We start from the raw sequence: 113,250 nt of genomic DNA, 5'->3' as shown, positions 1-113,250 counted from the left end.
GGCGGAGACGATTTTGTCGATGATCCGCAACAGGTGTTTTTCGTCTTTGAACGTGATGTCCGACAGCATCAACTTGCCGTTGCGCTCGACGAAAATTTGTTGTGGGCCGTTGACCAGAATATCGTTGACCGTGTCGTCTTTCAAAAGCGTTTCAAGCGGGCCGAGGCCACGCACCTCGTCATAGAGGTCTTGGTTCAGCGTCAGGCGTTCGTCGCGGTTCAGGACCAAGCCCTGATCGGCCAAAAATTCTGCAGTGATTTCAGTTATTTCCGCCCGAAGTTCCTTTTCACCCGCGGTTTCCAAGGCGCCCAGGTTGAGGTCTTCCAACAGGCGCTTGTGCATCTCGACCTTGATGTCGCTCAGACGTTCCTTGCGGCGGCGTTCCTTGTCCTGCGGCACGACCTGTGCCGCTTGGATGGATTCGCGGCGCAGGGACTTGGAGGCCACGGCCGCTTGCGGCGCAGACACAGCGGGTGCGGAAGCGGATGGTTTGACGGCGCTCGGTTGAGCCGCCGATTTTGCAACCGGTTCGGCCTTTTGGGTCTCGGACTTTTTGTATCTCGAAAACATCTGATCGTTCCTCAAGGCCCCGGCAGGGGCATTATTTATTCCGCAGCTTCAAGCTGTTCGGTTTGATGCGCGTGAATGGACGCGGCAAGTTTTTGGATTTCTTTGCGCAGCGGGTTCTTGGTGGCTTCAATGCCCAAAGGCAGACCCTGATCACAGGAATCGCGCACCGGGCGACCGCCGTCGGGGAATTGCACATCCACCGAAATCTCAAGATTCTCGGCCATGCGTTTGGTGCGGGCTTTGGCCGACAAATCCATGCTTTTGGGCGCGCGATTGAGCAGGAAGCGCAGTTTTTCAAACGGCAATTCTTCGGCGCGCAAAGCGGTACGCAGGCGCAAAATGTTTTGGGCCGAACGTAGGTCCAACTCAAAGGGCGCAAAGTAAAAATCGGCGGCGTTGAGCACGGTTTCGGTCCAGCTCACAAGCACTGTCGGCATGTCGATCACGACATAATCAAACAGTGCTCGCGCCTTGGCCAGAAGCCGTTCCACATCCTGCGCCTCGATGAAATCGAGCGGCAGGATTTCCGGTGGCGCGGTCAGAACCGACAATTTGTCGTTGAAATTCATCAACGCGCCCTTAAAGGCATCGTCATCCATGATGTCGGTCGAAGACAACAACTCATACACGGCCTCGCGGCGCGGCAGGTCGAGGTAGGTCGAAACCGAGCCGTATTGCAGGTTGAAATCCATCAACAGCACACGCGGTTGCGGGCCTTTCTTTTCAATATTCGCCAATTCCCACGCGAGGTTCACGGCGATGGTCGAGGCCCCGGCACCCCCGGCTACGGATTGCACCGGCAGGACAATGCCATTGGCGCCTTTTGGCGCGGCGGGGGCGGGGTGTGTGGCGTCGATAAAATCGACGGCTGCGATCTTGCGCGGGGCATCAAGGCGCAGGATGGCATCGTGAAGCGCATTTTCGGGAAGCGGGTAGGGGATGAAATCTTCGGCCCCCAATTGTAGCAATTGGTGCAACGCCATCGGCGAGACTTCGTCGGCGATCAGGATGACCTTAACACCTTGAATCTTTGCAGATTTGATCAAGTCGGCGATCATGGCCAAAAGGCCTTCGTCCTCTTGATCAAGGGCGATGGCGACAAATTTCAACCCGCCGCTTTCTGGCTGGCGGAAAAACTGTCTGGCATCCTCAAAGGATAGATCGCCCCAGGATTCACCCAGTTCGCTTTCCATGTCTTCGATCAAAAGATCGAAGTTTTGCACGTCCCGGCTGACGGTACAGGCCACAAGTGGGGCCGGGTCGTTGTGCAATGCAGTTTCACTCGTCATTGCTTTTATGCGTCCTTTTATAGAACGCCAGCGTCACATGAGACGAGATCCTTTCAAATGAAAAGCCCGGCTCTGATCCTCTGGCGCGTATGCCCGACTCGCGTGTCGGACAGACTGCTCCCATTGAGGATAAGATGCCGGGCAACTGGGGCAACAATAGGGCCGAAATCGCGTAATAATTCGCTAATTCGGGACGATGTTGCCGATTGCTTACTGACCTGGGTCGATTTCACGCGCACCAAAATCGACCAGTTCGGACGGTGCAGTGGCGCTTTCGATATATTCGCGGTGAATGATCTCGGCGTAACGGCTGTCCATGACCAGTTTGGCGTTTTCCACAAAACCAGAGACTTCGGTCACGGTGCGGCGGTTCTTGCGCTCCGGGTCCTGCGTCACGATCAGCGGTTGGGTTTCGCCGTAAGACACCATCGCCTCAAGCCGCGACCGTGAAATGCCGTTGCGGGCAAGTTCCGCGACCACAGCCTTGGCGCGTCTGAGGCCAAGGGATTTGTTGTAGCTGTCAGAGCCAACAAGATCGGTGTGACCATAGACGCGGAAGCGCACTTCGGGGAATTGCGCCATATAACGCGCCTGTTTGCGGATTGCATCGCGCGCCGCCCCGTCCAAGATCGCCGAGTTGAATTCGAAATTCACGGTTGTCGGCACTTCGGCGGCAAAGCGTTCATTCAAATCAATCACGTAGCTGAGTTGCCCAGTTTGCACGAGCGTGTTGTTCATGGTCGAATTGCCAAAGGTGCCGTTGTCGACGTAGCCGCCGGCCTCTTGATACCAAGAGGAAAAGACTTTTTGATCGGTACAGGCAGCAAAGGCGAGAAGGGCAGAACCCGCGAGTGTCAGTTTTACAGTCGAGCGCATGTTCTTACTCCATCACATAGCCGTAGGACCCGGAGAAGTCCTGTTTCGCCACTTCAGCAGCGGCGCCGGATTTGGGAGCCGAGGTGCCGCCGAAGGTTTTGCCAAACAGGAACAAGTCGCTCTCGGTCGGGATTTTGACCCGATCCGTCGGAAGCGCGAGGGCCATGCTGTTGACGGGGGTGACCAGATGGGCGGTGACGATGATCACCAATTCAGACTGACGGCGCGAATAATCGGTCGAGCGGAACAGCGCGCCCAAAACCGGAATGTCGCCCAACCATGGCACCTGACCGACGAGATCTTCGAAATCGTCTTGCAACAGGCCTGCGATGGCAAAGCTTTGCCCGTCGCGCAGCTCAACCGTCGTTGAGGTTTCGCGGCGTTTGAAGGAGTTGAGGGTAAAGCCATCGACCGAATAGTTGACGGTGGAGTCCACACCCGACACGGCGGCGCGCATTTCAAGGTTGATCTGATCGCCATTGACCACCCGGGGGATGAATTCAAGTTCAACACCAAAGGGTTTGTAGTCGATGTAGATGCCGTCATTGTCCGACACCGGGATCGGATATTCGCCACCGGCCAGAAATTTGGCCTGTTGACCCGAAAGCGCGGTCAGGTTGGGCTCGGCCAAGGTGCGCACGACGCCTTTTTCTTCCATGGCTTCCAGCAGGATCGACAATTCCGTTCCACCAATTGAGCCGCCGATGGTCATCGCGCCAAGCGTGCCTTCTTTGACCATGACTGCGCCGTTCTCTGTGATCTTGGTCGGCGTGTTATCCGCACTCAGCCAAGTGCCTGTGCTGCTGCCGATGTTCGGGCCGATGGAATTGATCGAAGCGGACAGATTTTTCGACACGGAGCGCGACATTTCGGCAAAACGCACTTTCAACATCACCTGTTGGGTGCCGCCGATGTTCAACAGATTGGACACGCGGCCCGGCGCATAGCGTTCGGCCAGCTCAACCGCGCGTTCCATCATTGTCACCGAGGTGATCACGCCCGACAAAACGATGCCGTCATTGGCCGTGCGCACTTCGATCTTTTCATTCGGCATGATCTGACGCAGGCGCTCTTTGAATTCGGTGACATCGGGGGTCACCTGAATTTGCACGTTGGTGATCAGCGATCCGTCCGGGCCCAAAAGCGTCATGGTCGTCAACCCCGGAGACCGGCCCAACACATAGATCGAGCGATCCGAGAGGGTCGAGATATCCGCGATTTCGGCATTGGCCACAGAAATTTCCGCGAAAGGTTCGTCACTTTCGACCACGACCGCGCGGTTCATGGGCACGTTTAGGACGCCCGAGGGAGAGCCGGTCATGACACGAAGTTTGTCAGCAAAAGCCCCTTGGGGCATTGCTCCGATAACAGCACACCCCAAAAGGGCTGCCTTAAACATATTCAACATTTTCATGTGATCCTGCCTCTGTCGACCACGCCTCAAAATCGGACTCTTTTGGTCCACTTGCTGGAACCATGTGTCAATTTCCGTTTTTTTGCAAGAATCAATCTGTTGAACGCTGTTTGTGATGTGGATAAGTCACAAGGTTTGTGTGAAATATTGAGTGTTATCGAGCAAGGTGACGAAATAAAGACGGCTGGGTGTCCCGCCGTCTTTGGTCTTTTGCACCGGCCTGATCAGTTTGAGCAGGGGATCGGCATTTCGATGATCTCTGCGCCTTTGCGGGTGCGGACCGTGCACACCTGATCTTTCGGCTTTTCGGCGATGATCTGTTCTTCAGCAATGCCCAAAAGCGTGCGCTGGTCCACTTCGACCCCACCAACGATGGTGTCGTCGTTGCGTCCGACCAGCGAGAGGGACAAACGGCCGGAGCTTTGAGCTGTGGCCAGCCCTGCGACTTGGGTTGGAGTGGCTTCGACGGTGACGGTGCGGGCGATGGTGGAGGATTGGCGTTCCCCGTTTGCTGTCTGATCGACGGCCACCAAGGGGATTGAGGTCAGGATCAATTTGGTCGAGTCAGAGCTGGACCCCGGCAATTGACCAGTCCAATAGATGTCAACACGGTCGCCCGGACGCAGCAGGCCAGAGACGCCTGTCGACACGTCCACCTTGATCGCAAAAGCCCGCATCCCTTTCGACAGGCGCGTGGCCACGCCGGCGTCTTCGCCAGGGGCGCTCAATTTGACCGCCATCAGCGGTTCCATCGGCTCAATGGCACGCAGAGCGACGCGGGGCGTATCCGGGCCTTCGGGGAAAAGGTCTTCTTCGGTGCGAAACACACCCTCTGGCATGGCTTCGACCGGCCATCTGACCTTTTTGACCATCTCTGTCGTGATCGGGTCGCCAAAGTTGATCAAGGCAGAGGTGACAAAAATCTCTTCCGTTTGGATCATCTGGGCCCGCATCTCTTTTTCGCGGTTCAACTCGGCCTGATAGGTGGACATATATCCTCGGGTCATATGGACGGCGAACCCGGCCAATGCGATCCCAATCACGAGAACCAATCCGAAAATAATACGCATCATGTCTTTCCTTTGCTTCCGGGGTTTGAGGTCGCTTTCAGCGGCCACCCCTTATGCTCCATCCAGCCACCGTGCCGATCAAATGAGGCATTTTGGTGATCGCCGGGCGGCGAGGATGTGAATTTTTTCGTGTTTCGGGACAAAGCGGGTAAAAGGACCGGGTTGTCTTTTTACCAAAGCGCAGATTTGTACCGCGACTTTGCGCAATAGGAAAGCCGCGCCCTGTCCCAGAGCGCGGCTTTTGATTTTGTCGCCATGGCCCGAGGGCCAGAGTGTTTAGTAAGCCACAACAGAGCGTGTTGCGAGATCGCCGGAGATGGTGTTGCCGAGGGCTTTGGTGCCGCCGGACACGGAGGTCAAAACGGCGATGCCGAGGCCGACAACAGCGGCGGTCAGAACAACCCAGTCAACGGTCACAGCACCGTCTTCGTCGCGGGAGAATTTGTTTGCAAATTTGAAGAATTTCATTGGTGTTACTCCAGATACGAGATGGGATTAGTAGGTGACAACAGAGCGTGTTGCGAGATCGCCGGAAATGGTGTTGCCGAGGGCTTTGGTGCCGCCGGACACGGAGGTCAAAACGGCGATGCCGAGGCCGACAACAGCGGCGGTCAGAACAACCCAGTCAACGGTCACAGCACCGTCTTCGTCGCGGGAGAATTTGTTTGCAAGTTTGAAGAATTTCATTGGTGTTCCCTCCAAGGATACATTTCGATTTTTTCCACGTCTTAGCGTTTGGAGCGTTGGCGTTTCCCGTGCCGTGTGTCGCTCTGTCTTGCTTTCGATGAGGCTATATGGCCTTTGAACTGGGGCAGGAGTTGGGCAGCATTGGTACGTTTTTGGACCCTCGAAAATTTTAGAGGGTTTTCAATTTAACATATTGAAACTATACAATAAAAAATTTTAACTATTTTGGATAAAAATGCTTTTTTGGTGTTTTATCGGTTAAAATTCAAATTTGATTGAGTCTGATTGTCGCTAAATCACTGGCAGAACGGCATGATTTTTGCCAAACTGGGGTCAATCAAAAGCACGCGAAGCCAAAGACGTGCCAACCCCGAGCCGTAAAAGTCAGAGATATGTTCATGATCACCGCAGTCGTGCGCAGGGTTTGCGCCGTCGGGTCCAAGGCGGGTGCCGCGCTGGCGCTGGCATCTTTTCTATGTGCAGGCGCTTGGGGGACGTCCAGTCTGGCACAAGAGGCCGACCCAGAGTCCGCGCCCACGGCCTATGTTCCGCCCCCGCCATGGCCTGAGGTCAAGCCCAAGCGCATCGGCGTGCCCACGGGCGGGGCGGGCAATCTGATCACGGTGCAAATCCGACCCGGCATGAAAACCGTCAAAGCTCCACCCAAACCGACGGCTGTATCTGAGGGCCTGCCGGACGCCGCCAGCGCGGATTTGATGGCGTGGTATTGGAACGCGGTGCCGCATGATCTGTTTGGTGCAGGCCCCGAACGGTTCGGCGCGGCTTTGGCGGCGCTGGACCAGTCAGAAGCGCGGGCCGTGCCCAGACCCAGCTTTCAACAGATCACCGATCTGGCCAATCGCTATGGCACGTCGTTGCTGTTGCATTCCATCGGCACCAAGGTCAGCCCGGCTTTGGCGCTGGCGGTGATTTCGGTTGAATCTTCGGGGAAAGAAGACGCCGTGAGCGGGGCAGGGGCGCAGGGTCTGATGCAGCTCATCCCAGACACCGCCGCGCGGTTTGACGTCGATCCCACAGACCCGGATCAAAACATCAAAGGCGGCATTGCCTATCTCGATTGGCTGATCACCGAATTCAACGGCGATGTGGCGCTGGCGCTGGCCGGGTATAATGCCGGAGAGAACGCGGTTAAATCCAACAACGGTCCGCCGCCTTACGCCGAAACCCGCGCCTATGTCCCGAAAGTCTTGGCGGCGTGGCAGGTGGCCAAGGGGCTTTGCGTGACCCCGCCAGAGCTTTACTCGGATGGCTGTGTGTTTGCCACCAATGCCGTGCGGGCGCAAAACTAGCAGATATGAAAAAAGGGGCCGCGAAGGCCCCCTTTTTATTGTTTTTCTGTCGTGCTCAGATCGACATTTTCTTAAAGATGAATTCCGGGATGTGCCGGATGATCAACATGATGTAACGCCAGAAGAACGGTGTGTAGATCACGTTCTTTTTCCTGGCGACGGCGGTTAAAATATCGCCTGCCACGGCATCGGGCGAGGCGACCAAAAACATCCCCTCGATCCCCCAGGTCATCGCCGTGTCGACAAACCCCGGTTTCACCGTGACCACATGCCCGCCCGCGCGCGTCAACCGATTGCGCAGGCCGGACAGGTAGGTGGCAAAGCCCGCTTTCGCCGAGCCATAGACGTAATTGCCAATCCGCCCCCGATCACCCGCCACCGATCCGACGCCGACAACCGTGCCTTGGCCGCGTGCCTCAATGTAAGGCGCGAGCTTTTGCAGGAAAGTGGCCGGACCGATGTGGCTGTCGGTAACGACGCCTGCGATCAACTCGGGCGTGGCGTCAATCGCGTCTTGTTCCGGCATGGAGCCGACGAAGACCGCGCAGTTGATCACGCCCTCTTCCGCTGTCGCGCGCTCAATGATTGGCGCGAACGTGTCGGTGTCGCGCGCGTCGAAGAGCAACGCTTCGGCGCACACAGCGCCGCGCGCGAGACAATCGGCCGCCGTGGCCGCCAGATCGTCCATGTCGCGGCCACATAAAAACAAGGTCGCGCCCTCTTTCGCCAAGCGCCGCGCCATCGCGCGCGCCATCGACGAGGTTGCGCCCAAAATGATCCAGCTCTGTTGCATCATGCCGCTCCTGTGCCGTCGCGCAGGCCCAATCGGCGCACGAGGTCTGTCTCAAAGGCCCGTTCTGGGTCGGCTTTTGCCACCGCTTTGGCCCATGTCTCTTGGTCCGGGTACATGCCCGCGATTTGTGCGGCGCTGGCGACGCCGTCCTTGGCGAAATAAATCCGCCCACCCGCGTCATGCGCCATATCGGTGAGTTCGGAAATCAGATCTTCGGCCCCATCGCGATTGGGGAAATCGACCGCCAAAGTATAGCCCTCCATCGGGAAGGACATATAGCCGCCGCGCCCCGCACCCATCTTTTTGAGCACCGCCAAAGGTGAGGCCAGACCGGAGGTGCCGATCCGGGTCAACATCGCGCGCAGCATCTCGACCTGATCCATCGGCACGACGCATTGGAATTGGTGAAAGCCGCGTTTGCCATAGAGCCGGTTCCAGTTGTGGATCGCATCGAGCGGGAAAAATGGTTCGGTGATCGGTTTGACGGAGGTGCGGCCCTTGGCCGGAACCCGGCGGAAATACAGCTCGTTGAACACCCGCACCACGGGGGCCGACAGTGCCCAGCTTGGGGCATTAAAGGGCACGGATTTCGCTGCATCGCGGCTTTTGTTGATGCCGGAGGTGATCTCTCCTTCCTCCAAAATCCCGCGCCCCAACCGCGCGCCGGTGGCGGTCGCGTCAATCCAACCGACGGTGTAATCGGTGCGGCTCTCATCAAAGGCCACAAGGAAGTCGTCCAGCCCATCAATGCGCCGTTCGGTCAACACCATCATGTCACCTTTGCAGGGCATCAGTTGGATTTTCGCGCTGGCAATCACCCCGGTTTGACCCAAGCCACCCACTGTGGCTTTCCACAGATCAGGGGCGGATTTCGGGGTTATTTTGCGGGTTTTTGCCCCTTGGATCAGAGTGATCGCGGTCACATGCTGACCAAAGGAGCCCATCACATGATGGTTTTTGCCATGCACATCATTGGCGATACAGCCGCCGACCGTGGCAAATCCCGTGCCCGGCATCACCGGTGGAATCCAGCCTTTGTTGGCAAACGCGCGGCCCAGATCACCGATCGGCATCCCGGCTTCGACCTCGACGACCCCTGTGGCCGGATCAAAGGCAATCACCCGATCCAGCCGGGTCATGTCATAGGCGCGGCCATTGTGGTTCAGTGCGACATCGCCATATGAGCGACGCATGCCAAAAGCGGGGGCGTGGGTCTCAGTCAGATCACGGGTCAGGGTCGAGAGACGTTCGGGGCGGGCCACCAAACCAGAGGCCACGCGGGCGCGACCCCAGCCGGTGTAGGTGAGTTTATTCCAGGCCATATTGGACCTTCTTTGACAGGCGTTCAGCGAAAGGGAAAACCACAAGGCCGATGAGAATGGCGAACCAAAGCGTGGTCAGGCGAATGAGGACGGTGGCGGGCACGGACATGGCCAAAGGCACGCCTTCGAGGGACAAAAGCGCGATCATCGCGGCTTCGGCTCCGCCAAGCCCGCCGGGTGCGCCGGTCAGCCCGCCCGCCAATGTGGCAAACAAAAAGATCGCGATGGCACTGGCGGCATGAACCTCGGCGCCCATCCAATGCAGCAAGAGATAAAAGGCCATCCCTTCGGCCAACCAGCCGCAGAGAGCCAGAGTCGAACCCGCAAACAATGTGCCGCCTTTGGAGAACGGTTCAAGCGAGCGCGCCGCACGGCGGATGCGCGCGAACAGGCGCGGGGCCTTGCCCGTACTGCGATGCCCAAACTGGGCGAGGCTGGCCAAAAGCCGGGGGCGCGTGGCGATAAACGCCGCCAAAAGTGCGGCGATCACGACGGGCACTGCGCCCGAAATTTGCGACCCAGAGGCCACAAGCGCCGCGCCCATCAACACGGCCATCGCCGCCAAATCAGAGGCACGATCAACCAAGACGAGCGGTGCTGTGCGTTCAAACGCCCAGCCGGTTTCGCGTTTGATCCAGCGCATCCGCACCAATTCGCCGACCCGCCCCGGCGTGACCGTCATGGCAAACCCGCCCAAGAAATGGCGCAGGTTGGTGGCCAAGGAGAGCGGCAATCCGAGGTGGCGGGCAAACAGGTGCCAACGCAGTCCGCGAAACAGGTAATTGACCAACGAGAGCGCCAAAAGCGCAGCGCCCTGTGGGATCGACAGTTTGGTGATTTGAGCGCGGACCTCATCCCAACCCGTTGCGGTCACGGCTCCGACCAGCCCCACCGCGAGCAACGCCAAAAGGCCCAGCATGAGAGCGCTGTCGCGCAAACGTGGGGACATGTTCGATGCCTTAGGTTTGGCAGATATGGGACGCTGCTCGGCGGTCATGGACATTTTGGGCTCTGTGTGTGGCCTGATTTCCCGATGTTTTAGCGACAAATTGGGGCAAGAATATGATGCTGTTTCTTATTTTAGAACAATAAGGTCATGAAAAACGACGTGAAAAGCGCGGCCACCCGTTTGGGCCGCCGCGCTTTGTTTTGAATTTAGATATTCACAGAGGCCTTAGTCGACAATCGTCGCTTCGGTCGCGGCGCGCAGCTCGGCCTCGGTCACACCGTCTGCGCATTCGACGATTTTCAAACCGCCCTCAACCACGTCCAACACGCCTAGGTTGGTGATCACCCGGTCGACCACGCCAAGACCGGTCAGCGGCAAGGTGCATTCCTTGAGCAACTTGCTCTCACCATGTTTGTTGGTGTGGTCCATCACCACCACAACCCGGCCTACACCCGCGACCAAATCCATCGCGCCGCCCATGCCTTTGACCAGCTTGCCGGGGATCATCCAATTCGCCAAATCGCCCTTTTCATCGACCTCCATCGCGCCGAGGATCGCCATCGCGATCTTGCCGCCACGGATCATACCAAGCTGAACGAGCTGTCGAAATAGGCGGTGTTGGGCAGTTCGGTGATGGTCTGTTTTCCGGCGTTGATCAGGTCCGCGTCCTCTTCGCCCTCATAGGGGAAGGGGCCCATGCCCAACATGCCGTTTTCAGACTGAAGTGTCACGTTGACGCCTTCGGGGATGAAATTGGGGACCAGGGTCGGGATGCCGATGCCAAGGTTCACATAGGTGCCGTCTTCGAGTTCCAATGCGGCGCGCGCCGCCATTTGATTGCGATCCCACATGGCTTAGGCCTCCTCACGCTTGCGCACCGTGCGCTGTTCAATCCGCTTTTCGTGGTTGCCCTGAATCAGGCGGTGGACATAGACGCCGGGCATGTGGATGCAATCGGGGTCGAGGCTTCCCGTTGGCACGATCTCTTCGACCTCCATGATGCAGACCTTGCCACACATTGCGGCGGGTGGGTTGAAATTGCGGGCGGTTTTGCGGAAAATCGCGTTGCCAGTCTCGTCGGCTTTCCAGGCTTTCACGATGGAAATATCGGCAAAAATACCCTCTTCCAAAATATAGGTCTCGCCGTTGAAATCCTTGTGCTCTTTGCCCTCGGCGATCACCGTGCCCACACCCGTTTTGGTGTAAAATCCTGGGATTCCAGCACCTCCGGCGCGCATGCGTTCGGCCAAAGTGCCCTGCGGATTGAACTCAAGCTCCAACTCGCCAGACAGGTATTGCCGCATGAATTCGGCGTTTTCACCCACATAAGACGACATCATTTTCTTGATCTGGCGCGTCTCCAACAGCTTGCCAAGGCCAAAGCCATCGACACCCGCGTTGTTGGAGGCAATCGTCAGGTCCTTGACGCCGCTTTCCACCAGCGCGTCGATCAACAACTCAGGTATCCCACACAACCCAAACCCCCCGGCTGCGATCAACATCCCGTCATGTAAAAGCCCCTCTAAGGCCTCTGTGGCGGAGCCGTATACTTTCTTCATTACTCTCTCCCGTTTTGTTCGGCGCAATTGGAATGAATACGATGCGGGCTGTCAATGGAGGATGCCGCACTGCAACAAAATGGTGCAGCAAAAAGGGCCCGGTGAGGGGCCCTTTGGCAGATGGGGTCTGGGCTGGGTGGCGTTTTGCCCGGTTTACGCGTCTGGAGCCTTGGCCGCTGGTTTTTTGGCTGCGGGCTTTTTCGCGGCGGTTTTCTTGGCCGCCGGTTTTTTCGCGGCTGCCTTTTTCGCCGGGGCTTTCTTTTTGCCGCCCTTGGCCGCTTTTTCCGTGATCAATGCCACCGCTTGGTCCATCGTCAGGTCTTCTGGCGTGATGTCCTTTGGCAAGGTCGCGTTGACCTTTTCCCATTTCACATAGGGGCCATAACGGCCTTCCATGACGCTGATTGCGCCGCCGCCATCGGGATGTTCTCCTAATTCTTTCAACGGCTTGGCCGCAGAAGATCGACCGCGCCCCGGGTTGTTGCGCTTGTCGGTGATCAATTCAACCGCGCGGTTCATGCCGCATTCAAACACATCGTTCGGGTCTTTGAGATTGGCGTAAACCGGCTTTTCGTCGCCCGGCAGTTTGTGCATCAGATAGGGGCCAAAACGCCCGAAATTGGCGGAAATCAGGCCGCCTTCCGGATGTTCCCCGATCCGGCGCGGCAGGCTCAAAAGCGTGAGCGCCTTTTCAAGGTCCATCGCCTCCGCGTCCCAGCCTTTCGGCAAAGACGCGCGTTTGGGTTTCTTATTTTCCTCCGAAACCTCGCCGCGCTGCACATAGGGGCCATAGCGACCTGAACGCAGGGAGATTTCGTTGCCATCTTCGTCCTCGCCCAAAATCCGGTCGCCCGCTTCGGCGGCATCGCCACTGATCGGGCGGGTGTAGCGGCATTCGGGGTAGTTCGAACAGCCGACAAAGCCACCCGAGCGCGAGGTTTTCAGGTGCAAGCTGCCTTGGCCACAGAGCGGACAGACGCGCGGGTCGCTGCCGTCTGCGCGCGGCGGGTAAAGCTGTGGCGCGAGGGCGGCGTCCAATTTATCGAGCACTTCGGAAATCCGCAGCTCGGAGGTCTCGCCAATCGCCGCCGAGAAATCGCGCCAGAATTTCGCCAAAACCTCTTTGTAATCGAGATCGCCCGCCGAGATTTCGTCGAGTTCTTCTTCGAGATTGGCGGTGAATTCATAGCCGACATATTTGCGGAAGAAATTCATCAAAAAGATCGTGACGATCCGGCCTTTGTCTTCGGGGATCAGGCGGTTTTGTTCTTTGCGCACATATTCGCGATCCACAATTGTGGTCAGCACGGAGGCGTAGGTCGAGGGGCGGCCAATGCCCAGCTCTTCCATCCGTTTGACCAAAGTCGCCTCGGTGTAGCGCGGCGGTGGGTTGGTGTGGTGTTGCAGGCCCAAAATAGCGTCATCACCGGCCAAAATGGCCTCTTTGTCGGCGGCTTGCGCTTTCAGACCGCCCGCGACACGTTTTAACGCTTCGCCGTCCATGATTTGCGGCAGACGACCTTCGTCATCCTCGTCCACATCGTCGCGGCCTTCGGTGTAAACCGCCATAAATCCATCAAACACAATGACTTGACCTGTGGCGCGCAGCACGACCTCGTGGTCATCAGAGGTGATGTCCACGGTGGTCCGCTCAAGGCGCGCCGCCTCCATTTGCGAGGCAATGGTGCGTTTCCAGATCAGGTCATAAAGTTTGCGTTGATCCGCATCCGTCAGTTTCGCCTCATCGGGGGACACAAACATGTCGGTCGGGCGGATACATTCGTGCGCCTCTTGGGCATTTTTGGCTTTGTTTTTATAAATCCGCGGATTGGCGGGCACATAGCGGTCGCCATAGCGGGCTTTGATCGCGTCGCGCGCCTGCGTCACCGCTTCGGGGGCCATGTCGATGCCGTCGGTCCGCATATAGGTGATGAGGCCTGCCTCATAGAGGCGTTGCGCGGCGTTCATGGCTTGGCGCGCGCCCATGCCGAATTTGCGCGACGCTTCCTGTTGCAGGGTCGAGGTCATGAACGGCGCAGAGGGGTTGCGCGAGCCGGGTTTGGCCTCGACCGAGGCGACTTTGAGCGCGCGCGAGCTGACCGCTTGCACGGCCATCTCGGCGGTGAGGCGGTCTTTGAGGTCGAATTTGTCGAGTTTCTTGCCCGAAAGCTGGGTCAGCCGCGCTTCAAACGTCTGTCCGCGCGGGGTCTCCAAGAGGGCCTTGACGGTCCAGTACTCTTGCGGATTGAAGGCCTCGATCTCGATTTCACGCTCGACGATCAGGCGCAGACACACCGACTGCACCCGGCCTGCCGAGCGCGCGCCGGGCAGTTTGCGCCAGAGCACCGGGGACAGGTTGAAGCCGACAAGGTAATCCAACGCGCGGCGCGCCAGATAGGCATCGACCAGCGGCACATCGACTTGGCGCGGGTGTTTCATCGCTTCCAGGATGGCGGTTTTGGTGATGGCGTTGAAGGTCACGCGCGACACGGCGGTGGATTTTTTGATCGCCTTGCGTTTGGTCAGCGCCTCTTGCAGGTGCCACGAAATCGCTTCGCCTTCGCGATCAGGGTCGGTTGCGAGGATCAGTTCGTCGTCGTTTTTGAGCGCATCGGCGATGGCTTTGACATGTTTGCGACTGTCCGCGCCGATCTCCCAGGTCATGTCGAAATCATTGTCGGTGTCGACAGATCCGTCTTTGGCGGGGAGGTCGCGGACGTGGCCGTAAGAGGCGAGGACGGTGTAATTGCTGCCGAGATATTTGTTGATTGTTTTCGCCTTGGCCGGGGATTCAACAACAACAACTGGCATGGACTGTCCTTCGGGTTATGATTTCTTGGCCTTATGGCGGCGGAAAATGGGGTCTGCAATGACTGATTGTCAATGTGGCATCTACGGTTTTTTTGCGCCAAGGCAAGCCTGTTTATCCCGTCATGCGGCATGATGTCCGCGCGATACCTAAAGGTATCGGGACAAAAACCCGTGGATCAACGGCTTTGGGAATTTTTTGTGACAAGGCGTGTGACAGGGCAAATGGGAGCGGAATGAAAGGTCATCCCAGCGCCAAAAGTCCGCCGGGTTTGCGAAAGATGCGGCCATCGAGTTCGAGGGTGAGAATCTCGGAACTGAGTTGATCCGCCGGGATGCCGATGTCGCGGATCAGGTCGTCCTCCGGCAGGGGCGCACCAGAGAGACGGGCGAGGATTTCGTCATGCAGCATGGCGTGGCCTTTGAACCCGCGCAGGTCTGGACTGGGCGTTGGCCGGGGTGTGACGGGGATCGCGGTCGCGGGCGTGTGATGTACGGTTTGAGCCAAGGGCGAAGCGGCGGCCAGCGTGTCGATCACATCGCGCGCTCCCCGCACCAAGGTGGCGCCATCGCGGATCAACATGTTGCAGCCAGATGTGCGGGCATCAAACGGATGCCCCGGCACGGCCATGACCTCGCGCCCCTGATCCAGGGCATTGCCTGCCGTCAGAAGTGAGCCCGAGCGCGCCGCCGCCTCGATCACCACGGTGGCATGAGACAGGCCAGAGACGATGCGGTTGCGCATCGGGAAATGCCGGGCGAAGGGTTTCATGCTAAAAGGCTGTTCCGAGATCAAAAGCCCGGTCTCGGCGATTTTATGGTAAAGATCGGCGTTCTCGGCGGGGTAGATCATATCAAGGCCCCCCGCCAAAACGGCGATGGTGCCGCTCGCAAGCGCCGCCTCATGCGCCGCCGCGTCAATGCCACGGGCCAGACCGGAGGCGATGGCAAAGCCTTCCTCGCCCAATTCTCGCGCCAGAGTGCGGGCGAAACGCACGCCCAATGATGAGGCATTGCGCGCGCCGACCAGCGCCAAGGAAGGACGCTCAAACAGCGACAGGTCGCCCTTGACCCAAAGCGCGGGTGGGGCGTCATCAATCAGGGCGAGAAGGGCGGGATAGTCAGGATCGGCGCGGGTGATCAAACGCGCGCCGTGTTTACGACCGGCTTTCAATTCGGCCTCAACGACACCCCGCGGGCAGGTTTGATAATCGGATACACCGGCTTGTTTGGCGATTTCAGGGAGGGCCTCAAGGGCGGCGCGCGCATCGCCGTGTTCCTCCAGCATCCGATAAAAGGTGCTGATACCGACGCGGCGGGAGCGCAAGAGGCGGAGCCAATCGACCCGATCTTCCACGGTGTGGGGTGGGGTGAGGGGGTGGTGGGAAGGGATGAACTCCAAGATCAACTCTCTCCGTCTCTTGCCCTTTCACATTGCCGCAAATTGGTTAATGAGGCGTTACCAAAACCAAGAAACATTGCATTTTAGTGCAATGGTCTTGAATTTTTTTACCATACCGTCCGCTCTGCGCGCCGCACCTACGCAAAAGGGCGACCTCTTCGGCCGCCCTGTTCATAATGGTTAAAGCGTCACGCCTTTTACCTGAGACAGGGGAAAGGCGTGACGCTGCCAGACATATCCATGGTGTGGGCGTTCCGCCATAAACCCGTGATTCAGGTTTATGGCGGAACGCTTTAACGTGATCCGGTGCCGATCTGCGTGGGTCAGGCCGAGCCGCCGACGGTCAGCCCGCCGATCAAAAGCGTCGGCTGCCCCACGCCCACCGGCACCCATTGTCCCGATTTGCCACAATTGCCGACACCGGGGTCGAGCGCCATGTCATTGCCAATGGCGCGGATGTTGCGCATCGCGGTGGCACCATCGCCAATCAGCGTCGCCCCCTTGACCGGCGCGCCGATGCGGCCGCTTTCGACCCGATACGCCTCGGTGCAGTTAAAGACGAATTTGCCGTTGGTGATGTCAACCTGCCCGCCGGAAAAGCCCACGGCATAAATCCCGTCTTTGATCTCGGAGACGATCTCTTCGGGGGCGGCGTCGCCGCCGAGCATATAGGTGTTGGTCATCCGCGGCATTGGCGCATGGGCGTAGCTTTCGCGGCGACCATTGCCGGTGGGGGCGACATTCATGAGGCGAGCGTTTTGGCGGTCTTGCATGTAGCCCACAAGGATGCCGTCTTCGATCAGCGTGGTTTTGGACGAGGGCGTGCCTTCGTCATCGACCGAAATCGACCCGCGCCGATCCGGGATCGTGCCATCGTCCAAAACGGTGACGCCTTTGGCCGCGACCTGTTGCCCCATCAGACCGGCAAAGGCGGAGGTGCCTTTGCGGTTGAAATCGCCCTCAAGCCCGTGCCCGACCGCTTCGTGCAACAACACACCCGGCCAGCCGTTGCCAAGGGCCACATCCATGACGCCCGCAGGGGCAGGGACGGCCTCAAGGTTGACAGCGGCGATGCGCAGGGCCTCGCGGGCGACGGATTGCCAATGCTCGGGCTGCAACAGACCGTCAAAGCCATAGCGCCCGCCGCCACCCGCCGAGCCGCTTTCGCGTCGTCCGGCCTGATCGACGATGACCGAAATGTTGAGCCGTGCCATCGGGCGGATGTCGGAAACAAGCGTGCCTTCGGGGCGCAGTATGAACACCTCTTGATGCGAGGCGGCCAACGTGGCGGAGACTTGCACCACGCGCGGATCGAGGTCGCGCAGATAGGCGTCAATTTCGCCCAATGTGTCGATTTTGACCTCAAAGGCCGCACCATCGAGCGGGTTCTCATCCGTGTAGAGTTTGACATTCGTGGCGCGCGGGCCCGCCGCCATGGCGCCGCCGCCATCGCCCACCGCAAGACGGGCGGTTTCAGCGGCGCGTTTGATCGCAGCTTCGCTGATTGTGGTGGAATGGGCGTAGCCTGCGGTTTCGCCGCGCACGGCGCGCAGGCCGAATCCCTCGGAGGCATCATAGGATGCGGTGCGAATCCGTCCGTCGTCCAAAACGATGCCTTCGGAGGTGCGCCGTTCAAAGAACAGTTCGCCATCATCGGCCCCATCCACGGCTGCGCGCAGAATCGCCAGCGACGTGTCGAAGTCGAGTGTGTTTGTAAATGGGTCAAAACGTCTCGATGGCATTGATTTTTCTCCCTTGGGACTTGATCTAGATCAAAAAAACCGCTCAAAGCGGCGGGGAATTCTTGTCCCGTCGCGTCTAATATGGTTTTTGATGGGAAAGACTCAAACGAAAACGCACCCGCATGAACGGGGCGGCATCGACAGGCCCCTGCCTTCGACTGCAATAATGGGAAGAGAGAATGCGCACAAAACCCCTTTTGTCCGGCTTGGCGGCCGTTTTTTTCGCAACCCTTGGCGCGACACAAGCCTTTGCCCAAGATGCTGGTGAGCTTTTGGGTGCGCCTGTTTCCGGGAAAATGGGCTTTCAGCCCGCCGCGACCGAGTTGGCGCGCGATATTCACGGTCTGGATCATATGCTGAACTGGATTATCGGTGCGATTGTCCTTTTCGTTGCGCTTTTGATCCTTTGGGTGATCGTGCGCTATAATTCGCGCAGCAACAAAACCCCGGCGACCTTCACCCATCACACTCAAATCGAGGTGGCCTGGACGATTGTGCCGATTTTGATCCTTGTGGTGATCGGGGCTTTCTCGCTTCCGGTTCTGTTCAAGCAACAGGAAATCCCCGAGGGCGACATTTACATCAAAGTGACCGGGTATCAGTGGTACTGGGGCTACGAATATGTGGACGAAGGGTTTGCCTTTGACAGCTACATGATCGGTCAACCGGCCACGGGCGGCGAGTATATGCGCACCCCTGAGGTTGAGCAGATGTTGGCCGATGCGGGTTACACCCCCGATCAGTTCCTCTTGGCAACGGATACACAGGTTGTTGTCCCGGTTGGCAAAACCATCGTTATGGGCGTGACCGGCGCGGATGTGATCCACAGCTGGACCATCCCGGCCTTTGGCGTGAAACAGGATGCGGTTCCGGGTCGTGTGGCTGAACTTTGGTTCAAAGCCGAGAAAACCGGCACCTTCTTTGGTCAGTGTTCCGAGCTGTGTGGCAAGGATCACGCCTTCATGCCGATCACGGTGAAGGTTGTGTCCGAGGAAGACTACGCCACATGGTTGGCGGGCGCGAAAGAAGAATACGCCTCGATCGAGACCGCTCCGAGCGCGGTTAAATTGGCCTTGGCTGAGTAAGCGTCTTTCATCATTTCAGGTGAGGGCGGGTCAACCGCCCCATCTGGCACATTAAGTCCCACGCACGAAAACGCCCTGTCCGCACAGACATAGACCCCACAGGCACAGACCCAAAGGGCAGGTTTGAGAGGGCAGGGCCAAGGAATAGGTAGACGCGATGACTGACGCGACGATCAACATGGACGACAGCCGCGAGGCCGGGTTTGGCGATTATTTCGCCTTGCTCAAGCCGCGTGTGATGTCTCTCGTCGTGTTCACCGCCTTCGCGGGCATGATCGTCGCGCCCGGTGGCATTCACCCGTTTATCGGCTTTTTCGCCATTCTGTGCATCGCCATTGGCGGCGGCGCGTCCGGCGCGCTGAACATGTGGTATGATGCCGATATTGATCAGGTGATGAAACGCACGAAATCGCGTCCGATCCCGTCGGGCAAAGTCGCCCCCGAAGAGGCATTGGCCATTGGCCTGACGCTTTCGGCTTTCTCTGTCGTCATGCTTGGCCTTGCGACCAATTGGGTCGCTGCCGGGCTTTTGGCCTTTACAATTTTCTTTTACGCCGTGGTCTATACCATGTGGCTCAAACGCTCGACGCCGCAGAACATCGTGATCGGTGGCGCCGCCGGTGCCTTTCCTCCGATGATCGGTTGGGCCGCTGTGACGGGTGACATCACCCTGCCGTCCGTGTTGATGTTCATGCTGGTGTTCATGTGGACGCCGCCGCATTTCTGGGCTTTGGCACTGTTCATGAACGCGGATTACGACAAGGCGAAAGTGCCGATGTTGACCGTGACCCATGGCAAACGCGTCACCCGCAATCATATCCTGGCCTACACCGTGCTTTTGGCGCTGACCGCAGGTGCAATGTTCCTCACACCCTTGGCAGGCTGGGCCTATCTGGTGGCTTTTGTCGTGCTCAATGGCTTGTTCCTCAAGGGTGCGATTGTGATTTGGCGCCGCAATGAAGAGCAGGCCGAGGCCGACAATTACAAGGCAGAGCGGGCGTTTTTCAAACTGTCACTGGCCTATACTTTCCTGCACTTCACGGCGCTGATGCTGGACAAAGGGCTTATGGCCGCGGGCCTTGGAGGGCCGTTTTAAGATGGCAATCACCAAACTTCACGAAATTCATACCCGGCGGCGCTCGCGCAATGTTGGGCTTGGACTGGCCTTGGGCGTGTTTGTCATTTTGATGCTGGGGCTGACCGTGGCGAAAGTCACCGTGATCGACCCGGCGATCATGCAACGGGAGATTGCGAAGTAATGGCACTTCAGGGACCGCAAAAAACAGTTCTGCAACTTGTGGGGGTCGTTGCTCTCATGGGCGGGCTGGCTTGGGCGTCCGTGCCGTTTTATAGCTGGTTTTGCGCGGTGACCGGCTTTGGCGGCACCACGGCTGAGGCCTCGACAGGCTCCGATGTGATTCTGGATAAGACGATCAAAATCCGGTTTGACGCCAACACCGACCCGGATATGCCATGGGAATTCAAACCGGTTGAGCACACGATGGAACTGCGAATTGGCGAAACCGGGCTGGCCTTTTACGAGGCCTACAATCCGACCAATCGCACCATCGGAGGCACCGCGTCCTACAACGTTGCCCCGTTTGAAGCGGGCGGGTTTTTTACCAAAATCGACTGTTTCTGTTTCACCGAACAGGTGCTCAAACCGGGCGAGCGTGTGCTGATGCCCGTGACCTTTTATGTCGATCCTGAAATCACCACAGACCGGGATGCGAAGTTCGTACAACGCATCACCCTGTCTTATACCTTTCACGAAACCGACCTGCCCGACGACTACGCCGCTCTTGAGAGCGACGCAGCCCCGGTTTCAGGTCTGAACTAAGCTCGCATACGGGCAACCACCTCAAGGGAGAGGGACGCACATTATGGCGCATGAAAAGAACCACGATTACCACATCCTGCCGCCGTCGCCGTGGCCGCTCATGGGCGCTGCCTCAGCTTTTGTCATGCTGTTTGGCGCTGTTCAATGGATGGCCAACGACAACCCGTTCATTTTCCTGATCGGTTTTATCGGCGTTTTGTATGTGATGTGGAGCTGGTGGTCGGACACGATCAAAGAAAACCAGGCGGGCGACCACACGGCAGTGGTGCGCATCGGCCTACGCTATGGCTTTATCATGTTCATCATGTCCGAAATCATGTTCTTTGCCGCATGGTTCTGGGCGTTTTTCAAACACACGCTCTACCCGATGTCCGAATATCCGGGCGCGACCTATGTGCCGCCAGAAATCATCCCGATCGACGCGTTTCACCTGCCGCTGATCAACACGCTGATCCTGCTGTGCTCTGGGGCCGCTGTGACTTGGGCGCACCATGCTTTGGTGCATGGCAACGTGCGCAAAGACATCATCGCCGGTCTGGCCATCGGTGTTGGTCTTGGCGGTCTGTTCACCGTGTTCCAAGCCTATGAATATTATGAGCTTTTCGTACATGAAGGCTATACATTTGGCGGCGACTTCTTCTTTGGCTCCTTCTTCATGGCGACCGGGTTCCACGGTTTCCACGTCATCATCGGCACGATCTTTCTGACCATCTGTCTGGTGCGGTCGATGAAGGGGCATTTCACCCCTGACGATCACATCGGGTTTGAGGCTGCGGCGTGGTACTGGCACTTTGTGGACGTCGTTTGGCTGTTCCTCTTCGTGGCGGTTTACATCTGGGGCCAATAAATTTGGCACGGATCGGATGAGTATTTTGCTCACGGTAAAGACTTGATAGAAGGGCGCGATATTCGCGCCCTTTTGCGTGGGACCAGTTTTGGAGACGGCATGCTCAAACGAATGATCTTCCCCACCCTGATCGGTGTGATCGGCTGTGGCATCCTGATCTGGCTTGGGACATGGCAATTGGCGCGGATGGACTGGAAGGCGGGTATTTTGGCCGAGATCACCGCCGAGATCATCGCCGATCCGGTGCCCCTGCCTGCCGTGGTGGACCCGTCGATGAAATACCTTCCGGTGATGGCCGAAGGGGTGATTGGCGAGGGTGAGTTGCATGTTCTGGTCTCGCGCAAACAGATCGGTGCGGGCTATTTGATCGTAGCACCTTTGACGCTTTCGGATGGGCGTCGGGTGTTGTTGGATCGTGGCTTTGTGGAAGAAATGGCCAAGGATGCGCCGCGCCCAGAAGGGGCTGTGTCTGTGGTCGGCAATCTGCATTGGCCCGATGATATGAACAGTTCGACACCCGCGCCGGATCTGGGCCGCAACATCTGGTTTGGTCGCGATATTCCTGCGATGGCGGCGGCTTTGGGCACCGAGCCGATCCTGATTGTCGCGCGCGACAGCACGGGGGAGGGGATCGAGCCGATCCCGGTGGGCATCGAAGGCATCCCCAATGACCATCTGCAATACGCGATCACATGGTTTTCGCTGTGTCTTGTCTGGTTTGGGATGACTCTCTTCCTCTTGTGGCGTATCAGAACCCGAAAAGTTTAAAGCGGCGGACACAATGCGTTATATCTCGACCCGCGGCCAAGCGCCGGTGCTCTCATTCGAACAAGCGATGCTGACGGGGCTGGCCTCCGATGGCGGGCTTTATGTGCCTGAAACGATCCCGACACTCAGCGCGGATGAGATCGCTGGTCTGGCTGGAAAGTCCTATGAAGAGGCGGCGTTTATTGTCATGCGGCCCTTCATCGGCGACACGTTCACCGACGCCGAATTCAAAGAGATCATCGCCAAGGCCTACGCCGGGTTCAAACACGACGCCCGCGCGCCCTTGGTGCAACTTGGCCCAAACCATTTCTTGTTGGAATTGTTCCACGGGCCAACCTTGGCGTTCAAAGATTTCGCCATGCAACTGATCGGCCAATTGTTCCAAGCCGCCCTGTCGCGCTCCGGCAAACGTGTGACCATCGTTGGGGCGACCTCTGGTGATACCGGCTCGGCGGCGATTGAGGCGTTCAAAGGCCTGTCCAACGTCGATGTGTTCATCCTCTTCCCGCATGGCCGCGTCTCCGACGTGCAGCGCCGGCAAATGACCACACCGCCCGAGGCCAATGTGCATGCGCTGGCGGTTGAGGGCGATTTTGACGATTGCCAAGCTGCTCTCAAAGACATGTTCGCCGATATCGAGTTCCGAGATCACGTCAAGCTGGCCGCCGTGAATTCAATCAACTGGGCTCGGGTTTTGGCGCAGGTGGTATATTATTTCACCTCCGCCGTCTCGCTGGGCGCGCCGCATCGCGAGGTGTCGTTTACTGTCCCGACCGGAAACTTCGGTGACATTTTCGCGGGCTACATTGCCAAGCGTATGGGCCTTCCGATCAAGGATCTGGTGATCGCCACCAACCAAAACGACATCCTGCACCGCACCATGGTGACAGGCGCTTATACCAAAGAGGGCGTGACCCCCTCGATCAGCCCGTCGATGGACATCCAAGTCAGCTCCAATTTTGAGCGTGCTTTGTTTGACGTCTATGACCGCGAAGGCGCGGCGATTGCGCAATTGATGACGGAATTGAAATCGGGCGAATTCAAAATCTCTCAAGGCGCGATGGATCGCCTGCGCGACACGTTCACCTCTGGACGCGCGTCCGAGGACGAAACCTCCGCCACCATCTCCGCCATGCAGGCCCGCACGGGTGAGGTTCTGTGCCCACACACAGCCGTTGCGGTCAAAGTCGCGGAAGAGCATCTTTCGGATGTGCCGATGGTGTCGCTGGCGACCGCGCATCCGGCGAAATTCCCTGCCGCAGTCGAGGCCGCCTGTGGCATCCACCCGGCCTTGCCTGTGCATATGGCCGACCTGTTTGAGCGCGACGAGCGCTTTACAGTGGTCGCCAATGACCTGGATGGCTTGAAATCTCTCATTAAGGAGCGTCTCGCTTGAGCCCACGCATTCATACACTGCCCAACGGGTTCCGCATTGTGACGGAACTTCAACCCTCGATGCAGAGCGCCTCGATCGGCGTCTGGGTCTTGGCCGGTGGGCGGCACGAACGCGTTGAGCAAAACGGCATCGCGCATTTCCTTGAACATATGGCCTTCAAAGGCACCGAGCGACGCACGCCGTTGCAGATCGCCGAAGTGTTGGAAAACGTCGGGGGCTATTTGAACGCCTATACGTCACGCGAGGTCACGGCCTATTACGCGCGGGTGCTCAAAGACGATGTGTCTTTGGCGCTTGATGTGATCGGCGACATTGTTCTCAACCCGATCTTCGATCCGCGCGAACTCGAAGTCGAACGTGGCGTGATCTTGTCTGAGATCGGTCAGGCGCTTGATACGCCCGACGATGTGATTTTCGACTGGCTGCAAGAAGCGACCTTTCCGAAACAGGCGCTTGGCCGCACCATTTTAGGCCCTGCCGAACGGGTCCGCAGCTTTAGCCGCGATGATTTGGCGGGTTTTGTCGAAGAGCATTACAGCCCCGAGCGGATGGTGCTCTCGGCGGCGGGCAATATTGATCACGACCGGATCGTCGCAGAGGCTGCCGAGATTTTCGGCGGGCTCAAATCCCATGGCCGCGACCACGCCGATCCGGCGCGCTTTGAAGGCGGCGAATTCCGCAAGGTCAAGAAACTCGAACAGGCGCATTTTACCCTCGCCTTCGAGGGGCCGGGCTATCGCGACGAAGACATCTACATCGCTCAAACCGCGACCACCGCCTTGGGCGGCGGCATGTCCTCGCGGCTGTTCCAGGAACTGCGTGAAAAACGCGGGCTGTGTTATACGATCTATGCGCAATCGGGGGCCTATGCTGACACCGGCATGACCACGATTTACGCGGGCACGTCGGGCGATCAGGTGGGCGAATTGGCCGAGCTGACGATTGATGAAATGAAACGTGCCGCCGATGAGATGACCTTGGTTGAGGTCGACCGCGCCCGTGCTCAGATCAAAGCGGGTTTGCTCATGGGGATGGAAAGCCCGTCCTCGCGTGCCGAACGCAATGCGCGGATGATTGGCATCTGGGGCCGGGTGCCTGCGGTGGAAGAAACCGTCAGGCGCATTGATGCGGTGACTCTGGACGGGGTGCGCGATTTCTTGGCCAAGATCGGCACAAGCCGCGCCTCCATGGCGCTCTACGGTCCGGTCAAAGGTGCGCCCGATTTGGCAGACCTGCGTGAAAGGTTCGCCGCCTGATGTTCCAACGCCGACCGAAGGTGAGGATTGACACGGAGCGCCTTGTGCTCCGTTTGCCTTTGCATTCGGATTACCGTGCGTGGGCAGCGCTCAGGGGGGAAAGTGCCAGTTTTTTGCAACCTTGGGAGCCGACCTGGGCCGAGGATCATTTGGCGCGCAAAGCCTTCACCAACAGGGTGTTTTGGGCCGAGCGGTCGTATAAATCGGATGCGGCCTTGGCGTTGTTTTTGATCCGTCGTGAGGATCAAGCGCTTTTGGGGGCGCTCACACTTGACAACATCCGCCGTGGCCCGTCGCAAGCGGGCACCATCGGCTATTGGATCGGCGCGCGCTATGCCCGCCAAGGGTATATGAAAGAGGCCATCGCCGGCATGGTCCATCACGCTTTTTCACGGATGGACCTCAGCCGGATCGAGGCGGCATGTTTGCCCGAAAACGTGGCCTCGCGCGGGGCTTTGGAAAAGGCCGGGTTCAAATACGAAGGCGTGGCGCAATCCTATCTTCAGATCAACGGGCGCTGGCGCAATCACGTTCTTTATTCGGCACTGCGCCATGATCGGCGTGGTCCAACCACTGTGGGCTTGGCTTGAGCGTAGCCCAAACGGCGCTTGATTGGCGCAGAGGAGCTTGATCCATGACCCAGCCCGCCACAGCCGCGTTTTTGGACCGCCTTGCGGCGGCTTTGCCCTCCGGCACCCTGCGCGCGCGTCGTCCCGGTGAATTGGAGGACCCGCGTGGGCGTTACCATGGCCAAGCGGCGGTGATCGCCTGTCCGGGCCGCGTCGAAGAGGTCTCGACCGTGGTGCGAATGTGCCATGAGGCGGGCGTGGGCGTTGTGCCTTTGGGTGGGGGTACGGGGCTGGTTTTGGGGCAGGTGGCCTATGACGGCCCCGCGCCGGTGATCTTGTCTTTGGAACGCATGACGGCGATCCGCGCAGTTTATGCGTCGGAAAACGTGATCATTGCCGAAGCGGGTGCGATTTTGGCGGATGTCCAAGCCGCGGCCGCGGAGGCCAATCGCCTGTTTCCGCTGTCTTTGGCGTCTGAAGGCTCGTGTCGCATTGGGGGCAATCTTGCGACCAACGCGGGTGGGTTGAATGTGCTGCGCTATGGCAATGCGCGCGACCTGTGTTTGGGGCTTGAGGCGGTGATGCCGGACGGCTCGATTTGGCACGGTCTCAAACGCCTGCGCAAAGACAACACGGGCTATGATCTCAGGAACCTGTTGATCGGTGCCGAGGGCACATTGGGCGTGATCACCGCGGCCAGTTTGCGCCTTTTCCCGCGCCCGGATCACGCGGCCGCGGCGGTGTTTGTGGTGTCCTCGCCACAGGCGGCATTGGAGCTTTTGGCCATGGCGCAAGCGATGATCGGCGATGGCATTTCTGCCTTTGAACTGATGTCCGGCATGGGGTTCGCGTTTCTGTCGGAGACGATGCCCGATCTGCGCCAGCCGTTTCAGTCTCCTCCAGAGTGGTGCGTGTTGATTGATCTGGGGCTGTCTGGGGTGAGTGACCCTGAAGAGCGGCTTTCCGCCCTGTTTGAAGCGGGCAGCGCGGCTGGGCTGGTGAGCGATGGTGTTTTGTCGCAAAACGAGGCCCAGCGTCAGGCCTTTTGGGCGTTACGCGAAAACATCCCCGAGGCCAATCGGCGCATTGGCTCGATCTCGTCGCACGACATTTCCATCCCGCTGTCTCGTATCCCGGAGTTTATCCCTGAAGGGATTGAGCGACTTGGAAAAATCGCTGACATCCGGGTCAATTGCTTTGGCCATTTGGGCGATGGCAACCTGCATTATAATGCCTTCCCGGCCAAGGGGCGCAGCCGCGCCGAGTATGAAAATGTCCGGGGCGCGGTAAAGGCCTGTGTGCATGATCTGGTGGCCGAATATGATGCTCGATCAGCGCCGAACACGGGGTCGGGCGGTTGAAAATGGAAGACTTGGAGCGCTATGGCGATCCGGTCAAATTGGCCACGATGCGCGCGATCAAAGCGGCACTTGATCCGAAAGGCATCATGAATCCCGGCGCTGTTTTGCGCCAGATCGACGATCAGTTTGAGTAAAAACTACGCCCTGACCGGGGGGCGGTCAGGCGCGTGTGATCACTCACATGTGGTGCAAACAGCGTCCCGGCTCCTCGGGACAGGGCAATGATTAGGCTTGAGTCCTTACCAAACCGTTCACGTTCCCTCAAATTGGCACAGGGCATGAATGTCATAGCTTAGGTTTTCCAAAACGGCGCGCCCGCCCAGCTCCGGCAGATCGACGATAAAGGCACAGCCAACGATTTCGCCGCCCAAACGTTCGATCAATTTGATCCCCGCCGCCGCCGTGCCGCCCGTCGCCAAGAGATCATCAACCACAAGGATTTTCTCGCCCGGTTGGATCGCGTCGTCATGGATTTCGACAATCGCCTCGCCGTATTCGAGTTTGTATTCCTCGGAAATTACCGTACCCGGCAGTTTGCCTTTCTTGCGGATCGGGACAAAGCCGATGGAGAGTTGGTGGGCAATCGCGCCGCCCAAAATAAACCCGCGCGCCTCAAGGCCGACGACCTTGTCAATCTGCATCCCGACATAGGGATCAAGCATCTGGTCAATCGCCAAACGCATCCCGCGGGGGTCGGCAAAGAGCGTGGTGACATCGCGAAACATGATCCCTTCGCGTGGAAAATCGACGATGGTACGGATGTAATCTTTGACGGTTTTCATAAAAATTCCTCTTGCTTACGCCCGTTTGAGCGTGGCGGTCAGCGCGCCCATGCCGATCAGGGCTACGCCGCCGGTCCGGGTCAAATTGCGCAACACGCGCGGGCGTTGGATGCGTTGGCGCATCTTGTTGGCCAAAAGCGCATAGGCCAGCGCATTGAGTGCGGCCAGCCCCACGAAGGTGGCGATCAGGGCGGCGAATTGCGGCGCAAGGGCCGCCTCGGGCCGGATGAATTGCGGCACGAAGGCGATGAAAAAGCCGATGGATTTGGGATTGAGCGCGGTGACCAGGGCGGCATGACCAAACACATGTGTGGCGCTGACGTGATCCATCTGGGTCACATCGCCAAGACTGGCTTTGGGCGCGGAGCGCAGCATTTTAACGCCGAGATAGAGCAGATAGACCGCACCAACCCATTTGAGCGCAACAAAGGCCGTGGCCGAGGCGGCCACCAGCGCGCCAAGTCCCAAAAGCGAGGCGCTCATGGCGATCAAATCGCCCAAGGCGACGCCCAAAGCGGTGGCAACGGCGACCCGTTTGCCTTGGGTCAGCGCATAGGACAACACCAAAAGGATGGTCGGGCCGGGGATGATCAGCAAGACGAAAGACGCGGCGGCGAAGGCCAGCCAAAGATCAAAACTCATGTCTTATCCTTTCAAAACGCGACCGGCGACGGTCGAGAGTTTTTCGATGACGGCCGGATCGCGTCTGTCCGGCGCGGTCATGATGGCAAACTCAAGCGCCCGGTCACAGCCGTGTTCGCAGGGCGCGTAGGCCTCGGACAGCAGCGCGGGCAGGGCCGCGACAAGTGCTTTGGCGTGGTGCGTGTTGGCCTTGAGCGTGGCAAAAATCGCGGTGATGTCGACCGCGCCGTGATCCGGGTGCCAACTGTCATAATCGGTGACCATGGCGACGGAGGCGTAGCAGATTTCGGCCTCTCGGGCGAGTTTCGCCTCGGGCATATTGGTCATGCCAATCACGTCACAGCCCCACTCGCGGTACAGTTTGCTTTCGGCCATCGAAGAAAACTGCGGGCCTTCCATAGCGAGGTAAGTGCCGCCTTTATGGACCGCCACGCCGGTGGCGCGCGCCGCCTCATAGGCCAAGCCAGACAGGCGTTCACAGACCGGATGGGCGACCGACACATGGGCAACGCAGCCGGTGCCAAAGAATGATTTTTCGCGCGCGAATGTCCGGTCAATGAATTGATCGACAATGACAAAATCGCCCGGTGCCATCTCTTCGCGAAAACTCCCCACGGCGGAGACGGACACAAGATCGGTGACGCCGAGTTGTTTCATCGCATCAATATTGGCGCGATAATTCACGGTGCTGGGCGATTGCACATGGCCGCGTCCATGACGGGGCAGAAAGGCCATTTTGACGCCCTCCAACGTGCCGGTCAAAACCGCATCGGAGGGCGCCCCCCAAGGGGTGTCGATCTCTTGCCATGTGGCTTGTTCCAACCCGTCGATCTCATAGACCCCCGAGCCGCCCATCACACCAATCATTCGCTGCATTGCTGTCTCCTTGCATGGCCAGTTGATGCAAGTTTGCGGCGCAGAAAAAGGGCGCGCAAGGGGCAATTACGCCCGCCGGATGCGGGACCCGCCGCGAACCGTTTCAAGTGGGCGTCTCGACCTGCTGTACCCAGACCGATTGATACCACAATTCTGCGGGCGCTTGTGATTCCATAAAGGCGATGTCGTAGGCGTCACGACCGACCGAGATGATCGCCATGTCATCGGCGTGGCACATGCCGGTGGCGTCGACCAAATGCCATGCGCCACTCAGCCAAACTTCAGCAACGGCGTGGAAATCTTGTGGCGTGACGCAGGGGCTATAGGTGGCGACCATGCGGGCGGGGATTTGGGCGGCTCGGACCATCGAACACATCAGATGGGCGTAATCGCGGCACACACCTTGGCGTCCGGCGAAGGTTTCCAACACATTGGTGTCGGTATCGGAGCTTCCGGGGACATAGGACAGGTTGGTTTCGATCCAATCGCGGATCGCGGCCACCTTTTGCCCACCGGAAAGCCCGCCAAAGCGTTTGCTCACAAAACTGACGAATTTATCCGACTGGCAATAGCGCGAGGGCCGCAGGTAGGGCACGACCTCGCTCGGCAACATATGCCAGGGTGCGGCCACAAGCCCATCAAGGGCGACGCGCGGGCGGGTGATGTCCAACAGCGCACTGTAATTGAGCAACATCTCATAGCCGTGCACGCGGGCAAAGACGCGCTGACCCACATCCGAATCCCCATTGATGCGGCTGATCTCGGCATCGCCAATCAACAGGCTTTCATAGACGATCTCCTGGCCCGGCGCATGAGCCGCCTCAAGCGCCAAAAACACCGTGTTCGGGTTTGGAAAGCGGTAGGTCATCGCGACGTCGATTTGAATGCGCATTCCGTATCCTATGGGTGTGGCTGAATAAGTACAAAGCCGACAGGGGTGGGGAGAAGCTGCCCTCTCTCTTTCTGCCGTATCTGGTCTTGGATCAGCTTTCAACGGGAGTCAGAGGTCCGTGGCCTCGTCCCGTTGGAAGGCGCGTCGTTTTCACAAAACGGTTGCGTTGAGGATGCCGCATGACCGTTTGATAGGCTAACCCGGCAGCGTCACAATCAGCGCGCCCTTGCTGGTCGCCACGACCGTGTGTTCGTATTGGACGACGGGGGCGCTTGGGGTGCTGTAAAGGGTCCAGCCATCCTCGCCTTGGTCGGCCCAAAGCCCACCTGTGGACAGAAAAGGTTCGACGGTGAGCACAAGCCCTTTGCGGATGCGGCGTTTGTCACCCCGCGTTGGCCACGTGGCAATTTCCTCAGGGTCTTCGTGCAACGCTCGACCCACGCCATGGCTGGCGAGATTGCGGATCAGCGTGTATCCGCGCGCCTGTGCGAAGCGGCCAATGGCATTGCCGATGCCCGCCAAGGGTTTGTCTGCGCCGACCTGTGCGATCCCGATCTGCATGGCGCGTTTGCCATCGCGGCACAGGCGGTCCAGTTTCTGCGGTCCAGATTTGGACGACAGGGTAGAGACCCGATGGGTCGCACCAGTGTCGGCAAAATAGCCATTTTTGGACGCCGACACATCAATATTGACCAGATCGCCGGGAGAGATCACCCGATCTCCTGGGATGCCATGGGCGATTTCTTCGTTCACACTGATGCAGGTGGTGCCCGGAAACCCATAGGTGGCGCGCGGCGCAGACACGGCACCGACGCGTTCAAGACAGGCGCTGCCGATGTCATCAAGTTCGCGTGTCGTCATGCCGGGTTCCATCGCTTTCGACATGACCTGCAACGTGTTGGCGACAATCCGGCCGATGTCTTTCAACCCGTCCAACTCGTCCTGCTGGGTGATCGTCATGCGGGGCATGTCCTTCTATCGAGGCGGCGTGCGTAGGTGAGGCGCGTCTGTTTTGCATGCGCGCGCCTCGCTGTCATGCCCTCAATCATTCGGGCGAGTCAATTCAAACACCTCGGTCACCTCGGCATAATCGCGGTAGCCGAGGCGCGACAACATCCGGGCTTTGACCGCGTCAAACCGTCCGTCCACCACGCAGTCCGGGCGGATGTGGATGGCGACGACTGTGCCAAAGACCACATGGTTGTCCTTGCCTTCGAGTTGCACAATCTGGGTCATTTTGCATTCGAGTGCGGCGGGCGCGTCTTCGACCCGCGAACAGGCGATGTCGCGACAGGGCGCGCGCAGGGCCCCGGAATGGGTGAATTCGTCCTCGTGAAAGTCCAAGGCTTCGGAGGAGGCATTCATCACAGAGATTTGCGCCGCACTCACCAGATTGACGCAAAACTCTCCGGTCTCGCGAATGTTGCGGATGCTGTCTTTGCTGCCGACCGAGGCAAACATCACCTGTGGCGGAACATAGGCAACGGCATTGAAAAACGAGTAGGGTGCGAGGTTTTCAACGCCTGTGGCCGAACGCGACGAGATCCAGCCGATTGGGCGCGGCGACACGATGGCGTTGAACGGATTATGCGGCAGGCCGTGGCCCTCGGTGGGTCGATAAAACATCTTGGCGCTGTCCTCTTCTTCGCGTTGCCCCTCATCTAGCGCCGTGTTAAAGCCTTTTCAATTCACTTGAGGCAGGGGGGGCCTTGAAAAGGCCCGCGACATCAGGCTGTTGCACGGCGTTTTACGAAAATCACCGGGGTCGATTTTCGTAAAACGCTTTCGCGGGATTTCGAGCCAAAATCCGGGCGCATTGCGGGTTCGGTCAAAGAAGGACAAGGGCAGGGGCAGGCGTGTATCAGCTCGAAGTTGAAACGGCGGATGATTACTGGGAGGTTGAGAACCTCTATGACACCTGTTTCGCGCCTGGGCGCGAACTGTTGTCCTCGTACCGATTGCGGGATGGCGTTGAAAAAGTGTCCGATCTTTGCCTCGTGGCGCGCGATCCAGATGGGATTTTGGCCGCCGTCATCCGGTTTTGGCCGATCCGGGTGGGCACGGGAGAAGATCGCGCTTTGTTGCTTGGCCCCGTGGCCGTTCACCCGACACGGCAAGGCGAGGGTTTGGGCGGATTGTTGATCACCGAAGCCATGGCCGAGGCGGTCAAACTGGGCTGGGAGCGGGTGCTTTTGGTCGGGGATGAGCCCTATTATGCCCGCTTTGGCTTTGAAAAACTGGACCATGTCGAAATGCCGCCACCAACCAACCCGGACCGGGTTTTGGGGGTGGCATTGCGGCCCGGTGCGTGGGATACCGTGTCCGGACTGGTGCATAAAGACGATTGAGCGCCCATCTGGGACTTGGCAAAGCCCGACAGTCCCCCCAATTATCATACATGAAACAAAAAACACCCGCCCTGACCGACGGTGACAACGCCGTGTTGCAAGCTCCGACTCCGGAGGCCATTCGCGCCCTTGCGCGTCGGCTCAAACGTGCCAACACGCCGGGGATGCAGCTTTTGAACCTCGTGGGCGGCACGGCGGACGGGCTGTTTGGCAAATTGCCAAAACCTGTGCGCGCACATCTTGAAGGGGCAACGCTTTCGGCGCTTGAACTGGCTTTTGATGGTGCGGCGCGCGGGCGGCGCACGGCCAAGGGCAACGCTTGGTTGTCGCGGGCTGTGACCTCCGGTTTGGGTGCTGCGGGCGGGGCGGGCGGATTGCCAACGGCCCTGGCCGAATTGCCGGTGACCACGACCGTGTTGCTCCACGCCATTCAAAATGTGGCGGAAGAATACGGGTTTGACCCCGAACGAGAGGACATCCGTAAGGCCTGTATCCAAGTCTTTGCCGCCGCAGGCCCTTTGGAAAGCGATGATGGTACCGATCTTGGGTTTTTGGCAACGCGCACGACCTTGACTGGCGCGACATTGAACGGGATCATCGCCCGTGTCGCGCCCCGCCTGTCGGTGGTGTTGGGGCAAAAACTCGCGGCGCAAACCGTGCCGATTTTGGGCGCTGTTGCCGGAGCTATAACCAATTACGCCTACACCGCCTATTATCAGGACATGGCCCATGTCAGCTTTGGTATGTTGCGTTTGGCCGAGGACAGCGATCAGAGTTTTGATCAGCTCAAAGAGCTGTTGCGGGCCGAAATGAAGCGTTAATTCATAAATTTAAGCAATCATGCCGTGGTTCGCCAGATAGGCGATCAAATCTGCGCGCACCGATTGCGCACCACGGGCGGCAGCCTCGTCGATCACGGCCGTCACTTCATTCAAGTCCAACCGGCGCAACACCGATTTCACCGGACCAATTGAGGCCGGGCGCATCGAGAGCGTGCGCACGCCCATGGCGGTCAGTGCGATGGCCTCGAGCGGACGCCCGGCATCTTCACCACAAAAGGACACCGGCGTCCCAAATCGGTCACAGCGGGCGACGATTTGGCGGATGAAGCTGAGGAAGGAATAATTCAGCGTGTCATAGCGCTTGCGGACCCGTTCATTTTCACGATCTGCGGCAAAAAAGAACTGTTTCAGGTCATTGCCACCGATGGAAATAAAGTCGGTTTCCTCGAAAAATCGATCCGGGGCAAAGGCCAGAGAAGGCGTTTCCAACATCGCGCCGACCTTGATTGAGGCGGGGGGAGCGTGGCCGAGTTTCGCCTCGCTGTCCAGAACTTCCATCAGGATCGCACGGGCTTGGCGGAATTCTTCGAACTGGGCCACGAAAGGGAACATAACGGTCAGCGGGCGGCCTGCGGCGGCGCGCGTCAGGGCCTGAAGCTGCATCCGCATGACGCCGCGTTTGTCCAACCCAACCCGGATCGCACGCCAGCCCATCGCCGGGTTTGGCTCGTCCTGCGGCTTCATATAGGGCAGCACCTTATCGGAGCCGATGTCGAGAGTGCGAAACACCACGGGCTTGCCGCGCGCGGCGTCCATGACTTGCGCATAGATCGTTGCCAACTCGCCCCGACGCGGGACTTTGTTGCGGATCAGGAATTGCAATTCGGTGCGAAACAGCCCGACGCCCTCCGCGCCAGAGGTGGCCAGAGACGGCAGATCGGCCATCAGCCCCGCGTTCATATGCATGGCGATGGTTTTGCCACAGGCGGTTTCGGCCGGCAGACCCACGAGACCCGCATAGCGTTTTTGTGCCTCGGCCTGCATCGCGATTTTGTCGCGAAAGGCAAGGGTGACAGTGTCGTCGGGCCGCAGGTGCGCGATGCCTTGATCACCATCAATCAGGATCGCATTGCCGTTCAACGCCTCGGTGGTGATGCCCTCGGCATGGATCACCAAAGGGATCGCCCAGGCGCGCGCCACCACGGCGGCATGGGAGCCAACGGAGCCCTGTTCCAACACGATGCCTTTGAGGTTCTTGCCATAATCCAACAACTCGCCGGGACCGATGTTGCGGGCAACGAGGATCGGGTTCTCGGGCATTTCCGCCCCGGTCTCTGACCCCTGTCCGGTCAGAATGCGCAACAGGCGATTGGACAGATCATCGAGATCATGCAGTCGCTCGCGCATATAGGGGTCGGGGGCGGTGGCCAAACGACCCCGTGCGGTGGATTGTTCTTTTTCAACGGCGGCCTCGGCGGAGAGGCCACGGTCGATGTCCTCTTCCATCCGGCGCATCCAGCCGCGCGAATTGGCGAACATCCGGTAGGCCTCAAGCACCTCGCGCTGGTCTTTTTCCGCCGGTTCCACGGTGGCGAGCATGCCGTCCACCGAGAGGCGCAGCGTGTCGATCGCGGCTTTGAGCCGGACTTTTTCGGCCTCGGGATCGTCGGCCACCGGGTTGGTCACAACGACGCGCGGTTCGTGCAGATAGACATTGCCCTCGGCCACACCCTCCTGACCTGTTGCGCCCTTGAACATCACCGGGTGTTGGTGCAGCGCGGCCATACCGCCTTCTTCGGAAATGAACGCGCCGAGTTCGGTCATTTCGGCCAGCACCATGGCGACCACTTCAAGCGCATAGATTTCATCGCCGGAAAACTCCCGCGCCTCCTTCGATTGAACCACCAAGACGCCTAGGATTTCGCCCAGACGTTGGATCGGTAGACCAAGGAAAGAGGAATAAATCTCTTCGCCCGTTTCGGGCATATAGCGAAAGCCGCGCTCAGAGGGCGCGTCAGCGGTGTTGACGATGCTGCGCGCGCGCGCGACACGGCCGACAAGCCCCTCTCCGACGCGCATCCGGGTTTTGTGGACGGCTTCGGCCTTGAGACCTTCGGTGGCGCAGAGTTCAAGCGTATCGGAATCGCGAAACAGGTAGATCGAACAGACTTCGGTATACATGCTGTCCGCGATCAGATGGGTGATGCGATCCAGACGGGTTTGGCCAGCACTGCTTTCGGCAAGCGTGTCGCGCAGCGACCAAGCAGTTTCCGGCTCTCAGATTCCAGATGTTGGGGCATGTCCCGCCGTTCCCTTCGCGCCTGTTTTTGGCGTCTCATGTTTAGAGCACTGATGTGGCGATTGCCCAGAGGAAATCAACCTTAAGAGCGGTTGTGAGCAAAGAATTGCGCGGAAAAAGTGCAGAAAATTCTGTGCCTTGATGCTGCATGCGCAGAAAGAACACCCCCCTGACCTGTGGCGACCTCAGTGACGCGCACTTCGATTTGAGTTGCGATTTTAGCTGCGGTTTTGCCGATCCGACTCAAGTGGGAGATGTCAAAACGGTCGTTGGATTTCAGGCAATATCCCAGCATCCGATCAAATCCGGCATGGCCAAGCCAAAGCAGGCCAATGAGAGCAGGCCCAATGAGAGCAGGAATGGGGTGTTGAGGGTCAGGCCAAGGAAGGCGAGAAGGAAACCGATACCGTAGAGGCGCCAGAAGCTCTAGGCCAATCGCCGAAGCGCGGTTCAAAAGAAAACCCCCGCCAGTGAGGCAGGGGTCTGGGGTCGTCTGAACGCGATGCGCGCGCTTAGGCTTTGTCGAGCTCGAATGCGTCGTGCAGGGCCTGAACCGCCAATTCTGTGTATTTGCGGTCGATCAGCACGGAGATTTTGATCTCGGAGGTGGCGATGACCTTGATGTTGATGCCTTCGTCAGAGAGCACTTTGAACATCTTGGCGGCCACACCGGATTGCGAGCGCATCCCAATGCCAACGAGTGAAATTTTCGCGACGGTTGTGTCGGAAATCAGCTCTTCAAAATTAAAGTCCCCGCGCTCTTTGGCGGCATCCAGTGCGGCTTTCGCGCGGGCCACCTGATCCACCGGACAGGAAAAGGTCATATCGGTGCGACCGTCTTCGGAGATGTTTTGGATGATCATATCGACGTTGACACCGCTTTCGGCCAAAGGCCCGAAAATGGCGGCGGCGATGCCGGGACGGTCAGCAACCGACACGAGAGTCATTTTGGCTTCTTCGCGGGAGGCGGCGACGCCGGCCACAGGTTTGTTTTCCACGATATCCTCCTCGGCACAGATCAACGTGCCAGCATTGGGGTCATATTCCTCGAACGAGGACAGCACACGCAGTTTGACGTTAAAGCGCATCGCCAATTCGACGGAGCGGGTTTGCAACACTTTCGCCCCAAGCGACGCCAGTTCAAGCATCTCTTCAAAGGCGATTTTCTCGAGCTTGCGGGCTTTGCTTTCGATCCGCGGGTCGGTGGTGTAAACACCGTCCACATCGGTGTAGATATCACACCGCTCCGCGTCAAAAGCGGCGGCAAAAGCCACGGCGGTGGTGTCTGATCCACCCCGGCCCAACGTGGTGATCCGGCCTTCATGCGAAATGCCTTGGAACCCCGCCACGACAGCCACTTTCATGCCCTCGCCGAATTTGGCCAAGATATTGTCGGTTGGGATCTCTTCGATCCGCGCGGCGCCGTGGGCGGAATTGGTCTTGAGCGGCACTTGCCAGCCCTGCCAGGAGCGCGCGGGCACGTCCATCTCTTGCAAGGTCAACGCCATCAGCCCCGCCGTCACGTTCTCGCCCGAGGACACCACGGCGTCATATTCACGCGCATCATACATCGGCGAGGTTTCATTGACGAAACCGACGAGTTTGTTGGTTTCGCCCGACATGGCAGAGACGATGACGATCACGTCATAGCCATTGGCAACCTCACGCCCGACGCGCTTTGCGGCGCGGCGGATGCGGTCAAGCGTGGCGACGGATGTTCCGCCGAATTTCATCACGAGAATTGGCATGATGTGCCCCGTTCCCCCGTTAAATTTAACCACGTCGTCCTAAGAGACCTTGGGCGAAAGCGCAAGAGCGGCACGTGTTGGTATGTGAGTATTTTTACAGCAATGAAGCAGCGGCGCGGCACTTAATAGGCGTGCGCGCGGCCGTCCCATGTTTCGAAACAGCCGGTTGTGGTCAAAGACAGGGCCGCAAACCGATCTGAGAGGCCTTTTGCGGATTGCTCCGCGCTGATCTCGGCCCCCATGCCGCCCATATCGGTTTGGACCCAGCCGGGGTGATAAATGCCGACCGCGATGCCAACAGATTTGAGATCGGTGGCAAGATTGCGGCCAAGGTTCAGTGCGGCGGCTTTGCTGGCTCGGTAGATGTAAGAACCGCCCGGCGCGCGGCTGTGCGAGGCCATTTGCGAGGAGATGATGGCGATTTTACCGCCCGCGTCGCCGCTCTGGAGGGCGGGCAGCAACGCCTGAACCGTCAGAAACACGCCGGTGACGTTGACGGCAAATTCTGTCGCCCACATCTCGCTTGGGTATCCGTCGGCAAGCGATTGACCTTTGTCCAAATACAACCCGGCGTTGCAGATCAAAAGGTCGATGGCGCGGCCAGACAAGGACTTTGCCAAGGCAGCGGGGCCGCTCGGGTCCAACAGGTCCAGCGGGAGGAATCCGTTGCCGCCTTTGGTCGAGGTGCCGATGACCTCATAACCCCGAGAGGTCAGCTCGTGCGCCAAAGCTGCGCCGATGCCGCGCGACGCGCCGGTGATGAGAGCGATTGGGGGCTTGGGGGGCATGTCAGTTCATCTTACGTTTGGGCAGGAAGGGCAGGGGCAAAATCGGCACGCCGTCTTCGAGCAATGCTTTGGTGTCCTCAAAGTTTGCTTCGCCGTAAATCGCGCGCGCCGGGGCGTCGCCAGTATGAATTTTACGGGCCTCATCGGCGAATTCGACACCGACATAATCGGAATTTTGCTCCACTTCGGCGCGCAGTTTCGCCATGGCACGTTCGATTTGCTCAGGCGTCGGGTGATCCGGCGCAAGGGGCGCGGTGTGTGAGGTGATTTGAGCTGGGGCCGGGTCTGGCTGGGCCGAGGGCGCGGCTCCGGTGGCACGTGTGGTGCTCACCCTCGGGGCCATCATCGCCTTGGTGACCTTCTCCGAGCCACAGATCGGACAGCTCACCTGAGCCTGTGCACAAAGTGTGTCAAAGGCGTCAGCCGAACGAAACCAGCTTTCGAACTGATGGTCTTGGTCGCATTTGAGCATGTAACGGATCATAGGGGGGCGATCATGGGGACAGGGCAGGGTTCAAATATATCGCCCGTGTCCGGGCTTGGCAATCATGTGGGGTATTGCGCCAAAAACTCAAGGCACTGACAGCGCGGCGATCAGAGGCGGTAGTGACGCGGATCGAAATGGCGGATGATTTGGGCCAATTCCGGGTCATCGACCATCTCCACGGCCTTTTTGAGGGTCACCCATTTGCGTTTACGCTGATCGGCTTCGGGATATTTGTCAAACACCCAGCGCGCTTTGAGTGGAAAGACGGCGACGACACAGGGCATCGGGGGGTGCCCATCGCGCGGATATTTCAGGTAGGAATACAGCCCGATGCAAATCGGCGCAGGGCGACCTTTTATGCCCGCCTCTTCCCACGCTTCGGTGGCGGCAGCTTGCACTGGGGTCTGGCCATCCATCGGCCAGCCTTTGGGAATGATCCAGCGCTTACGGCGGCGCGATTTGATCAACAAAACCTGAACTTTGTCTTTGCGATAGCGCCACACCAACGCCCCAAACTGGGTGCGCACGCTGTCTTTGGTGCTGCGCCCGAGTTTGACCGGATGCTGTCTGGCTCTGATCATCGACATAGGTCCGTGGTTCTCCTGCCCCGTGCTGAGTGCAACAGACCCTCCCAAGCCCAATCACACCCCAGCGTAGACGAGCAGTACCAAAGCCATATGACACTCGGAAAGAAAAATCGCATCTCAAAGATATGAGCCGCAAAAATCTCTTATGACAATGCTTTTAATTTGGGCACATCGGCCAAAGCGGCCCAAAATGCTTCTTGCTGGGCTGCGGCCCCACGCAAAGGCGCAAGTGCGGCATGGGCGGCCTCTGCCATGGCTGTCGCGCGGGCTGGCTCGTTCATCAAGCTCCGCATGGCCTCGGCCAAAGAGGACGCATCGGTGATTTCAAGCGCAGCCCCCGCCGTGTCCAGCGCCCGGTAAGCGGAGAGGTGGTTTGAGACAAAGGGGCCATGCAGGATGGCGGTGCCACATTGGGCCGGTTCAAACGGGGTGTGACCACCGAGATTGATCAAAGAGCCACCAATGAAACTGATGCCTGCGAGCCCGTACCACAGCGGCATTTCGCCCAAACTATCCGCCAGATAGACGGGCGCATCGCCAAGGGCATCGCCTTTGGAGCGGCGGGCAAAGGCAAACCCGGCGCGGGTCAATTCGGTTGCAATTGTGTCGGCACGGGCGGGATGACGCGGGGCCAAAATCAGCCGCGCATGCGGGTGGGTTTGGCGCAGGCTGTGAAATGCCTCAAGCACGGGGCGCTCTTCGCCCGGATGGGTCGAGGCGGCCAAAACCGTGGTGACTCGGTCAAACTGCGCCGCAATGGGGTCGGCGTTTTTCAGCGGCGCGATGTCAATGTCGACCGTACTTTTGAGGTTCATTTTCGGCAAAAGGGCGGCGGGCGGCAGGCCTAGTTGCAACAGGCGCTGTTCCGAGGCGGTGTCTTGGGCGGCAAGGCGGGTGATGGCGGCGATGGTGGGGCGGATGACGCCGCCAAAGATCGGCACCATTTTTTCCAGCGCTGGGCGGTGCGGTCCGACATGCGCGCCCCTGCCACGATCACCGGGATGGCGTTGCGCGCCAAAAGGGCAAAGCGATTGGGCCAGATTTCGTTTTCGATCGACACAAGGGCCGCGGGCTGTGTGGCGCGGATGAAGCGGCGCAACACCGGGCGCAGATCGAAAGGGGCGAGCCGGACGGTGACGCGCGGCAAGGCCCAATCGCCGACCATCTTACGCGCCGTGACAGTGTTGGTCGTAACCAGAATCTCAAGGTCAGGGGCGCGGCGCAGGGCCTCTTCGATCAGGGCGCGCGCGCCGGTGAGTTCGCCATTTGAGGCCCCATGGACCCATAGCATTGGCGCGCGGGAGGTCGGGCGCGCGGACAGGTCCGTCCCAAAGCGCTCCGCCAAATCCGACAAGCGCTCGCGACCACGCAGCAGTTGGCGCAGCATGAGCAGCGCGAAAAGCGGGCTGAGCGCGGTCAGAAGAAGGCGATAGATCAGCAAAAAGCCCCCGATGGCTATGGGTTTGGTCGATGCGATGGGTTCGCTCCGGCTTACGCGGGAGGCGCAGAGTTGGCAAGCGCGTTGCGATCGGGATCTGTCTCGCACAGGCTTGAGAATTGGCGGTCTTGAGAGCTGTCCGAGGCAAAGCGCGCCCCTAAGCAAGGTCAGGGGCGCGTGATCGTGAGAGCGCTTACTGCGCCACGCAATCGGCAAAGTAATGCGACACGCCGTCTGGGCCGATCTCATGCACCAGACCATGAATATCGGTTTCAAACCCCGGACATTCGCGCGCGAACTCGCGGTTGAATTTGAGGTAATCAACGATCTTTTTGTTGAACACCTCGCCCGGAACCAAAAGCGGAATACCCGGCGGGTAGGGCGTGACCAGACTGGTGGTGATGCGGCCTTCGAGGTCGTCAATCGGCACCCGCTGCGTGGTGCGCTGGGCGATATGGGCGAAGGCATCAGAGGGCGTCATCGCCGGGGTGTGATCGCTCAGATAGATGTCGGTTGAGAGGATCGCGACGTCATATTTGGCGTAAAGCGTGTGCACATGTTGGCACAGATCGCGCAGGCCCATTTGTTCATAGCGCGGATGCTTGGCGCAAAATTCCGGCATGGTCCGCCACAGGGGTTGGTTGCGGTCATAGTCGTCCTTGAACTGTTGGAGCGCGGCGAGAAGCGTGTTCCAACGACCTTTGGTGATGCCGATGGTGAACAGGATGAAGAAGCTGTAAAGCCCGGTTTTCTCAACAACCACCCCATGTTCGGCCAGGTATTTGGACACGATCGAGGCCGGAATCCCGGTGTCTTCAAACCGCCCATCCAAATTCAGGCCGGGGGTGATCAATGTGGCTTTGATCGGGTCGAGCATGTTGAAACCCGGCGCCATGTCGCCAAAGCCGTGCCATGCGTCTTTGCCATCCACCGGTTGAACGCCATCGGCGTCGGTCTTTTTGAGCACCCAATCCTTGGTCGCGCCCATGCCCTCGTCGCCGATCTCATCGGGGCCCCAGACCTCGAACCACCATTCGCCCTCACCAAATTCGGCATCGACCTTGCGCATGGCGCGGCGGAAATCGAGCGCCTCAAGGATGCTTTCCTCCACCAAAGCGGTGCCTCCCGGAGCTCCATCATCGCCGCCGCGACATCGCAAGACGCGATGATCGAATATTGTGGACTGGTCGAGGTGTGCATCAAATAGGCTTCGTTAAACAGGTGGCGATCCAGTTTGGTATCAAGGGAGTCCTGCACCAAGACCTGACTGGCCTGCGAAATGCCCGCCAGCAATTTGTGAATGGATTGCGTGGCATAGGTCACGGAATGCTGGTTGCGGTCACGTTTGCGGCCCATCGCGTGATAAGTGCTGTAGAACGGGTGAAAGGCGGCGTGCGGCAACCAGGCCTCATCGAAATGCAGGTTCTCGACATAGCCATCGAGCAGGTCTTTTATGGTCTCGGTGTTGTACAACACGCCATCATAGGTCGACTGGGTTAGCGTCATGATCCGCGGTTTGACCGCATCGGCATCGACGCCCGCAAGCAACGGGTTGGCGCGGATTTTGGCCTTGATCGCCTCGGGTTCGAACTCGGATTGCGGGATCGGGCCGATGATGCCGTAATGGTTGCGCGTCGGTTTCAAAAACACCGGAATGGCGCCGGTCATGATGATCGAATGCAGGATGGATTTGTGGCAATTGCGATCCACGACGACCACGTCGCCGGGGGCCACGGTATGATGCCAGACCATTTTGTTCGAGGTCGAGGTGCCGTTGGTGACGAAAAAGCAATGATCGGCGTTGAAAATGCGCGCGGCGTTGCGCTCAGACGCGCCAATCGCCCCGTTGTGATCAAGCAACTGACCGAGTTCCTCAACCGCGTTGCACACATCGGCGCGCAGCATGTTTTCGCCGTAGAACTGGTGATACATCTGGCCGATGGGTGATTTCAAAAACGCCACGCCGCCGGAATGTCCGGGGCAGTGCCATGAATAAGACCCGTCTTCGGCATAGTCCAACAGCGCCTTGAAAAACGGCGGTTGGATGCCTTCGAGGTACTGTTTGGCCTCGCGGATGATGTGGCGGGCAACGAATTCCGGCGTGTCTTCAAAGGCGTGAATGAAGCCGTGCAATTCGCGCAGGATGTCATTGGGCAGGTGGCGCGAGGTTTTGGTTTCGCCGTAAACGTAGATCGGCACATCGGCGTTTTTCCACCGCACTTCCTCGATGAAATTTCGCAGGTTCAACACCGCCGGATCAAGATCGGGACCGGGGCTGAACTCTTCGTCATCAATCGACAACAAAAACGCACTGGCGCGCGATTGTTGTTGGGCAAATTGCGACAGATCGCCGTAGCTGGTGACGCCCAAGACCTCAAATCCCTCGCTTTCAATCGCCGTCGCCAAGGCGCGGATGCCAAGGCCGGAGGTGTTTTCGGATCGAAAGTCCTCGTCGATGATGACGATGGGAAACCGGAATTTCATGACATTCTCCTATCGGGGCATTCGGTGATATTTTGATCAAACGAATAAGGGGTTTGCCCCAGATTTCTGTACGCAGTTGCGCCGGACTATGGTGTGATTTGCACGGCTATGTCCAGACGCCGTCATCAACGCAGAAGTGTTGTTGTGCGGGTGCTGGAGGGCGGGGGGTGTGTGCAAAGCCGGGCGCGCACAGACAGGTTGCAACGCGCCCAGAAGGTCCATGGAGCCCCCTGTCAGTCGCCGATCCGTTGCCAGGTGTCGCGGCCAATGACGCGACAGCCATCGGGGCTCACGCCCAACATCGCAACAGCGACATCGGGCAAGATGATTTCGATCGTATGGTCAAAACGGATCAGATCAGGACGGACTACGTCCAGCACCAATGACAAACGCGATCCGCCTCCCGCGCCCTGTGGAATTTGGTCAAAAACTTCGGGCGACACGTCGGTCTGCCAGCGGTTTTTCCCGGTTTGGGTCCACCCGGCATTCATCGTGTGCGACATTTCTAAAGTGTTGGGGTCGAAGGGTTTGGAAAAGGTCATCCGACGCGTGTCCCCCGTCATCCCCGGTAGCGCGCCGGGCGAGTTTGGGAACGCTTGCGCCACCATCGGCGGACAGCCTTCCATGCGGGTCGGACCGATGTTGGCCTGCCAAAGACCATCGCGCGGGCCGCCCCCCTCTGGGTCATCCGGGAACAGAACGACGGGCGTGTTGGGCGTGGCGGGTTCACCTTCGGGGAACAGGTCTTCGGGCAGGCCGGGCATATTTGGGCGACAGCGGGCCGGGCCGATAAAGGCGATCCGCTCGGCCCCAACCAAGACCTGTACTTCGGCGAGCGTCACCTCGGCCAGATTGATGTTGCGCGTGGTGCGGTCATTTGCGTCGATCAAAACCGCATGGCCTTCGACATACTCATCGACAATGCCCGCTACGCCGCCGCTGGCATAGACGTCCGTGGCAGGCGTTTCATAGGTCAGCGTGTCGCCGCGAAATGTCAGGATCGGCGGATTGCAACTTTGCGCCGTGGCTGGTGCGGCGGCCATCACGGCAAGACATGTCAGAAGGGCACGCATGGATCAGTTTCCTTCCAGTTGCGACAACAACGCGTCAAGCGCGGCGGGGTTGGTAATCGGTTTTGGCGCATCGACTTTGTCGGCAATGGCGTTGCGGACATCCGCCGCGCTGCCCTGCACCAAGGTGGAGGCGATCAACCCGATCTCATCGGTTGCGATGTAGGGCGTGAAGGCGCATAGCGTCCCGACGCGGGTCGCAACACAGCTGTCTCCCCCGCTCTGGTTCAGCCCGATCCGCTTGGCATTGCCCGCAGGGTCTTTGTCGGTGAACCAGGTGGAAACGGTGCCGTCTGGCCGACGGGTCATCACCTCGACGGACCAGCTTGGCGGCAGGATGCCGGCGATCTGCACATTGGGCTGTTCAAAGGGGCAGGCGGCCTTTAAAGAACAGCGCCGCAAGACCTCACCCGGCATATAGGATGACGCAGTGGGTGACGCTTCAGTGGCCAGCGTGCCCAGCACATACCCCATATCCGGCATCGCGCCGTTGCCGCCCGCCGCTGCGGCTCCCGTCAGGGCCTCCATCGCGCGCGCGGCATTGGGGTCCTCTTTGGTCATGTCTGAGATGATAGTCGCCATCGCCTCGGCCGGGCTGGGAAGGTTACGGGGCGCGGTATCACGCAACAGCAGTTTGAGCATGTCAAACGTCGCCAGGGTCTCTGCGCTGGCGGGCTCAAAGTGACAGAGTAGGCCGGGCTGGACCTCAAGGCAGGGCCCGTTCGTCTTGAGCCACTGACGTGGGTTCAGGATGACGGTGTTCTCGGGCGCATCAGGGTTGAAAAAACTCATGCGGACCAGCCCCCGATCCCTGCCTGCCACATAGGCTTCGCGGGTCGGAACATCGGTGACCCAGCCTGCGGGAATGACGCCGATGATCTGTGCCTCGGGGTCCTCGAAACTGCACTGGACCGCATCGTCACAGATAAATCCGATGTCATCTGAAAGGGGCGGTTCGATGTCGGTGGCCATATCGACGGCCCTGTCACGCGGGATCGCGAAAGAGACCGGCCCGCTGGCGTTGACGGTGATTTGGCCAAAATATGTCACCCCATCGGCCAAGCCGTTGACCCCCCAAATGCCTTCATCCAGCGCCGTGGTCCACGGCCCGGCAATGGCAGCCCCCGATGCGATGGGGGGCTCGCCCTCGCGACCGATGGGAATGAGCGTCCAGTCAATCGGTTGACCCTCCGCCCCGTCGGCGGCAATCACAACCTGCACCACACCCGATCCGGGGTGTGGCGCGTCCTCGCCCATGCCGCAGCCGGTGTCGTCATCACAGCGCCCGGCTTCGGCCGGTTGGGGCGTCGGTGTGGGTGTGTTTGTATCGGCACCTGTGGCGCGCGCGTCCTCGTCAAAACTGGGCACGGTGCCAACCGTCAAGGGCAGGCGGGTCGCAACCTGATGTGCGTCATCAAGGCCGCCAAAAATATAGACCAGCTCATATTCCCCCGGCTGTGTTGGTGCCAAAAGCGGCTTGGCAGGGCCATAGCGATTGTCAAAAAACTCGGCCAGCGGGACGGTGTTGTCCCAAGAGACGCGTTGATCGTTCAGCCGAATTTCAAGCCAATCGTCGCTGCCCATGCCGCCGGCGATGGTCACTGGAATCTCGGCCTCCGGTTCCACGGCGGGCGGGGCGGTCAGCGTTACATCAGGGCGCTCCACAAAGGTCACGACAAAGGCTTTCATCACCGCGTCTATCGGCAGCTCGGCGTTGCGACTGAAGGTCAAAAGATAATCGCCCGGTTCCGGCGGCGCACGAAACGCCCCGACATGGCCGCCAAGGGTGCTGTCTTGGCTCGCATAATCAGAACGCCGATCCGTTGTGGTGGCGGCATCCAAGGGCAACAGGGAGAGGATGAAATCACCGCCGCCAGTGGCCAAGCCTTCCTGACGCACGCGGTAGGGCAGCAATGCGTTGACCCCCACCCGAAACGCGCCTGTCGGAGCGGGCATGTCGAGTGTGGGCAAAAGGCCCTGAAACGGCACATAAACGGTGCGGCTGTCCCCGGCGGCCACGGGCACCACGATCTCGCCATGGCCCATCTCGCCCGCATCGGCGATGATCCGGTAGTCACTGGCGATCAGGTCCACGCGCAGAGCCGCCGCTTGGGTGAAATCCAAGGTGCCAAGGGCGCTCATGGCCCCGGTTGCCAGGTTTTCGGCACTGAATTGCACCCGGTCCGGACGTCCGGCACTGTCGGCGCGGATGGTGAGATTGAGCGTCGCCTGATCTGCGGGCAGGTCATCGGCCACAACGGGCGCCGTGGTGCGGATCAAGGCGTCGGCCAGTTCGGTGCCAGACTGGGTCGATAGAACAAGCCCGCCCGTGGTGTCGGCAACACAGGCGATCTGGGCCATTTCGGTCTCAGTGAGGCCAAACCCCACCACATGTGCGCGCACAGGAATGCCCATCGCGGCCAAACCGGACGCGACCGCGCAGACATTGCCGCCACAGGTTTCCAACCCGTCCGTGATCAGAACGATATCCGCCTCTTCGCTGTTGACGGGGATTTGCGACGCCGCCAGTTGCAGGGCGTCGGCCAAGGGCGTCTTGCCGCGCGGGTTCAGCGTCCGCAGCCGGGCGCCCAATCCCGCAGGGTCTTGTCGCCCGACCGGGGCCAGCACTTCGATGTCCGTACAATCGCCTTTGCGGGTGTGACCATAGGCGATGACGCCCAAAGGTTGTGCCGGATCGCGCGCCGCCAAGAAATCGCTCAACACGTCGCGCGCCACTTCGATCCGGGAGGTGCCATCGTCCAGTTGCGACCACATCGACCCTGAGGCATCCAGGATCAGCACCGAGGCCCTGTCCTGGGCCGATTCTTGGGCCGATGCCATCATCGGGAGCGACAAGAAGAGGGCGGCCATCAGCCCCTTAAACGCTGTGCGCATTTTAAAGTCCTTTGAACGATTCGTGACTTGTGACACCAAAATGTCCTTGAAACAGAGCCGCTCCGCCGCTTTATTTCAATGTATGGTTTTCCATAGGTCTCGCGATGCATGTCGAAGATATCTACCATCTGCTTGCCACAGGTGCGTGTCCCGAGGCCTGTTGGGGCGCCGCTCGGCGTTATCTTGACCATCTGGGATTCGATCGCGTTATCTACATTGCCCAGAACGGCGTGGCAGACGGGCCCAGTGTGCGCACAACGATGCCGGACGGGTTTCAGAGCTTTTATGTGGACAATGGCTACGCGCAGGACGATCCCTTCTTACAGTATTGCCTGACCTCGCCTGTTCCGGTTGACACCGGCAAAGCCCATATGAATCAATACGCGTATCTGACCGGGCGGCAAAAAGACCTGATCGCGGCGGCGGGCGATGCGGGGTTCAACGCCGGGTTTTCTGTGGCGACACGCTATCCCACGACGCGCAGACCCGAAGGCTGGAACCTTGGCTCCAGCCAGTCGATGCATGAGGTCGAGGCGATCAAGGGGGCGCATCTCGCACAGATCAAGCCTGTGCTGTTTGGGCTGAGTGGTCGGCTCGCCACAGATGGCCCGACCGTTGTTCTGAGTCCGCGCGAGACCCAATGTCTTGATCTTCTCAGCGCGGGATTGCGGATCAAGGTGATTGCAATGGAGCTTGGGATCAAACCCGTCACTGTCGACATGCACCTGTCTAATGCCCGCAAAAAAATGAACGCGCCGACGACGAAATATCTGCTCAAGACCTATTGGGACGCAAAGGCGCGACGTCATGGGCGCGAAGTTCATGGGCGCGACGTCACGGGCGCGGCTGAGTGAGAGGCGCAATTGAACGAGGCCCCTGTCGGTGCTGGGCCAGTGGCCCCCGCATGAGCGCGCTTAGATTTATTATGATGAATTAGGCTCTACCCAAGCCCTACCGCCTCGGTTAGAAAATTATCATGATGAAAAATACAGCCCCTCCGATCAGCCCGAAAGTCACCGATCCGAAAGTCACCGATGCACCGCGCGCGCTTAAGCGGTCGCGTCCTGTTCAGGTCGCTGATCAGATCAAGCGCTGGGTGGTCGAACGCGATTTGCGCAAAGGCGACAAGTTACCCAACGAGGCCGAAATGATCGCGCAATTCAAAGTGTCAAAAGGCACGGTGCGCGAAGCGATGCGCATCCTGGAAGCGCAGGGGTTGATCGTCACCAAGACCGGTCCCGGCGGGGGCAGTTCGGTGGGCGAGGTGAGCAAGGATCGCGCCATGTCTTTGCTCGGCAATTACTTTTACTTTAAGGATTTGTCCCTGTCTGACATCTACCAAATCCGCAAATTGTTGGAGCCGGAAATGGTGGCCAATCTTGCGGGCCATTTGGATGACAGCACGTTGGCGGAATTGCGCGCAATGGCGCATCAGTACCTGAGCCCGCGCGCTCGCCCGAAGAGGAAAAACAACAGCACATCTCTTCGCTGGCCTTTCATGCGCGGCTTGCGGAGGCTTCGGACAATGACTTGTTGGGCTTTGTCATCGCTTTCATGGCGCGGATTTTGGCGGATTTGACGGTTTATCGACGGTTATACGCCGCGCCCAACAAGGAGTTATGGGAGCGGGGGCGGCGTCACCAGATTGAGCTTGTCGATGCCTTGGAGCGCGGCGACGGTCCGGGCGCGCGTGCGATCATGCTGTCGCATATGGAGGGTGCTGAAACGATGATGAACGCCCAGGAAATGCGGATCACCCGCGAGTTTATGGCTGAAACACCAACATCCTGAAGTCTTTTGCGAAACGCTTCAGGGCTGTTTTCTACGTGATCGGCGCGGGCGCGACGGGGCCGACCGGCGCACGCGTGCGGTCGGTTGTGACCGGGACTTCCCCCAACCAATGCACATAGGGCGGCTGGCTGACCTTGTTGGCAAGGGCCGCGAGATCGTCCAGCGGCGTGTCGCTTTGGTCAATCCTAAGGTCGATTGGCGGGGCCTTTGGGTTGAGGATCAAGAGGGCGGCGGATTGCAATCCGCGTATGTCGCTGCCTGTGGATTCGGCTGCGCGCAGGGCGGACAAAAGCCGGGAGGCGGGCGCGCCGGTGCTGTTTCGGAACCTCTCGGCCATGGCCTCTAAGACAGCGCGTGATTGGATCATGTTCCCGGCCACAATCAGGTTTGGGGTGGCGATGACATCGGCAAAGGCAACGCTTTCAGCCCCGGTGAAACCCGCCGTGCCGCCGGAGCGGTCCAGCACAGAGAGTTGACGGTGATCGCGGCCTGTGTCCGCCGCTGTCAGCGATGCGACCACATCGGTGGCGACCGCTCCGGCATATAATTGGCGCATGGCATCGTCGCGCCAGAATGTACTGGGCGCGGTGCCCTGAGAGGCGCAAAGCCCCGATTCGATGTCACCCCGCAACACCCAGCCGCCAACGCAGAGGCTGCCTGTCGCGGCGGCCCCAGCGTAAACGCCTGTTTTTTCGTCATATGTGAGAATGGAAAATGTCATGATGCGACCTCTAACACATTTGCCTTGAATTTATCATGAGAATTTGTCCAAATGCAATTAATCATTATAAATAGAATGCAACAGAGAGGATATCCCATGACTTTCCGAGCCCTTTCCCGCCGCGCCCTGCTTGCGGCGACCGCGGCCACGGCGCTGGTGCTGTCGCAGGGCGGCGCACAGGCGCAAACGCCCGAGAATGTGCTGATCGTCGGTCAAATTGCGGAGCCGCAGGCGCTTGACCCGGCGGCGGTGACGGCGGTCAATGATTTCCGCATCCTGATGAACATGTATGACGGTCTGGTGCGCTACAAAGACGGCACGCTTGAGGTTGAACCCGCTTTGGCCACCGACTGGACGATTTCCGAGGATGGTACGGTCTACACCTTCACCCTGCGGGAGGGCGTGATGTTCCATGATGGCAGCGCCTTTGACGCAGAGGCCGTGAAGTTCAATTTTGAGCGAATGCTGGATGAGGCGCACCCCTATCACAACACCGGCCCGTTCCCGCTGGCGTTCTTCTTTTCGGCGGTCGAGAGCGTCGATGTGATTGATCCCCTGACGGTGGCCTTTACGCTCAACGCCCCCTACGCCCCATTTTTGTCCAACCTCGCCTATCCGACCGGCCTGATTGTCTCGCCCGCTGCGGTCATGGAATATGGTGCCGATTTCGGCCGGCATCCGTCGGGCACGGGGGCGTTTTCCTTTGGCGAATGGCGCAGCAACGAGGCCGTCGTGGTGCAGGCCAACCCCGAATACTGGGACGGCGCACCCAAGCTTGAAACCGTGGTGTTCCGCCCGATCACCGATGCCAACACCCGCTCGGCCGAGATGCTGGCAGGCGGGATTGATCTTATGGTCGAAGTGCCGCCCGTGGCACTGAGCGAGTTTCAAAGCGACGCCTATACCGTCTATGAACAGGCGGGGCCGCATGTCTGGTTCCTGATCCTCAATGCCAAAGAAGGCCCCTTTGCCGACAAGCGCGTGCGTCAGGCGGCGAACTATGCGATCAACAAAGAGGCGATCGTCAATGACGTGCTTGAAGGCACGGCAGAGGTCGCCGCGGGTCCAACGCCGCCCGCATTTGCCTGGGCGTATAATACCGATCTCGATCCCTATCCCTATGACCCCGCGCGGCGCGGGCCTTGCTCAAAGAGGCGGGGGCCGAAGGCGCGGAGCTGACATTTTATGTCACCGAAGGCGGTTCTGGCATGCTGGACCCTGTCGCCATGGGCACCGCGATCCAGGCCGATCTGGAGGCCGTGGGGCTCGACGTGAAAATCGAAACCTACGAGTGGAACACCTTTTTGGGCAATGTGAACCCCGGGCTTGAAGGCAAGGCGGATATGGCGGAAATGGCGTGGATGACCAATGACCCGGACACGCTGCCCTTCCTCGCGTTGCGCACCGAAGCCTGGCCAGACAAGGGCGGTTTCAACTCCGGCTATTATTCCAACCCCGAAGTGGACGCCTTGCTTGATGCGGCCCGTGTCGAGACCGATCAGGACGAACGCGCGCGGCTCTATCAGGAGATGCAGGTGATCGTGCAAGACGATGCACCTTGGGTGTTCGTGGCCAACTGGAAACAAAACGCCGTGACCTCTGATCGCGTTGAGGGCTTTTCGTTGCAGCCTTCGTTCTTCCTGCTTTTGGATGATGTGACCAAAAATTGAGGGTAGGCGGCGCGATCTCTTGCGGGGTCGCGCCACATTGAGGGGGCGATCACATGACCGGATATATTCTCAAACGGCTCGTCTCGGCGATCCCGGTGCTTTTGGGCATCAGCGTGATCGTGTTCTTGATCATGGCGATGATCCCCGGCGATCCGGCGACGGCGATCCTTGGCTCTTATGCCACGCCTGAAAACGTCGAAAAGCTGAACCGTGATCTTGGCTTGGATCAGGGCTTGGTGCCGCGTTATTTCATTTGGCTCGGCCATATGGTGCAAGGCGATTTCGGCCGCAGCTTTGCGCTCAACCGTCCGGTGTTGGACGAGGTGCTTGACCGTTTCGGGGCGACGCTGATCCTTGCGGGCACGTCCTTTGTGTTGTGTTCGCTCCTGGGCGTGGCGGCGGGCGTGGTGTCCGCCGCGCGTCAATATGGATGGGCCGACAAGGCGATCACCTTTGTCGTGCTTTTGGGCATTTCGATCCCGTCGTTTTTCCTCGGTATGATGATGATCCTGATCTTTGCGGTGCAATTGCGGTGGTTTCCGGTCTCTGGCATGTGGCCCATTTATGGCGATCGCACGGTGTGGGTGTTGCTCAATCACCTGTTCATGCCTGCCCTCGCGTTGGCGGTGGTGGCGACCGGGGTGATTGCGCGGTTGGCGCGCTCGGCCATGCTGGAAGTTCTGCGACAGGATTTCATCCGCACGGCGCGGGCCAAAGGTGTGCGCGAACGGCGCGTGATCTGGCGCCATGCGTTGCGCGCCGCGATGGTGTCGATCATTCCGGTCTTGGGCATTCAGGCCGGGTTTGTGCTGTCTGGCGCGGTCTATATCGAGATGGTGTTCCAATGGCCCGGCGTGGGCCGGATGTTGGTCGATGCGATCCTGAAGCGGGATATTTTATTGGTGCAGGGCGGGGTGGTGTTCATCGCGGCCTGTTATGTGATGTTCAACATCATGGTGGATGTGGCGCAGGCCATGCTCGACCCGAGGATCAAAACATGAGGGGCTTTGTGACATTGCTGGCGCGCAACCGATTGGCGCTTGTCGGGCTGATCGTGATCGGCTGTGTCGCGCTTTTGGCCCTGATCACGCCGCTTTTGCCATTGGCCAACCCGAATGTGATCGACACGCCCAATCGCTTTCAACCGCCGTTCAGCGCCGGGGCGGTTTTGGGCACAGACCATTTGGGTCGCGATCTTCTCAGCCGGTTGCTCTGGGGCACCCGCCTGAGTCTTGCCATGGGATTGGCCGCGGCGATGATTGCCGCGACCATCGGCTCGGCCATTGGCATCATCGCGGGCTATTACGGCGGGCGCACCGATAATGTGATCATGCGCGGTGTCGATATGCTGATGGGGTTTCCTTATATTCTTCTGGCGCTGGCGATTGTCGCCGCTCTTGGGCCGGGCCTGATGAATGCGCTGATCGCGGTGGCCGCAGTCAATGTGCCGTTTTTTGCCCGTAACATTCGCGGCATCACCGTTGGCATCGCCCATAAGGAGTTTGTCGATGCGGCGCGCCTGTCGGGGATGCGCAACCGCGAAATCATCCTCAGCGAAGTGTTGCCCAATGTCTTGCCGGTCATCGTCATCGCCATGTCGACGACCGTGGGCTGGATGATTTTGGAGACGGCGGGGCTGTCGTTCCTTGGTCTCGGCTCGCAGCCTCCGCAAGCCGATCTTGGCTCGATGCTGGGCGAGGCCCGTTCGGCGCTGATCACCCATCCACACACCTCGATTGTGCCCGGCGCGATGATTTTGGTCATTGTGATGGGGATCAATCTGTTGGGCGACGGGGTGCGCGATGCGCTTGATCCGCGGTTGAAATCCGGCGCGCTGAGCCGCCCGATGCCTGCCACCACGGTCGATCGTCACGGTCCTGTGCCAGTCGCGCAGACCGACAGTCTTTTGGATATCGCCGGGTTGCGCACGGAGTTTCGGGTGCGTGATCGCGTGTATAAAGCTGTGGGTGGCGTCGATCTGCATGTTGAGCGGGGCGAATGCCTTGGCATCATCGGCGAAAGCGGGTCGGGCAAATCGGTGACCGCCCTGAGCGTGATGGGGCTTGTCGCCTCGCCTCCGGGTGTGATCACTGGCGGTGCGGTGCATTTCGACGGCACGGATCTTATCGGTGCACCTTATGAGGTGTTGCGCGCTCTGCGTGGGCGTCGCGTGGCCTATATTTTTCAGGACCCTTTGGCGACATTGCATCCGCTTTATAGGGTGGGCGATCAGTTGATTGAAGCGATCCAGACCCATGACCCCCTGTCAAAAGAGGCGGCCCGTACCCGCGCGATTGATCTGCTCAAATCGGTGCGTATCCCCAATGCGGAGAGCCGGATCGACAGCTATCCCTATGAAATGTCTGGCGGAATGCGCCAAAGGGTTGGGATTGCCATGGCGCTGGCCAATGACCCCGACGTGATCATCGCGGATGAACCAACCACTGCGCTTGATGTCACCGTGCAGGCGCAAATCCTGTCGGTGCTCAGCGACCTGCGGCGCGCGCGTGGTCTGGCGATCATTTTCATCACCCATGATTTCGGTGTCGTCGGCCAATTGTGCGACCGTGTGGCCGTGATGTATGCAGGCCAGATCGTTGAGGAAGGTCCGACCGAGGCGGTTCTGCGCAACCCGCACCACCCCTACACCAGCCGCCTGATCGATTGTGTGCCGACCTTGGGCGGCGGGCAACGCAAACTGGCCGCGATTCCGGGGCTGCCGCCTGTTGTGGACAGATTGCCCGTGGGCTGTGCTTTTGCCGAGCGTTGTGACAAGGCCGAACCCGCCTGTCGCGCAGATGCGATAGCGCTCATGCCAACGGGGGCGGGCCGCAAGACTCGCTGTCTTTTCCCCGAAACCAAACAGGAGCGCATCGTATGAGTGAGGCCCTGAGACTGACCGATCTGTCAAAGTCCTTTGCGGTCGGCAAACGCCTGTTTGGGCCACCCAAAGCGATGGTTCATGCGGTGCAGCCGCTGAATTTGACAGTGACAACCGGAGAAACCTTGGGGATCGTGGGCGAGTCGGGCTGTGGCAAATCCACATTGGCAAAAATGCTTGTGGGTCTTTTGCCGCCCAGCACCGGCCAGATTGAAATCGAAGGCGCGGTTTTGGACAATGCCGACCCCGCGCTTTTTGGCAAGCGCATCCAATATGTGTTCCAAGATCCGATCAGCAGCCTCAATCCGCGCAAGACCATTCGGCAGATCATGGAGGTGCCCCTGCGGCGGTTGCACCAAATGGACAAAGCCACCCGTGCCGCCCGTATCCACGAGATTTTCGCCGCCGTGAACCTGCGTGAGGAGTTTCTTGATCGCTACCCGCATGAGTTTTCCGGCGGTCAGGCGCAACGGATCGGCATTGCCCGCGCCTTGGCGGCCCAAGCGCGGATTTTGATTCTGGACGAACCGGTCTCTGCGCTTGACGTATCGGTGCAGGCGCAGGTTTTGAACCTGTTGGCAGACCTCAAGGAGACGTTCGGCCTGACTTATCTGTTCATCAGCCATGATTTGGCGGTGGTCGAAGCGGTCAGCGACCGCATCGCCGTCTTGTATTTCGGGGCGATTGTCGAAGTGGGGTCCGCGCGCGAAATTTTTGCCAATGCACGCCACCCCTACACCGCGCTTCTGGCCGCAAGTGCCCCCGAGGTCGGTCGTCCCATTGTGGCGCCCGAGACCGCGGCCACCGAATTGCCCGATCCGTTGTCGCCGCCTTTGGGCTGTGCGTTCAACGAGCGCTGCGGCTTTGCAACGGATCGGTGTCGCGCCGAGAAACCGGCGCTGACCACCGATGAAACCGGGCGCGCCTTTGCCTGTTTCAATCCTTTGTCAAAAGAGCGCTGAACCAAGAGCGATTTTCCGATTGGCGAAGAATGCGCGCCCGTCCACGGGCAGGGGAGCGATCTCTGACCGGGATGGGCCGCCGTTGTTTTTAGACTTCACAGCGCCGAGGAATCCCATTAGGAAAAACCCGCTTTGGTCCGGGCGGTTCGCCGTCCGGTTAAAAGGGAATGTGGTTCGGTTCACCCAATGGGTGCCAAGTCCACAACTGCCCCCGCAACTGTAGGCGGAGAGCGAAGCCGGAAAATGCCACTGTCGCCCATTGGGTGACGGGAAGGTTCGGCCCAGCGATGACCCGTGAGTCAGGAGACCTGCCAAGGTGCTCACCCTGTTCGGACGCGTGGGGCGTGCCGGGCTGCGGACGTTCCGCATGTGGTGATTTCACCGTCTGCGGGGGGTCACTTTCCCTCGACTGACATTGTTCACATCCGCGACCATAAAGGGTCGTTTTCGAGGGTTATACATGAACCGCTTTACAGTTTTGGCCGCATCCGCTGGCCTGCTCTCACTCTCCGCGCCGGTTGCCGCACAGGAGACATTCGTTTTGGACGAGATCATCGTCACCGGCGGGTTGTCCCCGATTGCTGCCGAAAAATATGGCCGTGCCGTCAGTGTCGTCACCGCAGAAGACATCGAAGAGCGCGGCATCACCACGGTGCAGGACGCCCTGCGCGCCTTGCCCGGCGTGTCGGTCAATGGCACTGGCACAAGTGACACCCAAATCCGCATCCGCGGTGGCGAAGGCAACCACACGCTGGTCCTGATCGACGGCATCGCCGCCGCCGGGGGCGACGGGGAATATATTTTCAGCGGTCTGGAAACCGCCAATATCGAGCGCATCGAAGTGCTGCGCGGGCCGCAATCGGTCTATTACGGCTCAAACGCCTCCGCCGGGGTGATCAACATCATCACCCGCAAAGGCTCGGAGGGCACGACATTGAATGGCAGTCTTGAGGTTGGCTCCGGCACCACTGCGAGCACCTTTGTGGCGCGTAGGGACGCGCGCGGCGGTGTGTCTTTGGCGCTGTCGCACATGGATGATCCGGGCTTTGATCTGTCCGGCGATGGTGGGGAAAAGGACGGGCTGACGCGCTCCACCGCGATCCTGTCGGGCGATTATCAGGCGACAGATGCTCTGAAACTGGGCTTTACCCTGCGCCGCTCTGAGGAACGCTACGAATATGACAGCGACAACTGGATGGCGACGGATGCGGAGTCTTATATCGTGGACGATCCCACGCAGTATGCCAATCGCGATGAGCTGACTGCTGGCGTCTTTGGCGAATACAGCATGATGGAGGGGCGATTGACCCACCGTCTGGCCGTTGAAACCACCCAAAACAGGTTGAAAAACAATGGCGGAGCCACCACCAAGACCACCACAGATGCGGTGAAATACCGGCTCAGCTATGGCATTGACGGCGCGGTGGATCAGGCGGATCAGCTTCTGAATCTGCTGCTGGAACATCGCGAGGATGACAGTACTCTTGACCCGGCCTATGGCCGCGCGGCGACATCGGTGGCACTCGAATATCGCGGCAGCTTTGCTTCGGGGCTTGATGTTCAGGCCGGGGCGCGGTTCGACGACAACGATGTGTTCAAGGATGCGACAACATGGAACCTCGGCCTGTCCTACCTCTTGGACAATGGCGTGCGGCTGCATGGGTCTGCGGGCGAGGGCGTGGTCAATCCCGCTTATTTCGAACTCTATGACAGCTATGGCGGCACCGGAAACCCGGACCTGCAACCGGAGCGCAATCTCAGCTTTGATCTCGGTGTCGAGCTGCCGATCTTTGGCGACCGGGGGACAGTGGATGTGACCCTGTTCAAGGAGCGCCTGACGGATGAAATTACCGCTGTCAGCACCGATCCGGGGTACACCTATATCAACCAGACCGGGAACAGCGACCGGCGCGGTGTCGAGATCGCGGGCGCGCTTGAGGCCACCGACGCGCTGTCTCTGCGTCTTGGCTATACCTATCTTGAGGCCAAAAACCCCGACAACAGCGTCGAAATCCGCCGTCCGCGCCATGAATTGACACTTGGCGGTACGCTTGACGCCTTTGGTGGGCGCGGTGCGGTGTCCGCCGATCTGCGTCATGTGGCGGGCAATTACGACTGGGGAAGCAATCAAACGGTCAAATTGCCCAGCTTCACCACCGTCAATGTGGCGGCGCACTATGATCTGACCGACCGGGTGCAACTCACCGGGCGGGTCGAAAATCTCTTTGATGCGGAGGCCACCGAGGTCTGGGGCTATGCCACGCGGGGCCGCGCGGTTTATGTCGGGCTCAATGCACAGTTCTAGGTCCATTTTGGGTTTTGCTCTGACGGGGGTGTTGCTTTGCTGTGCCCCCGTCATGACGCGCGCGGAGGTCCCCGCGCGCGTTGTCTCGCTGAACCTGTGCACCGATCAGCTTGCGATGATGTTGGCGGCACCGGGGCAATTGAGGTCGGTGTCGTTCTTGGCCTCCGATCCGCGCTCTTCCGCGATGGCGGACGAGGCCAAAGCCTATCCCGCCAATCGCGGTCAGGCCGAAGAGATTTACCTGATGCAGCCCGATCTGGTGGTCGCCGGAGCGTATACCTCTCGCGCCACCGTCGCCTTACTGCAACGCTTGGGCGTGCGGGTCGAGATTTTCGCGCCTGTCACCGCACTGGGCGACGTGCCCGCACAGATCGCGCGGATGGGCGACGTTTTGGGCCAACAGGACAAAGCCGCAGAGGTCATCGCGACCTATGACGCGGATTTGAAAGCCTTTCGGGAGGAGGGGGGGCGCAGTCCCACTGCCGTGCTCTATGAGGCCAATGGCTATACCCCAGGGGCGCAAAGCCTGTCGGGGCAAATTTTAGCCACGGCAGGGTTCACCAACCTGGCCAACGAGGCAGCCTATGCCTGGGGCGGGAACATGCCTCTTGAGGTGTTGGTGATGAAGGCCCCCGAAGCGGTGATCACCAGCCGTCCCTATCCGGGCGGCTCGCGCGCCGAAGATATTCTGAGCCATCCTGCCCTGCGCGCCACCCAAAACAGCCGCAGAGAAGGCAGCGTGTCCGATAGCGATTGGGTCTGCGGCACGCCATATGTTTTGCGCGCGGTCGCGCAGATGGTAAGCCTGCGCCATACGCTGACAAACGGAGAAGATTGATGCGCCTCCATGTGATCCTTTTGATCCTGATGGGGACGCTGTTTGGCGTGGCCTTGATGATCGGCCCGGCAGGCATTGCGCCGCTGGACAGTCTGCGCGCGCTGATCTTTGGCGGCGATGGCCCCATCCCGTTGGTGATGCGCGAAATCCGCCTGCCACGCGCGCTTTTGGCGCTGATGATCGGGGCGGCACTTGGCATGTCGGGGGCGGCGATGCAGGGCTATCTGCGCAACCCATTGGCCGATCCGGGGCTGATCGGCGTGTCGGGTTCGGCGGCTTTGGGCGCGGTGATCGCGATCCAAACCGGCATCGCGGCCACTACCACTTTGGCGCTGCCGTTGTCGGCGCTGGCGGGCGCGTTGATTGGGGTGGTCTTGGTGCTGATACTGGCGGGGCCGCGTGGCGGGTCGCTGACGCTGATCCTCGCGGGCATCGCGATTTCGGCCCTTGCCGGGGCTTTGACCTCTTTGGTTTTGAATCTGTCCTCCAATCCTTTTGCCGCCAATGACATCGTGTTCTGGATGATGGGCTCGCTGGCGGATCGGTCGATGACCCATGTCTGGTTGCGCTGCCGTTGATTGTGGTGGGGTTGGGGATGTTGGCGCTGATGCGCCGGGGGCTTGATGCGTTGACATTGGGCGAAGATGCGGCGCAGGCGATGGGGATCAACCTTGTCCAACTGCGCCTGTTGTTGGTGTTTGGCACGGCCTGCGTGGTCGGTGCCTCCACCGCCGTGGCGGGGGCGATTGGGTTTGTCGGCCTCGTGGTGCCGCATATGTTGCGTGGCTGGGTCGGCGCCCGTCCGGGGCGGCTGCTCTGGGCTTCGGCTCTGGGGGGGGCGGTGATGCTCCTGGCGGCGGACATTGTCGTGCGGGTGATTTTGCCCATGCGCGATCTGAAACTTGGCGTGGTGACGGCACTGGTCGCGCGCCGCTGTTCCTGCATCTGATTTATCGCACACGGAGGGGGCTATGACGTTGCTTTCCGTCGAAGGACTCGCCGTTTCGCTCGGTGGCAGGGCGGTGTTGCAAGACGTCTCCCTGACTGTGGACAAGGGCGAGGTCGTTGGGTTGATCGGGCCAAATGGCGCGGGCAAGACCACGCTTATGCGGGCTATTTTGGGGATTTTGCCGCATCACGGGCGTTCGTCTTTGGCGCAATTGCCGCCGCGGGCGCGCGGCCGTGCCGCCGCGTGGATGCCGCAATCGCGCGAGATTGCTTGGCCGGTGTCGGTTGAAACACTGGTGGCGCTGGGCCGCACACCGCATCTGTCGCCGGGGCAACGCGCCAGTGCCGAGGACCGTGCGGCGGTGGACCGGGCGCTGGCGCGGATGGGGTTGACCGCGTTCCGTCAGCGCATCGTCACGGCCTTGTCAGGTGGCGAACAGGCCCGCGTTTTGATGGCACGTGCGCTGGCGCAAGACGCGCCGCTTTTGATGGCTGATGAACCGATTGCCGGGCTGGACCCGGCGCATCAAATTTCGACCATGCGCACGTTTTCAGCCCTTGCCGCCGAAGGTCAGGCGGTGATCGTGTCCCTGCATGATCTCGGTCTTGGCGTGCGCCATTGCACGCGGCTGATCGTATTGGATCAGGGCCGTATTGTCGCTGATGGTGCGCCCGCCTCGGTGCTGACGCCCACGCTTTTGCGCGATACATTCGGCATTTCAGCTTGGTTCGAGGTCACGCCTCAAGGCCCGGTTTTCCAACCGCTCGAGGTGCTGGAATGACTGTCGCGCTGAACCGGCCTTGGCTGTCTTTCGATCTCGGGCAGGAGATGCAGGTGCTCAGCTGGGCGCTGAACCGTCCGGGGTTTGTCGCCGCGCGGCGCATCCTATGGCGTGAGGTCCGCAACGCCGATCTGACCGAAACGCTGAATGCGCGCGATTGGTTGCTGGGCGAGTTGGCCGGGCTTGACGCGCAAGAGGCCGTGGCCTTTTTGACCTCGCGCGATGTGCGGCGTTTTCAACAAACCGAGGCGGTGGTGGACGGCATTTGCGCCACCTGCGTTGCCACGGTTGGCCTGTCCAATGCGGAGCGTGTGGGGATGCGCGTGCTGCGGCCTCACGATGCCTGGGGCACGATCAACATCGCGGTGCGGCTGAGCCATGGTCTGTCGCAGGCTGGGTTGATTGAGGCGCTCACGATCATCGCCGAGGCCCGCACCGCCGCCATTCTTGATGCTGCCTTGCCGCTTGAGAGCATTGGCGGCACGGCCACCGGCTTTGCCACTGGCACGGGCACCGATTGTATCGCGGTCGCCGCACCTGTCGGGGTCGACGATTATGCTGGCCTGCACACGGCGGTGGGTGAAGCGATCGGGGCCACCGTCTATCGCGCCACGCTTCAAGGCGCTCAGGACTGGCTGGTGGATCGCCAGCATTTTTCATAGGGCTTGTACAGAACGCGCATCAGGGGGGCGATTTGTGACGCGGGTGCGATTGGCAGTCATAGCATGTTGCCCCGATTTCTGAACGTCAAAGCGGGACGTTTGTGCGCGATTCCGGTCGGATGGGGTAAAGTCACCTTCGCTTGAGCATCTATTGTAATGTTATTACATTTTGTATAATCAGGTTGAGCGTTATAAAGTAACATGGAATCAGCGATGCCCCGACTCACTGTCTCGCCCACATGCCGCGCTGATCTGTCTCCGTAGGGCAATGTAATGTAATGTGATCACATACTTATACCTCCTCCCCAAAAACCACCGCGCCCTGTCAAAGCAGCGGCGCGCATGACGAAAGGTATCAAATGCAAGATGCAGTTATCATTGGCGGCAGCTTCGCGGGGCTGACCGCCACGCTTCAACTCGGGCGCGCCAGCCGATCCGTCACAGTGATCGACGCCGGGGTGCCCCGCAACCGAAACTCATCCGGCGCGCATGGTGTGGCGGGGTGGGACGGTCTCTCGCCCAGTGCAATCCTTGAACGGTTCCGAGCCGACCTGAGGGCCTATCCGAGCGTCACGCAGCGCAGCGGTACGGTTACAGCAATCCATGGTGAAGAGGGCGCGTTCTCGGTGACGCTTGCGGATGGCGAAAAAAGTGCCGCAAAACGCATCATTCTGGCTCATGGCGTGCGCGATATTTTACCGGACATTCCCGGTCTCGCACAGGCTTGGGGGCAGACCGTGCTGCACTGTCCCTATTGCCACGGCTATGAGGTCAAGGGCGCACCGCTGGCCGTTCTCGCCACACATCCGATGAGCGCGCATCAGGCCTTGATGTTGCGGGCCGATTGGAGCGCGCAGGTCACCCTGATCACCGGTGGGATGGAGGGGCTTGACCTCGACGCACTGGCCACAGCAGGGGTTCAGATTGAGACCAGAGCGCTGGAGACCGCAACCGCCGATGCCACGGGCATAGACCTCAGCCTGAGCGGCGGCGCCACCGCGCGCTTTGCGGCGCTGTTTGTCGGCCCGCGGACAAGCTTGGCGGCCAGCCCGGCAGAACAGCTTGGTTGCGCCTTGGCCGACGGGCCGACGGGGTCGTTCGTCAAGGTTGGTGCGATGGCCCAGACCAGCGTGCCGGGCGTGTTTGCTGCAGGCGATCTTTCCCGCCCGATGCCCAATATCAACTTCGCCCTTGCGGATGGCGCGCAGGCGGGCACGGGCTGCCATGCCTCGCTGCTGTTTCCCGATCTTGTCACACCCTTGGAGGTCACCCCATGACCGATACCCGCCTTCCTGTCACTGTTTTGTCCGGCTTTTTGGGCGCGGGAAAGACCACGCTTTTGAACCGCGTGTTGAACAACCGCGAGGGGCGGCGTGTGGCGGTGATCGTCAACGACATGTCAGAGATCAACATCGACGCCGATCTGGTGCGCGAGGGTGGGGCGAACCTCAGCCACACGGATGAGACCTTGGTTGAGATGTCGAATGGCTGCATCTGCTGCACCCTGCGTGATGATCTTTTGCAAGAGGTGCGGCGGCTGGCCGAGGATGGGCGGTTTGATTATCTGCTGATCGAGTCGACCGGAATTTCTGAACCTCTGCCCGTGGCCGCGACGTTTGATTTCCGCGACGAGGCGGGTGAGAGCCTATCGGATGTGTCGCGCCTCGACACAATGGTGACCGTGGTTGATGCGGTGAACCTGTTGCGGGATTATTCCAGCCATGATTTCCTGCGTGACCGGGGCGAGACATTGGGCGACGAAGACGAGCGCACGTTGGTCAATCTGTTGGTCGAACAGATCGAATTCGCCGATGTGGTGATCCTCAACAAGGTCGGTGACGCCGAGCCGCATCAGGTGGACGCGGCACGCAAGATCATCCGGAGCCTGAACGCCGATGCGCGGGTCATCGAGACCAGTCACAGCGAGGTGCCGACGGAGGCGATCCTTGATACCGGGCTGTTCGATTTTGACAAAGCGCATGAACATCCGATGTGGGCCAAGGAGCTATACGGCTTTGCCGATCATGTGCCCGAAACTGAGGAATACGGCGTCACCAGCCATGTCTACCGCGCCCGCCGTCCGTTTGAGCCAGAGAAAATCATGGCCGTGTTGAATGGTGAAATGAGTGGTGTCATCCGCGCCAAGGGGCATTTCTGGATCGCGACACAGCCCGATTGGGTGGCGGAATTCTCGCTTGCGGGGGCTCTGTCTTCGGTCAAGCCGCTGGGCACATGGTGGGCCGCAGTGCCAAAGGACCGCTGGCCGGATCATGAGGGTGCGCGCAACTATATGGCCGCGCATTGGGCAGAGCCTTGGGGCGACCGCAGGCAGGAGATCGTCTTTATCGGCTCGGGGATTGACTGGCCCGCGCTCAAGGCGCGTCTGGACGCCTGTCTTGTGCCCGAACATCTGGCCGTGGGTCCCGATGCACGGACCGATCTGCCCGATCCGTTTCCCGTCTGGCGGCGAGCGGCGGTGGCATGAGCTGTCATCCCCATTGGCCAGAGGCCCCGGAGGCGGCACGATGAGGGCGACGAACCGGGGCACCACGGGCCTCAAACCCAAACGCCGCAGCGAAGACCCGATGCGCGCCTATGACACTTTGCCCGCCCCCGTGCGTGCATGGTTGTCAGAGGCCGCATTGCCTTGGTCGCCCGCATCCTGTCGTAAAATCTTGCGGCGGGCGCAGGCGCGCGGCGAAGGCGTTGCACAGATATTGGCGCGCCTGGATCGCGCCGAACAAAAGACCCTCGCCCGCGACAAGGCCTTTCCCTTTGCCCCCAAGGCCGCCGCTCGTTTCACAGATCAGGACAGCACCACATGACACGCTTCAGCGCCTGTCGGCATCTGTCAGCGTTGCGCGTTTTATTGTGCAATGCCCAACTCTGCCCAAACGCCACATCGCGTCTGTGTTGCAGTGACCCTCAAACTTTGACTTATATGACACCGAAAGGACCCCTTATGAAACCGATCCGTTTTGCCCTTCTGGCCTCCCTCACTGCCGCGCCGCTGTGGGCGCAAGAGACCCGCGAAATGGACGCGCATGTCCATGGCGTCAGCACGCTTGAGCTTGCCGTCGAGGGGGAGATCATCGAGATGAACCTTATGTCGCCCGGCATGGATCTTGTCGGTTTCGAATACGCCGCCAGCACGGATGCGGATAAGGACAAAGTGGAGGCGGCGATCCGCACGCTGTTGCTGCCTGAAAACGTCATTGCGCTGCCAAAGGCTGCGGGGTGCCGGTTGACCGAAGTTCTGGCCCATCTTCACGCCGGTGATCACGACGACGATCACGACGACGATCAGGATGACGATCATGATCAGGACGCTGCGACCGAGGCGCATAGCCACGATGACGGCGACGATCACGCCCATACGGAGGGGGCCGCACATAGCGAATTCCACGCGCGCTACATCTTTGCCTGTGCCCAGCCGCAAGAGCTCACCACCCTTGGCTTCCCCTTCTTCGAACGCTTTGAAAACGCACATGAAATCGAGGCGCATTATGTCACCGCAACCGGCGCGGGCGCGGCGGAGATCAATCGCTCGGTTGCGAAACTGACGTTGGACTGACCATGACGATACCCGTCCTTGCTCTTGATGATGTTGCCTTTGCATGGCCGGGCCGGGGCGGGTTTTCTCTGTCCTGTCCGGCCTTTCAGATGGCGCCCGGTGAACGGGTGCTGCTGATTGGGGCCAGCGGATCGGGGAAATCCACGCTTCTGTCGTTGATCTGCGGCATCGTTCCTGCCACGCGGGGACGGGTCTCGGTCGGCGGCACCGATCTTGGCACGCTGAGCGCGGGCGGGCGCGACCGGTTCCGGGCCGAACAGATCGGCGTGATTTTTCAACAGTTCAATTTGCTGCCCTATGCGAAGGTCATCGACAATATCCTTTTGCCGCTGCGCTTTGCGCCGCATCGGCGGGCCCGCGCGGGGGGTGCCGTGACAGAAGCCGCGCGGCTTTGCGCCGGACTTGGCCTGCCGGATGAGGTTTTGAGCAGGCAGGCGGGGCGGCTGAGCGTGGGTCAGCAACAACGCGTCGCGGTGGCGCGCGCCCTGATCGGTGCGCCGCCTTTGATCGTCGCGGACGAACCCACCTCGGCGCTCGATGCCGAGACACAGGACAGTTTTCTGCGCCTGTTGTTTGATCGCACAGATGAAGTGCAGTCTGCGCTGTTGATGGTCAGCCATGACGAAAGGCTCGCCCCGCGGTTCGACCGGGTCATCCGCCTTGCGGATATTGTGAGTACCGAAAGGAGCGCAGCATGATCTTGCGTCTGGCCATCGGGTCATTATGCGCGCGCGCCCTGACGGTTGGCATGACGATTCTGGCCATCGCGCTTTCGGTCGCGCTTTTCCTGGGTGTGGAAAAAATCCGCACCGGCGCACGCGCCAGTTTTGCCGACACGATTTCAGGCACGGACCTGATTGTCGGGGCGCGTTCCGGGTCGGTGCAGCTTTTGCTCTATTCCGTTTTTCGCATCGGTAACGCCACCAACAACGTGACATGGGACAGCTATCAGGACATCAAATCCCGCCCCGAGGTGGATTGGATCGTGCCGATCTCACTGGGCGACAGCCATCGCCAGTTTCGCGTCATGGGGACGACATCGGGGTTTTTTGAACATTACAAATATCGCGGCGGGCGAGCGTTGGAGATCCCCGAAGGCCATGGGCTCGAGGACCTTTACGATGCGGTCGTCGGTGCCGATGTGGCCGCCACTTTGGGCTACGCCGTGGGCGATCCGATCGTGGTGTCGCATGGGCTTGCCTCCTTCACCGCCCATGACGATCAGCCATTTCGGATTGCGGGCATCATCGCCAAAACCGGGACGCCCGTGGACCGGACAGTGATCGTCAGCCTCGAGGCGATTGAGGCCATCCATGTCGATTGGCAAAGTGGCGCGAAGTCCGGCCAGATCACGCCGCGCGAGGTCATTCGCGACATGGACCTGACGCCCACCGCGATCACGGCGGCACTGGTCGGGGTCAAGTCGCGGTTGCAGGTTTTTGGCCTGCAACGCTGGATCAACGACTATCCCGAGGAGCCCGTGTTGGCCATTCTGCCGGGGGTGGCGCTTCAGGAGCTTTGGCAGATCGTCGGAGTGGCCGAAACCGCCTTGATCGGCGTGTCCGCGATGGTGGTGGTGACGGCGCTGATTGGCATGATGGCGATGATTTTCTCAAGCCTCAATGAGCGTAGGCGGGAGATGGCGATTTGGCGCGCGATGGGGGCGCGGCCCAGCACCATTTTGGGCCTTTTGGTGCTTGAAGCGATGCTGGTGGCGGCGGCGGGGGCTTTGCTTGGCCTCGGGTTTTTGTACCTCGGCCTCGTGATTGGACAGCCTTGGGTGGACGCCGCCTTTGGGATTTGGTTGCCGATTGAGCCGCCTTCGCCGCGCGACGCCTTGGCGCTTGGTTTCGTGATCGGCGCGGCAGCGCTCACCAGCCTTTTTCCGGCGCTCAGGGCCTATCGCTTGTCGCTCGCCGATGGCATGATGGTGCGGATATGAAAGCACAGCTTCCCCTCACACGCAGACAGTTCGGCTGTCTTGCCCTCGCAACCACAGCCCTGCCGCGCGCGGCCCTCGCCATGCCGTTTCAGGAACTCACCTGGGAGGAACTGATCCCGCCCGGCGTGCCCTATTCGGAGATCATCGGTGAAGGCGCTCTTGATGAGCAAAACGACACGTGGAAACCGATCTTTGACGAGAACGCGACCAAGTTGAACACGGCTCTGGACGGCGCGTCGGTCAAATTGCCCGGCTATATCATTCCGATGGAAATCGGAGCCGAGGGCGTGACCGGGTTTATCCTGGTGCCCTATACCGGGGCCTGTATCCATGTGCCGCCGCCGCCGCCAAATCAATTGGTCTATGTGACCACGCAGACGCCTTGGCCATCAAACAAGCTGTGGGATGCGATCTGGGTCTATGGCCGCCTGAACGCGCGGTTGCAATCGACGGAGATCGCCGAGATTGGCTATGAGATCGTGGCGAGCAAGATCGAGATCTACGTCTGGTAGCGGCCCGCCATTGCGGGCGCATCAAAAGGGTGCGCGTCAGCCTTTGCTCTCAAACCGAACGACAAGTTTGATCGGCTTTCCCGTCGGTGTCGGGGTAAACGGACCGGCGCGTTGCACTTGGGCAAGCGCGATTTTGTCGATCCCGGCATGGCCCGAGCTTTGCACAATCGCCACGTTTGAAATCGCGCCCGAGGCGGTGATGGTCAAACCCACCATCGCCTTGCCCCGTGCGCCCGCAGAGCGTTTTGGCACCCGCGCGATTTTGCGCAAAATCTGGCTTTGATAGGAGCGAACGGCCCCGTCTCCGGCGTTCGATGCCGTGGGTTTGGCGGTTTTTTGCGACCGCTGCGCTGCGTCACCCGGCGTGGTCGTTACCGCGCCCTTCTTAGCGTTTGTGTCCGCATTGCCGGATTGCGACGGCGGTTGTGTTGCCGGTTTTGGGGGTTTCTTGACCTCTGGCGGCGTGGGTTTGGGCGGTGGTGTGTGTGCCACAATGCGCTCCTGTGGGGCTTGTGCCGTCACCTGCGGGCTGTCTGGCACAAGCGCCTTGGGCGGGACGGGGGCCTCGGTCGGGATGGGCATATCCGTGGGTGGGGTTTCAGGCGTTTGAACCGCAGAAACAGGCGGCGTTTCCATCGGGACCACCGGGTGCACGGAGCCTGCAACCAAATCCTCGAACCCCAATCCGAGCGCCACCTCACCCGCCACCACACCCCCGTCCAAGACGGGCGCGGGGGCGGCGGGCATCCAGCCGGCGGCAAAGACATGCGCCCCGACTGAGACCCAAAGCGCGCCCAGGAACCACGTTTTTTTCATCGCAAGGCCCTTTCTGTCATCACCCGGACATGCGTGCCGCCCCCCGCAACGGCGATCTCGCGCGCCAATGCGACCAGCGCCTGCGCGGGCACGCGGGCGTCGGGCAAAATGCGCAAGGCATCAGTGGGCGCGGATGTGTCGGCGGTGGTTGTCGTCACAAAGGCCTCGACCGTCGTCACTTCCCCGCGCCACATCAAAGAGCCGTCCTGCATCAGCACCAAGGCATCGGGCGGCGGCACCACATTGGGATCGTCGGTGCGCACCAAAGTGACCTCAGAGGGCAAGGGGCGGGCGACCTGTGCGGCCACGAGGAAAAAGATCAGCATCAAAAACACGACATTGATCAGTGGCAATGTCGGCTCTGTGCGGGAGGTCCGGCGGTTGGAAAGGCGACGCATGGTTTACTCCAGAACGGCAAATCTTGTGTTGGGCAAGGCGCTCAACACTTGGACCACCTCGACAAACCCCTGCGCATCGGCGTTTTGTGACACTGACAACAACAGGCGGGCGTGGCCGTCGCGGCGAAACGGGTCCACGGCGGCAGCTATATCGGCCGGTGCCGATCTGTGGCCATTGATCACGACACCGTCAGCATCAAGCCGGGCAAAGACCACCGGGGTGTCATCAAAATCGGGGGACGCCGCGCCACCGGAGACCGTCAATTCCACCTCGCCAAATTTTGAAAATGTCGAGGACAGCATAAAGAACAACAGCAGCAGAAAGATCACGTCGATCAGCGAAGTGAGCGACAGCCGCCCCCGTGAGGTGCGCGGATTACCCGGCATGGACCGGCTCCAACGGGCGATCAGATGTGGTGGGGGCGTTGAACAGATTTGGCACCAATACCTCCTCAAGCGCATCGCGCAGCGCGCGCTCATGACGCTCCAGACAACCATCAAACCACGACAGCGCCATCGAAGTCGGCATCGCCACGATCAGCCCGGCCGCGGTGGTCACCAAGGCGACCCAAATCCCGCCTGCAAGCACCGCAGGATCGGCTGTGCCACCCGCCGTTTGCAAGGTTTGAAAGGCGGTGATCATGCCCATAACGGTGCCAAAAAGCCCAAGCAGGGGGGCCACTTGCGCGATGACATCCAACAGGCGCAGACCACGCCCGACCCGTTCGAAATCCCGCTCCATTCGCGCGATTGCACGGGCGCGAATATCGGCTTCGGCCCGCCCTGATCGTTTCGCCATTTGGCTCTGAACCACAATGTCACGCCCAAACCCACGCGACACCTGCGCGCCGATGCCATTGGCGTAAAACACCAGCGCCTTCCACAGGATACAGGCCAATGCCAACACGGAAAACCCGATCAAAAGGGCGACAACCGGCCCGCCCAAATCAATGAGGTCGGACAGGCGGAGCAAAGCTTGGGAAATCATTGCTGCACCTCCATCGTGTCCATGCGCGAGGTGAAGGAAATGGCATCAATACAGGCGTTGCCCGCAGCCGTGGCGCAGGTCTCGACGTTGTTGAACAGGATCATGCCCACATCGTCACAACGGGTTTGCGGCACATCGAATTGCCGCACCCGCAACCCACCCTCGGGCACCGTGCCAAAGTCGAACAGGGTAAAGCTGCGCACGCCGCCCTTTTGGTCGAACAACACCGTCTGGGTTTCAAGGGCGCTCAGACCGGTGGGGGCGGTCACGGTAAAGGTCAGTCGACAGGCGTCTTGTGCGGCTGTGGCGGTGTTCAACTCGACGACCGGCGCATCAAAAGCGGTGGCGGTGCCCGCAATCAGGCAAAAGGTGCAGGTCATTTGGATCAAACGGTTTGGCGGGAAGAACATGTCATCTCCATCAGATCAAGAGTGGGGCGCGCGGGCGGAGGCGCGGATGTGATTGGGGTGATGCGAGGCCGCTTGTGGTAAAATCCACGGCCCGCCAAAGGGCGGCGGTGTGTTGGTGCGCAGCGTACAGCCGTAACAGGCCGACAGATGCGCATCGGTGAACACCTCTTTGGGGGTGCCAACACCTTGGACCCGGCCTTGGTCCAAAAGTGTGACCCGATCCGCGAACATCGCGGTGAGGTTCAGATCATGCATGACGGCGACAACGCCGCCGCCCATTTGCGCGAAATCATGGGCGATTTGCATGACCACCAACTGATGCCCAATATCAAGCGCCGAGACAGGTTCATCGAGAAACAACCATCGCGGCATATCGTCCAAAACCGGCTCCCAGATTTGCAATAACACCCGTGCCAATTGCACCCGCTGCCGCTCGCCGCCGGACAGCTCCTGGACCGAGCGGCCTTCAAATCCGCTTAATCCCACCCGCGCGAGGGCTTGGTGAGGCAGGGTGTCTTGTCCGGAGGTCGCAGAGGTCGCGAAGCCCCGTGTCAGGCCCAGCCGCACCAGTTCCAGAACGGTAAAGGGAAAGGCGACATGGCCCGATTGTGGCAATACCGCGCGGCGCGTGGCCAAGTCAGCCGACGACATCTTTGCAATGTTTTGCCCATCCAGACGGGTCACGCCGCCTGCGTTGATCTCGCCGGTGATGGCTTTGAGCAGGGTGGTTTTCCCCGATCCGTTCGGTCCGACGATGGCAGTCATCTCACCGGCTTTGGCGGTGAAATCCACCCTGTCCAAAACCCGGCGGCTGCCGTATGTGACGGTGATACTGTGAGCCTCAAGCATGGTTACATCTCCAAAATCGCGCGGTTTTTGAGCAAGATCCACAAAAAGAACGGTCCCCCCAACACGGCAGTTACAATCCCGATGGGGAGCTCTGCGGGGGCCACAACCGTGCGGCTGATCATGTCGGCCAAAAGGACCACAATCGCGCCCAGAATGGCGGCATTGGGCAGGAGCAGACGGTGCACCGGACCTTGCACCAAACGTAGCAGATGCGGCACGACGATACCGACAAAACCAATGCCGCCGGTGATCGCGACACAGGCCCCGACCGAGGCCGCGACGCTGAGAATGGCGAGGCGTTTCATCCGTTGGACATCGACGCCAAGATGGTTGGCCACGGGTTCGCCCAAGGCCAAAGCATCCAGCGCGCGGGCCAGAAACGGCGCGCTGATCAAGGTCAGCACAATGATCGGACCGGCGGCCAGAAGTTTGGCCCAAGTGGCCCCTGCGACTGACCCCATGCCCCAAAAGGTCAGGTCGCGCAATTGATCATCACTGGCGCGATAGACGATGAATCCGGTGACCGCGCCGGTGAGCGCGCCCAAGGCAATGCCCGCCAAAAGCATCGTCGCCACGGAGGTGTGCCCGCCGCGTGTGGCGATTTTATAGAGGACAAGCGTCGAGGCCCAACCGCCCAAAAACGCCGCCAAGGGGATGAGAGCAGCCCCGGTGGCGGCTTGGACCGCTACGGGAAGGAACCCGCCCAAAACGATGGCGGCCACCGCGCCAAACCCCGCGCCTGCGCTGACACCGACAAGACCGGGATCGGCCAGAGGGTTGCGAAACAGCCCCTGCATGACCGTGCCAGACACCGCCAAGGCCGCGCCGACAAGCGCGCCGGTGACCATGCGCGGCATCCGAATGTCCCAAACGATGGCCATGTCGCGCAGGCTGGCCGTCCCGATCCCGGCTTTCGCGGCCAAGGCGCCGGGCACGTCAATGCCCGAGGCCGCGCCCCATCCGAGGCTGAACAACATCACCACGATCAAAGCCAGGACCAACGCCATGCGCAGAGCCAAAGCCCGCATCTGGCGGTCTCCGGCAAGCGCTGCGGGACGGCGTGGGGCGAGGCGCGAGGTCACGAATGCCATGGATCACTCCAGTCTTTCGGTGGAGGCCGTGCCGACCAGCGCCTCATGCAGGTCTTGCGCGAAAACTGCGGTGCGCGGGCCGAACCCCAATGCGGCGGGGTCAACCTTGACAAACCGACCCTGAGCGGCGGCGGGGCTTTGCGCCAAGGCGGGCAGGGCAAAGATTTCATTGGCGCGGCCTTCGTGGTCGGCCTCGCCCGTCATCATCACAATGACATCGGGGGCGGCTTCGATCAGGGCTTCGTCGCCCATGATCTTGTAGCCGTTGAACGCAGGGGCCATGACGTTATCTCCGCCCGCCATCTCGATGATCCCGTTTGCGCCGGTCTGTGCACCAGCGACGTTGAGCCGTCCGGCTTGGTTCGAGAGGATAAACAAGACGCGTGGCTTGTCTGTTTGCTCCGCGAGGGATGCGTCAAGTTCCGCGAATTGCGCGGCAATTTTGGCGTGCAGGGTCGCCGCCGCCTCTTCTGCGCCAATTGCGGCACCGATGGCGGTAATATTGTCCAAAACCGCCTCTTTGGTGAAACTGTCATGGATGCTGACCACCGGGATTGAGGCCGCGCGCAATTGGTCCAGCGTTTCGGGCGGTCCCGCCGTGTCGCGGGTGACGATCAGGTCGGGACCAACAGACAGCACCCCCTCCGCCGACAATTGGCGCATGTAGCCGATATCCAGCAGCGCAGTCACGGCCTCGGGGTAGAGCGAGGTGGTGTCGCGGGCGATGACCCGCGCGCCTGCGCCAAGGGCGAAAATGGTTTCGGTCACCGGCCCGCCAATGGCAACAATGGCCTGTGCGTCGGGATAGTTTTGTGCGACGGCCCCTGTGGGGAGCGCGAGCGCGAGGGCAAAAAACGCAGACCTCATACCAAGGCCTCCTCACGGGTCGGAAGATCGGCCAGAATGCCGTGCCATGTGGCAAGATCATCGGTGTCACCATCGCGCTGACCGAAACATTGGAAGATCAAATCGCCTTGGGCATCAAAGGCTTCGAGCGAAATAGCGGGGCCGCGTTTGGTCGGTTTTTCAACCACATAGGCTTCGGCCACATGATCGGCGCGCAGATGCAGGTTGAACATCGGGTCCAGCACATTGAGCCAGGGCCCCATCACTTTGATCGTCTCAAGCTTACCCCAATGGATCTGAATATTGCCGGGATTGCCCACGAACAGGATCACCTTTTGAGCCGCCTTGGACACCGCGGTCATGAAGGGTTCGACACTGTCCGGTGCAACCGGGCGTACCCACGGCTCACCAAGAGCCGCGCGATAGGCACCAAGGCGGTTCATGCCGAGTTTGGCGGTGATCCGGTTGAACTGATGCGTGTCGCTCATCTTGGCCCATTCGCTGAGCAAAACGTCCCGCTTGTCCATGTTCATCTTTGCGCCTTGGGCGCGCGCGCGGGGGCTGACGGTGAGCGTGTCGCTTTGATCTTCTAGTGCAAGATCGGAGACGAGCGGGGCCCATGCCGCATGGTTCGAGTTCTCGCGCAGATAGATTTTTTGCAACGCATCGCCCGCGTGATCGAAAAACTGAAGCGATTTGCGCGTACCGCTTTCCGTGGGCACTTCGATGGCATACCCAAACGCCCAATGTTTGGGAAAGATGCGCGTGTCGATGTCCGGGCCAAGCACCATCGAGGCATGTGGTCCGGCGCGGTAATCGAGAAATGTGCCGACCCGTTCGTGAACACAGGACGCATTCCGGGTCAGCGCCATCACTTCGCCAAGCTCTTTGACGCGGGGCAGGACCTCGTCGGGGTGATGTGCGATACGGGTGACGCGATGCGCGCCATGGGTGCCCGCGAAGGCGGCCACCAATTGGGCCTCGGAAATGCCAAGTTTTTCGGCCAGATCGCGGTCCCGGATTTTGGTGGCGTCGGTTTTGGCGCTGCGAATGGCTGAGGCGGTCAGAGGGGCGGTCAGGGGGTTGGGCAGGTGTTCGGTCATGGGGATATCCTAAATGTGCGTGTGCCGCGCGCGCAGGTCGTCAGACTGTGCACGCGCGAGGGATCAGAAGGTTTTGGTCAGGGACAGCGTGACATTGCGCCCCGGTGCTGTGCGGCTGCTCAGATAGGGGCGGTAGTCCTCATCAAAGAGGTTATCGACGGAGGCGCGGAATTCGACACCATCGGCCCAGCCGTTGTTGGGGATATAGGCGGCACTTAGACCCACGGTTGTGTAGCCGTCGCTTGGGGCTGTGGCCCCGTCTGTGCCTGTGGTGCGGGAGTTGCTCCACCCGTGCAGGATTTCAGTGGAGAGATTGAGTTGGTTGTCAAACACGCGTTTGCCCAAGGTCAATTGTGCGGTGTCCGCCGGGGCGTTGTTGAAATCCTCGCCATTGTCCCATTCGCCGCGGGTCATCGAGGCGTTGAAATCGACGTAATAGGCGGCGGTGGCATAGGAGGCCTCAAACTCCAGCCCTTTGAGATCAATCACATCGCCATAACTGCCACTGGCCATGGTGTAGGTGGTGTTGTCCCAGACATGGGTTTTGAACCCGGTCAGTTTCGCCCGCAGCCGATCACCCGCGCCAAAGACATCGGAGGCATCATAGGAGACACCGATTTCGACAGTTGTGGCCTTTTCCGAGGTGGTGATCAGGTCGGAGCGCAGATCGTCCAAAATCGGCAGGTTTTCGTTATAGGCAAGCGTGCCGAAGACTGCGAAACGGTCGGTGACGGCATAGCGGGCAGAAAACGCGCCAACCAAAGCGTCTTTTTTGAAGCTGGTGCCATCGGCCGGGCCAGGGACGCCGCGATAGGGGGCTTCGTTGTCGCGAGAGGTCAGGGTCTGATGTTCGTACCGCAATTGCGGGGTTAAGGTCAGTGCACCAAAGGTCATCTCATCCGTGGCATAAAGCGCCACATATTCGTCCGTGCCTCCGGGGGTGGACCCAGCGTTGGTGCCGGTGTCACTGATCGAGCTGCGGGTTCGTTTGCCGATCTCGATCCCGGTCAGAACCGAATGATCGACCGCGCCTGTTGCAAAGAGTGCTGTGTTTTCAACGGTAAACGCCAAGCCTTTGGTGCGGTTGTCCGCGTTGTAAATGTCCGAAGACGTTGTATCCGAGACGTTTGAAATCAACTCGTCCGAATAGGTCAATTTCGCCGTCAGGTTCACGAGGTCGGTCGAGAACGGATTGTAGCCAAGCGCCAAAAGGGCCGTGGTGTCCTCGATGTCGGCATCGACACGCACGGGAAACAGAGAGCCGATGTAATCGTAGCTGACGTCTTTGAGGCGGTTTTGCGATTTGGAAATCGAGGCGGTGAAACTCAACTCATCCGTCGCATGATACTTGAGCTTTACCATCGCGGAGGGCAGTTCAAACCCCGTATCGGCCTGCTTTGTGCCGGTGCCGTCGGTGTAATCGCCGTTCTTGCGGTAGCCGTAAAAGGCCAACACATCGAGTTTATCATCCGGTGCCCAGGCCAGAATGGTGCTGCTCAGCGCCCCGCCGCCATTGCTTTCATAGGATAGTTTCTGGCGCAGCGCGAATGTATCGCCATCGTCGAGAAAATCCGCGGCATCCTTGGTTGCGGCTTCGACTGTGCCGCCGATGGCCCCTGAGGAAAACCGAAAACTCTCGCCCGGTCCACGCACGACGCGCACCGATTTGAACAGTTCCGGTTCCATCGTCAAAAGGCTGCCTTGGCGGTAGAGCTCCTCTTGGCCCTTGGACACGCCGTCGATCACGACGGACACTTTGGTGTTGGAGCCGTAGGTGCCCGCATCGGCGCCAAGGCCACGGATGTTGATGGATGAGCCTTGCGGGCTGGCGGCGTTGGACAGGGTCACGCCGGGAATGGTGCCAAGCAATTCGGCCAAGGTGGAGGCCTGTCGCGCATCCAATTCCTCTTGCGAGATTTCGGTCTCTGTGGTGGCGGTGTCGGTCTGAATGCCGCGCAGGCTTTCGCCCAGCGTGACCGTTCCGATGAATGCGCCATAGGTTGAATCGATGGTTGAATCGGTGGGTGTGCCTGTGCCGTCTTGTGCAAAGCTCGGCAGGGCGAATGCGGGCGTGACAGCCAAAGCCGTCACAAGAGCCCGCAGGCTTGTGTGCGTGGTCATACGTATCCCCTCAAGGTGCCTGGAAATGCTGGCTGCCAGAGGGGAGCTTGCGTCTGTTGCGTTTAAGTATTTAAAGCGACTATTTTTGTCAAGATTAAGATTGGCGGCGTTGAAACCCTTGTTGGACGTCGGGCTTCAGCGCGGTGCAAAGTTGATTTGCAGGCTGAAAGAATAGGAATTCTGCGTGAGTGAGTTCGGCGCGGGTTTGAATTGGCCAATGCTTTGAACGGCAGAGAGCGCGGCCTGATCCAGCACGGCATTGCCCGAGGATCGCGCAACGGACACGCTTCTCAACGCACCGGAGCGGGCCACGGAAATCTGCAAAACCACCTTGCCTTTGGCCCCTCGCGCGGCGGAGGGATAGCGTTTTTTGCGCTCAATCGCGGCGCGGATGCCGCCGCCCCAGGCGCTGAGATCGTGTTTGATCTGACCGGCGTCCAAGGTGGCCTCCTGCGATGCGCCTTTGGTGCCCCGCGCGGTTTGCCCACCTGTTCCTGCCGCTTTTTGAGCCTCGGATTGGGTCGCACTTGGGCGTTTCACCGGCTGAGATGGTGCAGGCGTCGCAGGTGTGGATTTTGGCACATCCGGGGGAAGGGGCGCAGGCGGATCGGGCGGCTTTGGGGCCTCGGGAGGCACGACATCGAGGCTTTGCGGCTCAGGTCGGCTGAGGTTTGTTATCGCCATCGGTGGCGCCTCCAAAGCCTCTGTCGGACTCGCGGGCGGCGTGATCTCGGTCAGGCTCTCCGGTGGCGCAAAACCATCCCATTGCTCTACAAGGGTCTCAAGTGCTGCGGTTGAGGCGGCCATGCTCACAAGCTGTGTGCCGGCGTCGCCCTGTGCTTCGGCCCCGCCCATGCGCGGCGTTATCCCCATCAGGGCAACATGCGCCCCAAGCGACAGGGCAACACAAAGCAAAGCCTCAGCCGCGCGTGTCATGGCCGCTCACCTTTGGAGGGCGCAAGACCCGACGTGACCAGATTGATCTGTTCAAACCCAAGCGCACTCAGGTGTGGCAGCAGTTGCGCCACGAAATGCGCCGGGGTGTTTTTGTCAGCATGGATCAGCAACACGGTGTCGCACAGGTCACCGTCACATCCGGCGCGCCGTTCGGTGTCAATCGCGCTCAGAATGGCTTGGCGGGTCTCGAAAGAGGTGATCAGATCACGATAGGCCATTTGGCCCGATGGATCGAGGAACAGCGAAAACACCCCTTCGGCCTCCTGCGCTTCGGCAATCTCGGGCGGGGTGATGTCAAATGGCTCCGGCGGCTGCATTTCGCCCGCAATCAGGAAGAAAATCAGCAACAGAAAGACGACATTGATCATGGGCAAAAGCCCGGTCGTGACGCGTTTTCTTGGCGGGGCAGACAGGTTCACGGCTTACTCCATCACGATCAGACGGGTGATCCCGGCCTCTGAGAGGTGATCAACGGTGTCCACAAGCCGCTGCAAATCGGCGTCATGGGTGCGGATGATCACCGCCGAGTCCGGGCTGGGCATCAGGGGCTGGAGCGAACCGGACAAATGTTCGGCAAAGACCGCCTTGCCGTTGAGCCGGATGTCGCCATTGGCATAGAGATCGACCACACGCGGCGGACCCTCCCAAGACGCGGTTGCCGCACCCCCTGTGGGGGTCAGGGGCAAGACGCCTTGGGTGCCAAAGCGCGACACCAACATGAAAAACACCAAAAGCAAGAACACGACATCAATCATCGGTGTCAGATCAGGACGACGCGTGCGGCGTGGGTGGGCAAAGGCAAAGGTGTTCATGGCCGGGTCTCATCAGGGGCGATTGCCCCTTTGGGGAGCGGCACGAAGATGCGCGTTGCGATGTCTTCCAAATCATGGCGCACACCGTCAATCGCGGTGTCGAACCATGTCAGCGCGATCTGCGCCGGGATCGCCACGGCCATACCGGCGGCCGTGGTGAGCAGTGCCTCCCAAATCCCGCCCGCAAGCTGCGCCGGATCGGCGCGCGCCCCCGCGGTTTGCAGCGCCTGAAACGCGGCGATCATACCCATCACAGTGCCCAAAAGTCCCAAAAGCGGGCCGATGGTGGCGGCAAGTTCCAGACCGCGCAGCCCCGTAGCCGCCCGTTTCAACAGCCCGCGCGCGGTGCGTTCGACCTCTTCGCGTGCCAAAGCGTCGGGCAAATGCTCGGCGGCTTGGACCTGCATCGCGCGATAGGCCAGACGGGCGCGCACGCTGTGGCGATGGGCCAGGGCGGCACGGGCCTGGTCTCTGTCACCCGCTTGCCAAAGCTGCACGGCCTGTTCGGTGACATGCCCGCCGGCCCAGAGGCCAGATCGGATAAAATCCCAACATTTCCACAGGATCAAAGCGACGGTCATCACGGACACCGCAGAGATCGCCCAAATGGCGGGACCGCCCGCGATCAGAAATCCCAGTTTTTCAGCATCCATGGTGATGTCCTTTCAACAAAGAGGCCGCGCCACACAGGCGGCACGCCCGAAACGCAAGGGTCAGAATTGCATCTGCACGGCAACATAGACGTTGCGACCCGGTTCATTGACCTTTTCGACCGATGTGTCAAAGGTGTTTGAGCGACTTAGGCATGTCGCATAGGGTTTATCGGACAGATTGTCGATCACGGCCAAAACGCCACATCGTCGTTGAGCGCGAAGGTCCCGACGAGTCCAAGCGTCGCATCCCCCGCCATCTCACCCGCAACGGGGTCGGGTTTAACAGCGCGGCTCAATTGTTGCTGTGCGCAGGCGACAATCCTGAACGGCTCAAATCCGAAGCCGGCTTCGCTGCTTTGTGCGGCGTCAGTCCAGTTTCAGCATCATCAAGGAAAACGACACGGCACCGATTAAACCGAGGAGGTGACCACGCGGCAAACAATGCGCTTCAACTGTAGAGTTGAGCAGGGAGTTCGGCGCCAACCCGAAGGCGGTCGCGAAGTGGCGAAAGCGCGAGACGGTGGAAGTTCGCAAGACGGGGCCGAAGGAACCGCGCCCCTCCGTTCTCAGCGAAGACAAAGAGGCGACGGTCGTTGCTTTCCGGCGGCACATGTCGTGACCACTTGATGATTGCCTCTATGCCCTTCAGCCCATTATCCCACACCTGAGCCGGTCAGCGCTGTATCGGTGCCTTCAGCGTCATGGAATCTCATGCCTGCCTGCGATACAAGGAGATAAGCCCAAGCGGCAACGCTTCAAGCGCGATCCCATCAGTTTCTTTCACATGGGTATTGCCGAGATACGGACGGCTAAAGGCAAACCATATCTCTTTGTCGTAATCGGCCGTACCAGCAAGTTCGTAGTTACCGAACGCGTCGAAAAGGCCGACAAAACGACATGGCTTGCTACAGCAAGCTCATTGTGCAGGGCAGTGGAAATGTTCCACCTACCCCCGACTGGCGTGTAGCCCGACCAGTCGCGAGAGAAGGATCACGGTATAGAGCGTCCCGCCGATCGCCTCAAAGCTGACGAAAGACTGGGCGTAAAAGCCAACCGGAGTTATGTCACCATAACCCAGCGTGGTCAGTGTGACGTAGCTGAAATAGACCATCTGCTGCCAGTCGATTGCCGCGCCGGAGCTTGCCACGAACGACCCCGGCACGCACCATTCGATGAAGGCAAGTACGGCGGCGAAACCCGATCCGATGACAAGATAAAGCGAGGTTGCAGAGATCAGCACATCGGTCATCACGGTCTTGGCCCCGAAGGTGTAGCGTGCCAGAACAACGATCATGCCGAGATGATAGGCGATGGAGGTCAGGTAAACGGCCAGCGCTGCCTCCTTCGAAGGGGCATAGGAGTTCAAGAGGCCCGCGATAAATACGGCAAACCCTGCGCCTCCAACGAGGGCACGCAAGGTCTGGTTATCCGTGAGCGCCCATGTCGCCACCACAAAGATTGCCGCGTAGAAGCCGTAGAACAGGGCAGGCCATAGCCCACCCGCCGCCGACAGCGGATAGGTCAGGTTGTGGATCAGGATTGCCGCCAGAAAGCTGGCATTGGCGACAACCTGATTGCGGGCCGTGGGGAGCGACAGCATCTCAGGCCGCCTTCCGGTGACTGAGTGCCGCCATGGCTACCATGATCAACAGGACACCCGCGCCGAGCCACAGCCCGTTCAGGTGCAGGCTCAGGGCCAGCCAGCCCCAGCCCGCCAGCGCCGCTACGGCCAGAAGGTACAGCCCACGCAGCCGTTCCGCCGTGACGCGGTGAAAGATCGTGCACCCAAGCAGAAACAGCGACGGCCCGGCAAAGGCGATGATCGCGGTCTCGGCATGGATCGCGTCATGTGGATGAGCCACGATCATCTCAATGGCGACAGCGGTCACGATGGCACCACAGACTGCGACCCCATGTGCGTAGGCCAGACCGGCGCGGGCAAGGCTGGTATGGTCCGTCGCATGTTCGAAGCGATGCTCGCCCGGCTCCGACAGATCGACGAAGTAAATCCACCACAATGTCACGATCAGCAGGAAGCCGATCAGCGCAGCGGCACCCGTGTCCAAGTGGATCTCGTGACTGACCAGATAGCCGCCCAGCAGCAGGATGGATTCCCCAAGCGCGATGATAAAGATCAATTGGTTGCGCTCGAAGAGATGCAAGCCCTTCAATGTCCAACTCGACATCGGCGTCGCGCCTTTGCCGGGCAGCCAAAAACCGACGTAGGGCGCGGCATAGTCGATCAAAACGGCGAGAATCCAAAGCTCCAGACGCGCGGGTGCGATGAAGGCCCCCAATATCCAGAAGAGACCGGAAATCGCACTCCATGCACCGAGTTGGGTATAGTTGCGCCCCATGACCTGACCGCGAAACACAAAGGCCATATAGCCCGCCCGGATCAGGGCCATGGCCACATAGGCAAAAGCGAACAACCCAGCGCGGTCGCTGAACGCTTGTGGTGCCGCCACGGCCATCAGAAGCGCGCAGCCCATCAGCACGATCATCAGCCCGCGCCCGCTCGGGTGGTCGGGGTTGACCCAGTTGGCCGCCCATGCGGTATAATTCCACGCCCACCAGACAGCGGCAAACAGCGTCACATATTCCAGCGCCCCAAGCCAACTGGCATGTTCGAGGAGGTAATGGGAAAGCTGGATGATGGTGAAGACATAGACGAGATCGAAGAACAGCTCCATCGTCGTGACGCGGGGCGTGTCTTCGGGGCGGAGCGCCCGTAGGGCGTTCGTCGGAACAAGACGGTGGAATAGGTTGGACATGAAAGCTTCCTGTTAGATTTTCTTGACTATCCCTGAAATCCGCCTGTGTTCAAATACCGGATTTCTTTCGGGGTCAGTGCGCGCTCGAAAATCGGTTGCCTGTGGGGAAACCGACCGAAGCGGGCGATGATGTCACGATGGCGTCTGGCCCGATGAAGCCCCGAGGGCAGGTCGCGGCGATGCAGCGCGACCGATTGGTTCTGATCTTCCAACGTCTCGGAATGCGCGAAGGGCAGCAGCATGAACAGGCGCAGGTCCTGCGGCACTCGGTCGATAAAACCCTGCCGCCAGGCATGACGCGCCACCGACAGGGCCTGGGGGTCTGTGCGATACATCTCCCTGGTGCCACGGAACGCATTGCGTGGATACTGATCATGAAGGATCAACAGGGCGAGACAGCCCTCCGGCGTGTCTCGCCATGCCGCAAGTTCGCCTACCATAGCGGCCTCATGCAGGGGTGCGAAGCCTCTGCGAACGGCGGCGTCGAAGGCGGGCGATTGGGAGAACCATTCCTCGACCGCGTCTTGCCACCAGGCGATCACCTCGCCGATCCGGGGATCCGTCATGCCGACCGCCGCGCCAGAAGCCAGGCGACAAAACAAGGGACGCCGAAGACCACGGCGAAGATCGGCAATTCTTCGGCCAAGCCGTATCCCGCATGGGCCACGCCGACCCAAAGATTGATCGCGGCGGTTGCCGCCCAGAGGACGGCAAACAGGGGAAAAGCACCGCGCAGGGAAGCGCCGCGCCAGAGCGCAACGCCATAGATGACTGCCATCAGGACAAGGCCGCCAAGGATCACGAGAACAGTATGCATGTGAGACCTCCGGGCGTCAGGCAAATGGCGCGAGCATCGCGTTGATGTCCTTGTCCGCATAGGGCGGATAGACATCGACGGTCCTCTCGGCGGGCGAGATCAGAAGTGACTTAACATTGCTGAGCGCATCGAACCCGGCTTTACCGTAATACTTGCCCATCCCCGAATGACCAACTCCGCCGAAGGGCAGCGACCCGACCCAGCAATGCAGATTGGTCAGGTTCACGCAGCCGCCGCCGAAGGACAGGGATTGCAGAAAGCGCTCGATCATCGCATCGTCCCGGCTGAAGATATAGGCAGCGAGCGGCTTGTCCCGTGTCTTAAGCGTTTGGATCACGGTGCTGATGTCGTCATAGCGCAGGATCGGCAGAACCGGGCCGAACACCTCCTGCTGCATCGCTGGATCTGACCAGTCGGAGGGGTAGAGCAGCGTCGGCTCGACGTAGCGGGCGGATACGTCGGAACTGCCGCCCAGAACGACCTTGTCCGGCAGGATGTAGGACGCAACACGCTGAGTGTCCTTTTCGCTGATCATGCGCGCGAAGTCAGGGCTCTGTGACGGATCGGTCCCGTACATGCGTATGACCGCAGCTTTCAGTTTCTCGACAAAGGTATCGGCGACGCTGTCATGCACGCAGACGAACCCCGGAGCGATGCACCACTGACCCGAGATGGCGTTATGTCCCCAAGCGATGGCCTGAGCGGCGCGATCGAGGTCCGCCGTCGCGTCCACGATGGTCGGGTTCTGTCCGCCCAGTTCCAGGATCACTGGCGTCAGGTGTTCGGCCGCAGCACGCATGACCACTTTGCCCACTGCCGAACTGCCGGTGAAAAAGACGAAGTCGAACGGCAGCTCCAGCAACGCCGAGATTTCTTCTCGTCCGCCGGTAACCACAGAAACGTCTTCCGGTTCGAAGTATTGCGGCACCAGTTCTGCAAAAAGCGCCGCCGTGGCCGGCGTGGTGTTGGCCGGTTTCAGGATCACAGGATTGCCTGCCGCCAGCGCGGCGATGGCTGGATCGAGCAACAACAGGATCGGCGCGTTAAACGGTCCGATGACCAGAGTCACACCATAAGGTTCGCGCCGGATCACCCCACGCTGGCCGAGTTTGGCAAGGCCTTCGGGAATTTCGATATCTTCAAGGGCCATCAGCCGGTCCAGATTGTCCCGATAGTAGGCGATATTGCCCATCGGCACCGTGATCTCGAACTGCTGTTCAAAGGGGGGCTTGCCGAAATCCTGATGCAACGCCGCGCGCCAGCGGTCGCGATGGTCGAGCAGCATTCGCTCCATTCTGGCGAGTTGATCCAATCGCCAGCCGCGCGATTCCGTGCGGTCGCTGAGGAACGCCGCTTTCTGGCCGTCAAAGATCGTCTGAAACGCATTGCTCATATCGCCATCTCCATGTTCGGACCTGTCGCCGTCGCTCATTCGGCGTCTTCCAGCGCCTCGAGGACAAGCTCCGCCGTCAGACCGCTGCTGTACTGCTGCTGCCCGGTGATCAGGCGACCGTCGCGGATGGCGAATGGCTCATTGGCATCCCGGCACAGAAACTCCGTTCCGGGAATGTCCTTCGCTGTGGCCTCGATCGTGTAGTCGTTCAGGATCATGCCGAAGGCCGTATTGACCGCCTCTTCCTCTGCATCCGTGAAGCCGGTCCATTTCTTGCCCTCGGCCAGCAGCTTCCCGTTCGACAGGCGTGTCCAGAGTAGCAGGGAAGAACCATGACAAATGAGCGAGACGATTTTGCCCGTCTCGTAAAAATCTGCGATCAACGCATGCAGCGCGGTATCGTCCTTGAAGGTCAGCAACGGTCCGCCCCCACCGGCGACCCAGACCGCATCGTACTCATCTACCGACACCGAACTGATCGGCGGCGTATCCTCCAGCATCGCGCCAAACTGCGCATGATGGGCGAAGCCGAGACTGATCAGATCGTCCGCATAGGCGCCGTTCGGGGTGCGCGGATCACTGTGCGTGTCGAACATCACCTCGCCGCCTTTCGGCGACACGAGGTCGACGCGATGTCCCGCCTCCGTGAACATCAGGAAGGCTCGCGTCATTTCCTCGGCGAAAAAGCCCACCGGAAACCCTTTGAGTTCGGCGGTGTTCGAGACGATGGAGAGAATGCGCCGCGGTTTCCGGCGCACACCCAGGCTGGTTTTGAGGACGATGTCTGAAGCTGTCATTTGAAATCCCTTCGCTGTGCTCGCGTCTCTTTGAACCGAAAAAGGGGGCGGAGCCGATGCTCCGCCGCCGTCGTGGTTACTTGGTTGTGTAGCCGCCGTTCACGAGGATCGTCTGGCCCGTCATCCACCACCCGTCGGAGACCATGAAGGTGATCCAGGGGGCGATATCCTCGATGTCGGTCAGGCCGGTTTTCGAGAAGGGCGAGAGCGCTGCGGCGGTCTTGTGATATTCAACGGCCTCTTTTTCCTCCGCCGGGTAGAAGAACGAGGTGTCCATCGGCCCCGGCCCGATCGCGGTCACCGAGATGCCGCGCTCGCCGAGCTCCTTCGACGCCGCACGCGTGAAGTGCTCCACCGGTGCCTTCAAGCCCTCATAGGCTGCATAGAAAGGCGTATAGGCGCCCAATAGCGAGGTGACGATGGTGCAGATCTTGCCATTGTCGTTGACGTGTTTGCCGGCCTCTTTCAGGAAGAAGAAGGCGGATTTGACGTTGACCGCGCAGGACTGGTCGAAAACCTCTTCGGTCACCTCGGCCATTGGCTTCTTCACCACCATACCGACGGTGTTGATCGCGATGTCGGGACGCCCCACCGCCGCGACCGTGTCGGTGAACAGCTTTTCCATCGCCGCTGCCGAGGTCAGGTCGGCTTGGAAGGCCACCGCTTCTGCGCCTGCGGCTTTGATCGCCGCGACGGTTTCCTCCGCCGCCGCCTTAGTGGCGTCGCTGTTGTAATGGATGGCAACGGCTTTCGCGCCGGATTGGGCGAACTCGCGTGCGAGCAGCCCGCCCAGGTTCTTCGCGCCGCCGGCGATCAGAACCACTTTTCCCTCGATGCTGTTTCTCGACATGTCATTTCCTTTCCGCATTTGAGCGCGCCTTTCAGATCGATGCCTTGCGAGGAAGATAGTCTGTCACCCCATTCAGATAATCAGGCCATTCTTGACATTACCTGCCAGAAATGACGAACAATAGGCATGGATCGAATTCAACAGATGCAGGTGTTCATTCAGGTCGTGGACAGCGGGAACTTCACCCGCGCCGCGGAGGTACTCGGCCTGCCGCGCTCGACCGTGTCCAGCACGGTGCAGGCGCTGGAGGACCGCCTCGGCGTGCAGATTTTGCAGCGCACCACCCGCGTGGTGCGTCCGACACAGGAAGGGTTGCAGTTCGCGGACGCCGCCCGTGATCTGGTCGATGCGTTCGGGCAGGCCGAAGGACAGTTTCGTCTCCGTCCCGATGACATTTCGGGGCGCTTGCGGATCGACATGCCAAGCCGGATCGCACGGCGTCTTGTCATTCCGCACCTGCAGGACTTTCGCGCCCGATACCCGGCGGTGACGCTGGAGATCAGCGCCACCGACCGAATGATTGATCTGGTCTCGGAAGGGATCGACGCGGTGGTGCGTCTGGCCGTTTTGGAGGACAGCGAACTGATCTGCCGCAAGATCGGTGATGTGGCGATGCTGACCTGCGCCGGGGCGGAGTATCTCGCGGAATTCGGGGTGCCACAGACGCCTGCCGATCTTGCGAAACATCATCTGGTCAACTACGCGCTGCGCATGCCCGCCCTCTCGTCGGGCTGGGATGGGCTCAAGGACGGGCGTGAGATCACCGTTGCCATGCAAAGCCATCTCTGCGTCGACAACGCGGAGAGTTATGTTGCGGGGGGACTGCACGGGCACGGGCTGATTCAGGTTCCCGCCTATGACGTCGCCGATGACATTGCAGCCGGACGGCTCGTCGAGGTACTGTCCGAGTTTCGACCCTCTCCAGTTCCGATCTCGATCCTCTATGCGCGCAGGCGCCATCTCGCCCCTCGGCTCAGAGCGTTCATGGATTGGCTGGAGGAGGTGTTGCGGCGTGAGGGGGTGGTCAAGCCATCACAATAGGATTTGGGTCGTTGGACAATCAGAATTTCCCTTCATTTTAACCTCTGGTTCAAACTTAAGAGGGGAAAGAACGAACAGCCGCATTCGATTTTCGATACCCTATGGTAGTGGCGACACCGTCGAAATCCGGGCACGCGGGATCAGTGCGACGGGCGTTTATGGCCCCTTTACTGTGACCGTGACGATCATCGTTGTGCCACAGTCCAGCTATTCGACCACGCTAGGCGACACCACCCGCGAGAACCTCATTGCGGGCGGCTCCATGGAGAACCCCGCCACTTGGACGCTGGACGCAGGATGGGCCGTTGCAGGCGGCGTGGCGACCCATACGACGGGCGCAGCGGATGCGATCAGCCAGCCTTTGAAACCACGGCGGGCAAATACTACCGCCTCGGCTACACGGTCTCTGGCATCACTGCCGGAAGCCTGACCCCGCGCCTGACGGGCGGCTCGGATCGCCCTGGCACAGCTATCATCGCAGACGGCACCTACAGCGACCGCATTCAGGCCGTTAGCGGCAACGACATGCTCGATGACGTTGTCGCCTACCTCGAAACCTCGGGTTGTCTGACCCAAGGCACCCACTACATCTGGATAGAACCGAAAAACGCGGATGGCCTGTCTGGCCCCCTGACGGGGCCATTTGAAATCACCATCATATAGGAGCACGACACATGGCAAATGGTGTTAAGACAAGTGACCTCGACCCGACTTATTTAGCCCAGAGTGTGATTGTAAACACTGAGGATGGCACGGCGCCTCAGACGGTTGGTGATTTCGCCAAACAGATGGCGCGAACTGATCCGCTGTCGAAATCCGTCGATGGGGCGAAGTTCGAATATGAGACGCTTGACGAAATGCAGGCTACCGCCACGTCGGGCGGCCAGAATTCGGGCGGCCAGAATAAAGTACACAAAACCAAAGACGGTCGATTTAAATACAGCGAGGATCTGTCTGTGCCGTACCTGCATTTAAACGGCCTTGGGGTCTCCGCCGTGAAAGATGAAAGCGGGCGCATAGCAGCGCGATTGTTCAACTTTGGCGAAGATGCAACGACGCTTTGGCCTGAATTTATCGGTTTGTTGGAAACCCGCGAAAAGCACCTTTTCATCGATACGGATATTCATCTGCCGGGCGTCAATAGCCTCGGCCAATTGCTTTCTGGTGCTATTCAAGTCGGCACGACGATCGAATTCGCTGAGGGGTATGCTATTATTTATGACAGCGACGGCTCAACCGACCACCCCTATCTGGAGATCACCGGCGCGACATCTTTGCGACTTATCAGGCCTTTCGTCCGGTCTACTACTGCGCCGACCACAAGGCGCGCACGTCCGGGGATTAAGTTGATCGGGTGCGAAGATGCGCAGGTGTACGAACCGCATATCCTCAGCACATTCGGAGGTGGTTTGATGTTCTCAGGCTGCCAGAATTCTCGTGCTTATCATGGGGTGGCTAGAAATACTCTCGCCGACGGGTTTGGTATCTATAACGACCTGACATATGGGCCATGCGTCGATGTCTACACCATCGGTTCTCGCACGATTAATACTGGCGATGATGGCGTGTCGGTCGTCGGATACACCGCGCGCGGGGCCGCAAATGAGCGGTGCGGACATCTGGATTTTACCGTAGTTTCCAGCTTTGAACGCGGAGGTGTTTTGGTCGGGTCAATTGACAGTGCATTGCGTGGTCGCGCATTCAATTGTGCGTCGTCTGGTTTCAAGGTTGTAAAAGATTTGGGCGGCGGTCCCAACAATGCACCTGAAACGCATGGTAACATTCGGCCTCATGTTGAAGTCATCTCCTACAACTGCGCGCACAGTGCCGATCCAATTCAGCCGTCGATCGATATTGGCAACAACACTGAGAGCATTGTTGGTTCCGTAAGTTCTTACGGTGGTCCGAACCGAGGCATCCAAGTGGCGGGCGATGTGACCGGACCAACGGACGTTGACCTGCAGATATTCTCGCAAGACGCGGGTGGCCAGGGAGTTTATCTGGGGAACGTAAGCGGGATTAGAGGGAACATCACCTCAATTAGTGCCGGTGAAACAGGTTTGGTCGGTCTGAATTGCACAGGTGTCGCAATCGGGTCAGTGAATTTGCGTGATTATAATCAGGACGACAGCGCATCTCATGTCGGCATGCGGCTGAACAACGTGTCTGGCTCTATCGGTCCCGGATATGTTGGGGACAACCATGCATCGACACTGCAACCTGTAGACCTTTTGAACTGCCATGGGTTGCGATTGAGTGATGCGCTTGTGACAGAAGGTGGTTCTGAGCCGAAAAAGGTGCTCATTCAGGCAACGTGCACAGACACGCTCGCACCATCTGTACGTGCAAGCGCAACTTGGAATCCGGGCAACATCGCTGCTGGCGGATACGTCACGACGACCATCACAGTAAATGGCGCGTCTCCCGGCGACGTTTTGTCGGTCGGTTTTGACCAGATGCAGAGCGGGCTAACGCTAACCGGGTTCGTGTCTGGTGCAAACACTACCCGTCTGATGCTCAAAAATGAGACAGTCGAAGCCATACATCCAGCTGCTGGCACCGTAACGGTTCGTGCCGAGAAGTATGTGCCGTGATTTCATCCGATCAGCTCGATTCACCTGATTAAGGCCCCTCACCCAAAAACGGGTTCGCCGAAAATTTTCGTCCGAAAGGTGTAGTCACTCTGTCCGAAAGCTAAAACGCTGCTACACTCGCAATGATACCCCTAATAAGAGGAACCAGCTATGTCATTAAAAGTATTGGAGGCGAGTACCAGAATCGAACTGGTGTACACGGATTTGCAATCCGCTGCGTAACCACTCCGCCAACTCGCCGAAATGGTGAGGGGCTGTCTACAGCAAGGATAATTTCTGTGCAAGACGCCATTTGATAGGATTTTGCACAGGGGTGCGTGCGGTTGCGTCCGTTTGTATGTGCATTGACGTGTTGCTCAGGCGGGCGGCTTGTGGCAAAACACGGTCAAAGACAATGAACGAAAGAGTTCAGCTTATGCCAGACTTTGCCCAGCTCCGTACAACGATGGTCGACACACAGGTGCGTCCGTCTGATGTGACCAAATTCCCGATCATCGAAGCGATGCTCACCACGCCGCGCGAAAATTTCGTGCCTGCGTCCAAACGTGATGGTGCCTATGTTGGCGAGCATGTGGATCTCGGGGGCGGGCGCGTTGTGTTGGATCCGCGGGTTTTGGCCAAGATGCTCGATGCGCTCAACATTCAAAACGATGAGCTGGTGCTCGATCTGGGCTGCGGCTTGGGCTATTCCTCGGCCGTGATGGCGCGGATGGCACAGGCGGTCGTGGCCGTGGAAGAAGACGAAGACATGGCCAAAGAGGCGGCCAGTGCGCTGTCCGACAATGGATCGGACAATGTGATTGTCGAAACCGGGCCAATCAACGCCGGTGCGCCGCAGCACGGACCCTATGATGTGATAATCTTGCAAGGCGGTGTTGAAGAATTGCCGAGTGGCATTTTGGCCCAGTTGAAGGAAAAAGGGCGTATCTGCGCGATTTTTCTCGACGGAGCTCTTGGTATCGTCCGTATCGGATACAAATTAGAGGGTGAGGTCACATGGCGCATGGTGTTCAACGCCACGGCACCTGTACTGTCCGGATTTGAAAAACACGCAGAGTTCGCGCTTTGACGCAGAACGTTCGATAGGCCGGGTCGGCCCCGGCGTTCGTAAGATAACAAAGGGGCTGAGGCCAATGAGCAAGACCACAGGATTTAAAAAGGTACTTTTTTCTGGCGCGGCTGTGCTGAGTTTGATGGCGGTGCCTTTTGCGGCGGCCGCTGAGACGCTTGGCGATGCTTTGGCGTCTGCCTATAAAAACTCCGGTCTTCTGGAGCAAAATCGCGCCACCCTGCGTGCCGCGGACGAAGGGGTGGCCGGTGCGCTGTCCAATCTGCGTCCGACCATCGCCTACAAATATTCGGGTTCAAAGTCGTTTGGCTCCGATGGCAATGTCCTAGAAGATTGGTCCGAGACGCTCAGCTTTATTGCGTCGATGGATATCTACACGTTTGGTCGTAACAAACTGTCTGTCGATCTGCAAAAAGAGGTGGTTTTGGCGACGCGTGCGGGCCTCGTGAATGTGGAACAACAGGTTTTGGCCAATGCGGTTTCCGCCTATCAGGGTGTGCGCGAAGCTCAGGCCTTGGTGAACCTGCGCCAAAGTGCGGTGCGGTTGAACCAGCAAAACCTCAAAGCCTCGCAAGATCGGTTTGAGGTGGGTGAAATCACCCGTACACAAGTGTCGCAATATGAGGCGCAACTGGCCTCTGCCCGTGCAAGCCTTGCCGCCTCTCAGGGCAGCCTGTCCGCCGCGCGCGAGACCTATAAGGTCGCGATCGGCCATTATCCGAGCAACCTGTCAAATCCGCCCAGCATCCCGCTTCCGGCGAAAACGCTTGAGGCGGCTGTGACGGTTGCCAAGCAAACCCACCCAGGGATCATTGCGTTGCAACACCAAGCGGCGGCGCAGGATATTGCGGTGGACATCGCGGAACGCAATTTGTTTCCCACGGTCGAGGGGCAGGTCTCGCAATCCTACAAAGATGACTTGACCATCAATAACGGCGTCACGAGTTTGAGCCTTGGTGTCTCTGGCCCGATCTATTCCGGCGGGGCCGTGTCTTCGGCGATCCGTGAAAGCATCGCCAACCGCGATGCCTCTCGTGCCGAGCTGTTACAAACCGCGCGCGAAGTTGAGCAAGGCGTGCGCACCAACTGGGCGATGTTGTCGGTTTATGCCGCCTCTGAAGAAGCCTCCAACGCCTATGTTCGTGCTCAACGCGTGGCCTATGATGGCGTCAAAGAAGAGGCCGATTTGGGCGCTTCGACCACTTTGGATGTGCTGAGCGCGGAACAAGACTTGCTCGACGCGCAGGTGTCGGCCATTCAGGCGCGCATTGCCCGCGAATCGCAATCCTATGCGGTGCTGCAATCGCTTGGCATGCTCACTGTGGATCAGTTGAAACTCAACGTCCCGGTCTATGATCCCGCCGCCTATTACAATGCGGTGAAAAACGCACCGACCCGTTATGTCAGCCCGCAAGGCGACAAATTGGATCGTGTCCTCGAAGGTTTGATGCGCAAATAAACGCAGTTTTTTGACAGCCCCCGTCTGACGGTTTTGCGGCATCTTGCCCAGATCACCGTTCGGCGGGGGTTTTCTGCTTTCTGCGATCCCTTGTGTGTAACGCCGAAGCTGGCTACCATAAACTGTAGTGAGTGAGGGAGTCGGGATGTCTGATCCGATGACGAATATGGATGCGGAGGACGTGCTTGCGTCGATCCGGCGTTTGGTGGCTGAGACCCATAGTCATCATGGTGGTCCCTCTGGTGGCGCTCAACCTGCGTCGCGGGATGAGCCGCCTGTTCGCTCTCAGGCTCCGGCCGCTTTGATCCTGACCCCTGATTTCCGCGTGGCGCAAGACCCTGCTGAGCCGCAGGGCGTGGATGCTTCTGCCGATGAGGTTGCCCCTGAGATCGAGGACGTGGCCGGGACGAAGGCAGACATCCAGCCGTTGATTCTTTCGATGGATCAGGTGGTTTCGCTGCCTGAGGATGCACAAAGGCCCCCCGAGGAAGATTTGACCGAGGCGCAAGCGCCGAACGACGCACTTGAGACCTTGGTGGCGCAAGAGGTTGGTGCCGCCGACGTCGAAGGCACAGCGCAGGAGGTCGATTGGGCCGCCGGGTTCGACGACACCCCAGATGTTGAAGCTGCGGCCCATGTGTCGCGGCTGAGTTTGGAACAGCGGATTGCCGAACTTGAAACGGCCGTGGGGGCGCAGTCCTATGAGTGGGAGCCGGATGGATCTGAGGATCTTGAGGCGGAAATTCCGCGGTCTATGCCGCGTGCCTTTGCCGAACCCGGAGCCCGTGTGCTTCATTTCCGTGTCCCGCAGGAGGATGACCCCGCGATGAGCCCGTCTGACCAAGGCCGTGATCACATTGACGACGCCGAAGTGATCGAGGAAACCCCCGCCGCGTCCACGGACCCCGCGATTGATGATTTTCCACCAGCGCAAGAGGCAGAGGTCGAAGACATGGCTGCGGCTGAAGAGGTGGCGGCCGATCCCGATCCGAGACTTGAGGAAGAGTTGGCTTTGGCCGGCTATGCCGACGAAGACATGATGGACGAGGAGGCTCTGCGCGAATTGGTGGCGCAGGTGATCCGCGAGGAATTACAAGGCGCAATGGGCGAGCGCATCACGCGCAACGTCCGCCGTCTGGTGCGCCGAGAAGTGCAGCGCGCGCTGACCCTGCGCGAATTCGAATAGTCAGATCTCCGAACTGAGGGCGTAGAGCGTATCGAGGTCCAAATGGGCCTCGATGTGATCTGCGAGCGCCTCAAGGGTTGCTTCGACCCCACCGTCAAAATCGGACATTCCATCGCTCAGGCCAAACCGCGCCAGATAGCCGTTGCGAAACCTGTCGCTGGCAAACAGCCCGTGCAAATAACAGCCCATGATCCTCCCATCCGCCGACATCGCGCCCTCGGACCGCGCGCCGTCTGGGGCGTCCAGAGACAGCCACGCCCGCGCGCAATCGGCCCCCTCCGTGCGACCGATGTGAATTTCATAAGCGGTGACACGCGCGCCGGTGGCACGCTCGGTTGCGGTGACTTCGGCCAGCCGTTTGTCGGCGGACATCAGCGTCGCCACCTGTAAAAGCCCAAGTCCGGGATGCCGCCCGGCGTGACCTTCGATCCCGTCCGGGTCGTCGATCCATTGGCCAAGCATCTGATACCCGCCGCAAATTCCCATCACATGGCCGCCACGACGGACATGGGCCAATAGGTCGATGTCCCAGCCTTGGCTGCGGAAAAATGCCAGATCGCCGATGGTCGATTTTGATCCGGGGATCAAAACGAGATCGGCGTCTCCCGGCAGAGCGTGGCCGGGTTCGACAATCTGAACGGTCACATTCGGCTCAGCGGCCAGCGGGTCGAGATCATCGAAATTGGCGATGCGCGACAGTTTTGGCACGGCGATTTTGATCTCGCCAGTGCCGCGTGAGGTGATGTCCATCACGTCCTCTGCGGGCAGGCGATGGGCCTGATCAAACCATGGCAGGGTGCCCAGATCGGCCCAGCCTGTGGCCTCGATAATGGCGCGTGTTCCGCCCGCAAACAGGCTGACGTCGCCGCGAAACTTGTTGATGGCAAAGGCTTTGATCCGGTCACGGTCGGCCTTGGGCAGGACCGTATAAGTGCCGACGAGTTGTGCAATGACGCCACCGCGATCAATATCGCCGATCAGCACCACGGGCACATTCGCCGTCTCGGCAAAGCCCATATTGGCAATGTCTCCGGCGCGCAGGTTGATCTCCGCCGGGCTGCCCGCGCCTTCGATCACGACAAGATCGACGCCTTTGGCAAGGCGGTGAAAACTCTCCATAACCGCGGGCATCAAAGTGGCTTTCATTGAGCCGTAATCGCGGGCTTTGAGGGTGTCGATCCGTTGCCCCTGTACCACGATCTGCGCGCCGACGTCGGTTTCGGGTTTGAGCAAAACGGGGTTCATGTCGGAGTGCGGTCGTAGGCCACAAGCGCGGGCCTGAAGCGCCTGCGCCCGGCCAATTTCACCGCCATCTTCGGTGACGGCGGCGTTGTTGGACATGTTTTGCGGCTTGAACGGCGCGACTTTGAGGCCTCTGCGGCTCATGGCGCGCGCGATGCCCGCGACCAACATGGATTTGCCCACGTTCGAACCCGCGCCTTGGATCATGATCGCTTTGGTCACGCCGCTGTCCCTCTTCTTTCGGTTTTAAGAGGAGTATTTGAACTGCGTTGAAGACGAAAGCCAAATGCGCGGAATCTCAGTCGTCATCAGGGCCGCGGCGTTTGATGTCTGCGTAGGGGGTGCCGTCGAGGTGGTGGTAGAAGGCGTCGGACGCGGTGTCCGCCATCAGATCGAGCCCCGGATAATAGGCGCGTTCGCCGGCGATGCGCGACCCGACCTCTAACACGATCACATCGCTGTCGGTGCGGTTTTGCAGGCAATGGCCGATCTCTTCACCGGCCTTGAAGCCGGCGCAATCACCGGGAGCGAGCTGTTCTTCGGTGTCGCCATAGACCAGCGTCGGATGGCCCGAAACGATATAGACGAACTCGTCTTCTTTTTCGTGCCAATGGGGCAGGGCGGACCATGTGCCGGGGGGGAGCGTGGTCATGTTGACGCCAAATTGCGTCAGTCCCGCCGTGTCCCCAAGCGCGCGTTTGACACGGGCGCGGGTGTTTGTGTGGTAAGGCGGGGGATAGAGCGTGCCGATTTTGGCGGGGAGTGAGGGGACGTCGATTTTCTTTTTTTTGGGCATGCGCGGGCTCCATCAGGTTGAACCAAGGGTGCGCGCAGTATGACGGCATGGCGGCAAAAGAAAAGACGCGCCAGCGAGCAGCATGGCGCGTCTTCTTCAGAAATAGCAGCGGGATCGGAGAGCTTAGGCAGCTTCCGCCTGTGCGTTGCGACGTTCGCTTTCTTCGCGTGACAGCGCGACAGAGGTACGAATGCCTTTCGACACAAATTCCATCAGGCCGGAGACCACGCGTTCGCATGGGTCGATCCCGGCACAGGACAAAACTTCGCGCCCATCACGGGAGCGTGCCCAACGGGCGATTTGTTCCGGGCCGTTGCCGTATTTCTTATCATCGGCGATCGCATCATCGAGTGCAGCCAACACAACAGCCGCAAAAAGTTTGCGGGCGCGTTGTCCTTGCTCATAGTTGAATGCGGTGCCATCAACGAACTCAGCCATGGTTTTTCCTTGTTTTATTGCTCTTGTCTTTCTGGCGTGCGGGCCCTTATGACAGGTTTGTGTCGATTCGGATACGACGCATTTGCATGGCGCCTATGCATTTTGTGCATAAGTTCAGGCGCTAACATTTTCTCAAACGGATCAAATCCCGCGCAGTTGCCGCCAGAGGACTGCCTTGTCAGCCTGCCCTTGGACGGATATAGGGTGCGAAACTCATTCTTCAACCAACGGCCACGGTTAGACATATGCCCAAAATCAACGGTAACGAAATCCGCCCCGGCAACGTGCTGGAACATGACGGGGGCCTGTGGGCCGCTGTAAAAGTCGATCACGTCAAACCCGGCAAGGGCGGCGCCTTTGCTCAGGTCGAGATGAAGAACCTGCGTGACGGGCGCAAGCTCAACGAACGGTTCCGCTCCGCCGATAAGGTCGAGCGTGTGCGGTTGGAGCAAAAGGACATGCAGTTCCTCTATGAGAGCGATGGCATGTTGACCATCATGGATATGGAAACCTACGATCAGGTTGAGATGCCCGCCGATATTCTGGGCGATCGCCGTCCGTTTTTGCAAGATGGCATGACAATCGTGGTGGAATTCCATGACTCTGAGGCGCTGAACGCGACGCTGCCGCAAAAGGTGATCTGCAAGATTGTGGAAACCGAGCCGGTGGTCAAAGGACAGACTGCCGCGAACTCGTTTAAGCCTGCGATCCTGGACAATGGTGTGCGCGTGATGGTGCCGCCGTTTGTGGGCCAGGACGAGGACATCGTGGTGAACACCGAGACGATGGAATATTCTGAACGCGCCTAAGCAGTTTAGAGCAAACGGACAAAAGGCGGCCCTTTATGGGCCGTTTTTTATGCGTTTTTGCACAGGCTCAGATCATTGCAGGCATGAGGCAACGGGGGGAAACTTTGCTCAGTTGTCACAGGAGGATGCCATGACAGAAGCCAGTCTCGCGAAAAGCCGTCTTGCCTATACTTTGACTGCCATCAACCCGGATACGGGTCAGGGGCTGCGCGCGCGCATCGACAGCCCAACGGAGATCACCATCCTGTTTGCCGATGATGACGAAGAGGTCGCGCGCGTCACGATGAGTGCGGAGGGCGTTCCCGATTTAACGATTTTGGACCCGAAATTGCGCACGCCCGAACATGCGGCCAACTGCCTTAAGGAATGTTCGCGCGGCTGCAATGGCGATATGTTGTGCGTGGCGGGATGTGCCTTGGAATGCGCGACGATCATCATCTGATCGCCGCGATGTTTAACGCGCTGACAGCGCGAACGATTAGCCCTTTCGCAATCCAAGGATGGCCCGCGCTTGCGCAGGTGTGGCGACGGGGCGTTTGTGACGTTGGGCGGCAAGGACAGCCAGTTCGACCAAGGCGGCATTGGACGGGGCCAAGGTGTCGCGATCAATACGGATGTTGTCCTCAAGCCCGGTGCGCAGGTGACCGCCTGCTGCGGCAGACCATTCGTTGAGTTCAAGCTGATGACGCCCCACACCGGCAGCACACCATGGTGTGTTTTCGCCAAACAGGTGTTTCACGGTCTCGACGTAGAAATCAAACACGCGCTTGTCGGCAGGCATGGCATTTTTGACGCCCATGACGAATTGCACATAGGGCGTGCCTTTGATCTGGCCTCGATCCGCCATCAGTTTGGCCTGATAAATATGCGAAAGATCAAAAGCTTCAATTTCGGGTTTGATACCGTAGGTGATCATTTCTGCGGCCAGCCAATCGACAAGGTCGGGCGGATTTTCATAGACGCGAGTCGGGAAATTGTTGGAGCCAACGGAGAGGGAGGCCATCGGCGGGCGCAGGGACAACATACCGCCACGGGTTTTGCCCGCCCCGGATCGACCGCCGGTCGACAGTTGCACGATCATGCCGGGGCAATGGGTTTGAATGCCCTCTTTGAGCCGCGCGAACCGTTCGGGATCGGAGGTGGGTTTGCCTTCGTCATCGCGGACATGGCAATGGGCGATGCTGGCCCCGGCCTCATAGGCCTCATGGGTGGATTCGATTTGCTCCGCCACGGTGATTGGCACCGCTGGATTGTCGGCTTTGGTTGGCAAAGAGCCGGTGATCGCAACACAAATGATACAGGGTGTGGTCATCGGCTGCCCCACCGTTTGAAAGAATTGGCCCGCACGTTTGTCCTCCCTGACATCATATATGATGATCATGCCTGAGCAGGGTAGATTTGAAAAGTTAAGACTTTGCTGTCGCTTACATGGAAATTTCCGCATCCCCGGCGCGCAGCGGGCCCGTTGCGCGATCAAAGCGCAGATAGGCGATGGCGTGGCCCCCGGATTGGGTGAATAACACGCCTGCCAACTTCCCATCCGCTGTGGTGATCTCGGTGCCGACGGGGGCGGAGCCAGTGATGGTCACACGCGCAAGGCCTTTGCGCAGATCGGTTTTGTGTTTCATCCGGGCGGTGACTTCTTGGCCGACATAACAGCCCTTTTTGAAATCGACCCCGTTCAGACGCTCAAATCCGGCCTCTAAGATAAAGGTGTCCGGGGTCAGCTCTATCCCGGTTTCAGGCACGCAATGGGCCACCCGGATTGCATCCCAATCGACCTCTTGCGAGGGCCGTCCATCATAGGCGCGCCATCCCATGTCGGGGGTGCGGGGGTCTTGGATTGCCCCCTCGGGCGCGTCCCCAAGCCCGCGAGACACGGTGCGCTCACTCAGTCTCAAGGTCACCTTGGAGCGCAGCTTATACATGGTCAGACGTTTCAAAAGCGCCTCCGCCTCGGACTGCGCCACATCCAACAGCACGGCCTCGCCTTCGGGCACCAAAAAGAAATCGACGATGAATTTGCCCTGTGGCGACAAAAGCGCGGCATAGACGGGCCCATGTTCCAAGTGGCGCATATCGTTGGACACCAACCCTTGCAGGAAATGGATGCGGTCCTCGCCTGTGATCTCAATGACGCTGCGTGCGGATGTGTCTGTCATGCTCATTCCCCTTTTTCCACTCTTCATATAGGAAGGAAAAGAGCCACGAAAAGCGGGAAACACATGCGCGCGCCGATCTCTGTCATCATCCCGACCCTGAACGCCACGCCGAAGCTGCGCGATACCATGCTGTCTTTGATGGAGGGCTTGGATGCGGGATTGGTGCGGGAGTTGATCCTGACCGATGGCGGCTCGACCGATGGGGTTGAGAAAATGGCCGATTTTGTCGGTGCCGAGTTGATCGTCGGCGCACCCTCAAGGGGGGGGCAACTCAAACGCGGGGCGGAGGTGGCTCAGGGCGATTGGTTGTTGTTCCTGCATGCCGACACATGGTTGCCCGAAGGCTGGGCCGAGGCGACGGTGATCCATCTGGCGCATGGCTATGACAAGGCGATGGTGTATTCTCTGGCGTTTCGCGGCACCACGGGGATGCGCGCCAAATGGACCGCAGGCTGGGCCAATCTGCGGAGCAAATGGTTTGATCTGCCCTATGGCGATCAGGCGCTTTTGATCTCGCGCGACATGTATGATGAGATCGGTGGCTTTGACGACATTCCACTGATGGAAGACGTGGCCATGGCGCGCAAGCTCAAGGGTAGGATCGTGCTTAGTCCTTTGCGCGTCCAAACAGACCCAGCACATTACCAAACACACGGCTGGTTGCGGCAAGGAGGCCGGAACCTTGTCCGTCTTCTGCGCTACCGGCTGGGCGCGGCCCCTTCAAAGCTCGCCCAGTCTTACCGTCGCTGACGGTGCGGCCATCGGCATATTGCAGGCGATAGAGGTCGGCATAAAGCCCGCCGCGCGCCAAGAGTTCATCATGGGTGCCCTCGTCCACGACCTGCCCCTTGTCCATCACCACAATCTTATGCGCGTTGCGAATGGTCGAGAGGCGGTGGGCAATGACCAAAGTGGTGCGGTCCTTGGAGAGGGTCTCAAGCGCGGTTTGAACCACCTTTTCCGATTGCGCATCAAGGGCAGAGGTCGCCTCATCGAGCAACAACACCGGACGGTCGCGCAGCACGGCGCGGGCAATCGCCACCCGTTGCCGTTGTCCACCCGAAAGCCCCGATCCGCGCGGGCCGACCTGGGTATCGAGGCCATGGTCGAGTTTGGGGATGAAATCATCGACATGGGCGGCTTTGAGAGCGGCAGTGAGTTTGACCTCATCCGCTTTCGCCCCCATCAAGACATTGTCGCGCAGACTTTCGTCAAACAACAGTGCGTCTTGCGACACCACGGAATAGAGACCGCGCAAATCGGGCAGGGACAGATCCATCGTGGCGACCCCGCCGATGGAAATGGTGCCGGCCTGTGGGTCCGCGAGCCGTGTCATCAGGTTGAACACGGTGGATTTTCCGGCCCCGGAGGCGCCGACCAAAGCGGTGGTTTTACCGGCCTCTGCGGTGAAGGTCGTGCCGTTTAACACGGGGGCGTCAGCATAGGCGAAATGCACGTTTTCAAACCGGATGTCGGCGTCTTTGGCGGCGATGGGCAGGGCTTTGGGCGTTGCTGGCGAGGTGATTTCGGGCCGCTCGGCAAAGATCGCATGAATGCGCTCCAACGACGCCCGCGCCGCCTGCCAGACGCCGGAGACATTGCCCAAACGCCGCAACGGTTCAAACACCAAGGCCATGGCGGTGAAAAACGACATGAATTCGCCGACGGTTTTGGTGCCGTCGATGATCTGGTGGCCGCCGTAAAGCAACACGCCGAAAAAGCCCAAGCCCGCAACGATGTCCATCAGCGCCGGAATGCCCGCTTGTCCCGCTTCGGATTTGATTTGCGAGGCGACGAAGTGATTGATTTCGCCATGAAAGCGATCTGCCTCGCGGGCTTCCGTGCCCGAGAGTTTGATCGTGGTTGCGCCGTGGAAAATCTCGTCCAACCGGGTCGACACGCGGGCCGAGGCCTGACGCGCGCTACGCGTGGTCCGGCGCACGAGGTTTTGCAAAACCGTCACCGGAACGGCCAACAGGGGAGCCCCCGCCACAGCAATCAACGTCCAGCGCCAATCGACCAAAATCGCCACGGTCAGCAGTGACAAGAGCGAAATGAAATCCCGGCCAAAGGCCGCAAGCACCGTACCCCAGACGCCTGAGACGGCGGCGCTGTCGCCACGGGTGCGTTCGATCAGGGTGCCGGGGGGGTGGTCCTGGAAAAAACGACCATCGAGGGTCAGCATATGAGCGACAAGCCGGGCCTGAAGGGTCGCGGACACTTTTTGGCCGACCACGGCCATGATGACGCGGTGACTGAAGGACGCGATCGCACGGGCAGTGAAGACGCCAAAAACGGCAAGCGCCACCCAAATAATGGCATCGCCGTTTTGCGCTACCAAGACCCGGTCGAACATCGGTTTGATCAGATAGGACAGCGCCCCCAACATCGCGCCTTCGAGGGCCATAAACACCAAAGCCACCGCCACCAACACTACATAGCGGCGCAAATAATCGCGCCAAAGCCACGCGATCAAGATGCGTGAACCGGTGTCCGGGATGATGGGGGCGGGCGTGCTCATCGGGGCGCTTTCTTAGGGGAAGGACCGCATGGTTTTGAAGGTGCGAGCCTTTTCAATGTCATAGCGGGTCTCAAACCAGTCCCGGATCGGGATCGGGCCATCGGCTTTGAGATCGGCCTCATAGAGATCAAGGATATGATCCAAAATGCCGGTTTTCGTACTTTTGAGATGCATGAACCGCAGGCTCAACATCTTTTTGGCCTCTTTGATTGAGGCCCCTTCACAGTGCAACAGATAGAGCGCCGAGGCCAGCCCCGCCCGGTCTGCGCCGGATTTGCAATGGATCAAAAACGGTTTCGGGATCGAGGCCAAAAGGTCGATCAGCTCAACGTAGTCTTTGCCTGAGAGGGCTCCGCGTGCGGCGGCTTTGTTGGTGGTGATCAATGTGATCCCATGTTCGGCACAGGCTTGTTTTTCCAACAACATGAACGACAGGTCTTTGTCGCCACGCAGGCTCAGGATGGTTTTGATCCCCATTCGAGCATAGCGTTTGATCCGCGCAGGCGAAGGCTGATTGGACCGCCACACGCAGGGCGCGATCTCATACAGGTTGGTCCAAATTCCGCGCAAAAACGCATGGTCAAACAGGTGGAAATGCCACATCGCAAGCCTGCGGGTGCGTGGTGTGGACACGTCATTGCCAAACTGGCCGACCTCACCGCGCTCAAACCTTTTGAACCCTCTTTTTAGCGTCTTGAACATCAGGGCTCCGATTGCAAAATCATCGCGCCTCTTTATCGCCCTTTGCCCGCCGGGGCAAGCAAGGCGCGCGCGTGCCTCTGTGCCGGAGGGGTTCCTCCAAACCTGCGCACCCCTCTGTGACAGGAGCGACAATTGACGGGGCCGCTTTGGAGAGATACCGCTTGGGCCTGATATGAGTTTGAGGACAGCCCATGACACTTGCCAACGGTCGCCATTACTTAGCCATTCCCGGTCCTTCCGTGATCCCCGATCCGGTGCTTCAGGCCATGCATCGCCCGGCGCCGAATATTTACACCGGCGAATTGGTCGATTTGACCCGTAGTCTCGTGCCCGATCTCAACAAGATCGTGGGCACCGCGCATAACATGGCGTTTTATATTTCCAACGGCCATGGGCTTTGGGAAGCCTCGCTCACCAATATGATCTCGCGCGGCGACAAAGTTTTGGTCTGTGCGACGGGCAATTTTGGTCATGGCTGGGCGGATGTTGCGGCCCGTTTGGGGGCCAAGGTTGAGGTGATCGAGTTTGGCAAACAAGCCCCGATTGATCCCGCCCGTTTGGAAGCCGCCCTGCGGGCCGACACGGCACATGAGATCAAAGCGGTTTTGGTCACCCATGTCGACACCGCCACCTCGGTGCGCAATGATATTGCTCTGGCGCGCCAAGCCATTGATGCCGCCGGCCACCCCGCGATTTACGCCGTTGATGCGATTGCCTCGTTGGGCTGTGAGCGGTTTGAGATGGACGCTTGGGGCGTCGATGTGATGATCGCCGCCTCGCAAAAGGGCCTGATGACGCCTCCGGGTCTGGGCTTTGTCTGGTTCTCAGATAAGGCACTTGAGGCGGGGCGCAATGTCGATCTGCGCACGCCTTATTGGGCGTGGGAAACGCGCGCCAATCCGGTGCATCTTTATGAATATTTCGACGGCACGCCGCCAACCCATCATCTCTATGGTCTGCGCCAAGCCGTTGATATGATTTTGGAAGAGGGCTTGGACAACGTCTATGCCCGGCATGAAATCTTGGCGCGGGCCTATTGGGCCGCTGTGGATCAGTGGGGGGCACCGTTGCATTTCAACATCGCGGACCCTGCGGCGCGCTCTCATGCGGTCACGACCTTGGGCCTCGCAGCCCCCGCGGCCACGCAGTTGCGGACTTGGCTGACCGAACATCTCGGTATCACGCTGGGGATTTCCTTGGGTTTTGGCGACATTGGCTCGGCCGAATCCGATGGCTATTTCCGCATCGGCCACATGGGCCACATCAACGCCCATATGGTGCTTGGCATCATCGGTGCGATCGAAACCGCCTTTGTCGCGCTCGATATTCCGCACCAAAGCGGCGGGTCGGTGGCGGCGGCCAAGCTCTTGGCCTCGCGGGTATAACCCGCTTAGGCCACAGCCGCGCGTGCGTCCGCCAAAGCCAGCGGCAGGCGCGCGGCCAACACCTCAAGCTCCTCTGGACGGCCCACCGAAATACGGATGCAGCGGTCCAGCGGCGCGATCCCCGGCATCCGCACAAACACGCCACGCGCCGCCAAAGCGGTCAAAATCGCGCGGGCAAAGGTCCCGTCTTGGCCACAATCGACGGCGACAAAATTGGTGGCGGAGGGCAGGGACGTCAAACCGTTGTCTTGCGCGATTTGTATAATTTTAGCGCGACCCAGCGCGACCTTTCCAAGGGTTTCAGACAGGTAATCCCGATCCTCAAACGCCGCCAAAGCCCCGGCCTGCGCTATGCGATTGACGCCAAAATGGTTGCGAATTTTGTCAAAAGCAGTGGCCACAACCGGATGCGCAATGCCATAGCCAATCCGCGCGCCCGCCATGCCATAGGCCTTTGAAAAGGTACGGAACCGAATAACGCGGCGGTCAGTGACATCAATCGCGGGTCGGGTGCTTTCGGGGGCAAATTCGCTATAGGCTTCGTCCAGGATCATCAAACATCCTTCGGGCACCGCCTCTATCATGTCTTGCACAGTTTGCGCCGAATGCACCGATCCCATCGGATTGTTTGGATTGGACAAGTACACGAGCTTGGCCCCCACTTCGCGCGCCTTGGAAATCAACGCCTCCGGGTCTTCGTGATCATTTTTATAGGGCACCGTATGCAACGCGCCGCCAAACCCCGCGACATGGTAATTGAAGGTCGGATAGGAGCCCGCCGAGGTCACAACTGTTTCGCCGGGTCCGACATAAAGCCGCACGAGATTGCCCAAAAGCCCGTCGATGCCTTCGCCCACGGTGACGCTTTCTGGCGTGATGCCGTGACGCGCGGCTATCGCCAGACGCAGATCGCGGTTCTCCGGCTCACCGTATGTCCACACGCCGCTTAGGCTGGCCGTCATGGCCTCCAGCGCTTTCGGGGATGGGCCAAAGGACAATTCATTCGCGCCCAATCGGGCATCAAACGGCGCGCCGCGCAGCTCCTCCATCCGTTCCGGGGCCACGAAGGGCACGGTGGCGTGCAGGGTTTGGGCGAGCGCTGTTTGGCGTGGGTCTGTCATATCTGTCATGGCGCTTTTCCTGCCTCAACTTGATGCCTTGCGCAAGCGTCGCAACGTCAGACCTGACCTTATGCCATCTCCTTGATAGCGTAGTGGCAACAGGAGGAGCCACCATGCCCGCAACCCCCAAGACTGTCACGCTTGAGATCAAAGATCACATTGCCCATCTGACGCTCAACCGCCCGGATAAATTGAACGCAGTGTCAGAGGCTTTGGTCACCGATCTTTTGTCCGCGGTGACCGAAATCGTGGGTTCGGATGCGCGTGTGGTACTGCTCTCGGGGGCGGGCAAGGCATTTTGTGCCGGGCTTGATACCTCGAATTTCCAACGCTTCATGTCAGAGGATTTGGACGATCTGGTGATGCGGCGCACCCATGGCGATGGCAACGCGTTTCAGGCCTTTTCTCTGGCGCTTTATGATCTACCGATCCCGGTGATTGCCGCCCTCCATGGCCCCTGTTTTGGTGCGGGTCTGCAATTGGCGATCGCCGCCGATATTCGCATTGCCGCCTTTGACGCGCAGCTGTCGGTCATGGAGATGAAATGGGGGTTGGTGCCCGATATGGGTGGGATGGTTCTGTTCCCGCGGGTGCTGCGCTCGGATGTGTTGCGGCTTTTGACCTATACCCATGAGGTCGTCCTGGCGGACCGCGCCTTGGCCTACGGCCTTGTCACCCACATTGCCGAAGACGCCCACGCCCGCGCGCTTGAGATTGCCACGATGATCGCGGGCAAAAGCCCCTCAGCCATTCAGGCCGCCAAGCGGTTGATTGATGTGGCCGAAAGCCCAAATCCGCGCGCGCATATCTTGATGGAAGAAAGCCGCGAACAGCGCGCCTTGATTGGCACCAAGGATCAAATGGAAAGCGTCATGGCGCAGATGCAAAAGCGCGCGGCCAAATACGAATAAGCCTTCATTGCAGCCCAAATACTCAAAACAAAGGCCCGCCAGATGACGGGCCTTTTTTAATGGTGTCAAAGGTTTAACCGATTTCAGCGAGGCGGGCGAGAGCGGCTTTGATCTTGCCCTCTTCCTCTTCGCGCGCGGCCAGATTCTCTTGTGCCTCGGCCACGACCTCTTCGGGGGCGGAGGCGACGAAGTTCGGGTTTTTCAACCGTCCGCGCAGACCGCCAAGCTCCTTGGACAGCTTGCCCAAGACCTTTTCAAGCCGGGCTTTTTCCTCGGCAATGTCGATCACCCCTTCGAGCGGCAGGGCGAATGTGCCGCCGCCAACCGTGATGGTGATCGCGCCCTTCGGCATCGGGCCGGGGGTCAGGCTGTCAAGACGCGCGAGTTTCATGATCAACGCCTCGTTGTTGGCCCAAGCGGTTTTGCCCGCCTCGTCCAACTCGACCTGAATCATCGGGATTTTAAGCCCCGCAGGCACATGCACTTCGGCGCGCGAGGAGCGGATCGTTTCGATCAGATCAATCACCCAGTTCAACTCGCGGTCGGCCTCGGCATCGACCAGATCAAGCGACAGTTCCGGCCAATCGGAGATCGCCAACAATCTGCGCCCCGGTTTGACCGTGCCCCAGAGCTCTTCGGTGATGAACGGCATGATCGGGTGCAGCATGGTCAGGGCCTGATCCAAGACCCAGCCCATGGTTTGGCGGGTTTCGGCCAAGGTGGCGGCGTCTCCATCGTAGAACAACGGTTTCGCCAATTCGACATACCAGTCACAGAATTTGCCCCAGACAAAGGCATAGAGCGCGTTTGCCCCATCGTTGAACCGGTATTCCGCAAAGGCAGTATCGACCTCTTTGAGGACTTTCGCAGTCTCGCCGATGATCCATTTGTTCACGGTCGCAGAGGGTGTCGGGATCACGGCAGGGTCGTAGTTTTCGAACACCTCGTTCATCTCGGCAAAGCGCGCGGCGTTCCAGATCTTGGTGCCGAAGTTGCGGTAGCCTTTGATCCGATCCACCGAGAGTTTCAACACGCCGCCGATGGAGGCCATTGAGGCATTGGTGAACCGCAGCGCATCGGCACCGTATTCATCAATGATCTCAAGCGGGTCGATGACGTTGCCAGTGGTTTTTGACATCTTCTTGCCCTTCTCGTCACGGACGAGTTGGTGCAGGTAGATGGTGTGGAACGGCACTTCGTCGACCACGGCGAGTTGCATCATCATCATCCGGGCGACCCAGAAGAACAGGATGTCTTGGCCAGTGACCAAAACATCGGTCGGGAAATATTTCGACGTGCTCTCATCCCACTCGGGCCAGCCCAGCGTCCCAATTGGCCAAAGGCCCGATGAGAACCAAGTGTCGAGCACATCGGGGTCGCGCCAGACCGGGTAGACCAGTTTGGTCGGATCTTGACTGACATTATAGGCGGCGAGGCTTTCGGCGAAGGCTTCGATCGCGGCTTGGCGGCTGTCGACTTCGACGATCCGCGCATGGTTGATGGGGGTCGGCACATCGGCCAATTCGCCCTCAAACGCGGCGATCACGCCGTCAAATTCGGCGGCGCAGTGATGCACATCACCAAGATGCAACATGCCGCCTTCGGTCAACAGGCGGAACAATTCCACCTCGTCCAAGGCGCCATCGCCCTCATCGTCTTTGAAATTCGGCGCGGAGAGGTCCAAACCGTACCACACCGGGATCTGATGCCCCCACCAGAGCTGACGCGAAATGCACCAGGGTTCGATGTTTTCAAGCCAGTGGAAATACACTTTCTCACCGGACTCGGGCATGATTTTGGTGCGCCCATCGCGCACCGCATCCAACGCCGGGCCAACGATTTTTTCGGCGTCGACATACCATTGATCGGTCAGCATCGGCTCGATGACGACTTTGGAGCGGTCGCCAAAGGGCTGCATGATCGGTTTGTCTTCGACGTAGGGCACAGTCTCAGTGATCTCGGACTCCACACCTTCGTCGTCTTTGACTTTGCGCGTGACACGGGTCATCACGGCGAGGCCTTCGGCGTTGATCTCGGCGACCACGGCTTTGCGCGCCTCGAACCGGTCCAATCCGCGCAGGTGATCGGGCACAAGGTTGACGGCATCCACTTCGGCCTCGGTGAACGTTTTGCCGGCCAAAATCTCCGCCGCCAAAAGCGCGCTGTCCGTGTAAGACAGGCCATCGTCGCGCATTGCGCCACGGGTGTCCATCAATCGGTACATCGGCAAGCCGCCGCGTTTGGCGACTTGGTAGTCGTTGAAATCATGCGCGCCGGTGATTTTCACAGCGCCCGAGCCGAAGTTCATATCCGGGTAGTCGTCGGTGATGATCGGAATCAGGCGGCGGTGTTCTTTCGGTCCGACCGGAATTTCGCAAAGCTTGCCCACAATCGGCGCATAGCGCGCGTCATCCGGGTGAACGGCAACCGCGCCATCGCCCAGCATGGTTTCGGGCCGGGTGGTGGCGATGGAAATGTAATCGCGTTCCTCGGTGAAAGTGACGGTGCCGTCCTCGTCTTTTTCGACATAGGTGTAGGTCTCGCCGCCTGCCAGCGGGTATTTGAAATGCCACATATGGCCCGGCGTTTCAACGTTCTCGACTTCGAGGTCGGAAATCGCGGTCTCAAAATGTGGGTCCCAGTTGACCAGGCGTTTGCCACGATAAATCAGGCCTTTGTCGTACATGTCGACAAAGACTTTGATCACGGCGTCATGGAAATTGCCCTCTTCGCCTGCGGGGGCGCCGGGCGCGCCGGACATGGTAAAGGCGTTGCGCGACCAGTCACAGGTCGAGCCCAGACGTTTGAGTTGGTTGATGATGGTCGCGCCATATTGGCCCTTCCACTCCCAGACCTTTTCCAAAAACTCGGGGCGGGTGAAATCCGTGCGTTTTTTACCGGATTTCGCCAGTTCTTTTTCCACCATCAACTGGGTCGCAATGCCCGCGTGGTCTTGGCCGGGTTGCCAGAGCGTGTCAAAGCCCCGCATCCGGTGCCAACGGATCAAGATGTCTTGGATGGTGTTGTTAAAGGCATGGCCCACATGCAACGCGCCCGTCACGTTGGGCGGCGGGATCATAATGGTGAAGGTCTCGTCGCGGGACTTATTGGCCCCGGCTTTGAATGCTCCGGCCTTGTCCCAGGCCTCGTAAATCCGCGCTTCTGCGTCACGCGCGTCAAATGTCTTTTCCATTGCCATGTTTTCTTCGCCCAGTTCCTTTTCGCGCAGTCCCCGACTTCGCTTTGCCGTTGTTTACCGCGCGGGGGGCGCGAGGAAAAGGGAGAAACCCCGTTCATTTTCACTCGAAAGCGGGCGTATTGACCTGCTGTTAAGGCTTCTTGTGCATTCAGTAGGGCGGAACCCGAAAGGAGAAGAACCATGGGGCGAGCCCCGAAGCGTCTTCAAATCATTGCAGATCGGTTAACGCGGACGTCGTGGCACAACGGTGTCGCGATGTCTCTCTATGATCGGAGCACCGGGCGGGAGTACCATGTGGGCTCAGGCGCGCTGGACAGTCGCACGCCCTATTTCGCGACCGGGACAACCAAACTTTACACTACGGCCATTCTCCTCCAGTTGATCGAAGAGGGCAAAATCGGGTTGGACGATCCGTTTTTGACCTATCTGGGCCACGATAAGCAATATGAGGAATTGTTGGTCAGAGAAGGGGTGGATTATACGGATCGGGTGACCATCCGTCATTTGATGTCGCACACCTCGGGGTTCGGCGATTTCTTCCTCTATAAATATCAGGCGCGTACGCTCAAACATGCCATTGGTGCCGGGGTGGATACGGCATGGAGTTTCGATGAGGTGGTGCAGCGGAGCCGGTCGCACGGCGCTGTTGCCGTGCCCGGACAAAGCCGCAAGGCGCTGTATACCGACACGAATTTTCACATGCTTGGGCGGGTTATTGAGGCCATTGAGGGCGAAAATTTTGGCGAGGTGCTGCGGCGTCGGGTGATTGACCGTTTGGGCCTGACCTCCACCTATCTGTATTGCGATCCGTCTGATACGCGTCCGATCAATTTTATGTCGAAGGACCGCGAAGTGCGGGTGCCGCGCACCATGGCCTCGTTTCAGGCGGATGGTGGTATTGTCACCACCTCGCGTGAGGCGTTGATTTTTATCCGTGGTTTTTTCGAAGGCTATTTATTCGACAAACGTATTTTACCGCGACTCTATCATTGGCGACCGATGTATTTTCCCACGGAGTACGGGGTCGGCCTGATGCAAATCAAAGTGCCGTGGTGGATGTCACTGCCGCATCGGTTGAATGCACCGCCATCGCGGTTTTTCAAATCGGCACCGCGCAGTTTGGGCCATATGGGGTTGGGCGGCACCATCTGCCTTTATGCGCCGGAGGCAGGGGTCTATATTGCGGGCACGGTCAATCAACTTTTGGACCCCGCGCGATCTGTAATTGCATCAATCAAGATGATCGAAGATGTCGCTTACGGCGGGCGCGAAGATGGTGCGCATCGGCGTGGTGCGGCTCTTGTGGGGTCCCCTCCAGCCCGATAATGCGATGCGCCCGAACTCAGATGGATCGGTCGAATTTGGTCGAGAGATGGATCAGGCTCTCAATGTCTTGCACTCCGGTGATCGCGTTGATCTGATCCAGAGTTGCGTCAATGTCTTCGGTGCTGTCGCAGGCGATTTGGGCAATCAAATCAATACGCCCGGTGGAGGTTGCGACCATTTCCACCTCTGGAATGGCCTTGAGTTTGATCACGATGCCTGCAGATGTGCGCGGCGCGACCTGAATCAACACAGTGGCTTTGATCCGCCGTGAGAGCGCGACATCCCCCAGTTTGATCGTGTAGCCCGCGATCGTGCCGTTGGTTTCCATACGTTCCAGCCGGGCTTGCACGGTGGACCGGGCGACTTTGAACCGCCGGGCCAGCCGCGACACCGAGGTTGAGGAATCGGCGGCCAGCGCCATCAATATCTTTTGATCCAGATCGTCCAAGCCGACCTCCTTTGCGATGGCGCGCGCCCTTTGCGCCGTGCTGGCATTTCACGCAATGCGTAGTGTCAATTTAACCGATCATATCGTTAAATTGACCGGAGTTATGCACGTTTTTATTCTTTCTATCGAACAAATCAACATGCATATAACGGCCACTGAGTTTCAGGAACAAGGGCAGAAACGGGAGGCCAAGCGTCCCCAAATCCTGTACCTGGCCTGGTTTGGAAACCGCGTAAGTGCGATCCCAACCGGACATCCCGGGCAAGAGAGTGGCTGCGCTCTATTGGTAAAGGACAGACCAATGGGGCTCTCAAAAACCATCTGGGCCACGCCCACCGAATATCTGCGTCATCACAGCCCGGACCATCCGGTGTTGTTTTTCTCCCCCGCCATCCTGCAGGCGACCGCGCGCCGGTTTATCAAAGGATTTCCAGGGCTTGTGACCTATGCGGTCAAATCCAACCCGGATGAAACCGTGTTGGCCAATTTGGTCGCCGCAGGCGTCAAAGGCTTTGATGTGGCCTCGCCCGTCGAAATGGACACCATCGCGCGTATCGCGCCTGGGGCGCATTTGCATTACAACAACCCGGTGCGATCGCGCTCTGAAATCCGCCATGCGGTGGCGATGGGCGTGGCCTCCTATTCCGTCGACAGCCATTCCGAACTGGTCAAACTCGGCGAGCTTGTGCCCGCCAACGGCGTTGAAATTTCGGTGCGCTTCACCTTGCCGGTCGAAGGGGCGGCCTATAATTTTGGCGCGAAATTCGGTGCTAGTGTTGAGAAGGCGGTCGATTTGCTCACCTTGACGGAACAGCTTGGCTTTACCCCCTCGCTGACCTTCCACCCGGGCACACAATGCACCGACCCGCGCGCCTGGGACAGCTACATCCGCGCGGCGGCTGATATTGCCAAGGCCGCAGGGGTGAAAATTGCCCGTTTGAACGTTGGCGGCGGTTTCCCGTCGCATCGCTTGAACGAGGTGATGCCACAGTTGGAAGCCACTTTTGATCTCATCGCGCGCGTGACCAAAGAGGCCTTTGGCCCCGACGCCCCCAAACTTGTGTGCGAACCGGGTCGGGGGCTTGTGGCCGAAAGCTACAGTTTGGCGACACGGGTGAAAGCGATCCGCGATGACGCGCATGTGTTTCTCAACGATGGCGTGTATGGCGCACTGTCCGAGTTGCACTTGGTCGGCGTGATCGACCGCATCGGCGTGTTTGGCCCCTTTGCCACTCCGCGGACAGGTACATCGGTCATGCGCACGGTGTTTGGTCCGACCTGCGACAGCCTCGACAAACTGCCGTCTGACTTGGCCTTTCCGGCAGATATGGAAGAAGAGGACCATGTGATGTTTTACGGCATGGGGGCCTATTCGGTGGCGACAGCGACCAAATTCAATGGCTTTGGTCAGATCACTTTGGAAACCGTCCAAACCCACCGCTGAACCGGCGGCCCACGTCTCAAACGGTTCTTTACACACCCCGCCCCGCCGCTATCTATAAGGGGCGGGGTAATTTTGTGAGGACCAAGTGTCAGAGCGCAAAGGGATTTTTGGCAACTTAGGCCTATTGTTCAAGTTCCGCCAAAAGGTGCGGACTTCGGGTGGCGTGCATGGCCGTGGTCCGATCACCCATGTGATCATCATGGACGGAACGCTGTCGTCCCTGGAGCCGGGATTTGAGACCAACGCCGGGCTGACCTATCGGTTGTGTTCGGAGGCGGCGCAGGGCGCGAATATGTTGGTGCGCTATGAGGCGGGTATTCAATGGCGCAATTGGCGCGACACGATGGGCGTGATCGAAGGGCGCGGCATCAATCAACAGATCCGGCGCGTGTATGGCGCTTTGGCGTCGCGCTATCGCCCCGGAGATCGGATTTTTCTGTTTGGCTATTCGCGTGGCGCCTATGCGGTGCGCTCGCTGTCCGGGTTGATTGATATGCTCGGATTGCTGCGTGCCGATCAGGCCACAGAGCGCAACATCCGCACCGCCTATCGCCATTATCAAACCGCGCCGCACACGCGCGCGGCGCAGGAGTTTACCAAGGCGCATTGCCACGAGCCTATCGAGATTGCCTTTCTCGGGGTCTGGGATACGGTAGCGGCGGTGGGCCTGCATATGCCGCTTGTTTGGCGCTATTCCTCAGTGTTTCACGAATTCCACACCCAAATGCCGGCAGGCTGCGTCAAACATGTCTATCACGCGCTGGCCTATCACGAACGCCGCCGCGCCTATGCGCCTGTGTTGTTTGAAACCAACCCGGAGGCCAAGGGGCAAGTACTGCGGCAAATGTGGTTTCGTGGCACGCATGGTGACATCGGCGGGCAGCTTTCCGGTAACAACCCGGAGCGCAGACTGTCGAACAGCACCTTGGTTTGGATGTTGGACAAGGCCGAGGCGGCGGGGCTGGAGTTGCCGAAAGACTGGCGGATGCGCTATCTGGCGGACCCGCATGGGCCGTCCGTGGGCATGAACCGGGGCTGGGGCAAATTCTTTTGGCTCAGGCAAAAACGCATGGTGAAACAGGACCCGTCAGAGGTCCTGCACCCGTCGATTCGCGCTTAACCGTTCACGCCCAAATTGGCGCAAACGGCCTTGGTCAGGGTCGGGCGGTTGAGCGTATAGAAATGCAAATCCTCGACACCGCCTTGGGTCAGCGTTTCGCACAGCTTGGTGCACAGCTCGATTGAGACCGCCTGTTGATCTTCTGCCGTTTCAAACGCCTTGGCGTATTGCGCGGGCAGGGGGGTGCCACAGGCGGCGGCGAATTTTTGCACACCTTTCCAGCTTGTGATCGGGAGGATGCCGGGGATGATTGTGCCGGTGATGCCCTCCTTGGCGCAGCGGTCGCGAAAGCGGAAAAACGTATCGGCGTCGAAAAAGAACTGGGTGATGGCCGAATCTGCCCCGGCTTTGAACTTTTCCTTGAGCCAGATGATGTCGGCGCTGTCATCGGCGGCATCGGGATGCGGATCGGGGTAGGCACCGACGCGAATTTTGAAATTGCCGGTCGCGGCCAAGGCTTCGATCAACTCGACGGAGTTGGCAAAGCCGCCCGGAGCGGGGGTGAACTGGCCCGCACCTTTCGGCGGATCGCCTCGCAGCGCGACAATTTCATTGACCCCTACGGATTTGTAACTCTTTGCAATTTCAAGCGTTTCTTCGCGGGTTGCGTTCACACAGGTCAAATGCGCGGCGACGTTCCAGCCGTATTTGCGGTTCAGCAATGCCACGGCGTCATGGGTCAATTCGCGCGTGGTGCCGCCCGCGCCATAGGTCACGGAGACAAAGCCCGGCTGCATGTGTTCAAGCGCCTGCACCGTTTCAAACAGGCTGAAACAGGCTTCGATGTTCTTCGGCGGGAAGAATTCAAAAGAGATGTTGGGCGCTTGGGTCATCGTTGTGTCCTTATCAATCGGCGGCCCTTGTCTCACAGCCGTTGATGTGAGACAAATTCATAATTCTCAAGATCAACATGAGTGTCATTCACAATGCATCTCGAATTTCGCCACCTGCGTACCATCAAAGCGATTTATGAAGAAGGCGGTTTGGCGCGGGCCGCCGACCGGCTTCACATCACCCAATCGGCTCTGTCGCATCAGGTCAAAGGGCTTGAGGATCAGGCCGGAGTCGAGTTGTTTGTGCGCCGTTCAAAGCCGCTGAAGCTGTCGGCGGCGGGGATGCGGCTTTTGGCGCTGGCCGAAGAGGTCTTGCCCCGCGTTGAGGCGCTTGAGGCCGAATTTCGCGGCATTGAGGACGGCACATCCGGGCGGCTGCATATCGCGATGGAATGCCACGCCTGTTTCGATTGGCTGTTTCCGGTGCTCAATCAGTTCCGCAAGGCCTGGCCGGAGATTGACGTCGATATCCGGCAACGTCTGGCCTTTGGTGCGCTGCCGGCTTTGGAGCGCGAAGAGGTCGATCTGGTGATTTCCTCCGACCCGGACACGATCGCGGGCGTGACCTTTGTGCCGCTGTTTGATTATGCGCCGATGTGCGTGATGGCGGCAAAACACCCGCTCGCGGCCAAGCCCTATGTCGATGCCGAGGATTTTCGTGATCAAACCCTGATCACCTACCCGATGGATCGGGCACGGTTGGATGTGTTCAAAGAGTTGCTGACGCCTGCGGGGGTTGAACCCGCCACGGTGCGTCAGGTCGAATTGACCGATGTGATCCTGATGCTGGTCGCGGCGGGGCGGGGGATTTCGGTGCTGCCCGATTGGGTGATGCGCGACATACGCAGCCACCCGGATTATGCCGTACGCCCGCTGACCGCCACAGGCGTGACACGGCGGATGTATGCCGGGGTGCGCGTCGATGACGCGACCAAACCCTATATGGCCCATGTCCTGCGCATCGCCAAAACCGAAGCGGTGAAATTGCAACGGGGATGATCAGGCTTTGAGCAGGGTCTCAAATGTGCCGAAAATCATGCGTTTGCCGTCAAAGGGCATGTCACCCAAGGCGGCGATCCGTTCATCTGTTTCCATCGCCGTCATACAGGCCTCAGCCGATGCCATGTCAGGCCATTCGATAAAGGATGTC

General features: G+C 59.5%; 107 protein-coding genes, 1 tRNA gene, 9 pseudogenes and 1 riboswitch (2 of these 118 cut by a window edge). Of the genes and pseudogenes, 49 read left to right on the top strand and 68 right to left on the bottom strand.

The annotated features are described in order from the left end of the window. From C8029_RS03625 to C8029_RS03595, 7 genes are all read right to left on the bottom strand, one after another. Nucleotides 1-570 carry the start of a TadA family conjugal transfer-associated ATPase gene (locus tag C8029_RS03625; RefSeq protein ID WP_009573144.1) on the bottom strand. 900 nt of this gene lie to the left of the window's left edge, so the window shows 570 of its 1,470 coding nt (coding positions 1-570); its start codon is at nucleotides 568-570; its stop codon lies off the left edge, out of view. Between the two features lie 35 nt (nucleotides 571-605). Further along, nucleotides 606-1,859, bottom strand: a complete 1,254-nt coding sequence (locus tag C8029_RS03620) for a CpaE/TadZ family protein (RefSeq protein WP_009573146.1) — start codon at nucleotides 1,857-1,859, stop codon at nucleotides 606-608. A gap of 210 nt (nucleotides 1,860-2,069) precedes the next feature. Next, nucleotides 2,070-2,735: an OmpA family protein gene (locus tag C8029_RS03615; RefSeq protein WP_009573148.1), complete on the bottom strand. Its 666-nt coding sequence runs from the start codon at nucleotides 2,733-2,735 to the stop codon at nucleotides 2,070-2,072. Between the two features lie 4 nt (nucleotides 2,736-2,739). Beyond that, a complete protein-coding gene (locus C8029_RS03610) occupies nucleotides 2,740-4,149 on the bottom strand; it encodes a type II and III secretion system protein family protein (protein ID WP_009573150.1) in 1,410 nt (469 codons plus the stop codon). Nucleotides 4,150-4,373: 224 nt separating this feature from the next. Beyond that, nucleotides 4,374-5,219, bottom strand: a complete 846-nt coding sequence (gene cpaB / locus C8029_RS03605; protein ID WP_009573152.1) for a Flp pilus assembly protein CpaB — start codon at nucleotides 5,217-5,219, stop codon at nucleotides 4,374-4,376. A 276-nt stretch (nucleotides 5,220-5,495) separates the two neighbouring features. After that, complete coding sequence (locus tag C8029_RS03600) at nucleotides 5,496-5,687, bottom strand: Flp family type IVb pilin (RefSeq protein ID WP_152002251.1); 192 nt, start codon at nucleotides 5,685-5,687, stop codon at nucleotides 5,496-5,498. Nucleotides 5,688-5,714: 27 nt separating this feature from the next. Next, nucleotides 5,715-5,906: a Flp family type IVb pilin gene (locus tag C8029_RS03595; RefSeq protein WP_107720229.1), complete on the bottom strand. Its 192-nt coding sequence runs from the start codon at nucleotides 5,904-5,906 to the stop codon at nucleotides 5,715-5,717. Nucleotides 5,907-6,304: 398 nt separating this feature from the next. Here C8029_RS03595 and C8029_RS03590 point away from each other — a divergent pair, with 398 nt between their 5' ends. Continuing rightward, nucleotides 6,305-7,216, top strand: a complete 912-nt coding sequence (locus tag C8029_RS03590; protein WP_100220057.1) for a lytic transglycosylase domain-containing protein — start codon at nucleotides 6,305-6,307, stop codon at nucleotides 7,214-7,216. 55 nt (nucleotides 7,217-7,271) lie between these two features. Here the strand turns inward: C8029_RS03590 and C8029_RS03585 are convergent, their stop codons facing one another. The 8 genes and pseudogenes from C8029_RS03585 to tldD all read right to left on the bottom strand — a co-directional run bounded on the left by C8029_RS03585 (nucleotide 7,272) and on the right by tldD (nucleotide 17,791). Next, nucleotides 7,272-8,009 carry an SDR family oxidoreductase gene (locus C8029_RS03585; protein WP_009571108.1) on the bottom strand — a complete coding sequence of 246 codons (738 nt, stop codon included), beginning with the start codon at nucleotides 8,007-8,009 and terminating at the stop codon, nucleotides 7,272-7,274. Then, a complete protein-coding gene (locus C8029_RS03580) occupies nucleotides 8,009-9,331 on the bottom strand; it encodes an FAD-binding oxidoreductase (protein WP_009571107.1) in 1,323 nt (440 codons plus the stop codon). Before C8029_RS03580 ends, C8029_RS03585 begins: the two co-directional genes overlap by 1 nt. After that, on the bottom strand, nucleotides 9,318-10,280 hold the full coding sequence (locus C8029_RS03575; RefSeq protein WP_009571106.1) for a lysylphosphatidylglycerol synthase transmembrane domain-containing protein: 963 nt from the start codon (nucleotides 10,278-10,280) through the stop codon (nucleotides 9,318-9,320). The genes C8029_RS03580 and C8029_RS03575 overlap by 14 nt, the downstream gene beginning before the upstream one ends. A gap of 225 nt (nucleotides 10,281-10,505) precedes the next feature. Further along, a pseudogene (locus tag C8029_RS03570) lies at nucleotides 10,506-11,131 on the bottom strand (3-oxoacid CoA-transferase subunit B). A gap of 3 nt (nucleotides 11,132-11,134) precedes the next feature. Continuing rightward, nucleotides 11,135-11,839, bottom strand: coding sequence for a CoA transferase subunit A (locus tag C8029_RS03565; protein WP_009571104.1), 705 nt, complete (start codon nucleotides 11,837-11,839; stop codon nucleotides 11,135-11,137). Nucleotides 11,840-11,992: 153 nt separating this feature from the next. After that, on the bottom strand, nucleotides 11,993-14,650 hold the full coding sequence (gene topA / locus C8029_RS03560) for a type I DNA topoisomerase (protein WP_152002249.1): 2,658 nt from the start codon (nucleotides 14,648-14,650) through the stop codon (nucleotides 11,993-11,995). Between the two features lie 241 nt (nucleotides 14,651-14,891). Then, nucleotides 14,892-16,055, bottom strand: a complete 1,164-nt coding sequence (gene dprA, locus C8029_RS03555; protein ID WP_152002248.1) for a DNA-processing protein DprA — start codon at nucleotides 16,053-16,055, stop codon at nucleotides 14,892-14,894. Between the two features lie 317 nt (nucleotides 16,056-16,372). Continuing rightward, on the bottom strand, nucleotides 16,373-17,791 hold the full coding sequence (gene tldD, locus C8029_RS03550) for a metalloprotease TldD (protein ID WP_152002247.1): 1,419 nt from the start codon (nucleotides 17,789-17,791) through the stop codon (nucleotides 16,373-16,375). A gap of 179 nt (nucleotides 17,792-17,970) precedes the next feature. Between tldD and coxB the strand changes: the two genes are divergently transcribed. From coxB to C8029_RS03500, 10 genes and pseudogenes are all read left to right on the top strand, one after another. Next, on the top strand, nucleotides 17,971-18,876 hold the full coding sequence (gene coxB, locus C8029_RS03545) for a cytochrome c oxidase subunit II (protein ID WP_152002246.1): 906 nt from the start codon (nucleotides 17,971-17,973) through the stop codon (nucleotides 18,874-18,876). 157 nt (nucleotides 18,877-19,033) lie between these two features. Next, nucleotides 19,034-19,972, top strand: coding sequence for a heme o synthase (cyoE, locus tag C8029_RS03540; RefSeq protein WP_009571099.1), 939 nt, complete (start codon nucleotides 19,034-19,036; stop codon nucleotides 19,970-19,972). A gap of 1 nt (nucleotide 19,973) precedes the next feature. Next, complete coding sequence (locus C8029_RS03535; protein ID WP_009571098.1) at nucleotides 19,974-20,135, top strand: cytochrome c oxidase system small membrane protein; 162 nt, start codon at nucleotides 19,974-19,976, stop codon at nucleotides 20,133-20,135. Further along, entirely contained in the window at nucleotides 20,135-20,716 is a 582-nt protein-coding gene (locus C8029_RS03530; RefSeq protein ID WP_009571097.1) for a cytochrome c oxidase assembly protein, read from the top strand. The genes C8029_RS03535 and C8029_RS03530 overlap by 1 nt, the downstream gene beginning before the upstream one ends. 43 nt (nucleotides 20,717-20,759) lie before the next feature. Then, nucleotides 20,760-21,563 carry a cytochrome c oxidase subunit 3 gene (locus tag C8029_RS03525; protein ID WP_009571096.1) on the top strand — a complete coding sequence of 268 codons (804 nt, stop codon included), beginning with the start codon at nucleotides 20,760-20,762 and terminating at the stop codon, nucleotides 21,561-21,563. A 99-nt stretch (nucleotides 21,564-21,662) separates the two neighbouring features. Further along, the gene (locus C8029_RS03520; RefSeq protein ID WP_193217582.1) at nucleotides 21,663-22,331 is read left to right on the top strand and encodes an SURF1 family protein; all 669 of its coding nucleotides are present in this window, start codon (nucleotides 21,663-21,665) and stop codon (nucleotides 22,329-22,331) included. Between the two features lie 13 nt (nucleotides 22,332-22,344). Further along, a complete protein-coding gene (thrC, locus tag C8029_RS03515; protein ID WP_152002244.1) occupies nucleotides 22,345-23,727 on the top strand; it encodes a threonine synthase in 1,383 nt (460 codons plus the stop codon). Continuing rightward, nucleotides 23,724-24,983: a M16 family metallopeptidase gene (locus C8029_RS03510; protein ID WP_152002243.1), complete on the top strand. Its 1,260-nt coding sequence runs from the start codon at nucleotides 23,724-23,726 to the stop codon at nucleotides 24,981-24,983. The genes thrC and C8029_RS03510 overlap by 4 nt, the downstream gene beginning before the upstream one ends. Continuing rightward, nucleotides 24,983-25,573 (top strand): GNAT family N-acetyltransferase, encoded by a 591-nt coding sequence (locus tag C8029_RS03505; protein WP_152002242.1) that lies wholly within the window; start codon nucleotides 24,983-24,985, stop codon nucleotides 25,571-25,573. Before C8029_RS03510 ends, C8029_RS03505 begins: the two co-directional genes overlap by 1 nt. A 44-nt stretch (nucleotides 25,574-25,617) precedes the next feature. After that, nucleotides 25,618-27,047: pseudogene (locus C8029_RS03500) on the top strand (FAD-binding oxidoreductase). Nucleotides 27,048-27,164: 117 nt separating this feature from the next. Here the strand turns inward: C8029_RS03500 and C8029_RS03495 are convergent. The 6 genes from C8029_RS03495 to C8029_RS03470 all read right to left on the bottom strand — a co-directional run bounded on the left by C8029_RS03495 (nucleotide 27,165) and on the right by C8029_RS03470 (nucleotide 31,731). Beyond that, nucleotides 27,165-27,695, bottom strand: a complete 531-nt coding sequence (locus tag C8029_RS03495) for an adenine phosphoribosyltransferase (RefSeq protein ID WP_193217581.1) — start codon at nucleotides 27,693-27,695, stop codon at nucleotides 27,165-27,167. A 15-nt stretch (nucleotides 27,696-27,710) separates the two neighbouring features. Continuing rightward, a complete protein-coding gene (locus C8029_RS03490) occupies nucleotides 27,711-28,337 on the bottom strand; it encodes a LysE family translocator (RefSeq protein ID WP_009571089.1) in 627 nt (208 codons plus the stop codon). Nucleotides 28,338-28,340: 3 nt separating this feature from the next. Next, nucleotides 28,341-29,213 (bottom strand): S-methyl-5'-thioadenosine phosphorylase, encoded by an 873-nt coding sequence (locus C8029_RS03485; protein WP_009571088.1) that lies wholly within the window; start codon nucleotides 29,211-29,213, stop codon nucleotides 28,341-28,343. A 103-nt stretch (nucleotides 29,214-29,316) separates the two neighbouring features. Beyond that, on the bottom strand, nucleotides 29,317-30,105 hold the full coding sequence (locus tag C8029_RS03480) for a transglutaminase-like domain-containing protein (RefSeq protein ID WP_152002240.1): 789 nt from the start codon (nucleotides 30,103-30,105) through the stop codon (nucleotides 29,317-29,319). A 195-nt stretch (nucleotides 30,106-30,300) separates the two neighbouring features. Then, on the bottom strand, nucleotides 30,301-31,065 hold the full coding sequence (map, locus tag C8029_RS03475; RefSeq protein ID WP_152002239.1) for a type I methionyl aminopeptidase: 765 nt from the start codon (nucleotides 31,063-31,065) through the stop codon (nucleotides 30,301-30,303). An 81-nt stretch (nucleotides 31,066-31,146) separates the two neighbouring features. Further along, nucleotides 31,147-31,731, bottom strand: a complete 585-nt coding sequence (locus tag C8029_RS03470) for a flavin reductase family protein (RefSeq protein WP_009571085.1) — start codon at nucleotides 31,729-31,731, stop codon at nucleotides 31,147-31,149. Between the two features lie 230 nt (nucleotides 31,732-31,961). Here C8029_RS03470 and C8029_RS03465 point away from each other — a divergent pair, with 230 nt between their 5' ends. Continuing rightward, a complete protein-coding gene (locus C8029_RS03465; RefSeq protein ID WP_009571084.1) occupies nucleotides 31,962-32,453 on the top strand; it encodes a GNAT family N-acetyltransferase in 492 nt (163 codons plus the stop codon). Between the two features lie 50 nt (nucleotides 32,454-32,503). After that, entirely contained in the window at nucleotides 32,504-33,274 is a 771-nt protein-coding gene (locus C8029_RS03460; protein WP_193217580.1) for an EcsC family protein, read from the top strand. 9 nt (nucleotides 33,275-33,283) lie between these two features. Here the strand turns inward: C8029_RS03460 and ptsP are convergent. The 11 genes and pseudogenes from ptsP to C8029_RS03405 all read right to left on the bottom strand — a co-directional run bounded on the left by ptsP (nucleotide 33,284) and on the right by C8029_RS03405 (nucleotide 47,031). Beyond that, a pseudogene (ptsP, locus tag C8029_RS03455) lies at nucleotides 33,284-35,535 on the bottom strand (phosphoenolpyruvate--protein phosphotransferase). 81 nt (nucleotides 35,536-35,616) lie between these two features. Next, on the bottom strand, nucleotides 35,617-35,988 hold the full coding sequence (locus tag C8029_RS23080; protein ID WP_100220047.1) for a DUF4260 family protein: 372 nt from the start codon (nucleotides 35,986-35,988) through the stop codon (nucleotides 35,617-35,619). Nucleotides 35,989-36,046: 58 nt separating this feature from the next. Next, entirely contained in the window at nucleotides 36,047-37,282 is a 1,236-nt protein-coding gene (locus C8029_RS03445) for an aspartate kinase (RefSeq protein WP_009571079.1), read from the bottom strand. A gap of 122 nt (nucleotides 37,283-37,404) precedes the next feature. After that, the gene (locus C8029_RS03440) at nucleotides 37,405-38,070 is read right to left on the bottom strand and encodes an SDR family NAD(P)-dependent oxidoreductase (protein WP_152002238.1); all 666 of its coding nucleotides are present in this window, start codon (nucleotides 38,068-38,070) and stop codon (nucleotides 37,405-37,407) included. A gap of 1 nt (nucleotide 38,071) precedes the next feature. After that, complete coding sequence (locus C8029_RS03435; protein ID WP_009571075.1) at nucleotides 38,072-38,554, bottom strand: DUF1178 family protein; 483 nt, start codon at nucleotides 38,552-38,554, stop codon at nucleotides 38,072-38,074. 110 nt (nucleotides 38,555-38,664) lie between these two features. Continuing rightward, a complete protein-coding gene (locus C8029_RS03430) occupies nucleotides 38,665-39,144 on the bottom strand; it encodes an NUDIX hydrolase (RefSeq protein WP_009571074.1) in 480 nt (159 codons plus the stop codon). Between the two features lie 143 nt (nucleotides 39,145-39,287). Beyond that, nucleotides 39,288-40,088 carry a 3-deoxy-D-manno-octulosonic acid transferase gene (locus C8029_RS03425; RefSeq protein ID WP_193217579.1) on the bottom strand — a complete coding sequence of 267 codons (801 nt, stop codon included), beginning with the start codon at nucleotides 40,086-40,088 and terminating at the stop codon, nucleotides 39,288-39,290. Then, entirely contained in the window at nucleotides 39,989-40,585 is a 597-nt protein-coding gene (locus C8029_RS03420; protein WP_193217578.1) for a 3-deoxy-D-manno-octulosonic acid transferase, read from the bottom strand. The genes C8029_RS03425 and C8029_RS03420 overlap by 100 nt, the downstream gene beginning before the upstream one ends. 190 nt (nucleotides 40,586-40,775) lie before the next feature. Continuing rightward, nucleotides 40,776-43,066 (bottom strand): annotated as a pseudogene (locus tag C8029_RS03415) (Orn/Lys/Arg family decarboxylase). Nucleotides 43,067-43,299: 233 nt separating this feature from the next. Next, the gene (locus tag C8029_RS03410) at nucleotides 43,300-44,139 is read right to left on the bottom strand and encodes a hypothetical protein (RefSeq protein WP_152002235.1); all 840 of its coding nucleotides are present in this window, start codon (nucleotides 44,137-44,139) and stop codon (nucleotides 43,300-43,302) included. A gap of 3 nt (nucleotides 44,140-44,142) precedes the next feature. Beyond that, a complete protein-coding gene (locus C8029_RS03405; RefSeq protein ID WP_152002234.1) occupies nucleotides 44,143-47,031 on the bottom strand; it encodes a vWA domain-containing protein in 2,889 nt (962 codons plus the stop codon). Between the two features lie 104 nt (nucleotides 47,032-47,135). Between C8029_RS03405 and C8029_RS03400 the strand changes: the two genes are divergently transcribed. The 3 genes from C8029_RS03400 to C8029_RS22890 all read left to right on the top strand — a co-directional run bounded on the left by C8029_RS03400 (nucleotide 47,136) and on the right by C8029_RS22890 (nucleotide 48,822). Then, nucleotides 47,136-47,885 (top strand): LuxR family transcriptional regulator, encoded by a 750-nt coding sequence (locus tag C8029_RS03400; protein ID WP_009571069.1) that lies wholly within the window; start codon nucleotides 47,136-47,138, stop codon nucleotides 47,883-47,885. A 122-nt stretch (nucleotides 47,886-48,007) separates the two neighbouring features. Further along, nucleotides 48,008-48,610, top strand: a complete 603-nt coding sequence (locus C8029_RS03395) for a FadR/GntR family transcriptional regulator (RefSeq protein ID WP_353617584.1) — start codon at nucleotides 48,008-48,010, stop codon at nucleotides 48,608-48,610. Next, entirely contained in the window at nucleotides 48,562-48,822 is a 261-nt protein-coding gene (locus C8029_RS22890; protein WP_353617583.1) for an FCD domain-containing protein, read from the top strand. Before C8029_RS03395 ends, C8029_RS22890 begins: the two co-directional genes overlap by 49 nt. 31 nt (nucleotides 48,823-48,853) lie before the next feature. On the opposite strand, the gene C8029_RS03390 is transcribed toward C8029_RS22890, so the two are convergent. Continuing rightward, the gene (locus C8029_RS03390; protein ID WP_009571067.1) at nucleotides 48,854-49,543 is read right to left on the bottom strand and encodes a DUF1028 domain-containing protein; all 690 of its coding nucleotides are present in this window, start codon (nucleotides 49,541-49,543) and stop codon (nucleotides 48,854-48,856) included. A gap of 96 nt (nucleotides 49,544-49,639) precedes the next feature. Here C8029_RS03390 and C8029_RS03385 point away from each other — a divergent pair. The 16 genes and pseudogenes from C8029_RS03385 to C8029_RS03310 all read left to right on the top strand — a co-directional run bounded on the left by C8029_RS03385 (nucleotide 49,640) and on the right by C8029_RS03310 (nucleotide 66,619). After that, a pseudogene (locus tag C8029_RS03385) lies at nucleotides 49,640-51,213 on the top strand (ABC transporter substrate-binding protein). A gap of 53 nt (nucleotides 51,214-51,266) precedes the next feature. Beyond that, nucleotides 51,267-52,214, top strand: a complete 948-nt coding sequence (locus tag C8029_RS03380) for an ABC transporter permease (protein ID WP_009571065.1) — start codon at nucleotides 51,267-51,269, stop codon at nucleotides 52,212-52,214. Continuing rightward, nucleotides 52,211-54,094, top strand: a complete 1,884-nt coding sequence (locus C8029_RS03375; RefSeq protein WP_009571064.1) for a dipeptide/oligopeptide/nickel ABC transporter permease/ATP-binding protein — start codon at nucleotides 52,211-52,213, stop codon at nucleotides 54,092-54,094. Before C8029_RS03380 ends, C8029_RS03375 begins: the two co-directional genes overlap by 4 nt. Then, nucleotides 54,091-55,056 carry an ABC transporter ATP-binding protein gene (locus tag C8029_RS03370; protein ID WP_009571063.1) on the top strand — a complete coding sequence of 322 codons (966 nt, stop codon included), beginning with the start codon at nucleotides 54,091-54,093 and terminating at the stop codon, nucleotides 55,054-55,056. Before C8029_RS03375 ends, C8029_RS03370 begins: the two co-directional genes overlap by 4 nt. A 116-nt stretch (nucleotides 55,057-55,172) precedes the next feature. After that, nucleotides 55,173-55,386, top strand: a riboswitch (cobalamin riboswitch). A 130-nt stretch (nucleotides 55,387-55,516) separates the two neighbouring features. Then, complete coding sequence (locus tag C8029_RS03365) at nucleotides 55,517-57,361, top strand: TonB-dependent receptor plug domain-containing protein (RefSeq protein WP_009571062.1); 1,845 nt, start codon at nucleotides 55,517-55,519, stop codon at nucleotides 57,359-57,361. Continuing rightward, complete coding sequence (locus C8029_RS03360) at nucleotides 57,348-58,199, top strand: ABC transporter substrate-binding protein (RefSeq protein WP_303704430.1); 852 nt, start codon at nucleotides 57,348-57,350, stop codon at nucleotides 58,197-58,199. The genes C8029_RS03365 and C8029_RS03360 overlap by 14 nt, the downstream gene beginning before the upstream one ends. Further along, nucleotides 58,199-59,174 (top strand): annotated as a pseudogene (locus tag C8029_RS03355) (FecCD family ABC transporter permease). The gene C8029_RS03360 and the pseudogene C8029_RS03355 overlap by 1 nt, the downstream one beginning before the upstream one ends. Then, nucleotides 59,171-59,929: an ABC transporter ATP-binding protein gene (locus tag C8029_RS03350; RefSeq protein WP_009571059.1), complete on the top strand. Its 759-nt coding sequence runs from the start codon at nucleotides 59,171-59,173 to the stop codon at nucleotides 59,927-59,929. The pseudogene C8029_RS03355 and the gene C8029_RS03350 overlap by 4 nt, the downstream one beginning before the upstream one ends. Then, entirely contained in the window at nucleotides 59,926-60,591 is a 666-nt protein-coding gene (locus C8029_RS03345; RefSeq protein ID WP_009571058.1) for an adenosylcobinamide amidohydrolase, read from the top strand. Before C8029_RS03350 ends, C8029_RS03345 begins: the two co-directional genes overlap by 4 nt. Nucleotides 60,592-60,950: 359 nt before the next feature. Then, nucleotides 60,951-61,868: an NAD(P)/FAD-dependent oxidoreductase gene (locus C8029_RS03340; protein ID WP_152002232.1), complete on the top strand. Its 918-nt coding sequence runs from the start codon at nucleotides 60,951-60,953 to the stop codon at nucleotides 61,866-61,868. After that, nucleotides 61,865-63,076, top strand: coding sequence for a zinc metallochaperone GTPase ZigA (zigA, locus tag C8029_RS03335; RefSeq protein ID WP_152002231.1), 1,212 nt, complete (start codon nucleotides 61,865-61,867; stop codon nucleotides 63,074-63,076). Before C8029_RS03340 ends, zigA begins: the two co-directional genes overlap by 4 nt. A 40-nt stretch (nucleotides 63,077-63,116) precedes the next feature. Then, nucleotides 63,117-63,416, top strand: coding sequence for a DUF6525 family protein (locus tag C8029_RS03330; RefSeq protein ID WP_009571055.1), 300 nt, complete (start codon nucleotides 63,117-63,119; stop codon nucleotides 63,414-63,416). 137 nt (nucleotides 63,417-63,553) lie between these two features. After that, entirely contained in the window at nucleotides 63,554-64,165 is a 612-nt protein-coding gene (zrgA, locus tag C8029_RS03325) for a zinc uptake protein ZrgA (protein ID WP_009571054.1), read from the top strand. A gap of 2 nt (nucleotides 64,166-64,167) precedes the next feature. Then, nucleotides 64,168-64,863: an ABC transporter ATP-binding protein gene (locus C8029_RS03320; RefSeq protein WP_009571053.1), complete on the top strand. Its 696-nt coding sequence runs from the start codon at nucleotides 64,168-64,170 to the stop codon at nucleotides 64,861-64,863. Then, a complete protein-coding gene (locus C8029_RS03315) occupies nucleotides 64,860-66,107 on the top strand; it encodes an ABC transporter permease (protein ID WP_009571052.1) in 1,248 nt (415 codons plus the stop codon). The genes C8029_RS03320 and C8029_RS03315 overlap by 4 nt, the downstream gene beginning before the upstream one ends. Then, nucleotides 66,104-66,619 (top strand): DUF3299 domain-containing protein, encoded by a 516-nt coding sequence (locus C8029_RS03310; protein ID WP_009571051.1) that lies wholly within the window; start codon nucleotides 66,104-66,106, stop codon nucleotides 66,617-66,619. Before C8029_RS03315 ends, C8029_RS03310 begins: the two co-directional genes overlap by 4 nt. A 36-nt stretch (nucleotides 66,620-66,655) precedes the next feature. On the opposite strand, the gene C8029_RS03305 is transcribed toward C8029_RS03310, so the two are convergent. From C8029_RS03305 to C8029_RS22645, 15 genes are all read right to left on the bottom strand, one after another. Next, entirely contained in the window at nucleotides 66,656-67,435 is a 780-nt protein-coding gene (locus C8029_RS03305) for an energy transducer TonB (RefSeq protein WP_009571050.1), read from the bottom strand. Beyond that, nucleotides 67,432-67,833, bottom strand: a complete 402-nt coding sequence (locus C8029_RS03300; RefSeq protein WP_009571049.1) for an ExbD/TolR family protein — start codon at nucleotides 67,831-67,833, stop codon at nucleotides 67,432-67,434. The genes C8029_RS03305 and C8029_RS03300 overlap by 4 nt, the downstream gene beginning before the upstream one ends. Nucleotides 67,834-67,836: 3 nt before the next feature. Further along, nucleotides 67,837-68,220, bottom strand: coding sequence for a biopolymer transporter ExbD (locus C8029_RS03295; protein ID WP_009571048.1), 384 nt, complete (start codon nucleotides 68,218-68,220; stop codon nucleotides 67,837-67,839). Beyond that, nucleotides 68,210-68,821: a MotA/TolQ/ExbB proton channel family protein gene (locus C8029_RS03290; RefSeq protein WP_152002230.1), complete on the bottom strand. Its 612-nt coding sequence runs from the start codon at nucleotides 68,819-68,821 to the stop codon at nucleotides 68,210-68,212. The genes C8029_RS03295 and C8029_RS03290 overlap by 11 nt, the downstream gene beginning before the upstream one ends. Further along, the gene (locus C8029_RS03285; RefSeq protein WP_009571046.1) at nucleotides 68,818-69,231 is read right to left on the bottom strand and encodes a hypothetical protein; all 414 of its coding nucleotides are present in this window, start codon (nucleotides 69,229-69,231) and stop codon (nucleotides 68,818-68,820) included. Before C8029_RS03285 ends, C8029_RS03290 begins: the two co-directional genes overlap by 4 nt. 15 nt (nucleotides 69,232-69,246) lie before the next feature. Next, nucleotides 69,247-70,080 carry a heme ABC transporter ATP-binding protein gene (locus C8029_RS03280; RefSeq protein ID WP_009571045.1) on the bottom strand — a complete coding sequence of 278 codons (834 nt, stop codon included), beginning with the start codon at nucleotides 70,078-70,080 and terminating at the stop codon, nucleotides 69,247-69,249. Between the two features lie 2 nt (nucleotides 70,081-70,082). After that, nucleotides 70,083-71,171 (bottom strand): FecCD family ABC transporter permease, encoded by a 1,089-nt coding sequence (locus C8029_RS03275; RefSeq protein ID WP_152002229.1) that lies wholly within the window; start codon nucleotides 71,169-71,171, stop codon nucleotides 70,083-70,085. Between the two features lie 3 nt (nucleotides 71,172-71,174). Continuing rightward, nucleotides 71,175-72,038 carry a heme/hemin ABC transporter substrate-binding protein gene (locus tag C8029_RS03270; RefSeq protein WP_152002228.1) on the bottom strand — a complete coding sequence of 288 codons (864 nt, stop codon included), beginning with the start codon at nucleotides 72,036-72,038 and terminating at the stop codon, nucleotides 71,175-71,177. Beyond that, on the bottom strand, nucleotides 72,035-73,120 hold the full coding sequence (locus tag C8029_RS03265) for a hemin-degrading factor (protein ID WP_152002227.1): 1,086 nt from the start codon (nucleotides 73,118-73,120) through the stop codon (nucleotides 72,035-72,037). The genes C8029_RS03270 and C8029_RS03265 overlap by 4 nt, the downstream gene beginning before the upstream one ends. Nucleotides 73,121-73,183: 63 nt before the next feature. Next, nucleotides 73,184-75,241, bottom strand: coding sequence for a TonB-dependent receptor domain-containing protein (locus C8029_RS03260; RefSeq protein WP_152002226.1), 2,058 nt, complete (start codon nucleotides 75,239-75,241; stop codon nucleotides 73,184-73,186). Between the two features lie 135 nt (nucleotides 75,242-75,376). Further along, nucleotides 75,377-76,177 (bottom strand): energy transducer TonB family protein, encoded by an 801-nt coding sequence (locus tag C8029_RS03255; protein WP_152002225.1) that lies wholly within the window; start codon nucleotides 76,175-76,177, stop codon nucleotides 75,377-75,379. Next, nucleotides 76,174-76,617: an ExbD/TolR family protein gene (locus C8029_RS03250; RefSeq protein WP_152002224.1), complete on the bottom strand. Its 444-nt coding sequence runs from the start codon at nucleotides 76,615-76,617 to the stop codon at nucleotides 76,174-76,176. The genes C8029_RS03255 and C8029_RS03250 overlap by 4 nt, the downstream gene beginning before the upstream one ends. A 3-nt stretch (nucleotides 76,618-76,620) precedes the next feature. Then, entirely contained in the window at nucleotides 76,621-77,010 is a 390-nt protein-coding gene (locus C8029_RS03245; protein ID WP_009571038.1) for an ExbD/TolR family protein, read from the bottom strand. Then, nucleotides 77,007-77,663 (bottom strand): MotA/TolQ/ExbB proton channel family protein, encoded by a 657-nt coding sequence (locus tag C8029_RS03240; protein ID WP_152002223.1) that lies wholly within the window; start codon nucleotides 77,661-77,663, stop codon nucleotides 77,007-77,009. Before C8029_RS03240 ends, C8029_RS03245 begins: the two co-directional genes overlap by 4 nt. Before the next feature lie 60 nt (nucleotides 77,664-77,723). Then, nucleotides 77,724-77,852, bottom strand: coding sequence for a hypothetical protein (locus tag C8029_RS22645; protein WP_269771038.1), 129 nt, complete (start codon nucleotides 77,850-77,852; stop codon nucleotides 77,724-77,726). Nucleotides 77,853-77,926: 74 nt separating this feature from the next. Here C8029_RS22645 and C8029_RS03235 point away from each other — a divergent pair. Both C8029_RS03235 and C8029_RS22235 read left to right on the top strand, forming a co-directional pair. Then, nucleotides 77,927-78,118: pseudogene (locus tag C8029_RS03235) on the top strand (transposase); the annotation flags it as partial. Next, nucleotides 78,109-78,564: pseudogene (locus C8029_RS22235) on the top strand (transposase family protein); the annotation flags it as partial. The pseudogenes C8029_RS03235 and C8029_RS22235, both read left to right, overlap by 10 nt. 45 nt (nucleotides 78,565-78,609) lie before the next feature. Here C8029_RS22235 and C8029_RS03225 read toward each other — a convergent pair. The 7 genes from C8029_RS03225 to C8029_RS03195 all read right to left on the bottom strand — a co-directional run bounded on the left by C8029_RS03225 (nucleotide 78,610) and on the right by C8029_RS03195 (nucleotide 84,294). Beyond that, nucleotides 78,610-79,263: a potassium channel family protein gene (locus tag C8029_RS03225; RefSeq protein ID WP_152002222.1), complete on the bottom strand. Its 654-nt coding sequence runs from the start codon at nucleotides 79,261-79,263 to the stop codon at nucleotides 78,610-78,612. 1 nt (nucleotide 79,264) lies between these two features. Further along, entirely contained in the window at nucleotides 79,265-80,437 is a 1,173-nt protein-coding gene (locus C8029_RS03220; RefSeq protein WP_152002221.1) for a low temperature requirement protein A, read from the bottom strand. Nucleotides 80,438-80,463: 26 nt separating this feature from the next. Further along, nucleotides 80,464-81,003 carry a DUF924 family protein gene (locus C8029_RS03215; protein WP_152002220.1) on the bottom strand — a complete coding sequence of 180 codons (540 nt, stop codon included), beginning with the start codon at nucleotides 81,001-81,003 and terminating at the stop codon, nucleotides 80,464-80,466. Beyond that, entirely contained in the window at nucleotides 81,000-81,254 is a 255-nt protein-coding gene (locus tag C8029_RS03210; RefSeq protein ID WP_009571030.1) for a hypothetical protein, read from the bottom strand. The genes C8029_RS03215 and C8029_RS03210 overlap by 4 nt, the downstream gene beginning before the upstream one ends. Before the next feature lie 16 nt (nucleotides 81,255-81,270). After that, on the bottom strand, nucleotides 81,271-82,686 hold the full coding sequence (locus C8029_RS03205) for an aldehyde dehydrogenase family protein (protein WP_152002219.1): 1,416 nt from the start codon (nucleotides 82,684-82,686) through the stop codon (nucleotides 81,271-81,273). Beyond that, nucleotides 82,683-83,444: a type 1 glutamine amidotransferase domain-containing protein gene (locus tag C8029_RS03200; protein ID WP_152002218.1), complete on the bottom strand. Its 762-nt coding sequence runs from the start codon at nucleotides 83,442-83,444 to the stop codon at nucleotides 82,683-82,685. Before C8029_RS03200 ends, C8029_RS03205 begins: the two co-directional genes overlap by 4 nt. A 76-nt stretch (nucleotides 83,445-83,520) precedes the next feature. Then, complete coding sequence (locus C8029_RS03195) at nucleotides 83,521-84,294, bottom strand: SDR family oxidoreductase (protein WP_152002217.1); 774 nt, start codon at nucleotides 84,292-84,294, stop codon at nucleotides 83,521-83,523. 126 nt (nucleotides 84,295-84,420) lie between these two features. Between C8029_RS03195 and C8029_RS03190 the strand changes: the two genes are divergently transcribed. The 3 genes from C8029_RS03190 (at nucleotide 84,421) to C8029_RS03180 (ending at nucleotide 87,929) form a co-directional block, all read left to right on the top strand. Beyond that, nucleotides 84,421-85,335 carry a LysR family transcriptional regulator gene (locus C8029_RS03190; protein ID WP_152002216.1) on the top strand — a complete coding sequence of 305 codons (915 nt, stop codon included), beginning with the start codon at nucleotides 84,421-84,423 and terminating at the stop codon, nucleotides 85,333-85,335. A 297-nt stretch (nucleotides 85,336-85,632) separates the two neighbouring features. Continuing rightward, a complete protein-coding gene (locus tag C8029_RS03185) occupies nucleotides 85,633-85,998 on the top strand; it encodes a hypothetical protein (RefSeq protein ID WP_152002215.1) in 366 nt (121 codons plus the stop codon). Between the two features lie 11 nt (nucleotides 85,999-86,009). After that, nucleotides 86,010-87,929: a hypothetical protein gene (locus tag C8029_RS03180; RefSeq protein ID WP_152002214.1), complete on the top strand. Its 1,920-nt coding sequence runs from the start codon at nucleotides 86,010-86,012 to the stop codon at nucleotides 87,927-87,929. 166 nt (nucleotides 87,930-88,095) lie between these two features. Here the strand turns inward: C8029_RS03180 and C8029_RS03175 are convergent. Further along, nucleotides 88,096-88,169, bottom strand: a tRNA-Cys gene (locus tag C8029_RS03175). A gap of 175 nt (nucleotides 88,170-88,344) precedes the next feature. Here C8029_RS03175 and C8029_RS03170 point away from each other — a divergent pair. From C8029_RS03170 to C8029_RS03160, 3 genes are all read left to right on the top strand, one after another. Further along, on the top strand, nucleotides 88,345-88,998 hold the full coding sequence (locus C8029_RS03170; RefSeq protein WP_152002213.1) for a protein-L-isoaspartate O-methyltransferase family protein: 654 nt from the start codon (nucleotides 88,345-88,347) through the stop codon (nucleotides 88,996-88,998). 64 nt (nucleotides 88,999-89,062) lie between these two features. Next, nucleotides 89,063-90,457: a TolC family outer membrane protein gene (locus C8029_RS03165; RefSeq protein WP_009571022.1), complete on the top strand. Its 1,395-nt coding sequence runs from the start codon at nucleotides 89,063-89,065 to the stop codon at nucleotides 90,455-90,457. A gap of 145 nt (nucleotides 90,458-90,602) precedes the next feature. After that, nucleotides 90,603-91,643: a hypothetical protein gene (locus C8029_RS03160; RefSeq protein WP_152002212.1), complete on the top strand. Its 1,041-nt coding sequence runs from the start codon at nucleotides 90,603-90,605 to the stop codon at nucleotides 91,641-91,643. Here the strand turns inward: C8029_RS03160 and C8029_RS03155 are convergent, their stop codons facing one another. The 3 genes from C8029_RS03155 to C8029_RS03145 form a co-directional block, all read right to left on the bottom strand. Continuing rightward, nucleotides 91,644-93,107, bottom strand: a complete 1,464-nt coding sequence (locus C8029_RS03155; RefSeq protein ID WP_152002211.1) for a cobyric acid synthase — start codon at nucleotides 93,105-93,107, stop codon at nucleotides 91,644-91,646. 76 nt (nucleotides 93,108-93,183) lie between these two features. After that, nucleotides 93,184-93,681 carry a cupin domain-containing protein gene (locus C8029_RS03150; RefSeq protein WP_152002210.1) on the bottom strand — a complete coding sequence of 166 codons (498 nt, stop codon included), beginning with the start codon at nucleotides 93,679-93,681 and terminating at the stop codon, nucleotides 93,184-93,186. A gap of 123 nt (nucleotides 93,682-93,804) precedes the next feature. After that, a complete protein-coding gene (locus tag C8029_RS03145; protein ID WP_009571018.1) occupies nucleotides 93,805-94,119 on the bottom strand; it encodes a DUF6280 family protein in 315 nt (104 codons plus the stop codon). Between the two features lie 245 nt (nucleotides 94,120-94,364). Here C8029_RS03145 and efp point away from each other — a divergent pair, with 245 nt between their 5' ends. After that, nucleotides 94,365-94,928, top strand: coding sequence for an elongation factor P (gene efp, locus C8029_RS03140; RefSeq protein WP_009571017.1), 564 nt, complete (start codon nucleotides 94,365-94,367; stop codon nucleotides 94,926-94,928). Between the two features lie 130 nt (nucleotides 94,929-95,058). After that, on the top strand, nucleotides 95,059-95,370 hold the full coding sequence (locus C8029_RS03135; protein ID WP_009571016.1) for a hypothetical protein: 312 nt from the start codon (nucleotides 95,059-95,061) through the stop codon (nucleotides 95,368-95,370). A gap of 36 nt (nucleotides 95,371-95,406) precedes the next feature. Here C8029_RS03135 and C8029_RS03130 read toward each other — a convergent pair whose 3' ends face one another. Both C8029_RS03130 and ygfZ read right to left on the bottom strand, forming a co-directional pair. Next, nucleotides 95,407-96,240: a 3-oxoadipate:acetyl-CoA acetyltransferase gene (locus tag C8029_RS03130; protein ID WP_040401962.1), complete on the bottom strand. Its 834-nt coding sequence runs from the start codon at nucleotides 96,238-96,240 to the stop codon at nucleotides 95,407-95,409. 112 nt (nucleotides 96,241-96,352) lie between these two features. Further along, entirely contained in the window at nucleotides 96,353-97,090 is a 738-nt protein-coding gene (ygfZ, locus tag C8029_RS03125; protein WP_152002209.1) for a CAF17-like 4Fe-4S cluster assembly/insertion protein YgfZ, read from the bottom strand. On the opposite strand from ygfZ, the pseudogene C8029_RS03120 reads away from it, so the two are divergent. Next, nucleotides 96,989-97,771 (top strand): annotated as a pseudogene (locus C8029_RS03120) (glycosyltransferase); the annotation flags it as partial. The gene ygfZ and the pseudogene C8029_RS03120 sit on opposite strands and share 102 nt — an antisense overlap. Here C8029_RS03120 and C8029_RS03115 read toward each other — a convergent pair. Beyond that, on the bottom strand, nucleotides 97,698-99,611 hold the full coding sequence (locus C8029_RS03115) for an ABC transporter ATP-binding protein (RefSeq protein WP_009571012.1): 1,914 nt from the start codon (nucleotides 99,609-99,611) through the stop codon (nucleotides 97,698-97,700). The pseudogene C8029_RS03120 and the gene C8029_RS03115 sit on opposite strands and share 74 nt — an antisense overlap. Nucleotides 99,612-99,623: 12 nt before the next feature. Further along, nucleotides 99,624-100,313, bottom strand: a complete 690-nt coding sequence (locus tag C8029_RS03110) for a tyrosine-protein phosphatase (RefSeq protein ID WP_009571011.1) — start codon at nucleotides 100,311-100,313, stop codon at nucleotides 99,624-99,626. 191 nt (nucleotides 100,314-100,504) lie between these two features. Here C8029_RS03110 and C8029_RS03105 point away from each other — a divergent pair, with 191 nt between their 5' ends. Beyond that, nucleotides 100,505-101,698: a pyridoxal-phosphate-dependent aminotransferase family protein gene (locus tag C8029_RS03105; RefSeq protein ID WP_152002208.1), complete on the top strand. Its 1,194-nt coding sequence runs from the start codon at nucleotides 100,505-100,507 to the stop codon at nucleotides 101,696-101,698. Between the two features lie 5 nt (nucleotides 101,699-101,703). On the opposite strand, the gene C8029_RS03100 is transcribed toward C8029_RS03105, so the two are convergent. Further along, nucleotides 101,704-102,819: a pyridoxal phosphate-dependent aminotransferase gene (locus C8029_RS03100; protein WP_152002332.1), complete on the bottom strand. Its 1,116-nt coding sequence runs from the start codon at nucleotides 102,817-102,819 to the stop codon at nucleotides 101,704-101,706. A gap of 113 nt (nucleotides 102,820-102,932) precedes the next feature. Here C8029_RS03100 and C8029_RS03095 point away from each other — a divergent pair, with 113 nt between their 5' ends. Next, nucleotides 102,933-103,730 (top strand): crotonase/enoyl-CoA hydratase family protein, encoded by a 798-nt coding sequence (locus C8029_RS03095; RefSeq protein WP_152002207.1) that lies wholly within the window; start codon nucleotides 102,933-102,935, stop codon nucleotides 103,728-103,730. A gap of 73 nt (nucleotides 103,731-103,803) precedes the next feature. Here the strand turns inward: C8029_RS03095 and C8029_RS03090 are convergent, their stop codons facing one another. Beyond that, the gene (locus C8029_RS03090) at nucleotides 103,804-106,929 is read right to left on the bottom strand and encodes a valine--tRNA ligase (RefSeq protein WP_040401882.1); all 3,126 of its coding nucleotides are present in this window, start codon (nucleotides 106,927-106,929) and stop codon (nucleotides 103,804-103,806) included. 180 nt (nucleotides 106,930-107,109) lie between these two features. Between C8029_RS03090 and C8029_RS03085 the strand changes: the two genes are divergently transcribed. Then, nucleotides 107,110-108,255, top strand: coding sequence for a serine hydrolase domain-containing protein (locus C8029_RS03085; protein ID WP_152002206.1), 1,146 nt, complete (start codon nucleotides 107,110-107,112; stop codon nucleotides 108,253-108,255). A gap of 16 nt (nucleotides 108,256-108,271) precedes the next feature. Here the strand turns inward: C8029_RS03085 and C8029_RS03080 are convergent, their stop codons facing one another. Beyond that, nucleotides 108,272-108,703 (bottom strand): Lrp/AsnC family transcriptional regulator, encoded by a 432-nt coding sequence (locus tag C8029_RS03080; RefSeq protein WP_009571005.1) that lies wholly within the window; start codon nucleotides 108,701-108,703, stop codon nucleotides 108,272-108,274. A gap of 301 nt (nucleotides 108,704-109,004) precedes the next feature. On the opposite strand from C8029_RS03080, the gene C8029_RS03075 reads away from it, so the two are divergent. Both C8029_RS03075 and C8029_RS03070 read left to right on the top strand, forming a co-directional pair. Continuing rightward, the gene (locus tag C8029_RS03075) at nucleotides 109,005-110,147 is read left to right on the top strand and encodes a type III PLP-dependent enzyme (protein WP_009571004.1); all 1,143 of its coding nucleotides are present in this window, start codon (nucleotides 109,005-109,007) and stop codon (nucleotides 110,145-110,147) included. 85 nt (nucleotides 110,148-110,232) lie between these two features. Next, nucleotides 110,233-111,267: a T6SS phospholipase effector Tle1-like catalytic domain-containing protein gene (locus C8029_RS03070; RefSeq protein ID WP_009571003.1), complete on the top strand. Its 1,035-nt coding sequence runs from the start codon at nucleotides 110,233-110,235 to the stop codon at nucleotides 111,265-111,267. Here C8029_RS03070 and metF read toward each other — a convergent pair. Then, on the bottom strand, nucleotides 111,264-112,100 hold the full coding sequence (metF, locus tag C8029_RS03065) for a methylenetetrahydrofolate reductase [NAD(P)H] (protein WP_009571002.1): 837 nt from the start codon (nucleotides 112,098-112,100) through the stop codon (nucleotides 111,264-111,266). The two genes, C8029_RS03070 and metF, sit on opposite strands and share 4 nt — an antisense overlap. A gap of 93 nt (nucleotides 112,101-112,193) precedes the next feature. On the opposite strand from metF, the gene C8029_RS03060 reads away from it, so the two are divergent. Then, on the top strand, nucleotides 112,194-113,099 hold the full coding sequence (locus C8029_RS03060; RefSeq protein WP_009571001.1) for a LysR family transcriptional regulator: 906 nt from the start codon (nucleotides 112,194-112,196) through the stop codon (nucleotides 113,097-113,099). Here C8029_RS03060 and C8029_RS03055 read toward each other — a convergent pair whose 3' ends face one another. Further along, nucleotides 113,100-113,250, bottom strand: the final stretch of a protein-coding gene (locus C8029_RS03055; protein ID WP_009571000.1) for a DUF1428 domain-containing protein. The gene runs 200 nt beyond the window's last position; the window shows 151 of its 351 coding nt (coding positions 201-351); its start codon lies off the right edge, out of view; its stop codon occupies nucleotides 113,100-113,102.

The sequence above is a fragment of the Roseobacter sp. TSBP12 genome, from assembly GCF_009129705.1.
Lineage (GTDB): Bacteria > Pseudomonadota > Alphaproteobacteria > Rhodobacterales > Rhodobacteraceae > Celeribacter > Celeribacter baekdonensis_A.
This window is presented reverse-complemented; position numbering and strand designations above follow the sequence as displayed.

Bases quoted from the DNA above. Each gene is read 5' to 3' on its own strand.
- C8029_RS03620 (WP_009573146.1), bottom strand. From the start codon at position 1,859: ATGACGAGTGAAACTGCATTGCACAACGACCCGGCCCCACTTGTGGCC.
- C8029_RS03615 (WP_009573148.1), bottom strand. From the start codon at position 2,735: ATGCGCTCGACTGTAAAACTGACACTCGCGGGTTCTGCCCTTCTCGCC.
- C8029_RS03610 (WP_009573150.1), bottom strand. From the start codon at position 4,149: ATGAAAATGTTGAATATGTTTAAGGCAGCCCTTTTGGGGTGTGCTGTT.
- cpaB (WP_009573152.1), bottom strand. From the start codon at position 5,219: ATGCGTATTATTTTCGGATTGGTTCTCGTGATTGGGATCGCATTGGCC.
- C8029_RS03600 (WP_152002251.1), bottom strand. From the start codon at position 5,687: ATGAAATTCTTCAAATTTGCAAACAAATTCTCCCGCGACGAAGACGGT.
- C8029_RS03595 (WP_107720229.1), bottom strand. From the start codon at position 5,906: ATGAAATTCTTCAAACTTGCAAACAAATTCTCCCGCGACGAAGACGGT.
- C8029_RS03590 (WP_100220057.1), top strand. From the start codon at position 6,305: ATGATCACCGCAGTCGTGCGCAGGGTTTGCGCCGTCGGGTCCAAGGCG.
- C8029_RS03585 (WP_009571108.1), bottom strand. From the start codon at position 8,009: ATGCAACAGAGCTGGATCATTTTGGGCGCAACCTCGTCGATGGCGCGC.
- C8029_RS03580 (WP_009571107.1), bottom strand. From the start codon at position 9,331: ATGGCCTGGAATAAACTCACCTACACCGGCTGGGGTCGCGCCCGCGTG.
- C8029_RS03575 (WP_009571106.1), bottom strand. From the start codon at position 10,280: ATGTCCCCACGTTTGCGCGACAGCGCTCTCATGCTGGGCCTTTTGGCG.
- C8029_RS03565 (WP_009571104.1), bottom strand. From the start codon at position 11,839: ATGAAGAAAGTATACGGCTCCGCCACAGAGGCCTTAGAGGGGCTTTTA.
- topA (WP_152002249.1), bottom strand. From the start codon at position 14,650: ATGCCAGTTGTTGTTGTTGAATCCCCGGCCAAGGCGAAAACAATCAAC.
- tldD (WP_152002247.1), bottom strand. From the start codon at position 17,791: ATGCCATCGAGACGTTTTGACCCATTTACAAACACACTCGACTTCGAC.
- coxB (WP_152002246.1), top strand. From the start codon at position 17,971: ATGCGCACAAAACCCCTTTTGTCCGGCTTGGCGGCCGTTTTTTTCGCA.
- cyoE (WP_009571099.1), top strand. From the start codon at position 19,034: ATGACTGACGCGACGATCAACATGGACGACAGCCGCGAGGCCGGGTTT.
- C8029_RS03535 (WP_009571098.1), top strand. From the start codon at position 19,974: ATGGCAATCACCAAACTTCACGAAATTCATACCCGGCGGCGCTCGCGC.
- C8029_RS03530 (WP_009571097.1), top strand. From the start codon at position 20,135: ATGGCACTTCAGGGACCGCAAAAAACAGTTCTGCAACTTGTGGGGGTC.
- C8029_RS03525 (WP_009571096.1), top strand. From the start codon at position 20,760: ATGGCGCATGAAAAGAACCACGATTACCACATCCTGCCGCCGTCGCCG.
- C8029_RS03520 (WP_193217582.1), top strand. From the start codon at position 21,663: ATGCTCAAACGAATGATCTTCCCCACCCTGATCGGTGTGATCGGCTGT.
- thrC (WP_152002244.1), top strand. From the start codon at position 22,345: ATGCGTTATATCTCGACCCGCGGCCAAGCGCCGGTGCTCTCATTCGAA.
- C8029_RS03505 (WP_152002242.1), top strand. From the start codon at position 24,983: ATGTTCCAACGCCGACCGAAGGTGAGGATTGACACGGAGCGCCTTGTG.
- C8029_RS03495 (WP_193217581.1), bottom strand. From the start codon at position 27,695: ATGAAAACCGTCAAAGATTACATCCGTACCATCGTCGATTTTCCACGC.
- C8029_RS03490 (WP_009571089.1), bottom strand. From the start codon at position 28,337: ATGAGTTTTGATCTTTGGCTGGCCTTCGCCGCCGCGTCTTTCGTCTTG.
- C8029_RS03485 (WP_009571088.1), bottom strand. From the start codon at position 29,213: ATGCAGCGAATGATTGGTGTGATGGGCGGCTCGGGGGTCTATGAGATC.
- C8029_RS03480 (WP_152002240.1), bottom strand. From the start codon at position 30,105: ATGCGCATTCAAATCGACGTCGCGATGACCTACCGCTTTCCAAACCCG.
- map (WP_152002239.1), bottom strand. From the start codon at position 31,065: ATGACGATCACCCAGCAGGACGAGTTGGACGGGTTGAAAGACATCGGC.
- C8029_RS03470 (WP_009571085.1), bottom strand. From the start codon at position 31,731: ATGTTTTATCGACCCACCGAGGGCCACGGCCTGCCGCATAATCCGTTC.
- C8029_RS03460 (WP_193217580.1), top strand. From the start codon at position 32,504: ATGAAACAAAAAACACCCGCCCTGACCGACGGTGACAACGCCGTGTTG.
- C8029_RS03445 (WP_009571079.1), bottom strand. From the start codon at position 37,282: ATGCCAATTCTCGTGATGAAATTCGGCGGAACATCCGTCGCCACGCTT.
- C8029_RS03440 (WP_152002238.1), bottom strand. From the start codon at position 38,070: ATGCCCCCCAAGCCCCCAATCGCTCTCATCACCGGCGCGTCGCGCGGC.
- C8029_RS03435 (WP_009571075.1), bottom strand. From the start codon at position 38,554: ATGATCCGTTACATGCTCAAATGCGACCAAGACCATCAGTTCGAAAGC.
- C8029_RS03430 (WP_009571074.1), bottom strand. From the start codon at position 39,144: ATGTCGATGATCAGAGCCAGACAGCATCCGGTCAAACTCGGGCGCAGC.
- C8029_RS03425 (WP_193217579.1), bottom strand. From the start codon at position 40,088: ATGGTGCCGATCTTTGGCGGCGTCATCCGCCCCACCATCGCCGCCATC.
- C8029_RS03410 (WP_152002235.1), bottom strand. From the start codon at position 44,139: ATGCGTGCCCTTCTGACATGTCTTGCCGTGATGGCCGCCGCACCAGCC.
- C8029_RS03405 (WP_152002234.1), bottom strand. From the start codon at position 47,031: ATGCGCACAGCGTTTAAGGGGCTGATGGCCGCCCTCTTCTTGTCGCTC.
- C8029_RS03400 (WP_009571069.1), top strand. From the start codon at position 47,136: ATGCATGTCGAAGATATCTACCATCTGCTTGCCACAGGTGCGTGTCCC.
- C8029_RS03395 (WP_353617584.1), top strand. From the start codon at position 48,008: ATGATGAAAAATACAGCCCCTCCGATCAGCCCGAAAGTCACCGATCCG.
- C8029_RS03390 (WP_009571067.1), bottom strand. From the start codon at position 49,543: ATGACATTTTCCATTCTCACATATGACGAAAAAACAGGCGTTTACGCT.
- C8029_RS03380 (WP_009571065.1), top strand. From the start codon at position 51,267: ATGACCGGATATATTCTCAAACGGCTCGTCTCGGCGATCCCGGTGCTT.
- C8029_RS03375 (WP_009571064.1), top strand. From the start codon at position 52,211: ATGAGGGGCTTTGTGACATTGCTGGCGCGCAACCGATTGGCGCTTGTC.
- C8029_RS03370 (WP_009571063.1), top strand. From the start codon at position 54,091: ATGAGTGAGGCCCTGAGACTGACCGATCTGTCAAAGTCCTTTGCGGTC.
- C8029_RS03365 (WP_009571062.1), top strand. From the start codon at position 55,517: ATGAACCGCTTTACAGTTTTGGCCGCATCCGCTGGCCTGCTCTCACTC.
- C8029_RS03360 (WP_303704430.1), top strand. From the start codon at position 57,348: ATGCACAGTTCTAGGTCCATTTTGGGTTTTGCTCTGACGGGGGTGTTG.
- C8029_RS03350 (WP_009571059.1), top strand. From the start codon at position 59,171: ATGACGTTGCTTTCCGTCGAAGGACTCGCCGTTTCGCTCGGTGGCAGG.
- C8029_RS03345 (WP_009571058.1), top strand. From the start codon at position 59,926: ATGACTGTCGCGCTGAACCGGCCTTGGCTGTCTTTCGATCTCGGGCAG.
- C8029_RS03340 (WP_152002232.1), top strand. From the start codon at position 60,951: ATGCAAGATGCAGTTATCATTGGCGGCAGCTTCGCGGGGCTGACCGCC.
- zigA (WP_152002231.1), top strand. From the start codon at position 61,865: ATGACCGATACCCGCCTTCCTGTCACTGTTTTGTCCGGCTTTTTGGGC.
- C8029_RS03330 (WP_009571055.1), top strand. From the start codon at position 63,117: ATGAGGGCGACGAACCGGGGCACCACGGGCCTCAAACCCAAACGCCGC.
- zrgA (WP_009571054.1), top strand. From the start codon at position 63,554: ATGAAACCGATCCGTTTTGCCCTTCTGGCCTCCCTCACTGCCGCGCCG.
- C8029_RS03320 (WP_009571053.1), top strand. From the start codon at position 64,168: ATGACGATACCCGTCCTTGCTCTTGATGATGTTGCCTTTGCATGGCCG.
- C8029_RS03315 (WP_009571052.1), top strand. From the start codon at position 64,860: ATGATCTTGCGTCTGGCCATCGGGTCATTATGCGCGCGCGCCCTGACG.
- C8029_RS03310 (WP_009571051.1), top strand. From the start codon at position 66,104: ATGAAAGCACAGCTTCCCCTCACACGCAGACAGTTCGGCTGTCTTGCC.
- C8029_RS03305 (WP_009571050.1), bottom strand. From the start codon at position 67,435: ATGAAAAAAACGTGGTTCCTGGGCGCGCTTTGGGTCTCAGTCGGGGCG.
- C8029_RS03300 (WP_009571049.1), bottom strand. From the start codon at position 67,833: ATGCGTCGCCTTTCCAACCGCCGGACCTCCCGCACAGAGCCGACATTG.
- C8029_RS03295 (WP_009571048.1), bottom strand. From the start codon at position 68,220: ATGCCGGGTAATCCGCGCACCTCACGGGGGCGGCTGTCGCTCACTTCG.
- C8029_RS03290 (WP_152002230.1), bottom strand. From the start codon at position 68,821: ATGATTTCCCAAGCTTTGCTCCGCCTGTCCGACCTCATTGATTTGGGC.
- C8029_RS03285 (WP_009571046.1), bottom strand. From the start codon at position 69,231: ATGTTCTTCCCGCCAAACCGTTTGATCCAAATGACCTGCACCTTTTGC.
- C8029_RS03280 (WP_009571045.1), bottom strand. From the start codon at position 70,080: ATGCTTGAGGCTCACAGTATCACCGTCACATACGGCAGCCGCCGGGTT.
- C8029_RS03275 (WP_152002229.1), bottom strand. From the start codon at position 71,171: ATGGCATTCGTGACCTCGCGCCTCGCCCCACGCCGTCCCGCAGCGCTT.
- C8029_RS03270 (WP_152002228.1), bottom strand. From the start codon at position 72,038: ATGAGGTCTGCGTTTTTTGCCCTCGCGCTCGCGCTCCCCACAGGGGCC.
- C8029_RS03265 (WP_152002227.1), bottom strand. From the start codon at position 73,120: ATGACCGAACACCTGCCCAACCCCCTGACCGCCCCTCTGACCGCCTCA.
- C8029_RS03260 (WP_152002226.1), bottom strand. From the start codon at position 75,241: ATGACCACGCACACAAGCCTGCGGGCTCTTGTGACGGCTTTGGCTGTC.
- C8029_RS03255 (WP_152002225.1), bottom strand. From the start codon at position 76,177: ATGACACGCGCGGCTGAGGCTTTGCTTTGTGTTGCCCTGTCGCTTGGG.
- C8029_RS03245 (WP_009571038.1), bottom strand. From the start codon at position 77,010: ATGAACACCTTTGCCTTTGCCCACCCACGCCGCACGCGTCGTCCTGAT.
- C8029_RS03240 (WP_152002223.1), bottom strand. From the start codon at position 77,663: ATGGATGCTGAAAAACTGGGATTTCTGATCGCGGGCGGTCCCGCCATT.
- C8029_RS03225 (WP_152002222.1), bottom strand. From the start codon at position 79,263: ATGCTGTCGCTCCCCACGGCCCGCAATCAGGTTGTCGCCAATGCCAGC.
- C8029_RS03220 (WP_152002221.1), bottom strand. From the start codon at position 80,437: ATGTCCAACCTATTCCACCGTCTTGTTCCGACGAACGCCCTACGGGCG.
- C8029_RS03215 (WP_152002220.1), bottom strand. From the start codon at position 81,003: ATGACGGATCCCCGGATCGGCGAGGTGATCGCCTGGTGGCAAGACGCG.
- C8029_RS03210 (WP_009571030.1), bottom strand. From the start codon at position 81,254: ATGCATACTGTTCTCGTGATCCTTGGCGGCCTTGTCCTGATGGCAGTC.
- C8029_RS03205 (WP_152002219.1), bottom strand. From the start codon at position 82,686: ATGAGCGACGGCGACAGGTCCGAACATGGAGATGGCGATATGAGCAAT.
- C8029_RS03200 (WP_152002218.1), bottom strand. From the start codon at position 83,444: ATGACAGCTTCAGACATCGTCCTCAAAACCAGCCTGGGTGTGCGCCGG.
- C8029_RS03195 (WP_152002217.1), bottom strand. From the start codon at position 84,294: ATGTCGAGAAACAGCATCGAGGGAAAAGTGGTTCTGATCGCCGGCGGC.
- C8029_RS03190 (WP_152002216.1), top strand. From the start codon at position 84,421: ATGGATCGAATTCAACAGATGCAGGTGTTCATTCAGGTCGTGGACAGC.
- C8029_RS03185 (WP_152002215.1), top strand. From the start codon at position 85,633: ATGGGCCGTTGCAGGCGGCGTGGCGACCCATACGACGGGCGCAGCGGA.
- C8029_RS03180 (WP_152002214.1), top strand. From the start codon at position 86,010: ATGGCAAATGGTGTTAAGACAAGTGACCTCGACCCGACTTATTTAGCC.
- C8029_RS03170 (WP_152002213.1), top strand. From the start codon at position 88,345: ATGCCAGACTTTGCCCAGCTCCGTACAACGATGGTCGACACACAGGTG.
- C8029_RS03165 (WP_009571022.1), top strand. From the start codon at position 89,063: ATGAGCAAGACCACAGGATTTAAAAAGGTACTTTTTTCTGGCGCGGCT.
- C8029_RS03160 (WP_152002212.1), top strand. From the start codon at position 90,603: ATGTCTGATCCGATGACGAATATGGATGCGGAGGACGTGCTTGCGTCG.
- C8029_RS03150 (WP_152002210.1), bottom strand. From the start codon at position 93,681: ATGCCCAAAAAAAAGAAAATCGACGTCCCCTCACTCCCCGCCAAAATC.
- C8029_RS03145 (WP_009571018.1), bottom strand. From the start codon at position 94,119: ATGGCTGAGTTCGTTGATGGCACCGCATTCAACTATGAGCAAGGACAA.
- efp (WP_009571017.1), top strand. From the start codon at position 94,365: ATGCCCAAAATCAACGGTAACGAAATCCGCCCCGGCAACGTGCTGGAA.
- C8029_RS03135 (WP_009571016.1), top strand. From the start codon at position 95,059: ATGACAGAAGCCAGTCTCGCGAAAAGCCGTCTTGCCTATACTTTGACT.
- C8029_RS03130 (WP_040401962.1), bottom strand. From the start codon at position 96,240: ATGACCACACCCTGTATCATTTGTGTTGCGATCACCGGCTCTTTGCCA.
- ygfZ (WP_152002209.1), bottom strand. From the start codon at position 97,090: ATGACAGACACATCCGCACGCAGCGTCATTGAGATCACAGGCGAGGAC.
- C8029_RS03115 (WP_009571012.1), bottom strand. From the start codon at position 99,611: ATGAGCACGCCCGCCCCCATCATCCCGGACACCGGTTCACGCATCTTG.
- C8029_RS03110 (WP_009571011.1), bottom strand. From the start codon at position 100,313: ATGTTCAAGACGCTAAAAAGAGGGTTCAAAAGGTTTGAGCGCGGTGAG.
- C8029_RS03105 (WP_152002208.1), top strand. From the start codon at position 100,505: ATGACACTTGCCAACGGTCGCCATTACTTAGCCATTCCCGGTCCTTCC.
- C8029_RS03100 (WP_152002332.1), bottom strand. From the start codon at position 102,819: ATGACAGACCCACGCCAAACAGCGCTCGCCCAAACCCTGCACGCCACC.
- C8029_RS03095 (WP_152002207.1), top strand. From the start codon at position 102,933: ATGCCCGCAACCCCCAAGACTGTCACGCTTGAGATCAAAGATCACATT.
- C8029_RS03090 (WP_040401882.1), bottom strand. From the start codon at position 106,929: ATGGCAATGGAAAAGACATTTGACGCGCGTGACGCAGAAGCGCGGATT.
- C8029_RS03085 (WP_152002206.1), top strand. From the start codon at position 107,110: ATGGGGCGAGCCCCGAAGCGTCTTCAAATCATTGCAGATCGGTTAACG.
- C8029_RS03075 (WP_009571004.1), top strand. From the start codon at position 109,005: ATGGGGCTCTCAAAAACCATCTGGGCCACGCCCACCGAATATCTGCGT.
- metF (WP_009571002.1), bottom strand. From the start codon at position 112,100: ATGACCCAAGCGCCCAACATCTCTTTTGAATTCTTCCCGCCGAAGAAC.
- C8029_RS03060 (WP_009571001.1), top strand. From the start codon at position 112,194: ATGCATCTCGAATTTCGCCACCTGCGTACCATCAAAGCGATTTATGAA.